Here is a 96,035-nt window from a genome sequence, read left to right as displayed (position 1 = left end):
GACATTTGCCCTGGAAGCCGGCATATCGCACGAAGCGGTGAACGTCAGCAGCGGAGAAAGAGTGCGTGGCGCCATACACGTGCAGAACGTGAACGCCTATCACCGCCGTTTCCGTCAGTGGCTGGCGCGGTTTAATGGCGTGGCGTCACGATATCTGCCGAACTATCTTGGCTGGCAGTGGGCGCTTGATGGGCGGCGCATCAAGACAGCTGAGCGGCTGTTATGTGTGGCGCTTGGTGGTTTCAGCACGGCGAGCCCACACTGAACGGTGACAGCGCCTATTCTTTTGTTATCGTTTGGTTGATAAATTAATGCCTGGAAAGCCATTATTCCGGGCAGATGCGGTAAAGTAGGCGGGTTCGCGAGACAAACCTGACGACATGACCGATTCCGCCAGCCACGACCAGGCTTCCCAGCCTTTGACCCTGCGTAACTTCTACCTTGGGCGCCAGCCGGTGCTCGACCGTAATCAGGCGCTGTACGGCTACGAGCTGCTGTTCCGCGGCAGCGCCCAGGGGCCGGCCGAGATCGAATCCGGCCTGTCTGCCAGCGCCGGCGTGATCCACCATGCCTCCCAGCTGGGCCTGGCGCGCGCCATCGGCGACGCCACCGCCTTCCTGAACGTCGACGAAGAGGTCTTGAAGAGCGATATGTTCGCCTTCCTGCCGCGCGAACGGACGGTGCTCGAGATCGTCCGCTCGGTCGAGCCGAGCGACGCCGTGATCGGGCGCATGACCGAGCTGTCGCGCCACGGCTTCCGCTTCGCCGCCGAAGCCTCGGCCCACGGCAATGCGCTGGCGCGCCTGCTGCCGGTGATCGACTTCGTCAAGATGGATCTGCGCGAGCTGCCGGTCGTGACCCTGCTGTCGCTGGCGCCGCGCCTGCGCGGCACCGGCAAACGCCTGGTGGCCGAAAAGGTCGAGACCCATACCGAATACCGCACCTGCCTGGACATCGGCTTCGACTACTTCCAGGGCTACTATTTCGCCAAGCCGACCGTCATCGCGGGCCGCAAGCTCTCGCCTTCGCAGGCGGCGGTGCTGGACCTGATGAACCTGGTGACCTCGGACGCCGACAATGCCGAGATCGAGCGCGCGGTCAAGAAGGACGTCACGCTCGGCCTGAACCTGCTGCGGCTAGTGAACACCCCGGCCGCGGGGGCAGGGCGCCGCATCGAATCGGTGAGCCAGGCCCTGGTGCTGCTGGGCCGCCGCCAGCTGCAGCGCTGGCTGCAGATCATGCTGTATGCCGAGCCGGGCGTGCGCGGCCACAACCTGAGCCCCTTGCTGATGCTGGCCACCACCCGTGCGCGCCTGATGGAGCTGCTGGCCCAGCGCCTGCGCCCCGGCCAGCGCCACGTCGCCGACGTGGCCTTCACGGTCGGCATGATGTCGCTGATGGACACGCTGTTCTGCATCCCGATGCAGGACATCGTGGAACAGATTCCCGTGATCGACGAGGTGCGCCACGCGCTGCTGGTGCGCCGCGGCTTCTTCGGCGAGCTGCTGCGCCTGGCCGAATCGATCGAGCGCATGGAAGACGCGCAGGACGAGGTGATGCCGGCGCTGAACGAACTGTCGATGAATGGCGATGACCTCGCCGAGCTCGAAGTGTCGGCCTTCGAGTGGAGCGACAAGGTCGTTCGCTACGCGATCTAGGCGTCGTTCGTGCGGTAACGCTGGATGTGCCGCGCATCGTAGGGTGGGCGGGTGTCCCGCCCACGCGTTCAAACCTGGCAAGATCTGCCCGCCCACCCTACGTTGAAGCGGTCCACTTGCTGTGCAGCTCGGGATCGCTGCGCAGCTCCCACAATCCGAGCACCACCGTCGCCACGCCCGCCACGACGAGGCTCCAGCTCATGGCCGGGTCGCGCGTGGTCTCGACCAGCCAGGGCGATACCGCCACCCACACCCCGACGAGGATGTTGCAGAGCACGGCCCAGACATAGGTCTTGTAGAGATCGAAGGCCGCCAGCAGCGCGATGATGGCGCCGGCGATGAAGGCATTCATGGCCGGGCTCGAATCGGCCGGATACGCGAACGCCATCGGAGAGATGATGAGCCAGACGCCGATCAGGACCATGAGCTGGTCCTGCCAGCGCCTGCTCGACAGGTGCATTGCCATGATGTCCTCCGCTAGAACAATTGCACTGATTTAGGCAGTGCGGCAATGCGAAAAGTTCGAGCCCTGGTTTAGAGGTTCGGCGCCAGGTGGCGTTCGAGTTCGGACTTGTCCATGCCGCGGCGCTCGGCCATGTCCGCGAGCTGGTCTTCGCCGATTTTGCCGACCACGAAGTACTTCGATTCCGGATGGGCGAAGTAGAAGCCCGACACCGCCGCGCCCGGGAACATGGCATAGGACTCGGTCAGCTGCATGCCGATCTCCTCGGCCTGCAGGGTACGGAACAGCTCGGCCTTGACCGTGTGCTCGGGGCAGGCCGGGTAGCCCGGCGCCGGACGGATGCCCACGTACTGCTCGGCGATCAGCGCCTCGTTCGACAGATCCTCGTTGCTTGCGTAGCCCCACAGGTCGGTACGCACACGCTCGTGCAGGTACTCGGCGAAGGCTTCGGCCAGGCGGTCGGCCAGGGCCTTGAGCATGATCGAGGAGTAGTCGTCGTGCGCCGCCTCGAAGCGCTGCTCGTGCTTCTCGATGCCCAGGCCCGCGGTGACGGCGAACATGCCGATGTAGTCAAGCACGCCGGATTCCTTCGGCGCCACGAAATCGGCCAGGCACTGGTTGGGACGCTGTTCGCCGTCGACCACCGGCTTGACGCCCTGCTGGCGCAGGCCGTACCAGGTGAAGGCGACGTCCTTGCGCGATTCGTCCGTATAGATCTCGACGTCGTCCTCGTTGACGCTGTTCGCCGGCAGCAGGGCGATCGCGCCATTGGCGGTGAGCCAGCGGCCTTCGATGATCTTCTTCAGCATGGCCTGGCCTTCCTCGAAGACCTTCGACGCGGCTTCACCCACGACCTCGTCCTTGAGGATGGCGGGGTAGGGGCCGGCCAGGTCCCAGGTCTGGAAGAAGGGGCCCCAGTCGATGTAGCGCGCCAGGGTCGCCAGGTCGACGTTCTTGAAGACGCGGCGGCCGATGAACTTCGGCTTCACCGGCGCATACGCCAGCTTGGCCTTGTTGGCGCGCGCCTGCTCGAGGGTGAGCATCGGCAGGGCCTTCTTGCCGGCGTGCTGGATGCGGATGCGTTCGTAGTCCTGGGCCAGTTCGATGATGTAGGCGTCGCGGGTCTCGTCGGTCAGCAGCGACTGGCCCACCGACACCGAGCGCGAGGCGTCCGGCACGTAGACCACCGGGCCCTCGTAGTGCGGCGCGATCTTGACGGCCGTGTGCGCGCGGCTGGTGGTGGCGCCGCCGATCAGCAGCGGAATCTTCTTCTCGCGGAAGTAAGGATCGCGCTGCATCTCGCGCGCCACGTGGGCCATCTCTTCCAGCGAGGGCGTGATCAGGCCCGACAGGCCGACGATGTCGGCATTCTCTTCCTTCGCCTTGGCGAGGATGTCGGAGCAGGGCACCATCACGCCCATGTTCACGATCTCGAAGTTATTACACTGCAGGACCACCGAGACGATGTTCTTGCCGATGTCGTGCACGTCGCCCTTCACCGTGGCGATGACCATCTTGCCTTTCGGTTTCGCGACGATGCCCGTGCGGCGTTCTTCTTCCGCCTTTTCTTCTTCGATGAAGGGCACCAGGTGGGCCACGGCCTGCTTCATCACGCGCGCCGACTTGACCACCTGGGGCAGGAACATCTTGCCCTGTCCGAACAGGTCGCCGACGATGTTCATGCCGTCCATCAGCGGGCCTTCGATCACGTGGATCGGACGGCCGTTGGCGGCCAGCACCTGCTGGCGCATCTCTTCGGTGTCCTCGACGATCCACTGCGTGATGCCGTGCACCAGGGCGTGGGCCAGGCGCTTCTCGACCGGCGCGTTGCGCCATTCGAGGTTCTGCTCCTGCTTGCCGCCGCCGGCCTTGAGCGTCCCTGCGAATTCGATCATGCGCTCGGTGGCGTCCTCGCGGCGGTTCAGCACCACGTCTTCGACGCGCTCGCGCAGCTCGGCGGGCAGGTCGTCGTAGACGCCGACCATGCCGGCGTTGACGATACCCATGGTCATGCCGGCCTTGATCGCGTGGTAGAGGAAGACCGTGTGGATCGCCTCGCGCGCCGGGTCGTTGCCGCGGAAGCTGAAGGAGACGTTCGAGACGCCACCCGAGACCTTCGCGTGCGGCAGGTTCTTGCGGATCCAGGCGGTGGCTTCGATGAAGTCGTTCGCGTAGTTGTTGTGCTCGTCGATGCCGGTGGCGATGGCGAAGATGTTCGGGTCGAAGATGATGTCTTCGGGCGGGAAGCCCACCTGCTCGGTCAGCACCTTGTAGGCGCGGCCGCAGATCTCGGTCTTGCGCGCGAAGGTGTCGGCCTGCCCCTGCTCGTCGAAGGCCATCACGATGACGGCGGCGCCGTAGCGGCGGCACAGCCTGGCCTGGCGGATGAATTCCTCTTCGCCTTCCTTCAGCGAGATCGAGTTGACGATGGCCTTGCCCTGCACGCACTTCAGGCCGGCCTCGATCACCGTCCATTTGGACGAGTCGATCATGATCGGCACGCGCGAGATGTCCGGTTCGGAGGCGATCAGGTTCAGGAAGCGCGTCATCGCGGCCTGCGAATCGAGCATCGCCTCGTCCATATTGATGTCGATGACCTGGGCGCCGTTCTCGACCTGCTGGCGCGCCACCGACAGCGCCTCGTCGAACTGCTCGTTCAGGATCATGCGGGCAAACGCTTTCGAACCCGTGACGTTGGTGCGCTCGCCGACATTGACGAACAGCGAATTGTCGTCGACGGTGAAGGGCTCGAGGCCCGACAGGCGCATCGCGACCGGGACTTCGGGGATTCTCCGCGGCGTGCGGCTTTCCAGCATCTTGCTGATGGCCGCGATGTGGTCGGGCGTGGTGCCGCAGCAGCCGCCGGCGATGTTCACGAAACCGGCGTCGGCGAATTCGGCCAGCAGGGCCGAGGTGTCGGCCGGCAGCTCGTCGAAGCCGGTATCGCTCATCGGGTTGGGCAGGCCGGCGTTCGGGTAGATGCAGACAAAGGTGTCGGCGATCTGCGAGAGTTCTTCCGCATAGGGGCGCATCAGCGCGGCGCCGAGCGCGCAATTCAGGCCGATGGTCAGCGGCTTGGCGTGGCGCACCGAGTTCCAGAAGGCGGCCACGGTCTGGCCCGAGAGGATGCGGCCCGAGGCGTCGGTAACGGTGCCCGAGATCATGATCGGCAGGCGCGGGGTCTCCGGGTGCTCTTCGAAGTAGAGGTCGATCGCGAACAGCGCGGCCTTGCAGTTCAGGGTGTCGAAGATGGTCTCGACCAGCAGCACGTCGGAACCGCCGTCGACCAGGCCGCGCACCTGCTCGTGGTAGCCGGCGACCAGCTGGTCGAATCTGATGTTGCGCGCGGCCGGGTCGTTCACGTCCGGGGAGATCGACGCGGTCTTCGGGGTCGGGCCGAGGGCGCCGGCGACGAAGCGCGGCTTGTCCGGCGTACTGTATTTGTCGCAGGCGGCGCGCGCGAGTTTCGCGGCTTGCACGTTCATCTCGTAGGCGAGATGCGCCATGTGGTAATCGTCCTGCGCGACGCTGGTGGCGCCGAAGGTATTCGTTTCGATCAGGTCGGCGCCGGCGGCCAGGTAGCGTTCGTGGATTTCCTGGATGATGTGCGGCTGGGTGAGGGTGAGGAGCTCGTTGTTACCCTTCACGAAGAGTTCGCGCTGGGCCGCGCCTTCCGGCGGGGCGAAGTTCGCGAAACGCTCGCCGCGGTAGGCCGCTTCGTCGAGTTTGTACTGCTGGATGATGGTGCCCATCGCGCCATCCAGGATCATGATGCGGCGCTTCAGGATGTCGCGCAGTTGCTTGTCGGTCGGGGAAATGTTCGGATGGCGGGCGTTCATGGTGGTCTTCTCGATACCGGCTTGACAGGCCGTTATGGTTGGGCGGTCTGAAATTATACGTCATGACGCTGCCTTGCTTCTGGCACCATGGAAATGCGGTTTTGTGTTTGTATCTTTGTGTATTGAAATCGCAAACTGTTACACGACGTTACAAAACCCGGTCGAATCGCAATCTTTACGTTACATACACGGACGACAATTACTCCATCGCCACACCGCTGGCGAAGCTTTTAACGGGATGATTGCATGAACAAAGAATATGTACCGGATTGGGATCAACCGGTGAACCGCATCGAAGAACCGGCTGCCGCCGTGAAGCCGCAAACGATCAACGGCGTGAAGCAGATCGTGACGATCCGCCTGGACGTGGACATGCTGGAATGGTTCAAGTCGGCTGGTCCGGGTTACCAGACCCGTATCAACCAGGTGCTGCGCGAGTACATGGAAGCGCAGCGCGCCGCAAAGGCGGAGTAAGTTATATCGGGGCGTTGCCCCGATTTTCTTTTGTGGGTTTGGTTGGGTGGACGGCTTCGCCGTCCGCGCCTTCAAATCACGGCAATGCTGCCCGCGCCGCTGTTCAACGACTGTTTGAACGCGCGGTCGGCGTAGCGTGATCTGGTCCACTGGACCAGATCACCCCTACGAAAAGCTCTTTCCTGCCAAGGGGAAGCTTTTCAGGAACTCCTGCGCCGGCAAGCGCTTGCCACCCGGCTTTTGCAGCTCCAGCAGGCGCAGTGCGCCTTCGCCGCAGGCAACCACGATGCCTTGCGCATCGGCCGCCAGCACCTGGCCCGGCTCGCCCTGGCCCGGCGCCAGTTCCGCATTCCACAGCTTGACGGTCACGCCATCGACCTGGCCCTGCGCGCCCGGGAAGGGATTGAAGGCCCGCACCCGGCGCCACAGCACCTCGGCCGGCAGGCTGAAATCGAGCTTCGCTTCTTCCTTGGCGATCTTGGCCGCATAGGTCACGCCTTCTTCCGGCTGCGGCACCGACGCCAGCTGGCCGGCTTCCATCTTGCGCAGCGCCTCGACGATCATGCGGCCGCCGAGCGCGGCCAGCTTGTCGTGCAGGCTGCCGGTGGTGTCGGTGTCGGCGATCGCCACGCGTTCGGTCAGCATCATCGGGCCGGTGTCCAGGCCTTCTTCCATGCCCATGATGGTCACGCCGGTCTCGCGGTCGCCCGTTTCGATCGCGCGGTGGATCGGCGCGGCGCCGCGCCAGCGCGGCAGCAGGGAACCGTGAATGTTGATGCAGGGCTTGATGTCGAGGGTGCTGCGCGGCAGGATCAGGCCGTAGGCCGCCACCACCATGACGTCGTAGTCCAGCGCCATCAGGCGCTCATGCGCGGCGCGCGCTTCCTCGGCGCGCTGCGGGTCCTTGGCATCCATGCGCAGCGACAGGGGCTGGGCGACTTCCATGCCGTGCGCCAGCGCATACTGTTTCACGCTTGATGCCTGCAGCTGCATGCCGCGCCCGGCCGGGCGGTCCGGCTGGGTCAGCACCAGGGGAATCTCGAAGCCGGCTTCGTGCAGGGCGCGCAGCGCCACTGCCGCGAACTCGGGCGTGCCCGCGAAAACGACCTTCATCAACGGCGGGCGCTGCGCGCGGCGGCGTCGCGTTCCATGCCGCGCTCTTCCTTCTGCAGCTTGGCCTTGATGCGGTTGCGCTTGAGCGGCGACAGGTATTCGACGAAGACCTTACCCATCAGGTGGTCCATCTCGTGCTGGACGCACACGGCCAGCAGGCCGTCGGCGTCGAATTCGAATTCCTTGCCTTCGACGTCATGGGCCCTGACCTTGATGCGGGCCGGACGCTCGACGCCGTCGTAGATGCCGGGCACCGACAGGCAGCCTTCGTCGTAGACCTGCTTCTCGTCGCTGGCCCAGGTGATTTCCGGATTGACCAGGACGAGCAGATTGTCGCTGGTCTCCGAAACGTCGATCGTGATGACGCGCTCGTGCACGTCGACCTGGGTCGCGGCCAGGCCCACGCCGGGTGCGTCGTACATCGTTTCGGCCATGTCCGCGACCAGCGTGCGCAGGCGCTCGGTGCCGAATTCGGTGACCGGCTTGGCGACCTTGTGCAGGCGCGGATCGGGGTAGCGGAGGATCTTCAGTAAGGCCATATCAGGACGGATTCAGGAGTAGATAGCAGTTCAATAAGAGTTTCATGCACGAACGGAAATGCAACACTCGCCGGCCCTGCCGGGACGCGGTTTGTCTTGCTGTTTCGGGGATTTGTGTGCAGAATTTGATTCAGTACGGCAACCTTTGTCGATCAGGAAGCGATTCTTCGTACTCCCGAAACGGGGCGCGATGACGCACTGTCAGCGAGTTGGCCAGCAGAACCGGCTCCAAAACGCAAAACGACGCAATAACGGACGTCTCAATGAAAAATTTTAGCACAGTCGTGAGCCGTGCTGCTGCCGTGGCGCTCCTCGCGGCCGCCGTGGCCAGCCCGGCTCAGGCCGCAACGTGCGCATTCCGCCCGAATGCACCCGACCAGCATGTCGTGGTCAAGGGCGATACCCTCTGGGATATTTCCGGCACCTTCTTGCAGAACCCCTGGTGCTGGCCCCAGGTCTGGGGCATGAACCGCGACGAGATCCGCAACCCCCACTGGATCTATCCCGGCCAGATCATCTATTTCGACCGTGCACGCGGCCGCCTGTCGCTGAACCGTCCGGGCACCGACAGCAGCGACGGTTCGAACCTGCCGCTGACGAAGCTGTCGCCCCAGCTGCGTACCGAGTCGCTCGACCGCGACGCCATCCAGGCGATTCCGGCCGGCCAGATCGAACCCTACCTGACCCAGCCGCTGGTGGTCGAGCCCGACGTGCTGGCGCGTGCGCCGCGCATCGTGGCCGCGCAGGAAGGCCGCGTCTACCTCGGCACCGGCGACCGCGTCTACGTGGTGGGCCAGTTGAACGGCGTGCGTAATTTCCAGGTGTTCCGCCCGGGCGGCGCCCTGCGCGATCCCGTCACCCGCAAGGTGCTGGCGAACGAAGCAAGCTACCTCGGCAGCGTGACCCTGGACATCGAAGCCAAGCCGGGCGTCGACGCGCACGCCTTCCGCGTCACCGAGACGAAACAGGAAATCGGCGTCGGCGACCGGCTGGTGCCGCTGCCGCCGCCGCCGGTGCGCAACTACGTGCCGCATGCGCCGCTGCAGCCGGTCGACGCGCGCGTGATGTCGATCCACTCGGGCGTCACGCACGCCGGACAGAGCCAGGTCGTGACCGTCAACCGGGGTTCGCTTGACGGACTCGATGTCGGCTCCGTGCTGGAGCTCTATCATCTCGGGAAGAAGGTTGCGGACCCGGCGCGCCGGGGCATCTTCCGCAACAAGGAGCGGATCAAGCTGCCGGACGAACAATATGGCAGCCTGTTCATTTTCCGCGTGTTTGACAAGGTCTCCTACGGCCTGATCATGCAGGTCACGGCGCCGGTCGAAGTCGGCGACGTGGCCCGTTCGCCGGAGGCCACCACAACGGAGTAAAGCCGCCGTGCAGGACACGGACCCCACACCGCCAGCCAGCCCTCAGTGCAGCAACCCTGCCGCCATCGCCGACTGGATCCGCCTCGCCGAGGCGCCGGGCGTGGGGTGCCGGACCGCACGGGTCTTGCTCGATGCCTTCGGCTCGCCGGCCGCCATCCTGCGCGCCGGCCACGCCGCCCTTGCGGCCCATGTGCCGGCCAGTGTCGCTGCGGCCTTGTCGGCGCCGCTTCCTGCCGAGACCGCGCGTCTGCTCGACCAAACGCTCGACTGGCTCGCCAGGCCCGGCCACCACATCCTCACGCTGCACGACAGCGATTACCCAGAAGTGCTGCGGCACATTCCCGATCCGCCGCTGCTGCTCTATATAAATGGGCGGCGTGAGTTGCTGCAGCGGCCTCCGGTCGCCGTGGTCGGCAGCCGCAATGCCAGTACCCAAGGCCGCGCCAATGCGGAAAATTTTGCGCGCGCCCTGTCCGAAGCGGGGCTGTGCGTGGTGTCCGGCATGGCGCTCGGCATCGATACCGCAGCGCACGAAGGCGCCTTGTGCGGCCCCGGTTCCACCATCGCCGTCGTCGGCACCGGCATCGACCGCGTCTATCCCGCACGTAACCGCGCGCTCGCGCACCGCATCGCCGACGAAGGCTGCATCGTCAGCGAATACGCGCTCGGCACGCCGCCCGTCGCCAACAACTTCCCGCGCCGCAATCGCATCATCAGCGGCATGGCGGCCGGCGTGCTGGTGGTCGAAGCGGCCGCGCAATCGGGTTCTCTCATCACCGCGCAGATGGCGGCCGAGCAGGGCAGGGAAGTGTTTGCCTTGCCCGGCTCGATTCACTCCACCCTGGCCAAGGGTTGCCATCAATTGATACGCGAAGGCGCGCGCCTGGTCGAGACGGTAGACGAGGTCCTCGAAGCAATGCGCGTCTCGCCGCTGGTGCGGCAGGCGGCGTCCATCACGCCTGTGGAAGACAGCATCCTGCTCGAGGCACTGGGACACGACCCGGTCGAACCGGATGCCTTGCTGGAATGCTTCGGTGGCGACGCCGGGCTGCTTGCCGGCGAACTGCTGGCGCTGGAACTGGCGGGCGTGCTCGAAAGGCTGCCCGGTGGCCGCGTGCAGCGGGTGGTGCGCGCGGCCTGAAGGCCCGTAGCATGCACATGCTGGCATATGCGGACCGCATGGGGCAATGCGAAAAAAGATTTCCTTCCTGAGATGTTTTAATGAAACGTATGCCCTTGATTTCATTGGAAATAGAGAAAACTGAATGAACGGATAAGGCCGCCATACAACGAAAATCCAAGGAAACCCACATACACGGCTTGTGCACGCGTGCCAGACTTGTGCCGCGACGAGCTTAACTGCTACAGTAGCGTCACTATGTTCGACATCCTGGTCTACCTCTACGAGACGTACTATCGTCCTGACGCCTGCCCCGAGCCGGCGGCCCTGGCACGCAAGCTGTCCGCCGTCGGTTTCGATGACATCGAGATTTCCGAGGCGCTGGACTGGCTGACCGGGCTGACCGAAGCGGCAGTTTCCGATGCAATCGATGCTTCCACCAGCATCCGCTACTACGTGGACGAGGAATACATCGAACTGGGCAGCGCCGCCATCGGCTTCATCCAGTTCCTCGAGAGCGCCAAGGTGCTCAGCCCCACGCAGCGCGAGATCGTCATCGAACGCGCGCTGGCCTGCGACGAATCCCCGGTCGCATTGGGCAAGCTCAAGATCATCGTGCTGATGGTCCTGTGGAGCCAGGGCAAGGAGCCCGACGCGCTCATGTTCGACGACCTGTTCGGCGACGACGACGACCAGGAACCGCGCCTGCTGCACTGAATACACGCAACAACGAAACGACAACGGGGCCCGCAAGGCCCCGTTTGCATTTCTGCGCTACGCACATCTCATGGCTGGGCGCCGCCATGCTCCTTCACGAAGGCCGCTGCAAGCGCATGCCCGGGACTGTTCTCCAGCACGCGCCGGTAGCTGCGCACGGCCTCCGCAGTCTGCCCCGACTTGGCTTGCATCCCGGCCAGGCATTCGACCAGGAAGATTTCGTTCGGATGCAGGTGGGTGCCGAGGCGGAAGATCTCGCGTGCCTCGGCATGGCGCTCCATCGATGCCAGCTCCGAACCCCAGCGATAGATTTTTTCCGGTCCCAGCGTGAAGCTCGCGCTCTGCGCAGTGAACTGCTGGTACACGGGAATCGCGCGCTCGAAGCCTTCGCTACGCAAGCGCGCCACGAAGTTCTCCAGGGTCGGCGCCGTGTTGCCGCCATTGCGCCGCACGTCGGTGAGGATCATGTGCGGCGGCGCGCCGTTCGCGGCGGGCGTGTTGTTCAGGAAGGCGAGGCTTGCGGGGTCCTTCTTGATATGGGCGTCGAGGAAGCGCAGCACATAGCGCGCGGCCCAGCTGTGCGCGAGCGCGATCTCGGCGCGTGTGTAGTCGCCGAAGTTGCCCTTGCGATCGACGCGCACGTTGTAGGAAGAGAAGTCCATGTGCTTCATCGGCAGCATGACCGCGATGTAGAGGTCGGACCAGCGCATCTCGTTCAGGAAGGAGAAGCGGGTGTCGACGTCGGCGCGGTTCAGCTCCTCGATCGTGGGTGGTCGGCGTCCCACGAACAGCATCGGGATCGCGACCCTGCCAGGTGTCACGTATTTCGCCGCATCCTTGCCGCCGTCGACGTATTCGCGCGTGCCGCGCACCGAGCCGTCCAGGCTGACGATGGCCTTGATGCGGTCGTCCTTCGCCGCAGCCAGCACGTTCGCGAGGCCGCCCCAGCTGAAGCCCACTACTGACGTCTGCTCGGTATCGGCCTGGGGCAGGGTGCGCGCATGGCCGATCAGCCAGGCGATGTCGGCGGCCTGGGCCTCGAGTCCGTCGAGGTCGGAGCTCATGGTCCGGGTATGCGGCCCCCTCGACGGAGTAGCCAGCACGATGTAGCCGTGGCTGGCCAGCAGCTCGCACAGGTCGCTGTTTTCCATGGCGCTCTCGGAGAAGCCCGGTGCGTAGATCACGACCGGGAAGCGGCCGTTCTCCGGTGTCGCATCGCGCACGGCTAGCATCGGCTTGGCGTACTCGCGCAGCAGCGCCTCGCCGCGCCTGCCCGCTTGCCCCGCGATGCGCGCCTCGAGCTGGCGTTTGGCCTCGGGCGCGCCGAGCGTGAAGTCGTCCTCGCTCAAGGTGGTCGCGATGTAGTCGCGGAAGGTCACCGGCTTGCCGCCGCGCGCCGCCGGGTACCAGATGAGGGCCTGCATGGGACGCGCGCGTTCGCCCGAGGTGGGCTCGCCGGTATGCATGTCGACGCGGGTCTTGTACTGGCGCGTATAGTCGTACTGCTGCACGACCTTGAAGCCGACGCCGTGGCGGCCGGGCGGATTCGAGAAGGTGAATTCGTCGGAAGCCTGCGCCGGCAGGACGGCGCAGAAGAAGAGGGCGATCAGGAGCTGCTTCATGAGAATCCGGGCAGTTGCGAGGGGCACCAGTGTACCCGCCCGCGCCGCACCGGATTCTCAGGAATTGTCACGCATGGCTCAGTTGAAGCTCAGGCCGGCGCCATTGGCGTTGTCGATCTTCCTGCCCTTCAGGTCGATGGTGAAGCGGTCGCTCGGCTTGGCCGAACCCAGGCCCTTGAAGATAGCGAAGACCTGCTTGAACTGGTGCTGGAAGGCGACGTGCACCGGGTTCTGGCTTGAGGGCTTGTCGCCGACTTTCACCGGCGCGGTCGTGGTTGCCGGGAAGGCGCCCATCAGGACCTTGTACTGGCTGACGCGCTCGGTGCCCATGTCGCGCAGGGCCAGTTCGCCCGCGTAGACGGTGCGGTGGAAGTCGCCGTAGAAGTCGTAGGGGGTGATCTTCGCGAACGAATCCAGGGTCAGGCCGGCTGCCGCGGCCAGCTTCTCGGCGCGCGCGGTGGCGTCGAGCCAGTCGGCGCTCAGCTGGGTGGCCGCGACCGGCATGCCGGTGGCCGCCACCGTTGCGGCGCAGTTCGCGGTGAGCGGCACCACGCCGGCGTTGTCCTTCAGCTGGGCCAGCGTCACCTTGGTCTGCAGCTGCGACAGGATCAGCATCTGCCTGCCGTTCAGGTTCATCGCCGCTTCCTTCATCTCGCACGGCCAGTATTCGTCCATGAAGCGCAGGCGCGACAGCTCGCCGAAATAGGTGCGCGTGAATTCGCCGTAGGAGCGGGTGTCGAGGATGCCGCGGTCCCAGCGCTTGGCCACGTCGGACGCGATGGTGCTGCCCTTCAGGTAGTCGTTCTCGACCTGGTAGTAGGGGAAGAGCTCGTTGAAGCGCGACACCGAGTTCAGGGCCACGGTCTGGACGTCGACGGTGTCGAGGTCCTTGTAGCTGATGATCTTGTAGGCCGCGCCGTAGACCGCGAGCGAAGGCGACTGCACGTTGACCAGGTAGTTGCCGGCGGCGTCCGCGTAGTCGTTGGTGCCGTTGAAGTGCATGTGGCCGCCCACGTGCCAGCGCAGGCCCGTCGCCGCCACGCCCGCCGCGGTGGCGGCGTCCGGCACGCGCGCGGTCTGGAAGGCGCCCGGCTTGAAGGCCGCCTTCATGGCCTCGGTCTGGTTGGCGTAGAAGTCCATGGTCGGATAGTGCGAGTAGGCCATCAGCTGCTTGCCCTCCGCCTTGGCGCGCGCGGTCACCGACTTGATCCAGTCGACCAGGTGCATCTTGTGGGTCAGCACCTTGTTCCAGCCCGCGTTGCCGGCGCCGTCGTAGCCGCTGAATTTCGTTGGATTGGCCGGGTCGAATTTCGCGTTCGGCACGAAGACGTTGGCGTCGATCGCCAGCAGCCACAGGCCCTTCACCGGCTCCACCAGGTAGCTGGCGTCCATCATCTTCGCGCACTTGGTAAACGGCTTGCCCAGCTTCGCTTCGCCGGCCGCCTTGTAGCTGCCGCCCGAACCTTCGGCGCAGATCTCGAATTCGCGCTTGCTCACGGCCGACTGCGCGGCCGCTTCCTCGTAGCTGTACTTGTTGCCTGTGTACTTGCTGAACGGGGTTTCCCAGTGCAGGTCGGCCTTGTTCGGATTGAAGCCGAAGTCGCCCAGCTTGGCCATCAGCTTCTCGTAGCCTTGTTCCATCAGCTGGTCGGTGCAGACCACGCTCGGGTCCTTGGCGACGCAGGCCGCGTTCGAGGTGCCGTAGACCTTCTGCTCCTTGCCGTCCTTGGTCAGGAAGTCGTTCTTGCCGGCTTCCTGGTCGTCGAAAGGTTCGTTCGGATCGTGGTTGCCCGGCGCCAGGAAGAAGCGCATGCCCTTGGCCTGGTACTCCTTCAGCACCTCGGCGATGCCGTCGATGTTCATCGGCTGCGCGTCGTCCGAATAGTCGCCCGGGAAGGCGACGTGGCGGATACCCTTGGCGTAGGCGTCGTCCAGCGCCGCGCGGAAGGCGAAATAGTTTTCGTTGAACAGGCGGGTCGAGGTCAGCTGCGCATACATCGTGCGGATGGTCGCGTTCTTGCCGTCTTTCGTGGGGATGCCCGCGAACTGGCTGCTCTTGAAGTCGCCGTACACATTGTGGAAGTGGACGTCGGACATGAAGGCGACGCTGGTATTGGCGGCCGGCGTCGTCGGCGTGGGCTGGCTCGGCGCGGTCTGGACGGGCGCGGGATCGTCGCTGCCGCAGGCAGACAGCAGGGCCAGCGCGGCGAGGCTGGCGCACGAAAGGAGGATACGGGACATGCAGACTCCGGTCATTGAAAAGTGCCGGGATGGTGTCACTTTTCAATGACCGGATGATTACAAGGCCCGCTCGCGGTCTTCCTCGGCCATCTGGTGTTCCACCATAACGCGGATGATCGTGTCCGGTGCGTCGAGTTCGCGCCGGGCGAGGTCCCTCAGCTCGGCGGACTCGAGGCCGGCGAGCAGCGCCTCGCGCAGCTCGTTCGCTTCGGCATCCGCGCCGCGGCCGCGCAGAATGGCCATGCCGATGCGTACGTCCTTGACGAGATTGCTCAGATCCGCAGAGAGCCGCGGAGGCTGGCGCGATGGCGGATACAGCGGTATATCCTGCGCATTGGCATTGACGCCGTGGAGCGACTCGAGAGGGGCGCGACAATAGCGTTCCGCCAGCGCGAAGTCTCGCATTTCCACCATCGCGTCCAGGGCGGCGTGCGCGTAGCGCCGGGCCTGCGCGGGATACATCGCATCGAGCTGCCTGAAGGTCTCGTAGGTCGAGCGCGCGTCGCCGAGCAGTTCATTCATTTCCGCGATGAGGAAGAAGCGCGGCGCGCGGCGAAAGTCGCCTTCCGCGCCCGCCGTGCTGCCGAAGTATTCGGCGCCCGCAAGCAGGCGCTCGACCTGCGCATCGCGCCGCGCGCGCAGGGGCGCCTGCGCCGGCGGATAGACCTCGAGCAGGAACTGCCACTCGAGCATCGTCATGAAGTAGCTGTTCCTGCTCGGCGCGGGCTCGCCGTCGGCCTCGTCGAACAGCTGCCCGAGCAGCGTCAATGCTTCCTCATGGCGGCCTGCCTCGCGCAACTGCATCGCATCGCGCTTGCGTGGATCGGTCATGGTCGTATGTTCCTTTCGCTTGTTCAGGTCAACGCGGGGTGCTGCGACAGTTGTTCGTACATGAAGTCGGTGAACGCCCGGATGCGCTTCACGCGGCGCAGGTCGGGATGGCTGAGAATCCACAGCTCGGTATCGAGCGCAGCGTCGGGCGGCGCCAGCTGCACCAGGCCAGGGCGGCCATCGGCCAGCAGGCAAAGCAGCATGCCCGCGCCGATGCCCGCTTCGACGGCGCCGGCCATGCCGAGCAGCGAATCCACGCTGGCGACCTGGCGCTCGGGCGGCACGTGCTGGCGCAGCCACGCGGCCTGGCGCAGGTGGCCGAGCGCTTCGTCGGGCGCCACCCAGTCGTAGCTGTCCCACGCATTACCGTCTTCCGTGCGCCTGTCCAGATAGGCTTGCGCGGCATACGGCGCCGTGCGCAGGCTGCCCAGCTTGCGCCCGACCAGGTTGTCCGGCGGCGCGTTCGAGGGCCGGATGGCGACGTCGGCATCGCGCCGCGACAGGTTGACGAAGCGGTTGTCGATCGTGAGCTGGATCTGGACGCCGGGGTAGGCAAGGCGGAAGGCGGCGACCGCCGGCAGCACGAGCGCGCCCAGCAACGTGTCCGTCGTGGTGACGCGGATGCTGCCCTGCAGCGCCGTGTCGCGCCCGGCGATCTTGCGCGCCACGTCCTGCATGCCCTCGTCGATCGGGCCGAGCAGGGCAAGCAGCTCCTCGCCGGTCGGGGTGAGGACATAGCCGCTCTGGAAGCGCTCGAACAGGCGCACGTCGAGGGCGCCCTCCAGCTTGTCGAGGCGCCGGATCACCGTCGAGTGGCTCTGTCCCAGCCTGCGCGCCGCCGCCGACACCGAGCCGCCGCTCGCGACCGCGAGGAAGTATTGGTAATCGTCCCAATCCATGGCTATGTGCAAAAATCGATAAAGGTTTTGCGAAAACGTCGAATGTTCATCCATTCTTGCACAGGCTACGCTGGAGCTCCTCAATTTTGCGAGCTTCTGCCATGTACACCGCCTATATCGCCGGCACCCCCAACGGCAAGAAAATCCCGATCGCCCTCGAAGAACTCGGCCTCGACTACCGCCTGCGCCACGTCGATCTCGGCACCGGCGACCAGCACCAGCCCGACTTCGTGCGCCTCAGCCCCAACCACAAGATTCCCGTGCTGGTCGACGAAGACACGGGCGTCAGCCTGTTCGAATCCTGCGCCATCCTCTACCACCTGGCCTGCGCCACCGGCCGCCTGATCCCCGCCGATACGCAGGGGCGCGAGCTGGTGCTGCAGTGGCTCTTCCTGCAGGCCGCCACCCTCGGGCCGATGCTGGGGCAGCTGTGGTGGTTCAGGCACGCGGCCCCGGAGCCGAACCCGCAGGCGCTGGAGCGCTACTCGCGCGAAGCGCTGCGCATCCATGCCGTGTTTGAAAAGCGCCTGTCCGAGTCGCCCTACGTCGCGACGCAGGAGTATACCGTGGCCGACATCGCCTGCTACACCTGGATGGAAACCCACGCGGAACTCGGCATCGACCTGCAGCCCTATCCGCATATTCGGGGCTGGCTGGATCGCATCGCCGCGCGCCCGGCGCTGCAGCGGGCCCTGCGCAAGATGGAGGAACGCTGAGTGAACGCGCCGCTCGCATGGATGCAGCTGTGCGCGGCGGGCGTGCTCGAAGTCGCGATGGCGCTGGCGCTCAAGTCTTCCGAAGGGGCCAGCCGTCCGCTGCCGAGCATCCTCGCCGTGGCGGCCGCCCTGGGCAGCATCTACCTGCTGGCGAGCGCCGTGCGCGCACTGCCGCTGGGCCTGGCCTACGCCGTCTGGACCGGCATCGGCGCGCTCGGCGTCAGCCTGGCCGGCATGCTCGTGTTCTCCGAAACGCCGACCGCCGCGCGGCTGCTGTGCATGGCGCTGGTCTTCGCCGGCATCGCGGGCCTGAAAGCCCTGTCTCCACCCTGATCCGCTTATTCCTCATGAAAAAATAAGTCGGGGTCAGGTCTGACAAATAAGTCGGGGTCAGGTCTGACAAACGGACACAAGCTCTGCCATAACGCGTTGGCGCATTGTCGAGTTCGTGTCCGAATGTCAGACCTGACCCCGTCCTTGGGGCTGCCTACAGGCGCGGTCTCGCGCTCGCGCCTGCTGGGGGATTCGGCGCTGCTGGCCGGCGTGGTGTCGATCAAGCTGATGTAGCCGCGCAGCCGCGTATCCACGCGACGAATTCGCCGACTTCGGGATTGTCCGCGGCGTCGCGTGGCGTGACCAGGAAGTAGGAGGCGGGCGAGGGAATCGCCAGCTCGCCGACACGGCGCAGCTGGCCCGTGCGCAGCGCATCGCGCGCCAGCCAGCTGCGTCCCAGCGCCACGCCCTGGCCGCTTTCGGCGGCCTGCAGCACCAGCGCCGAATCGCGGTAGACGGCGCCGAAACTGGCGGGCGCCGGGTCCAGCGCGGCAGCCTGCAACCAGGCGTCCCAGTCGTTGTCGTCGTCGCGCAGCAGGGTGGCGCGCCCCAGGTCGACTAGGGTGGCGATGCCGTGTTCGCGCAGGTAAGCGGCGCTGGCCACCGGGAAGAGCTCCTCCTCGAACAGCAGCTCGCTGCGCACGCCCACCCATTGCCCCCGGCCGGTGCGGATCGCCAGGTGGGCGCCCGCCGCATGCAGGTCGACGACGGCCTGGGTGGCGGCGACTTCGACTTCGATGTCGGGATGGCGCAGGAAGAAGTCGCCCAGGCGCGGCAGCAGCCAGCGCGCGGCAAACGAGGGCAGCACGTTGATGCGCAGGCGCCGGCGGCCGGCCTGGCGCAGGGCGTCGGCAGCGCTTGACAACTGCTGGAGCAGCGGGCGCACCGTGGCGAGGAATTGCCGGCCCTGGGGCGTGAGCGCGACTTCGCGGCGCGAGCGGTCGATCAGCGTCGTCTGCAGCGACGATTCCAGTGCCCGCATCTGGTGGCTGACGGCGCTGTGCGTCAGGTGCAGCTCGCGGGCGGCGAGGGTGAAGCTGCCGAGACGGCCGATGGCTTCGAAAGCGCGCAGGGTGTGGAGAGGTGGCAGCGACATGTGAATGACGTTCAAGTAGCTGTGAGTATAAAGCGTTTTTCCTGCCCGGTTTTAGCAGGTATAAAGTCACCATGTTCAAGGAGTCAATGTGAATCCACTGCACCTGCTCGCCGCCCTCGGCATCGTCGCCGTCTGGGGTTTCAATTTCGTCGTCATCAAGCTTGGCCTGAATCACTTGCCGCCCTTGCTCCTGTGCGCGCTGCGCTTCACGCTGGCTGCGCTGCCGGCGGTCTTTTTCGTGAAGCGTCCCGACGTGCCCCTGCGGCACATCGCCGTCTACGGCCTCGTCATGTTCGGGCTGCAGTTCGCGCTGCTCTTTTCCGGCATCGGGCTGGGCGTCTCGCCCGGCCTGGCCTCGCTCACCGTGCAGCTGCAATCCTTCATGACGATCGCGCTGGCGGCCTTCCTCCTGAAAGAGCGTCCCACGCGCTTCCAGGTATTCGGCGCCGTGGTCGCGTTCTCGGGCATCCTCGTGGTGGTGGCCCATCTCGGACAGGACGTGACGGCCGTCGGCCTGGGCCTGGTGATCCTGTCGGCCGCGGCCTGGGCGGCGGGGAACCTGCTGGCCAAGCGCATGGGGAGGGTGAACATGTTCGCCCTCGTCGTGTGGGGCAGCCTGGCGGCGGCCGGGCCGATGCTGGCGCTGTCCTTCGCAGTGGAAGGCCCGGCGCGCATCGCGGCGAGCCTGGCTTTCCTGCGCTGGGAAACGGTGGCGGCGATCGCCTACCTGGTCTACATGTCCACCCTGCTGGGCTTCGCGGTCTGGAACTGGCTGCTCTCGCGCTACCCGGCCGCCAGTGTGGCGCCGCTGACCCTGATGGTGCCGCTGTTCGGCATGACCTCGTCCAGCCTGGTGCTGGGCGAAGAAATGCAGCCCTGGAAGCTGATCGCTTTCGCGCTCGTGATCCTGGGGCTGTGCATCAACCTGTTCGGTGCGCGCCTGGTCGTCTGCCTGGTGGGAGCGCGCCAATGAACGCCGCCTTGCCGCTGTCTTATCTGCCGGCCGACGACGCCGCGCCCTATGTCGCCGATCCGCGTTCCACCTGGCGCGTCAAGCTGGCCTTCCGCATCGACTTCACCAATGGCGGCTACCTCGAGGGCAAGGACTTCCTGCTCGACGTGCCGGGCCCTGAGGTCGCCCCGGCGCGCGCCGCGGAGATGCTGGTCTCGTCCATGAACCTGCTGCGCGCGGGACCGGTGACCATCCTGTCCCTGCAGGTCGTGCGGCGCGGCGAACATGACGACGCCTAGGGCTTGTCGTGTTCCTGCGCGGCGTGCGCGGCGCGGATCCGTTCGCCGAACGATTCGGTTTTCAGGGCCTCGATCGCATCGGCCAGCGTCCTCGACAGCGGGTAGGGCAGCTGCGCATCGAGGCTGGCCGCAGCAAGCGCCGTCGCCTGCCAGCACTGCTGCAGCCGCGGCAGCATCTCGCGTCCCGCCTCGCTCAGCCGCACCATCTTCTGGCGTCCATCCTGCTTGCCCGCCGACGTGACGAGCAGGCCTTCCTTGACCATCACCGCCACCGTCTGCGTCGCGGCCGGCTGCGTGATGCCGGCCTGCGCGGCAATCTCGCCGATGGTGAGCGCTTCGGTGTTTGCCAGCGCCCGCATCACGGGCGTGTAGCGGGGCCGGTAGTGCAGGCCCGCTTCCACGTAGGCCGCCTCGACCGCGCCGTCGAGCAGTTCGATCAGGTGGCGCAACTGGGTTCCCAGTCCCTGCTTCATGGCTTCGGCAGGAAGTGGCCGGCGCGCTGCGCGCGGCGCAGCAGTACGATGGTGGCCGCGCCCATCACGACGAAGGTAACGATCGACGCTTCGAGTCCGTAGGGGCCGCCGGTCAGCCATTCGGGGCCGCTCAACTGGCCCTGCAGCATGCCGCGCGCCGGGTGGCCCGAGGTGGGCAGCGAGAACACGCCATCGGAGATGAAATTCCAGGCGAAGTGCACGCCGATGGGAAGCCACAGGCGGCGCGTGGCCAGGTAGGCCGCCGCGAACAGCAGGCCGGCCAGGGCGGTGTTGGCGACCGCGAGCAGGGTGACGCCGTCGTTCGGCAGGTGGGCCACGGCGAAGATCAGGCCCGAGACGAGCAGTGCGAGGCGGGTGCCGAGCGCGCGCTCCGGCAGGCGGAACAGGACGCCGCGGAACAGGATCTCCTCGACCAGGGCGACGAAGACCATCTCGGTGCAGGATTTCAGCAGCACCGCCGCGCTCCCGACGCCGGTGAAGCGGTAGCTGCCGCTGGCGACGAGCAGGCCGACCACCCCGACGAATATCGCCGCGCCCAGGGCCAGGCCGGCGCCCAGTTCGCGCGGGCCGGCGGGACCGCGCAGTTCGTCCAGCGCGCGGCGCTCGACGCGGCGCACGTAGAAGGCATAGCCCGCATAGCCGGCCAGCGCGGCCAGGAGCGGCGGCCAGTAGGCGCGCAGGGCCTTGTCCGGGATCTGGTTGGTGAGCACCAGCACCAGGGCGACCGGCAGGCAGACGGCGAGCAGCGCCAGCAGGATGCGCACGAGCGTGAAGCGGGTCGGCCCGGTGGCGGCCGGGGGCAGGGCGGGCGAGGCAACGAGGGTGTCCATGAGCGTTCCTTGATGGTGTCGTCGAATAACGATTCAATAATATAAGCGCTTATATAATTTGGAAAGTCTTATTTACCCTGCATAGCCGACGCCCGCCATGCACCATGCGGATAGTTCCAAACGGCAATGCCAGGGCAGACGCGCACACTTGCGGTGCGCCTGTCATCGCGCTTATCATTGGCCGCTTAATCCAGACTGTTACTCTTCAGACACTACGACTTGCAAGACGGTCGAGCCCGCAAGCATGTATGATGCGCGGGAAAAAGCCACTTATATATAGAGCACCCGAGAATCACTATGACCAAATCCCTCATCATCGCCGAGAAGCCGTCGGTCGCGAACGACATCGCGAAGACGCTGGGCGGCTTCACCAAGCACGATGAGTACTTCGAGTCCGACGAATACGTCCTGTCGTCCGCGGTCGGCCACCTGCTGGAGATCGCAGTGCCGGAAGAATACGACGTCAAGCGCGGCAAATGGAGCTTCGCCCACCTGCCGATGATCCCGCCGTACTTCGCGCTGAACCCGATCGCCAAGACCGAATCGCGCCTCAAGGTGCTGAACAAGCTGATCAAGCGCAAGGACGTCACCACCCTGATCAACGCATGTGACGCGGGACGCGAAGGAGAACTCATCTTCCGACTGATCGCCCAGAACGCGAAGGCGAAACAGCCGGTCAAGCGCCTGTGGCTGCAGTCGATGACCCCGGCCGCGATCCGCGACGGCTTCGCCCACCTGCGCAGCGACGACGAGATGCTGCCGCTGGCCGACGCCGCGCGCTGCCGCTCGGAAGCCGACTGGCTGATCGGCATCAACGGCACCCGCGCCATGACCGCCTTCAACTCGAAGGAGGGCGGCTTCTACCTGACCACCGTGGGCCGCGTGCAGACCCCGACCCTGTCGATCGTGGTCGAGCGCGAAGAGAAGATCAAGCGCTTCGTCCCGCGCGACTACTGGGAAGTGCGCGCCGAATTCGTGTGCGCCGCCGGCGTCTACGAAGGCCGCTGGCTGGACACGAACTTCAAGAAGGACGAGAACGACCCCGAGAAGCGCGCCGAGCGCCTGTGGAGCCGCGCCGCCGCCGACTCCATCGTCGCCGCCTGCCGCGGCAAGCAGGGCGTCGTCACCGAGGAATCGAAGCCGACCACCTCGATGGCGCCGGCCCTGTTCGACCTGACCTCGCTGCAGCGCGAGGCCAACGGCCGCTTCGGCTTCTCGGCCAAGAACACCCTGGGCCTGGCCCAGGCGCTGTACGAGAAGCACAAGGTGCTGACCTACCCGCGTACCGATTCGCGCCACCTGCCGGAAGACTACATCGGCACCGTCAAGAGCACGATGGAGGCGCTGAACGACACCAACAACTACCAGCAGTTCTCGAAGCAGGTGCTGAAGAACGGCTGGGTCAAGCCGAACAAGCGCATCTTCGACAACACCAAGATCTCGGACCACTTCGCCATCATCCCGACCGGCGTGATCCCCAAGAATTTGACGGAGCCGGAACAAAAGCTTTATGACTTAGTGACGCGCCGCTTCCTGGCGGTGTTCTTCCCGCCGGCCGAGTTCCTGGTCACGACCCGCTTCACCGAAGTCTCGGGCCACCAGTTCAAGACCGAGGGCAAGGTGATGACCAACCCCGGCTGGCTGCAGATCTACGGCAAGGAGTCGCAGGACGACAAGGACGGCGCGAATCTCGTGCCGGTGCAGAAGGGCGAGAAGGTCCTGGCCGACAAGGTCACGCCGAACGGCCTGGTGACGAAACCGCCCGCACGCTATACCGAAGCGACCCTGCTGTCGGCGATGGAAGGCGCGGGCAAGCTGGTCGACTCCGACGAGCTGCGCGACGCCATGGCCGGCAAGGGACTCGGTACCCCGGCCACGCGCGCGGCCATCATCGAGGGTCTGCTCACCGAAAAATACCTGCTGCGCGAAGGGCGCGAACTGATCCCCACCGCGAAAGCGTCGCAGCTCATGACCCTGCTGCGCGGCCTGGGCGTGAACGAACTCACCGCGCCTGAACTGACCGGCGAATGGGAGTTCAAGCTCTCGCAGATGGAAAAAGGGAAGATCTCGCGCGACGAATTCATGCGCGAGATCCAGCAGATGACGCAGATTATCGTCAAGCGCGCCAAGGAATACGACAACGAGACCATCCCCGGCGACTACGCGACCCTGCAGACCCCGTGCCCGAACTGCGGAGGCACGGTCAAGGAAAACTACCGCCGCTTCGCGTGCACCAAGTGCGACTTCTCGATGTCGAAGACGCCGGGCAGCCGCCAGTTCGAGATCGAGGAAGTCGAAGAACTGCTGAAGAACCGCACCATCGGTCCGCTGCAGGGCTTCCGCTCGAAGATGGGCCGTCCGTTCGCGGCGATCCTGCGCATCGTGCGCGACGAAGAGATCAAGAACTTCAAGCTCGAATTCGACTTCGGCCAGGACCAGGACGAAGGCGAAGAAGGCGAGGGCGTGGACTTCACCGGCCAGACCCCGCTCGGACCCTGCCCGAAGTGCAATGGCGGCGTCTACGAGATGGGCCTGGCTTATGTATGCGAACACCAGGTCGCCAAGCCCAAGACCTGCGACTTCCGCAGCGGCCGCATCATCCTGCAGCAGGAGATTCTGCCGGAACAGATGGCCAAGCTGCTCAACGAGGGCAAGACCGACCTGCTGCCGGGCTTCGTCTCGCAGCGCACCCGCCGCGCCTTCAAGGCCTACCTGGTGCGCGGCAAGGACGGCAAGATCAGCTTCGAGTTCGAGGAGCGCAAGGCCAAGCCGGGCGCCAAGGGCAAGGCCGCTGACGGCGCCGCCGAGGGCGCGGACGGCGCTGCCGAACCGGTGAAGGCGGCGCGCAAAGCGCCGGCGAAAGCCGCGGCGAAGGCGCCGGCCAAGAAGGCGGCCGCCAAGACGGCGGCGCGCAAGCCTGCAGCGAAGAAGATCGCATCGGCGGCGGACAAGAAGTAAGCCGCGGCCATCGACAAAAACGCGAACCCGAGGGTTCGCGTTTTTTTTGCGCCCATCGCCTATCCCTGGCGCATGCATTTTTCAGGTGCATGACAAATTGCTTTTCATTAAGCACAACTTCCGGTAATAATCGAACAAGTTTCGTCATTCGGACCACCCGGCACTGCCGGCCATACCTATAACTAATTCGCCCGTCTGGACACCATGAAGCTTTCCGATCTCAAGATCTCCACCCGTCTCTACCTCGGCTACGGCGTCCTCGTCGGGATCACCGGCATCGTCGTCGCCATCGCCTACGCCAACTTCTCCGCCCTGGACACGGCCAACGCCCTGAACGCGCGCAGCCACCAGGCGCTGGCCGAAGTCGACGCCGCCATGCAGGCGCTCACCGATATCGAGACGGGCGAGCGCGGCTTCGCCCTGACCGGCACGGAAGCGATGCTCCAGCCCTACACCACCGGCAAGCAGGCCTTCCAGCAGCACGTCGACAAGGCGCTTGCGCTGTCGGCGGGCGACGATGCCCAGCAGGCGCGCCTGCGCGAGCTGGCCGCGCACCAGCGCAACTGGCTGGCGCAGGCGATCGATCCCGTGATCGCCCAGCGCCGCGCGGCGGTCGACGGCGACCTGTCCCAGGTCGTCGCCACCGTGCAGGCCGGCAAAGGCAAAGCCGGCATGGACGCGATGCGCGGCCTGGTCGAGCAGCTGCGCGCGCACGAAGGGGAACTGCTGGCCGGGCGCGAGTCCGACGTGCTGGCGCGCAAGTCGGCCATGCGCCGCACCCTGGTCGGCGGCGGCCTGATCGCGGCCGTGCTGGCGGTCTTCATGGCCTACCAGCTGGGCCGCAACATCAGCATTCCGCTGCGCCGCGCCGTCACCCTGGCCGGGCGCGTCGCGCAGGGCGACCTGACCGCCGAGGTCAAGGTGCGTACCAATGACGAGGCGGGCGAACTGATGGCGGCATTGAAGACCATGAACGCCTCCCTGGTGTCGATCGTGTCGCAGGTGCGCGCCGGCACCACCACCATCGAGACCGCCGCCCACGAAATCTCGGCCGGCAACCAGGACCTGTCGCAGCGCACCGAAGAGCAGGCCGGCGCGCTGGAGGAAACCGCATCCTCGATGGAAGAACTGACCTCGACCGTCAACCAGAACGCCGACAACGCGCGCCAGGCCAAGCAGCTGGCCGCCAGCGCCGCCGACACCGCCCTGCGCGGCGGCGAGGTGGTGTCCGAGGTGGTGACGACGATGGCCTCGATCAACGCAGCCTCGCGCAAGATCAGCGACATCATCGGCGTCATCGACGGCATCGCCTTCCAGACCAACATCCTGGCCCTGAACGCGGCGGTCGAAGCGGCCCGCGCCGGCGAGCAGGGGCGCGGCTTCGCGGTGGTGGCAAGCGAGGTGCGCAACCTGGCGCAGCGTTCGGCCACCGCGGCCAGGGAAATCAAGGAACTGATCAAGAGTTCGGTGGAGCGCGTGGACGCGGGCTCGCGCCTGGTCGACCAGGCCGGCAGCACCATGGAAGAGGTGGTGCAGAGCGTCAAGCGGGTGGCCGACATCATCGGCGAGATCGCCGCCGCGAGCGAAGAGCAGCGCGCAGGCATCGAGCAGGTGAATGGCGCGATCGTGCAGATGGACCAGGGAACGCAGCAGAACGCGGCCCTGGTCGAGGAGGCGGCGGCGGCGGCCGAAGCCATGCGCGAGCAGGCGGCCGCGCTGGCGCGGCTGGTGGGTACCTTCCAGCTGGCTTCGGCGCCGCAAGCAGGCGCGCCTGCGCGGCGGCTGGCGGCGCCAAAGGCAAGTGCCACGGCAGCCCGCACGTCACTGCGCAAGCCTGCGGTTCGCGCACAGGATGCGCAGACCGCCGGCACCGTCGTGGAGACCGTTTGACGACGGCGTGGCTACGTGCAGCATTTCTCGTGTGCTGCATGGGCCTGGCTTTCCCGGCCGACGCCGATACCCGTAAAGCGCCGAGCGAGCAAGAGATCCGCCGCCAGATCGTCGAAGAGTCGATTGCCGCCTACCCCGGCAGGTGCCCCTGCCCCTACAATGTCACGCGTAACGGAAGTTCCTGTGGTGGACGCAGTGCGTGGAGCAAGAAAGGCGGCTATGCTCCGATCTGTTACGAGAACGAGGTCTCGCGCGAGATGGTGAGGGAAAGGCTGGCACGCGAATCACGCGCGGTACGGCAGGAAAGCCCGCTACACTGACGAGCCGCGCGGCGCCGCGGCCTATCCACTCACGGAGGTTTGCGATGTTCAGCATGGACGACTTTGCGCAGTTGCAGTTCCTGGAAGGGCGCTGGCGAGGCGAGACCCCTCAGGGCAAGGCCTTGTTCGAGCAGTACGAGCGTCCCGAGCCCGGCGTGTTCACGTTACGCAGCTTTCACGATGCCAGCTTCTCTGGGCATAGCGACGGCGCCACCATCACGTTCCGGGACGGCGAAGTGGTCTCGCAGTGGAACGAATACAGCTGGCGCGCCTCGCGCATAGCGCCCGGCTTCGCGGAATTCGAACCGGTGAACGCGCCGAGCCGCTTCACCTGGCGGCGCCTGGATGACAGCACGCTGGAAACCGTCCAGTACTGGACGGCCGAGGGCAAGGAGCAGCAATACGTACACCGCATGACCCGCATTAGCTGAAAGAGTAGCCCCGACCGATGCAGAAGTTCCTGGTGTTCCTCGTCATGCTGGCGCTCGGCGCCTATGCTGCCGCCTGCCTCGCGCTGTTCGTCATGCAGCGCTCCCTGATCTACTACCCGCCCGCCGGCGCGGCCTTCCCCGCGCCGCATACCTCGACGCTCGAGGCGCCCGGCGCCTCGCTGAAGGTGTCGGAACGGCCCGCGAAAGGGCATGGCGCGGTGATCTACCTGGGCGGCAACGCCGAAGACGTCTCGGCAAGCCTGCCGCTGCTGGACGCCGCCTATCCCGACCGCGCCCTTTACCTGCTGCATTACCGCGGCTATGCGGGCAGCACCGGCAAGCCGGCCGAGGAAGAGCTGGTGCACGACGCGCTGGCGCTGTTCGACAAGGTCGCGCCGGAACACGGCGACATCGTCGTGGTCGGACGCAGCCTGGGCACGGGCGTGGCCGTGCAGCTGGCCACCCAGCGCCCGGTGCGCCGGCTGGTGCTGGTCACGCCCTTCGACAGCCTGCGCGACCTGGCGGCCCGGCAGTTCCCGTATTTCCCGGTGCGCTGGCTGCTGCGCGACCGCTACGATTCCTGGCGCCATGCGCCGAAGGTGACGGCGCCCACGCTCCTGCTGGTCGCGGGAAACGACGAGATCATCCCGCGCGACAGCGCGGACCAGCTGCTCACGCGCTTCTCCCCGAATGTCGCCACCATGCGCGTGATCGATGGGGCGGGGCATAATACGATCTCGAACAGTCCCGAATACCTCAAGGCGCTCGCCTGGGCGCGCTGACCCGCCAAGTAAAAAGGAAAACCCATGCCTGCCGATGCCCTGCTGCGCCACGTCGTGCTGTTCTCGTTCAAGGATGATGCGAGCGCGGAAGCGGTCGACGCCGTCGTCGCCGATTTCGCACGGCTCCCCGGCCAGATCCCGGGCATCGTGTCCTTCGAATGGGGCACCAACGTCAGCCCGGAAGGACTGAACGACGGTTTTACCCACTGCTTCACCCTGACGTTTGCGAGCAACGAGGATCGCGACGGCTACCTGGTGCACCCGGCCCACGAGGCGTTCGTGAAAACCCTGGGCGCTAGCTTGGCGCGTTCGCTGGTGCTGGATTACTGGGCCCGCTGAGCTTTGTAGGGTGGCGGGCTTCGGCGTCCCCGCGTTCGACCGGCTGATGAATGGACGACACCTCTACATGTATGGGATCTGAACGCGCGGACGGCGTCCTCGCCGCATGCCCCTCGAGCATCGCGGTATAGCCGTCCACCCTACGAGCGCACCTCGGCCAGTGCAGACCAGATCTCGCGCACCTGCTGCACCACGCGCGGATCGTCGTTCCCCTCGGCGTCGCCGAATTCGGTATTCGTCATCAGGATGCGCCCGGTCCCTTTGGCGGGATCGATGAACATGAAGGCCGTGATGCCCGGGTCGCTGCCGGTATGGCCGACCTGGCCGTTCTTCCGGATGCGCCAGAACACGCCGCTGTTCGGTTCCCCCGGCGGGCTGCCGGCGGGCAGGGCATCGGGCGGAAACTGCGGCTTGAACAGCAGGGCGAATCCGGCCCTGCTCAGGATGCCGGCGCCGCCGTGGAAGCCATCCACCATCGCCATCAGGAAGCGTCCCAGGTCGGATACCGAGGTCGTCAGGCCCCCATCCGGATAGGTCACCAGCCCATAGCGGGGATACGCCCGTCCCTTGTGGTCGTAGACGCTGGCCTGGCGCTGGGCCAGCGCCGGGTCGGCATGCCAGCGCGTGGCATGCATGCCGAGCGGCTCGAAGATGTGGCGCCTGGTGAAGGCGTCGAAGCCCATGCCGCTTTTCAGCTCGACCAGCCAGGCGGCCAGCGCCGAGCCGATGTTCGAGTAGTGGTAAGTGCTGCCCGGCGCCGCCTTGGCGAAGTTGCTCTTGCGGTAGCGGGCGCCGCCAGGCGACAGGTAGTTCTTCAGGAAGGCGCCCAGGGAGGCGTCACGCCGTCCCGGCACCGTGGAGTCGCGCTCGAAGGCCTTGTACAGCGGGCCCTTCCTGTCCGCGTCCGGCATGATGGTGTAGGCGTGGCCGTAGATGTCCTCGTCGTCGACGATGGAGGAGGTGTGCGTGACCAGCTGCCGCACCGTGATCGCGCCGGGCAGGTGCGGATTGCGCACCTTGAAGGGCAGGATGCGCTCGATCTCGGTGTCCAGGCCGAAGTAGCCGAGTTCGATGGCCTTGACCAGCGCGACCCCGACCACGGTCTTGCTGACCGAACCGACGTTCTGCACGGTCTCCTCGGTGTACGCACGCCGGCCGGCGACGTCGGCCAGGCCGAAGCCGCGCTGGTAGAGCACCTTCTTGTTCGATACCACGGCGACCGCGAAGCCCGGCAGCAGCGAGCGTTTCTGCAGCGCCGCCAGCCTGTCGGTCAGGGGAAGCTGCTGCGGGCCGCCGGCCAGCGCGGGCAAGCCGAAAGACAGTGGAAGCAGCAGAAGGGAGCGTCGTTTCATGAGGAATCCTGGCGGGCCTGAAAAGCAAAAACCGCGGTGAGAGCCGCGGTTTTTCAAGATCGACGCGCGATGCGCCGTTCCGTATTTATTCCTGCCACTCCTGCAGGGCGCGGATGGCCGCCTCGCCGTTGCGGATCGCCTTCACGCGGCGCACCACTTCGTTGCGCCAGGCCTCGTCGGCATCCTCGTCGGGACCATCGATATCCTGGAGCAGCATGCGCAGCAGCGCGTGCTTGTCGTCCGCATTCAGCAGCTGGATCTTCTCGGCGATCTCGGCAACCTGATTCGACATGCTAGTCCCCCCAGAAATATTTTTGAAATAATAGCTTGGGAATCAAAGGTTGTCGACAGGAACCATGTTATCCGTTGGTTTTCTATCAATCAACTTGTTATCGGGGTCGATCCCGGCCTTTCCCGGACGCGCGTCGACCACCAGGGTGATGTTCTGCCCGGCCTTGTCCACCAGGTGGCGTTCGCGCACCAGGGGTTTGCCGTTGCGGTCGTCGACGCCGAATTCGATGTAGTCGCGCAAGGCCATCGGCTGCTCTTCACCCGCCGCGGCGGCACGCACCTTGCCGGCGTGGGCGCTGATCGTCACCTCGTACTTGCCATCCGGGCGCTGGCGCGCGCTGGCGCCGACCGCGCGGTTCTCGTACAGGACGATGGATTCGAACAGGTCGCCGATCAGGTAGGCCTTGTCCGGCGGGGTGACCGCGCGCAGGCCGGCCACCAGCGCGTCGACGGAGGGATATGGCGCGCCCTTGAAGGCATGCTCGGCCACCAGGGTGCGCAGCACGCCGTTCACCGCGTCTTCACCCAGCAGGTCCTGCAGCAGGTAGAGGGCCAGGCTGCCCTTGCGGTAGTGAACGTAGCCCTGGTTTTCGTTCTCCGCCAGCGGCAGCTCGGGGCGGCGCGCGACGGCGCGGCCCATCAGGTAGGCGTCCAGGTTGTAGCGCAGGAAGCGGCGCATCTTCTGGGCCCCGACCGCGCGCTTCATGACCATCAGCGCGGTGTATTCGGACAGGCTCTCGGACAGCACGGTGGCGCCGCGCGTATCCGCGCCCACCACCTGGTGTCCCCACCACTGGTGGGCCGCCTCGTGGGCGCTCACGTAGAAGGGGTAGTCGATGTCCTTCGGCGAATCGTCGTCGATGCGGGCGATGAAGCCGGCGCTTTCCGAGAAGGGGATGGTGCCGGGGAAGGCCTGGGCATACTGGCCGTAGCGCGGGAATTCGACGATGCGCAGTTCGCGGAACTGGTAGCGGCCGAAATGGCGCGAGGCGTAATCGAGGCTGGCCTGGGCGCCGCGGATCATGCGCTCGACGTTCCAGTCGTGGCCGGGGTGGTAGTAGACGTCGATGGTCACGTCTTCCCAGCGGTCGTGGCGCACTTCGTAGCGGGCCGACTGGAAGGCGTAGAAGTTCAGGATCGGCTTGTCCATCCGGTAGTGGAAGTAGCGCCGGCCCTTGTCCATCCATTCGCGCTCCAGGGTGCCCGGGGCGATCGCGATCTGGTCCGGGCTGGTGGCGACCACGGCGTCGAAATTGATCCAGTCGGCGTCCTGGCCGAGGAAGTTGCGCGTGCGCCCGGCCGCGTCCCCGCGTGCGGGCAGCGGGTCCTTCGGGCCCAGGCCGAAGCGCTTGCGGTCGCGGTCGTCGGTGAGTTCGATGCTGCGCTGGTAGCCGATGCGCGGCAGCACCTCGTTGGTGAAGAAGCTGCCGTTGCCCACCACCGGCGTGTCGCGGCCGATGCCGAGCCAGCCGCCCGGCTTGTAGGCGATATTGAATTCGAGGGCGGTGCGCATGCCCGGCTGCAGCGGTTGGGCCAGGCGGTAGTGGTAGAAGCCGTGGGCCGGGTCGGCCGCCACCTGGCGCGCGTTCTGTGCGAAGCGTGCCTTCAGGGTGGCGCCGCGCTGCTGGTACAGCACGATGTCGGTGAGCGGCACGCCGCTGCGGTTCTCCAGCTGGTAGAAGCCCTTCACCTGCAGCGCGCGGCGTTCGGGTTCGATCCACACCTGCAGGTTGACGTCGGTGATGCGCGGCTGGGGGAGCCTGGCGTAGCGGTGGTAGCGCAGCTCGTATTCGGCGCGCTGGCGCTCGACCTGGGCGCTGGTCTGGTAGTCGCCGGCATGCAGCTCCCAGGCCAGCAGGGCGCCGGTGCCCGCGAACACCAGCAGGCCCAGGGCGAAGCCGGCCAGCACGGTGCGCGAGAGGTTGCGGCGCGCCAGGCGCAGGCGCTCGCGCCAGGTGTCGTCGACGCCGCGCGCCCACAGCACCCGCGCCGCAACCAGCAGCATCAGCGCCAGGCCCGACCAGTAGAGCTGGAACAGGCGCTCGCGGACCAGGTAGTGGCCGAAGCCGTTCATCGCCGAGTAGGTGGTCTGCGGCCACACGCCGTAGCTGAGCAGGGGATGGTCGTAGCCGTAGCCGCGCGCGGTGCCGGCCACGAGATACAGGGCGATCAGGATGAAGTAGGCGAGGTAGCGGTTGTTGACGACCACCTGCATGGCGATCGCCACCGCCGCCAGCAGCGCGTACTGCGGCAGCAGCACGGTGAACAGTACGCGCATGTACAGCCCTGGCTCGAGGCCGAAGTAGCCCTTGAACAGCTGGACCAGCATGCCCACCACCATGGCCATGAAGAGCAGCACGGCCTGCAGGCCGACCAGGGCCAGGAACTTGCCGGCGAGCGGCAGCCAGGTCGGCGCCGGCATGGCGTCCAGCATCTGCGCCATGCGCGCCTCGCGCTCGCGCCAGATCATCTCGCCGGCGAACAGCGTCGTCACCACCAGCATATACAGTTCGAAGACGCCGCGGATCAGGTCCAGCACCATATAGGTGACGGGTTGCGTATTGGTGCCGTAGATGCTGCCCAGGTCGATCGAGCTGGCGGCAAGGATCAGGGCGCCGGCGATGGCGAGGGCCAGGAAGTAGACGTTCCTGGTCGCTTCGCGCAGGTTGTACCAGGCCGACTTCCCCAGCAGGATGGTGAGGCTGCGGTGCTGGAAGTCCGGCGCTTCGCGGGTATCGACGGCGGCCTGCGACAGCGGCGGCGGGGTGTCGGCGACGATCGCTGCGCCCTGGCGCTTGCGCGGATCGACGTTGCCGACCGTCTGGAAGCGCCAGTAGCCGAGCAGCAGGACCACCAGGCCGAAGCCGATCCAGACCAGGCGGTTGACGAGGTAGACGCCTTCCAAAGTCACGAGGCGGGTATTGCGCTCGGCGATCGGCCAGTACTCGGTGAGGCGGATCAGGGCCGTGGTCCCGAAGGGGTCGATCAGGGCGGCCAGGGTCTTGTAGTCGAGGTCGCGCGCCAGCGAGGGCGCGACGATGTAGCCGACCATCATGACGATGCTGGCCACGTAGACCGGCAGCATGCGGCGCGACAGCGCGGCCAGCACGAAGAACAGGGCGCCGAAGATGAAGGTGTTGGGCAGCAGCGTGAACAGGTAGGGCAGGATCCAGGTCGCCAGCGGCGTCGGCCCCAGGCGGTCCGGCTCGATGCCGGGAATCAGGGTGCCGAGCCAGGCGCCCAGCACGATGCTCGACAGGATCACGGCCAGGGTGGCGAAGGCCCCGAGGAAGCGCCCCAGCACGTAGTGGTGCTTACGGATCGGGGCGCTGAAGAAGAAGTGCTGCGTCTCGTATTCGAAGTCCTGCTGCACCGAGCGGCCCATGACGGCCGCCACCACCACCACGCCGAAGCAGCCGAGGAAGGAAGCGGTCAGCGCGATCTGGCGCGGGGCGTTGATCAGCAGGAGGCCGCCGAAGGTCACCATGGCGTCGCGGAAGACGCCGCCCGCCGCCGCCATCCACAGCATGGCCAGGGCCAGGAACATGCCGAAGTAGATCCAGGTGGACAGCAGGCGCAGGCGCTGTCCCGCCTCGAAGCGCGCGATGGCGAAGAGCAGCCGCATGGACTAACAGGTCCCTGCCGACTCAGCGCGGTCGGCGAAGCGGCCGGCGATCGTGGCGAAGTACACGTCCTCTAAGCTGGCGCGGGCCGGCTCGAAGCCGTCGCCCGGATCGCTCTCGGCATACACGTGGATCAGGGTTTTACCGGTGAGCAGGCGCGTGGAGATGACCTGATGGCGCTTCTGGAACACCGGCAGCTCCTGGCGCGTGACAAAACGCGCCCAGATATAGTCTTCGATCTCGTAGGTGAGGTCCTGCGGGTCGCCGCACAGCAGCACGTGGCCCTTGTTGATGATGGCCATGTTCGAACACAGGTCGGCCACGTCGGACACGATGTGGGTCGACAGGATCACGGTCTTGTCCTCGCCGATCTCCGACAGCAGGTTGTGGAAGCGCACCCGTTCCTGCGGGTCCAAACCCGCGGTCGGCTCGTCGACGATGATCAGGCGCGGGTCGCCGAGCAGGGCCTGGGCGATGCCGAAGCGCTGGCGCATGCCGCCCGAGAAGGTGCCGAGGCGCTGGTTGCGCACTTCCCAGAGATTGGTCTGCTGCAGGAGGCCATCGACGACTTCGCGCCGGCGGTGCTTGTGCGACAGGCCCTTGAGCTGGGCGAAATGGTCGAGCAGTTCGTAGGCGGTCACCTTCGGGTAGACGCCGAAGTCCTGCGGCAGGTAGCCGAGCATGCGGCGCACCTCGTCCTTTTCGTCGAGGACGTCGATATCGTCCAGGAACACCGAACCGGAATCGCATTCCTGCAGGGTGGCGAGGATGCGCATCAGGGTCGATTTGCCGGCGCCGTTGGGGCCGAGCAGGCCGAACATCCCGGCCGGAATGGTGAGCGTGACGCGGTCGAGCGCGACCACGCCATTGGCGTAGGTCTTCGACAGATTGCGTATTTTCAGTTCCATGCCATGCTCCTGCGGACCCGTCGGTCCTCCCGTGTCAGCCTTATCAACACTTGCATTGTATTAAATTGTCACGCAAGCTGTGGCGACTCTGCGACGCACGGGCGGTTTGATGGGCTGGACTGCATAATCCGGTGATAGAACGCATCAGGACTTGCCACTTGTAAATATTCGGAAGTTTATCTGTGGAAACATAGGCGGAAACATGGATAATGGCAGGATGAACGAGGCCCTCCAGGACAAACTGCTGCTCTTGATGCGCGAGGCCCATAGCCGGGCCGAGGCGACGGACTGGTTCCGGGTCGGCCTGGGCCTGGTCTACCTGGCCGGCCTGATGACCAAGGAAACCATCGATTTCAAGAAGGTCGACCGCGCCTTCAACCGCTTCATCTACCATACGCTGGGCAAGGGCCACAGCATTGCCAGCGTGCTGCAGTTCATGAGCGGGGAGAAGGTGATGCCGACCGTGCAGTCCGCGCGTTTCCAGGATGCCTTCGGGCGCCACTGCCCGGAAGTGCCGGCTGAATCGATTCCATTTCTGCTCGAGCTGAACCTGGGTGTGGCGAAGAATATTTCGGGGCTGGATCCTTCCGGACCGCTGGCGGACTGGGTGGCGCAGCGCAAGGCCGCGCAAGGCCTATAATGGCGTTTTCGTCATCGAATCGGCCATCCTCATGAGCGCTTACCGTTCCCATACCCCCTTCGACAGCTTGATCACCGGTTTCGACAAGGCCCTGCGCGTGGTCGGCGGCGTGGCATCGTCCTCGCGCCCGAACCCCGGCGCGCATGCGACCGACTGCGAACTCTCGGATGAAGAACGCCGCCACAGCGCGGGCCTGATGCGGGTGAACCACGTCGGCGAAGTCTGCGCCCAGGCGCTGTACGACTCGCAGGCGCGCTTCGGCAAGAGCCCGGCGATCCGCGCCCAGTTCGAAAAATCGGCCCGCGAAGAAGAAGACCACCTGGCCTGGACCGCCGAACGGCTGGCCGAACTCGGCTCGCAGCCGAGTGTTTTGAATCCCCTTTGGTATGCCGGTTCCTACGTGCTGGGCAGCATCGCCGCCAAGCTGGGCGATCCGCAGAGTCTCGGTTTCGTGGTCGAGACCGAGCGCCAGGTCGAAGCCCACCTGAACAGCCACCTCACAACCTTGCCGCCGCAGGATGCCAAATCGCGCGCCATCGTCGAGCAGATGCGGGTGGACGAGATCGCCCACGGCGCATCGGCGCAGGCGCTGGGGGCGGCCGAGACGCCGCTGCCGGTCAGGGTGTTGATGAAGGCGATGTCGAAGGTGATGACGACGACGGCGTATCGGATTTGATGCGATAGCTCAGCCGCATGCTCTTCAATGGCAGGCCGCTTCCGGTCGCTTGCGGCCTCTGTGACAGTCCGCGATTATTGAGCTAGAAGAAGCTGCTATGCTTGGCTCAGCGCCCTTGAAGGGTGCTACGTAGGAAACCCGCTGCCGTAGCCAACCTTGAGCTTCTCACTGATATGCAAACCATCCTGTATCGAGGCTTATCTTGCTTCGTTATCACTGCAGCGATCATTTCGCTCCCTTGTAAAGCACAAACGGACACCGCACCCAGCAGCGGCGTCTCCGAGCAGGTTGGTGCGCTCCCCAAGCTTCGCTCGGCAATGCCAGTCATGCCCTGCAAAAGACCGGCATGGTCCCGCGAAGCGATCGAAAGACAAATGACCGGAACGGTGACAATGAAGTTTCTGATTGACACTGATGGAACTGTGCTCAAGAAAGAGATCGTCAAGTCGAGCGGGCACAAAATGCAAGACAAAGCTGCCTTGGAGGCAACTGCTCGTTGCAAGCTTGCGGTCGCGCCGCAAGATGGCCAGCTCAAGAAAGAATGGGTCCTGCTGGAATACGTCTGGACGTTGGATTAAATTGGCCTAACGACGTCTCAGAATATGCCTTGATACGTTGTTTCCACCTTGAGCTATGCAATTGTCCGAGTTCGGCCCAGAAGTGGAGTTTGTACATCGGTATCAATAGGGAATATCCATGAATGACGACGATATCGTACGGGCGAACTTTTGGAACGAGTCAACAGGCGATTGCGACTGCTGCGGCAAGCAATCCAAAACAATCTGGGGCGATCTCGGCGACTCATCAGGAACAAAAGCTGTCTACTTTGTGCAGTGGACAGTCGGTCAACCACAGCACATGCCGAACTTCGATCTTGTCCTGGGGCCATGGGGAGAGGACGCTACTCCACATGATCGCGTGTTGGTTTCCTTGTTGTACCAACCTCGCTCTGGTGGCGGATCGTTCATGGTAGTTAGCGGCAAAGGGAGACGGGCTGATGATCGTACTCTTTGTGGTCGTGCACTCGAGCGCATAGAGGTTATAGGGACGCCAATAGCGAACGAAGTGTTTTCGCTGGTGGACTCGCTCTGGCTGACGGAACCACGAATAGGGGAGATTCGGGCGTTGGACAGCATTCGATGAAAGTCGGTGGCGGCGAGCCCGCCAAATTGATGCTGCTTCGTTCGAATGGTACGGCCCTGGGAATGCTGCGCTACAGGGCCTGGCCCGTTGCCAAGGGTGGACGGGCAGTGTTACCTGATCGTTCGAAGTGGCCCGACTCATTGGCTGCCTTGGTGGGCTGCTCCCCTGATACAGGAAATCGACGACGGCGAATTCGCCGACGACCTGGCGATCGCGCGCGAGGAATACGACAGCCGTTGGGCGTTGCGACATGCGGCTTATTACCGCGTCGCCACCGACAGCGTGCGTCCGCGTTACGGCTTCCGATTTTTCCTGCAGTTAGTGAATTCTGTATGCTGGGCAAAGCCGGCACAATAAGGTGGATATGAAGTACAAATTGGTAGATCTGAAATGCCCGCACTGTGAAAAGCAGCTTGGTTTTGCTTGAGACAAGAAGAACTGCCTGCAGAATGGCGTGTGTCCACACTGCGGTGGAAAGGCCCAGATTCAGTTGAACTTTCAGCGATCGTTGCTTGCGCTACCGATCGCGCTGATGGTTGGATGGCTTTTTTTCCAGCTGATTCCGTTTCTTCCTGCCCTGTTTTGGAACTATCCTATTCGGAGCTGGTGCAATGGAGTTTGGGAAACAGAGCTAAGACTTCGTGCGCTGGAATTCATGAGCGCCAGTGGCGCCCATGACGGTCTATAAGCCAGCAGTGCAAGACGCAGCGCTGGCTGGGGCAATCCTCAAACCTCGACGATCTCGATTGAGTGGGTAATCTCCGCCGTCTTGGCCAGCATGATCGACGCCGAGCAGTACTTGTCGTGCGACAGCGTCACCGCGCGTTCCACCGCCGCTGGTTTCAGGTTGCGGCCCGTGACCGTGAAGTGGAAGTTAATCTTCGTGAACACCTTCGGCTCGGTCTCCGCGCGCTCGGCCTGCAGCGTGACGTCGCAGCCGCGCACATCCTCGCGGCCGCGCTTGAGGATCAGAACCACGTCGTAGGCGGTGCAGCCGCCGGTGCCGACCAGGACCATCTCCATCGGACGCGGCGCCAGGTTGTGGCCGCCGCCGTCCGGCGCGCCATCCATCGCCACCATGTGGCCACTGCCGGTCTCGGCCCGGAAACTCATGCCCGAAGGGCCGTTCCAGCTGACTTTCACTTCCATGTGCATTCTCCGCGGGTTTCGTTAGCGGATTATTGTAAGCGACGTTCGTTGGACGCGTGGGGTAACCCAGGCCAGTGGCCTGGGTTACGACCGCCCTCCCTACAAAAGATCAGACTGCCAGCACGTAGCGCTCGGTCTTCATGCGCCAGCTCGCGAAAGCCGCCAGCAGCAGGGCCGGGATGGCCGAGCACAGGAAGGTCAGCAGGAAGGGCAGGGAGCCGATGTCGCCGCCCTTGGACAGTTCCTTGGCCAGGGTCTGGTTCGACAGCATCGGCACCAGGTACATCCACTGCGCGGTCTTGAGGTCCATGAAGGACACGACCAGGCTCGGGATGAAGGGCACCAGCATCACGATGCTCAGGATGGTCTGGGCTTCCTTGAAGGTCTTGGCGTTCATGGCGAGCGTCACGTAGAGCGCGGAGGCCAGCAGCGACAGCGGCGCCGTCACCAGGCAGACCAGCAGCATCTGGCCCCAGCCCACGCTCCACGAGAGGCCGATCTCCTCGAGCGGCAGCCACTTGAGCACGACGTGGCCCAGCAGCAGTTCGACGGTGACGCCGACCACGCCCAGCAGGCTGACGGCCAGGATCTTCCCGCCGATCAGCTCCCAGGTGGTCGCCGGCTGGGCCATCAGTACTTCGAGCGATCGGCGTTCGCGCTCGCCGGCGGTGCTGTCGACCGCGCCGGACATGGTCATGATGAAGGCGGGCAGGAAGAGCAGGCCGAGCAGGCCGCCGATCAGGGTCGCGGAGCGCGAGGCATTGGTGCCGGTGTCGTAGCGCTGCACCACCACCGGCGCCAGCGCCGCCGGCGAGACACCATGCGCCAGCAGGCGCGCGCTGGCGACGTTCCTGCTGTAGGCGTCGAGCACCTCTTCGACCTCGCGGCGCTGCGCCCCGTTCTCGGAAGCCGAGTCGAACCACACCTCGACGCGCGCGGGACGCATCGCCTGGTAGTTCTCGACGAAGTCATCGGACAGGCGCAGCACGGCCACGGTCTTCTTGGCATGCAGCAGCTGGCCGATGGCGTCATCTTCCATCGGCGCCGTGTCCTTGATCGTGATGTTCTTCTGGCCCAGCTGGGCCATCAGGGTCGGGGCCTTGGCGGCGCCGATCACGGCCAGTTCGATGCCTTCGCGTTCGGTCTTGGTGCTCTTGTCGATCAGCTGGTGGAGGATCAGGCCGATCATGAGCGGGTAGAGCAGGGAGACCAGGGCCAGCATGCCCAGGGTGCGCCGGTCGCGCAGGGTCTCGCGCAATTCCTTGCGCAGGACGATCCAGAGTTTCGATTTCATGCGCGCTTTCATGCGATCCCTTCCTCGGTGCCGACCAGGTTGACGAAGGCGTCTTCCAGGTTGGCGATGCCGGTGCGCCGGCACAGTTCATCGGGCGAGCCCTGGGCCACGGTGTGGCCGCCGGCGATGACGATCACGTCCTCGCACAGGGCGGTGACTTCCTGCATCACGTGGGTCGCCATGATCACGCAGCAGCCGTCGGCGCGCAGCGCGTTCAGGGCGGTGCGCAGGGCGCGGGTGCTCATCACGTCCAGGCCGCGGCTCGGTTCGTCGAGCAGCAGGTGGCGCGGGCGGTGCAGCAGGGTGCGGGCCAGGGCCACCTTGATGCGCTGGCCCTGCGAGAAGCCCTTGCTGCGTCGCTCCAGGATCTCTTCCATGCCGAGCAGCTCGGAGACTTCGTCGATGCGCTTGCCGATGGCGGAACGCTCCATGCCGTTCAGCTCACCGAAGTAGGCCAGGTATTCGCGCGTGCTGAGGCGCTCGTAGAGCCCGAACTGGTCGGTCAGGAAGCCGATCGAGCGGCGCACCGTCATCGGGTCCTTTTCCGGGTCGACGCCGTCGATCGAGATGCTGCCGTGGTCGCGCTTGAGCAGCCCGACCAGGGTGCGCAGCAGGGTGGTCTTGCCGGCGCCGTTGGGGCCGAGCAGCGCGGTGATCTGGCCGTCGCGGGCGGTGAAGGTGACGCCGCCCAGCGCCTGGACGTCGCCGAACTTCTTGCGTACATCGTGGACTTCAATCATGTTGTTTGCCTTATGGTTGCGGGCCGGCGCTGCCGAGCTGGAAGGTCGGGGGCGGGATCTCTTTCAGGCAGCTGGCGTCCAGCTTGTCCTGCGGCTTGTCGAGGAAGGTGCGCAGCAGGCGCGGCGCGCAGCCGAGCTGGGAGACGCCGTGGCCGACGTTCTCCGCCACCAGGTGCTGGGCGCGCGGCATGAACTTGGCCGCGGTCTCGGCGCGGTGCGGCGGCGTGACCGGATCGAGGGCGCCGGAGAGCAGCAGGGCCGGGGCCTGGATCGGCGTCGGCGTCTTGTAGGCCACGGCCGGGACGTTCATCGCCTTGCAGATGCGCGGCATCTGCTCCGCCAGCGATTTCGCCAGCTTGCCGGTGTCCTGCGCGAGCAGTTCGGGCGTCATGCGCGGCACGTCTTCGGCGCAGACCACGGCGAAGTGCAGCAGCATCGCGATGCTGCCCTGCATGCCGAAGTCGCCCGCCAGGTTCTGGCGCGCGATGAAGGGCTGCCAGCGGCCCTGGGCGGCGTTGTGGATCAGGAAGGGCAGGCGGCGCGCGTCTGCCGGCGAGTACAGGATGTTGTGCACGGTGCCGAGGAAGCGCGCCGACGTCATCGTCGGGGTGATCGGCTGGGCGGTGCGCGGGTCGGGCAGCGACAGCTTGATCGGGCCCGCTTCCAGCCTGGCCACCAGGCCGTCGTATTCCGCGCGCAGCTGCGGGAAAGCCTTCCTGCAGCCGGCGTCTTTCTCGCACTGCGCGAACATCTTGTCGAGGGCGGCCTGGCCATCCTTGGCGGCGGCCGGGATCACCTGGTCGGGTGCGGCCACGCCGTCGAGGATCAGGCTGCGCACGCTGGACGGATACAGGCGGGCATAGACCTGGCCGAGGCGGGTGCCGTAGGAACCGCCGAAGACGTTCACGGCGCCGTAGCCGAGCGCCTGGCGCACCAGTTCGGTGTCGCGGGCGGCCGCCTCGGTGGTGTAGGCGCCCCAGGAGGCCTTGGTGGCGCCGATGCAGGCGAACAGCTCGGCCTCGAGCTGGTCTTCCGTCATGTGTTCGTGTTCGGGCTTGTTCTTGCAATCGAGCTTGCCCGAGCGGCCGGTGCCGCGCTGGTCGATGAACACGATGTCGCGGGTGGCGCGCACCCGGCTGAAGGCCGTCGACAGCACGCCGACCACGTCGCTGCCCGCTTCGCCGGGGCCGCCGGCCAGCACGAACAGCGGGTCGCCGCGGGTGCCGGCGCGGTGCGCCGGGGCGATGGTGACGTGCAGCTTGAGTTTCTCGCCTCCAGGCTTGGCATGGTCGAGCGGGACGTCGATGCTGACGCAGCGCAGGGCGTCGACCGCGCCGGGGAGGTGGCAGCTGCGGGTGGCGGCGGTGGGAGCGGCGCTCGCGGCGGAGGCGGTCAACCAGAGCGCGGCAAGGGGAAGCAATGAAAGGCGGAACATTGATCTTGTCTTCACACAATCTCCTCAAAGGACAGTTCCATACTAGAGTGGCATCGTTTTGGCGGTCAACGGGTTAATTGCGACGAAGCACGAAATTATGCGACCGGGAGACGTTCTTATTCATGCGGCATGACAGGCGGCCTGGTGAAGAATGGAAAATGCGACAGCAAAGGCCGGTGCGCGTTGACGGGAGTCCTGTTCTTCGGCTATCATCGTGGGCTTTCCCTTTGCTCGGGGAAGACAATAAGGAAGAGTCCGCTGCAGCAAGGGCGGAACCACCACAGTGAGCATTTAACCTATTAGGAAGTCAACATGAAAACTTTTTCCGCTAAGGGCCATGAAGTCCAGCGCGACTGGTTTGTGATTGACGCGACGGACTTGGTCCTCGGACGTGTTGCCAGCGAAGTGGCACTCCGACTGCGCGGCAAGCACAAGCCGGAGTTCACTCCGCACGTCGATACCGGCGACTACATCATCGTCGTCAATGCAGGCAAACTCCGCGTGACCGGCACCAAGGCCACCGAGAAGACCTACTACCGTCACTCGGGCTACCCGGGCGGTATCTACGAAACCAACTTCCTGAAAATGCAACAGCGCTTCCCGGGCCGTGCCCTGGAAAAGGCTGTCAAAGGCATGCTGCCGAAGGGCCCGCTGGGCTATGCAATGATCAAGAAGCTGAAAGTGTACGCGGAAGGTTCGCACCCGCACGCAGCACAGCAACCTCAAGCACTGACCCTCTAAGGAACTGACATGATCGGTAACTACAACTACGGCACTGGCCGTCGCAAGAGTGCAGTCGCTCGCGTGTTCATCAAGGCCGGCACCGGCCAGATCATCGTGAACGGCAAGCCGGCATCGGAATACTTCTCGCGCGAGACCGGCCTGATGGTCATCCGTCAGCCGCTGGAACTGACCGGCAACGTCGAACGTTTCGACATCAAGGTCAACGTGCACGGCGGTGGCGAGTCGGGCCAGGCAGGCGCCGTCCGTCACGGCATCACCCGCGCCCTGATCGACTACGACGCAGGCCTCAAGGGCGACCTGGCACGTGCCGGTTTCGTCACCCGTGACGCCCGTGAAGTCGAGCGTAAGAAAGTCGGCCTGCGTAAAGCACGCCGCGCAAAGCAGTTCTCGAAGCGTTAATTCGTTTCACCAGCAGGCGCCTTCGGGCGCTGCTGCAGGAAGGCCGTCCTCCGCAAGGTGGGCGGCTTTTTGTTTTTCCGGGCCCGTTTTTGCCTCGGGACCGTCAAATTCATTGTTATTCGCACATATTCATCTTCCGATTCCTGCATGAATGCCGAAGAATACGGTCATTCCATTGACGTTCAGGAAAGTTCCACATGAATTTTGGCGAAAGACTCAAGCAGGTCCGGCTGGATAAAGGGCTCACCCAGCCGCAGTTCGCGCAGATGGCAGGCATCGAGCAGTCCTATCTGTCCAAGCTGGAGAACGATAAATCCGTCCCGTCGGCCGAGATGTTCTCCACCATTCTGGCCGGCATCGGCATGGATGAAAAAACCTTTTTGCAGGACGTGGACGAGGAAGTCCTGCAGACCACGCTACGCCATATCCCGGCCGTCAGCCAGTTCACCACCCAGGTGGCGGTGACCCAGGCGAACCACAGCAGGCGCTGGCTGTTCGGCGCGGCCGGGGCCTGGGTGCTGGGCTTCGCCATGATGCTGGCGGCGAACGACGGCATCTTCTTTTCCCAATGGCGCTACCACTACCAATCGCCCGGCGTGATCCGCGCCGGCGAGGCGGACAACATCCATGCGACCCACCGCGAGATCGTCACGCTGCGCCAGGCCGCGAAGGTCATCACCGACGAGGAGGCGGCGCGCGAGCTGGCCGACTTCCAGTCGACGCGGGCCCGGCCGGTCAGCGTGGAGTGGTCTGAGAACCGCGGCGCGGCCTATGCCGAGCCGGCCGAAGGCGGGCACCGCCGTTTCGAGCTGGTCCGCAAAGAATATGTCCAGGCGCCGGGCAACCGCATCCTGCAATACCTGGGGGCGGTCGTGCTCGTCTCCGGCTTCGCCGGCCTGTTCATCGAATGGCGGCTGCGCCGCCTGAAGTCCAAGCGTTGATCCACCAATAAAAAGGAAAACCATGTCCCAGCTTCGCACCTTCCTTGCCGGCGCCACCACCATGGCCGCCGCCCTGGCCGCCGTCGTCACCCTGACCGGCGCCAAGGGCCCCGCGCGCATTGAGACATTCGACGAGATCACTGTCGGCCGCATCAATATCGTGGAGCCGGATGGCACCAAGCGCATCATCGTGTCCAACAAGGCCCGGTTCCCCGGTGACTTCCTGCAGGGCAAGGAAGGGGCGCGTCCGGACCGGCGCAGCTTTGCAGGCATGTTGTTCATCAATGAGGAAGGCACGGAAAACGGCGGCCTGATCCAGAAGGGCAGCATCGGCCCGGATGGCAAGATCTCCTCGGGCCTGTCGCTGACCTTCGACCGCTTCCGCCAGGACCAGGCCCTGCAGCTCATGAACAATGACAGCGCCGAGCACCAAATGACGGGCATCAAGATCAACGACGTGCCGTATTACGGCCTCAGCTCGCTCGAGGACGGACGGCGCTTCCGCGAGGAGAGCCGCAAGCTGCCGGAGGCCGAGCGCCGCGCCTATTGGGACAAGCTGGCCGATGGCGGACGCCTGATGCAGAACCGCGTCTGGCTCGGCAATACCGCCGAAAAGGCCTCGAGCCTCCAGCTCAAGGATGCACAGGGCCGGGTGCGCATGATGCTGCTGGTGTCGGCCGACGGCAAGGCCGAGATCCAAATGCTCGACGAGCAGGGCAAGGTCACCAAGTCCATTACGCCCGGGACCTGAGTCGGTCAGTTCGGTGCAAAGGATATTTGCAATATTCGCCTTGCATGCAAATATCCTTCGCCCGGCTTGCACCATATTTCCTCCACAATTGGCGGTCAGGATGTCCTTTCCTTGGACAACGTGATTCCTGCCATGCCACTGAAACGCCTGTTTGTCGCCTTCCTCCTCGTCACGAGCGCAGCCAGCCATGCCTCGGACACCTTCACCCTCTCCAACCCGCCCGGTCCACATGGCGTCGGGTTCAAGCTCATCCAGCAATACGACCGCAGCCGTCTCTACAAGGCCGACATCGACCTCGCCACCGGCGACAAGGTGGAGGGCGAGCGTGCGCGGCCGGTCCAGACCCTGCTCTGGTATCCGGCGGTGCGCGGCGGCAAGCCGCTGAGCTACCGGCACTACCTGGAAACGGCCGCGACCGAGGATGCCTTTACGCTGGATGCGGCGGAGGTCAAGCGCCTGACCGACGCGCGCATCGAGAGCAATGCCGGCAGCCGCCGCGAGGCCGTGCTGCGCGAGATGGCCGGCGCCATGCGCGCCGTGCGTGACGCCCGTCCCGTGGAGGGCAAGTTCCCCGTGGTGATCTATGCGCCCAGCTATTCCGCCAATGCCATGGAAAACGCCGACCTGTGCGAATACCTGGCCAGCCAGGGCTATATCGTGCTGTCCAGCGCATCGATCGGCGCGCGCACCCGGTCGATGACGGTCGACCTGGAAGGCGCGGAGGCCCAGGCCGCCGACATTGCTTACCTGATCGGTTTTGCCGCGACCCTGCCGCAGGCCGATACGGCCAGGGTAGGGGTGGTCGGTTTCAGCTGGGGCGGCCTCGCGAACGTGTTCGCCGCGGCGAAGGACGCCCGCATCAAGGCATTGGTCAGCCTGGACGGCTCGCTGCGCTACTGGAGCAAGCTGGTCGACGGCGGCAAGGAGGCGGCGCAGTACGTGACGCCGGCGCGGGTGACCGTGCCCTTGCTCTACCTGGGCGCCCGTCCCCGGACCGTCGAAGAGCATATGCGCATGCCGAACAAGGTGGTGTATTCCTTCATGAACGAGATGAAGTATTCCGATGTCTACATCGCATCCTTCCAGCCCATGCGCCACGCCAGTTTCTCGTCCTTCGCCATGCGCACCGTGCCGGACGACTGGTTCGGCGACTACACGCGGGCCGAGGTGTCCGTGGCGCACAGCTGGGCGGCGCGCTACACCCGCCACTTCCTCGACGCCTATCTCAAGGACGACGCCGCCGGCCGGGCTTTCCTGAACAACAGCCCCGCCGCGAACGGCGCACCGCCGCGCATGCTGAGTCTCGATGTGCGCCGCAAGACCGATGCGGTCCCGCCGACCCTGGAAAGCTTCGTGCGGCGCCTCGCCCAGGAGGGCTTCGACAAGTCGGTCGACAGCTATGCGCGTTTCACGAGCCTATATCCTGGCTTCAAGTTGAGCGAGGACGAGCTGTTTTCCTGGGGACTGGAACTCCTGAACAGGGGCGACTGCGTGCGCGCCCGCGAGATCTTCCGTCTCGGTGCGCAGCTGTATCCGGACAAGGCCTTCCTGGTCGAGGGCCTGGCGGAAATGCAGGCGAAGACGGGCCAGAAGGAACAAGCCCTGGCGAACTACCGCCGCGTGCTGGCCATCGACCCGCAGCACGCCGACGCCGCGAAGTACGTGAAGGCGCACGCTCCCTGAAAGCCCCGCGGGCGCACGCATTTTTCACCGCTGTTAAAATGCAGCCTCGTCCTGAAAAGGTCATTCTTACATCACGAGGAACAGAACATGATCAAAGTTGGTATCGTTGGCGGAACCGGATATACGGGCGTGGAATTGCTGCGGCTGTTGGCCGTGCACCCCGACGTGCAGCTGACTGCGATCACCTCGCGCAAGGAAGACGGCCTGCCTGTCGCCGACATGTTCCCCTCGCTGCGCGGCGTCGTCGACCTGGCCTTCTCGAGCCCGGACAAGGCCGACCTGACCCAATGCGACGTGGTGTTCTTCGCCACCCCGCACGGCGTCGCCATGGCGCAAGCCCCGGCCCTGCTGGCGGCTGGCGTGAAGGTGATCGACCTGGCCGCCGACTTCCGCCTGAAGGACCAGGCGACCTTTGAAAAATGGTACAAGATCCCGCACACCGCGCCCGAGCTGATCGAAGAAGCGGTGTATGGCCTGCCGGAACTGAACCGCGAAGATATCAAGGGCGCGCGCCTGATCGCCAACCCGGGCTGCTACCCGACCACCATGCAGCTGGGCTTCGTGCCCCTGCTCAAGGCCGGCCTGGTCGACGCGGGCAGCCTGATCGCCGACTGCAAGTCGGGCGTCTCGGGCGCCGGCCGCAAGGCCGAGATCGGCACGCTGTTCTCCGAGTCGAGCGACAACTTCAAGGCCTACGGCGTGCATGGCCACCGCCACACTCCGGAAACCTCGGCCCAGCTGGCGCGCTACACGGACCAGAAAGTCGGCCTGATCTTCACCCCGCACCTGGTGCCGATGATCCGCGGCATGCACGCGACCCTGTACGCACGTCTCACCAAGGACATCGACGACGCGGCCCTGCAGGCCCTGTTCGAGGATACCTACAAGGACAGTCAGTTCGTGGATGTGATGCCGTTCGGCTCGCACCCGGAAACCCGCTCGACCCGCGGCTCGAACATGCTGCGCCTGGCGCTGCACCGTCCGGAAGGCGGCAACACGGTCGTCATCCTGGTGGTGCAGGACAACCTGGTCAAGGGCGCATCCGGCCAGGCCGTGCAGTGCATGAACATCATGTTCGGCCTGGACGAAGCCACCGGCCTGAAGCAGATCGCGCTGCTGCCTTAATTTTCTTTCCGTTTTGAAACACAACGGCCGCTTTCGAAGCGGCCGTTTTGCTTCTTGCCGACCCGATCTAGATCAAGGCCGCCGTTGTTGAGCACGGTAAATTGATCAATGGGCGGGGGCTCATTTGACGGGGGAAAATCATGTTCGGTCGACAAGCCAAGAGCGAAATAGACAGCCTGGTCGGGATCTCGGCCCGGATCGAGGGCGACCTCTGCTTCACCGGCGGTCTGCGCATCGACGGCGAGGTGCACGGCAACGTGGTGGCGGCGGACGGCGCCGACAGCATGCTGATCGTCTCGGAACATGCGCGCATCGAAGGCGAGGTGCGCTGCGCCAGCCTGGTGGTCAACGGCTACATCGCCGGCTCTGTCCATTCCTCGGAACTCCTTGAATTACAGCCGAAAGGCCGCATACATGGTGATGTCCACTACCGTTTGCTTGAAATGCACGGCGGGGCGTTAGTAACCGGGAAACTCACCCACGAACCCGCCAGCGAGCCGGTGTTTCATCTTGCCGACGCCGAGATCGGGTCGGCAGCATGACTCGTGCTAACGGTCTATAATGGGCGCAATTCGAAATTCATCAGGAGTATTCCCATGACCGCAGTCGCCGAAGTGCAAGACCTCGACACGATCCCAGTCCCGATCAACTTCACCGACAGCGCCGCAGAGAAAGTCGCACAGCTGATCGAAGAAGAGGGCAACCCCGACCTCAAACTGCGCGTTTTCGTGCAGGGCGGCGGCTGCTCCGGCTTCCAGTACGGCTTCACCTTTGACGAAATCGTCAACGAAGACGACACCACGATGGAAAAGAACGGCGTCCAGCTGCTGATCGACTCGATGAGCTACCAGTACCTGGTCGGCGCCGAGATCGACTACAAGGACGACCTCGAAGGCGCCCAGTTCGTCATCAAGAACCCGAACGCCACCTCGACCTGCGGTTGCGGCTCCTCGTTCTCCGCCTGACCTTCCCCCAGGCAGCCCGGATAAGCCGGGCAGTCGACGGCCCGGTTCATCCGGGCCGTTCCTTTTTCGGGCTCCGCTTTTCGGAGGGTGCACGGGTCTGCCGTGCGCGCGTTCAACCAGCGGGCGAATGGACGATGTGCCTCATTTCATCGTGTATTTGAACGCGCGGACGGGGGAGCGTGATCTGGTCCACTGGACCAGATCACCCCTACGATGGATACAGCGCACCGAGGATGCGCGGCCCGCGCGCGCCGGTCACGGCCGGCAGATTGCCCGGTTCGCGCTGCATGAAGCGGTAGCCCAGCCAGGCAAAGGCGAGCGCCTCGACCCGGTTCGGCGCAATCCCCAGCGCCGCCGTCGATTCCACCTTCACCCCGCCCAGCGCTTCCCCGATGCCGCGCAGCAGAGTAGCGTTATAGGCCCCGCCGCCGCAGGCATACACCGCCTCCACCCCCGCATGTTCGCCGCGGATCGCATCGGCGATCGTCACCGCAGTCAGGCGGGTGAGCGTGGTCATCACATCCTGCGGCGCCACGTCGCCGAAGCGCGCGAGCTTCGCATCGAGCCATTGTTCATGGAACAGGTCCCGCCCTGTGCTCTTGGGCGCCGGCTGGCGGAAATAGGGCTCGTCCAGCAGGGCGGCCAGCAGGGCCTGGTCGACCTCGCCGCCGGCAGCCCAGGCGCCATCTTCGTCGTAGGCCTTGCCCAGGTGGCGGCCGATCCACAAGTCCATCAAGACATTGCCCGGACCGGTATCGAAGCCCGTCACCCGGCCGTCGCCGTGCAGCACGCTGATGTTGCCGATGCCGCCGATGTTCACCACCACGCGCGCCAGGCCGGGCTTGCCGAAGGCGGCCTCGTGGAAGGCCGGCACCAGGGGCGCGCCCTGGCCGCCGGCCGCGATGTCGCGCGAGCGGAAGTCGGCGATGACGTCGATCCCGGTGAGTTCGGCCAGCAGGGCAGGGTTGTTGGTCTGGCGCGTGAAGCCGAGTTCCGGGCGGTGGCGGATGGTCTGGCCATGCACGGCCACGGCCGCGACCGGGCCGCTGGCGAGGGGCAGCAGCTGGCGCACGCAGTCGGCGTAGCACAGGACCAGGCCGTTGGCGGCAAGGGCTTCGCGCTCGAGTTCGTTCTCGCTGGCGGCCTGCAGGGCCATCAATTCGCTGCGCAGTGCGGGCGGGAAGGGCGTGAAGGCGGCCGCCACGGTGCGGATGGCGCCGCCGGCGAAATCGGCGACGACGCCGTCCACGCCGTCGAGGCTGGTGCCGGACATCAGGCCGATGATCAGGGAAGAAGTGTCGCGCATGGGTTCTCGTGGTCCATAGAATGCAGCAAGGCAGTCTAAACCGCCGGGCGGAAAAGTGAAAGCTTGCCAGGGATTTGCAAAAGCGGAAACTGGGCCGCGAAAACCGGTGTGCTTCTTCGAATAACCGGCGGTCGCGGTTGGCATACTTTCCAGCATGACGACCATTCCCTCTTCCCTGTTCACGTCCCAGGCCGGCGCCCAGGTGTCCGACTTGTACGCCACCGCGGCCAAGTCGCTGATGAACCAGAACCCGGCCCTGAAAACCATCGACGCCCAGTGGCGCCGCGACGAGGCGCGATTGTCGAACCTCGGCAAGATCGCGCAGGCACTCGACGGCTTCGCCGCTTCCGCCGGCAAGGTGGCCGCGGGCGCCCTCGACATGGCGGCAACGAGCAGCGGCAAGGGCGTCAGCGCGCGGCTGGCATCGGGGACGGCGGCGCCTGGCGCGCACAGCATCGATGTCGCGCAGCTGGCCCAGGCCCAGCAACTGGCAACCCGGGCCTTGCCGGGCAAGGACACGCCGCTGGGCGCCGGCGGCACCACCCTGATCCGCATCGAGTCGGGCCAGGGCAGCAATACGCTCACGACGACGGTGAAGATCGGTTCCGGCGCCAACACGCTCGAGGGCATCGCCGCCGCCATGCGCGAAGCGGGCCTGGACGCCAAAGTGGTCCAGGACGGCAAGGGCTACACGCTCAGCCTGTCCGGCAAGCCGGGCGCGGCGAATGGCATGCGGGTCCAGGTCGCGGGCGACCCCGCGCTGCAGGCGCTCCTGGGCTACGAGCCGGGCGGCAGCAGCGGCATGCGCCAGCAGCTGGCGCCCCAGGATGCCAGGCTCACGGTCGACGGCAAGTCCATCACCAGCAGCACCAATAATGTGGACGCCGCCATCCCCGGCGTCGCGCTCGCCCTGACGGCCACCGGCAAGGTGGATGTGACGGTGACGCGTTCCAATGAGGCCATTACCCGCAACGTCAGGGGCGTGATCGAGACCTTCAATGTCATGCACGCCAGCCTGGCCGAGCTCGGCGGCAAGGATGCGGATGCGAACGCGGCCGTGCAGCAGGTGCAGGGGCAGATCGCCAGGGCCCTGGACAAGGTCGATGCCGCGAAGCTGGCCGGCATGGGCCTGTCCGTCAATGGCGGCAAGCTGCAGCTGGATGAGACGAAACTGAAAGCCGCCATCGCCGCCGATCCGGAAGGCGCCGCCAAATTCTTCAGCAACGGCACGGACGGCGTGGCCGACCAGCTCTCCAGCGCGGTGGCGGACCAGTTCGCCTCCGGCAGCGCCCTCTACAAGCAGGCCGATGCGCTCGAGAAGGACATGGAAACCCTGGCCGCGCAGCGCAGCCAGATCACGGAGACGGCCAGCCGCCAGGCGATGCTGCTGATGCAGCAGTATTCGGCAGCCGGCAGCGGCGCCAGCTCCCTGTTCGGGATGCTGCAGGGACCGCCGATGTCGGCTTTCGATTTCATGGCCTGAGAAATCATTGAATTATTTTAATAGGCAAGATTTTTCCGCCAACTAAGCTAATTAAATGATAACAAGCCGTTGTTTATAAACGTCTTTATGTTGTCTGACGCTCAACGTCAGCACCATTAAAGTGCATTTATCTAGGGCAAATATTCTTCTCTAGAGTAAAGTTTCTAAGACCTTGACGAGTTTCGAAACATACCTTGTTTCAGGTCAAGCTTGCTCCCGTTTTTTTGAGTAGAGAACAATATGAACCTCAATAATTTCAAGATCGGCACCCGTCTCGGCAGCGCCTTCGCTGCCATCCTCGTCCTGATGGCGATCATGCTGGCGACGGCGCTGTGGCAGCTTGGGCGCATTGCCGAGGCCAAGGCCGTCATGGCGGAAACGAACCATGACGCCAAGCTGGCGGCAAGCTGGCTGCAGGGGATCGCCACCAACAGCGTGCGCACGCTGGCCAAGGCCAAGAGCAGCGATCCGGACGACGAGGCCTACTACGACAAGGAAATGAAGGCGACCAGCGCCGAAGTCAGCAAGCTCCAGAAGGAGCTCGAGTCGCGCCTGGAAAGCGAGAAGGGCAAGGCCCTGCTGGCCGCAGTTGCCGAGCAGCGCAAGCGCTATGTCGGAGTCCGCGACAATCTCTTCAAGCGCAAGGAAATGCTGGACGGCCAGGCCGCCGAGCTGAAGGTCATCGTGTCCGACAAGCTCCTGCCCGAGATGAAGAAGTACGTGCGGAGCGTGCAGGAAGTAGTCACCCACCAGGAAAGCCAGTTCGCCGACGCCAACCAGCGCATCGACGCGCTGCAGGCCAGCGCGCGCAACCTGCTGATGGCGCTGGGCGCCATCGCGCTTGCCTGCGGCGCCGTGTTCGGCTTCCTGCTCACCCGCAGCATCACCCGTCCGCTGGCGCGTGCCGTCGGCCTGGCCCAGCAGGTGGCGTCGGGCGACCTGACCGCCGAGATCCAGGCGGCCTCGAAGGATGAAGTGGGCGAGCTGCTCGCCGCGCTCAAGCGGATGAACGAAAGCCTGCTCACCACCGTGAGCCAGGTGCGCGCCGGCACCGAGACCATCGTCACGGCCTCGCAGCAGATCGCCACCGGCAACCTCGACCTGTCCGCACGCACCGAGCAGCAGGCCAGCGCCCTCGAGGAAACGGCCTCGTCGATGGAAGAACTGACCGGCTCGGTCCGCCAGAATGCCGACAATGCACGCCAGGCCAATACGCTGGCGCAAACGGCCTCCGAAATCGCCGCACGCGGCGGCAGCGTCGTGTCGGAGGTGGTGTCGACCATGGAATCGATCAACGAATCGTCGAAGAAGATCGGCGACATCATCGCCGTGATCGACGGCATCGCCTTCCAGACCAATATCCTCGCGCTCAATGCGGCGGTGGAAGCCGCACGCGCCGGCGAGCAGGGCCGCGGCTTCGCCGTGGTGGCCTCCGAAGTGCGCAACCTGGCCCAGCGTTCGGCCGCCGCAGCCAAGGAAATCCGCACCCTGATCATGGACTCGGTGTCCAAGGTCGACGCGGGTGGACGCCTGGTCAACGAAGCGGGCGCGACCATGCAGGAAATCGTGCAGGGCATCGCCCGCGTGACCGACGTCATGGCCGAGATCACCTCCGCCAGCGCCGAGCAGGCCATGGGCATCGAGCAGATGAACGCCGCCATCACCCAGATGGACGGCGTCACCCAGCAGAACGCCGCCCTGGTCGAAGAAGCGGCGGCAGCGGCGGCGTCCATGCAGGACCAGGCCGCCATCCTGTCGAAGCTGGTGAGCACCTTCAAGGTGGTCGGCGACGGTCAGGGAGCTTACGCCCCTTCCCGCCAGCGCGGCCAGGGCGCGTCGCGCCTCTCGCTCGCTACCGCCTGAGTCGCGTCAAGCCTGGGCGGCGCCCGCCCCACGATGCGGGCGCCGTCCGCCGGTCTATTTTTTAGGCCGCGGTTCCGGATTCTCTTCCGCCGACCACACCACCGCGGCGATCTTCCAGCCGTTCTCGGTGCGCACCATCTGCCAGCTCTCCTTCCCCCAGTTGTTGCGGTAGTCGCCGACCATGAAGCTGTAGTCGAACAGCACCTGGGCCATCTCGCCATCGGTATCGATGCGCACGTTCTCGAAGGTCTCGGTGCGTGCTTCCGGCGCACGGACGATGTTCTCGATGAGCTTGCGCGGCGTACCGCCCGAGGTCTTCGGCGAGGGCGCTTTCGGATCCTTCAGGCCGGCGCGGTAGCGCGCCACACTGCCGTCCGTGTAGACGCCGACCCAGGTGATGTCTTCGCGCCTGCCGGGAGGGCGTGGACCTACAGGCTGGCCGGGAAGTGCTGGCTGTGGACGGTGTGCGGCGCAACGCCCACCTGCTCGGGCTTCTTCATCAGGTAGTCGAAGCCGGCCTTGTCCCCCTTCAGTGCGCCATTCAGGAAGTTCAGGACATAGCGCGCGCTCAAGGCATACGATTGCGCCACTTCCTCGCGGCTGAATTCGTCGAAGGTCAGGGGATCGAGACGCAGGTAGCTGGTGCCGAAGTGGAAGTGCTCCATTGCATACATCGTCAGCAGCCAGACGTCGGCGCCTTTCATCTTCAGGAGGATGCTGCCGGAGTGGTCCGGCTTGAACTTCAGGCCGCGCTCGAAGGGTGGCGGACGCTGGGCCAGGTAGAGCAGGGGCGTGCGCAGCTGTTCCGGCTTCAGGTAAGGCACTTTCGAGAGCATGTCATGGCGGTAGCGCACCGTGCCGTCCAGGCAGACCAGGGCTTTGATCCGCTCGTCCTGGGCAGCGGCGAGCACATTGGCCATGCCGCCCCATGAAAAACCGGCGGCGGCGAGCCGGGAAGGATCGGCCTCGGGCAAGGTCTGCGCGTAGTCGACCAGGAAACGGATGTCGGCTGCCTGGGCCTCGGCATGCGCCAGGTCGTCCTTCTGCCAGCGCCCCTCGATGCCCAGCGCCGGGCTGGCGATCACGAGATAGCCGTGGCTGGCGAGGTATTCCATCATCTCCGCGTTTTCGAACACATTGCTGCTGATGCTCGGTGAGTAGATCACGACAGGGAACTTGCCCGGCAGCGCCCTGGCATCGCGTACCGCCCAGAGCACGTCCCTGCGTTCCGCGGCGACTTCCGCGGCCGGCTTGTCCTCGTTGACGATTTTCAGCCACTCCGCCAGCACCTTCTCGCGCTCGGCGGGCGGGCGTGTGAAGTCGTCGTCCCAGCCCAGCAGCTGCAGATAGTCGTCATAGCGCATTGGCGTGCCGCCTTTCCGGGCCGGATACCAGATGGCGGTCTGGATCGGACGCGGCTTGCCTTTATAACTGCGGCTGAGATCGCTTTGCTGGACGGTCCGGAAGCCGACGGCGTAAGCGCCCGGCTTGTTATGGAAGGGGAAAGCCTGCTGGGCATTCGCCGAGCAACTGAAGAAGACGAGCAGCAAAACCGCGACGCGCCTGAACAAGATTGCCTCCCTATGCTGTGATTATGGTGATCACTCTAGCATTGGGATTGCTTTTCAGTGGCAAAAATATTGCTATCTTGCGGAAGTTATTCGTGCTGCATGAATCGGGGAAGAGGGAAAGCAAACGCCCCGCGGCATCGACGATGCGGCGGGGCGTTGGAAGGAGGCAGCCTGGCTTAGCGAGCGGCCATCGCGTTGCCGCTCGGGGCGAGCAGCGAGAAGCGGTGGTTCATCTCGGCGGCCGCCATGCGGAAGCGCGAGAGTTCTGCCGGGGTCAGCGGTTGCTGGGCCAGCGACTTGAACTTTTCCGGATTCTGGGCCTGGCCGGCAACGCGGAACTCGTAGTGCAGGTGCGGGCCGGTCGACCAGCCGGTCGAGCCGACATAGCCGATCACCTGGCCCTGGCTGACCTTGGCGCCCTTGCGCATGCCCGGCGCGATACGGCTCATGTGGGCATAGGCGGTGCTGTACTTCGACCAGTGCTTGACGACGACCTGGTTGCCATAGCCGCCGCTGTTGCCGGCGAAATCGATGGTGCCGTCCGCGGCGGCGCGGATCGGGGTGCCGGTCGAGGCGGCGTAGTCGACGCCCTTGTGCGCCTTCCACTTGCCCGAGATCGGGTGTACGCGCATCGAGAAGCCGGAGGAGATGCGGGAGAACTCCAGCGGCGACTTCAGGAAGGCTTTCTTCATGGCCTTGCCGTCCAGGGTGTAGTAGCCGCCCTGCTTGGTAACCGGGTCTTCGTACCAGACCGACTGGTAAGCCACGCCACGGTTGACGAACTCGCCGGCCAGCACGCGGCCGGTCTTGACCAGTTCGCCGTCCAGCCAGAAGGTTTCGTACACGACGTTGAAACGGTCGCCGCGCTTGATGTCCGAACGGAAGTCGATATTGGTCGAGAACATCTCGATCATCTGGTTCACGATCGAATCCGGCATGCTGCCGCCGTCGACGTTGGAGTCGGTGGCCGAGTACAGCGAGCTCTTGATTTCGCGCGAACGCATTTCGACGCGGCGTTCCAGCTTGGCCGGGGACTCGAGGGCGACGAACTTGTCGCCTTCGCGCTCGACCGAGATCTGGCGTGCATCGCCGTTCTTGCCGTCCGTGATCGTGGCGCGCATCGACAGCAGCAGGCCATTCTCGTCGGTTTCCGCCTGGACGCGCTTGCCGGTCTTGAGCGACAGCAGGCGGCGGGCAGTTTTATCGGAGCGGAAGAATTTCTGGGCATCGGCGTCGTCGACGCCAAGGCGGGTGAACAGGGAGCCGAGCGAATCGCCGGGGCGGATGCGCTCTTCGCGGATGAACTGCTGCTCGTCTTGCTGGAGGGCGGCGATCTGGTCTGCCAGGTTCGGCATTTCCAGGTCTTGCTCGATCGACTTGACCGGAAGATCGGAAGCATCCGGTGCAATCGGCGACACGCCGATGGCTCCGAAGGCGCACACGCTCATGAACACGGCGCCGGCGCTGACAATGCGCGCCTTGCGGGTTCGTGGCAGCAGCTGGAGCAGGCTTTGACGGGTGATTTTCTGTATAGGGTTCATGCAATCAGTTAAAATTTGCGGCTGAACTTTCAGGACCCTTGCTTCTTATCGTTGTGTAAAGTTTTCTACAAGCAACAGAACAAGGATCGTGAATTATACCAAAAGATGTGGTCCTACAACCGTTTTAGCCAATTTCCTACAAGAATTCTATGACTTCCCAAGTTTCGTCCGGTAAGGGCGCCCCGGTGAATGTGTCCGCCCCCCTCCCGTTGACGGACAAGGTGCAGGAGGCGCTGGCGATCACCAAGCGCGGCGTCGATGAACTCCTGATCGAAAGCGAATTCGCCCAGAAGCTGGCGCGTTCCGAACAAAGCGGCACCCCGCTGCGCATCAAGCTGGGCCTTGACCCGACCGCGCCCGACCTGCACCTCGGCCATACCGTGGTGCTGAACAAGATGCGCCAGCTGCAAGACCTCGGCCACCAGGTGATTTTCCTGATCGGCGATTTCACCTCGATGATCGGCGATCCCTCGGGCCGCAACGCGACCCGCCCGCCGCTCACGAAGGAGCAGGTCGAGGAAAACGCGATGACCTATTTCCGCCAGGCATCCCTCGTGCTGGATGCCGCGCGCACGGAAATCCGCTACAACTCCGAATGGTGCGACCCGCTGGGCGCGCGCGGCATGATCCAGCTCGCCTCGCGCTACACCGTGGCCCGCATGATGGAGCGCGACGATTTCACCAAGCGCTACAAGAGTGGGACCCCGATTGCCGTGCATGAGTTCCTTTACCCTTTGATGCAGGGCTATGATTCGGTCGCTTTGAAGGCGGACCTGGAACTTGGTGGTACCGACCAGAAATTCAACCTGCTGGTCGGCCGTGAGCTGCAAAAAGACTACGGACAAGAGCAGCAGTGCATCCTGACCATGCCGCTGCTGGAAGGCCTGGACGGCGTCGAGAAGATGTCGAAGTCCAAGAACAACTATATTGGTATCACCGAAGCCCCGAACACCATGTTCGGCAAGCTGATGAGCATTTCGGACACCATGATGTGGAAGTACTACGACCTGCTGTCCTTCCGCTCGATCGCCGACATCGCCAGGCTGAAGGCCGAAGTCGAAGCCGGCGCCAACCCCCGCGACGCGAAAGTGGCGCTGGGCAAGGAAATCGTCACGCGCTTCCATTCGTCCCAGGCGGCCGACGATGCGCTGGCCGACTTCGTCAACCGCTCCAAGGGCGGCATCCCGGACGAGGTGCCGGAGCTAAGCCTGGCGGGCGCGCCGATGGGCGTGGCCCAGCTGCTCAAGCAGGCCGGTCTGTGCGCTTCCACCTCGGAAGCGATGCGCATGGTCGACCAGGGCGGCGTGCGCATCGACGGCGCCGTGGTCAGCGACAAGGGTCTGCAGGTCGAAGCCGGCACGTTTGTGATGCAAGTGGGCAAGCGCAAGTTCGCCCGTATTACGCTCGCATGATTGGCCTGTTGCAACGGGTCAGCGAAGCGAGCGTGCGCGTCGACGGCGAAGTCGTCGGCGCCATCCAAGCCGGCCTGATGGTGCTGGTCTGCGCCGAGAAGGGCGATACCGAGCGCGAAGCCGATGCGCTGCTGGCCAAGCTGCTCGGCTACCGGGTATTTTCGGACGAGGCCGGCAAGATGAACCGCAGCATCACCGATACCCAGGGTGGCCTGCTACTGGTGCCGCAGTTCACGCTCGCGGCGGATACGAAATCGGGCACGCGCCCCTCGTTTTCGCCGGCGGCCGCGCCGGAAGACGGCCGCCGCCTGTTCGACCATGTCGTGCGACAAGCCAGGTCCCGCCATGGCATTGTCGAGACCGGCAAATTCGGCGCCGACATGAAAGTCGGCCTGGTCAACGACGGGCCGGTGACTTTCTGGCTGCAGGTTGATCCGATCGGCATCCAGCGCTGAAACCCCCGCCGTGAATTCAGGTCAATAGCATCAGGGGAGGGCATATGCGTATCTGGAGCGATTCATTTAACGAAGGCGGGGTGATCCCGCCGGAATGTGCGTTTGCGGTCAGCGACCCGGCCAGCCACGTCAGGCTGTCCAGCAACCGCAGTCCCCACATCGCCTGGGACGACGTGCCGGCAGGCGCCAAGTCCCTGGTGCTGATCTGCCACGATCCGGATGTTCCTTCGGTGGGCGACGACGTCAACCAGGAGGGGCGCACCGTGCCCGATTCCTTGCCACGGGTCGATTTCTTCCACTGGCTGCTGGTCGACATCCCGGTCTGCCTCAAATCCCTGAGCGAGGGCATGTTCTCGGACATGGTCACCCCCCACGGCAAGCCGGGCCCGCTGGTGCCCTTCACCATCAAGAACGGCACCGAACACCAGCTGCGCCAGGGCGTCAACGACTATACCGGGTGGTTTGCGGCAGACCCGGACATGGCCGGCGAATACTATGGCTACGACGGCCCCTGTCCCCCGTGGAATGACGAGCGGGTGCATACTTACGTCTTCACGCTGTACGCGCTCGACATCCCGCGCCTGCCGCTCGAAGGCCGCTTCACTGGCGCCGAGCTGCGCCTGGCCATCCGCGGCCACATCCTGGACGAGGCGCGCACCTTCGGCGTGTATTCGCTCAATCCGGCCGTCGCGGCCACCCTCGACAAGTAATCAGATAAAGACACGCCGCCCCGAGGTTCGGGCGAACGAACCTCATGCAATCGAACGACAAGAACACAAGCACCACCATCCTCCTGATCCGCCATGGCGAGACCGCCTGGAATGCCGAAAGACGGCTCCAGGGGCATCTCGACATCGCCCTCAATGCGGAAGGCTCCCGCCAGGCCGCGCTGCTGGCTGCCGCGCTGGCGCCGGAACGCATCGACCACGTCGTTTCCAGCGACCTGCTGCGCGCCCGCCAGACCGCCGAGGCCATCGCGGCCCCGCGCGGCATGGCGGTCGGTACCGATCCGGCCCTGCGCGAGCGCTGCTACGGGGGCTTCGAAGGCCTGCTCTACAGCGAGATCGCGGCGCGCTTCCCGCTGGAATTCGCCGCCTGGCAGGCGCGCGACGTCGACGCCGTGCTGCCGCTGGGGGCGAACCGGGGCGAAACCTTCCGCCAGTTCTATGACCGCGCGATCGGCGCAATCCTGGCGCATGCGGCGGCGCATCCGGGCAAGACGATCGCGCTGGTGGCGCATGGCGGGGTGCTGGAGTGCGCCTACCGGGCTGCCCAGGGGCTGCCGCTGGAGACGCCGCGCGACTTCAAGGTGCTCAATGCGAGCGTGAACCGTTTCGTGGCGGAAGCGGGCGTGCTCAAGCTGGTGAGCTGGGGCGAGGTGGAGCACCTGCGGCCGGCCGTGCTGGACGACGTGGGCTGAGCGTTTTTCTCCGGGATCCACCGCGGCGCAAGCGGGGCCTACCCCCACTCACACCCACTGCCAATATCACACGCACAACAATCCGAAAAAATTCTGCCGCTATTTTGAGCAGCGAATGAGGTAAAATAATAGGTTCCCCGAGAAACTTTTGAGATTTTCCGCTGTGCAAATCGGTCCTTATATCCTGCGTAACAATGTCTTCGTCGCCCCCATGGCCGGGGTGACGGACCGCCCGTTCCGTCAGCTGTGCAAGCAGCTCGGCGCCGGCTACGCCGTGTCCGAGATGGCGGCCTCGAACCCGCGCCTGTGGGCCAGCGAAAAGACCTCGCGCCGCACCGACCACGCCGGGGAAATGGAACCGAAGGCCGTGCAGATCGCCGGCGCCGACCCGAAAGACCTGGCCGACTGTGCGAAGTTCAACGTCGAGCGCGGCGCCCAGATCATCGACATCAATATGGGTTGCCCGGTCAAGAAGGTGTGCAACAGCTGGTGCGGCTCCGCGCTGCTGCAGCATGAAGACCTGGTCGAGCGCATCCTGCACGCCGTGGTCGAGGCCGTCGACGTGCCGGTCACCCTGAAATTCCGCACCGGCTGGGATCGCCAGAACAGGAACGCCCTCACCATCGCCCGCATGGCGGAACAGGCCGGCATCCAGATGCTGACCCTGCACGGCCGCACCCGCGCCGACGGCTACAAGGGCGATGCCGAATACGACACCATCCGCGCCGTCAAGGCGTCCGTCGGCATCCCGGTGGTCGCCAACGGCGACATCACCACGCCGGAAAAAGCGAAGTTCGTGCTCGACTACACGGGCGCCGACGCCGTCATGATCGGCCGCGCCGCCCAGGGCCGCCCCTGGATCTGCCGCGAGATCGACCATTACCTGCGCACGGGCGAGCATTTGCCGGCGCCGACGGTCGAAGAAGTGCGCAGCCTGATGAACGAACACCTGCCGGCGCACTATGCCTTCTATGGCGAGTACGTCGGCGTGCGCACCGCCCGCAAGCACATCGGGTGGTATGTGCAGGACCTGCCCGGCGGCGAAGAGTTCCGCCAGCGCATGAACCTGCTGGAGTCGACTGCCGAACAACTCGACGCGGTCGACGCCTTTTTCAAATCGCAACTCCGGCATGGCGAGCGGTTACAATACCGGCCCGCACTTTCTGCCGAAGAGGCAATGGCAGCATGAAGCGGTAAATACTGCAGTATCAGAATAATAAGAATTATCGGGGACACGCTGCCTAGCAGCGGCAATCATTAACCAGGATGAAGCAGCAGAGAACATGAGCAAAGAAAGTATCCAGGAAGTCGTCCAGAAGAGCCTCGAGGACTATTTCAACGATCTGGGCGAGCAGAAACCGACGAACATCTACGACATGATGGTCCTGACGGTCGAAAAACCGGTCCTTGAAGTGGTGATGACGCGCGCCGACGGCAACCAGTCGCACGCCGCGCAGATGCTGGGCATCAACCGGAACACTTTGCGCAAGAAACTGCAGGAGCACGGTCTCCTGTAACAGACCGCATGGCGATGGCCGTGCGTCTGGGGCGCGGCCGGCTCGCCGTCCGTCCGCCCGGACGCCCGAATTCTCAACAACAGGCCTCACCATGATCAAACAAGCACTGATTTCCGTTTCCGACAAAACCGGCGTCCTCGATTTCGCGAAGGCCCTCTCTGGCCTCGGCGTCAACATCCTGTCCACCGGCGGTACCGCGAAGCTGCTGCAGGAAAACGGCGTGCAAGTGACCGAAGTCGCCGACTACACCGGTTTCCCGGAAATGCTCGACGGCCGCGTCAAGACCCTGCACCCGAAGGTCCACGGCGGCATCCTGGCCCGCCGCGACCTGCCGGAGCACGTCGCCAAGCTGGAGGAACACGGCATCCCGCAGATCGACATGGTCGTGGTCAACCTGTATCCCTTCCAGCAGACCGTCGCCAAGGATGAATGCTCGCTGGACGACGCGATCGAGAACATCGACATCGGCGGCCCGACCATGCTGCGCTCGGCGGCCAAGAACCACCGCGACGTGGTCGTGATCGTCGACCCGGCCGACTACGGCGTCGTGCTGGCCGAGATGAAGGGCACCGGCGCTGCCGCCGGCCCGGTCAGCTACGAGACCAAGTTCCGCCTGGCGAAGAAGGTGTTTGCCCACACCGCCCAGTACGACGGCGCGATCACGAACTACCTGACCAGCCTGGGCGAAGACCGCCTGCACGCGACCCGCTCGAGCTATCCGCAGACCCTGAACATGAGCTTCGAGAAGGTCCAGGACATGCGCTACGGCGAGAACCCGCACCAGGGCGCCGCCTTCTACCGCGACCTGACCGCGACCCCGGGCGCGCTGGCCAACTACCGCCAGCTGCAGGGCAAGGAACTGTCGTACAACAATATCGCCGATGCCGATGCGGCCTGGGAATGCGTCAAGTCCCTGGGTGGCCTGGGCCAGCCGGCCGGCTGCGTGATCGTCAAGCACGCCAACCCCTGCGGCGTGGCGATCGGTGTCGACGCCCTGGACGCCTACTCGCGCGCCCTGCAGACCGACCCGACCTCGGCTTTCGGCGGCATCATCGCCTTCAACGTCGAAGTCGACGCCCGCGCGGCGGAGGCGGTGGCCAAGCTGTTCGTGGAAGTGCTGATCGCGCCGTCCTTCACCGCGGAAGCGCGCCAGATCATGTCGGCCAAGCAGAACGTGCGCCTGCTGGAAATCCCGCTGGGCGAAGGCCAGAATCCCTATGACCTCAAGCGTGTCGGCGGCGGTGTGCTGGTGCAGGCGCCGGACGCCAGGAACGTGGGCCTGGGCGAACTGCGCGTGGTCAGCAAGAAGCAGCCGACCCAGCAGCAGCTGCAGGACCTGATGTTCGCCTGGCGCGTGGCCAAGTTCGTCAAGTCGAACGCCATCGTGTTCTGCGCCAATGGCATGACCCTGGGCGTGGGCGCGGGCCAGATGAGCCGCATCGACTCGGCGCGCATCGCCTCGATCAAGGCGCAGAACGCCGGTCTTTCCTTGAATGGTTCGGCGGTGGCGTCGGATGCCTTCTTCCCCTTCCGCGACGGTCTGGACGTGGTGGTGGATGCGGGCGCGACCTGCGTCATCCACCCGGGCGGCTCGATGCGTGACCAGGAAGTCATCGACGCGGCGGACGAGCGTGGCGTCGTCATGCTGTATACCGGCACCCGTCACTTCCGTCACTAAGCCCTTGTAGGGTGGGCGGTCCTCCGCCCACGCGTTCAACATCGTGTGTACGAACGCGCAACAATTTTCAACCATGTTTTGAACGCGTGGGCGAGGAATCGCCCACCCTACTGTGTTTTTGCACAGTATTTTTCCCACGAATAGCCTCCCGCCGTATATCATTCCACAATGATTATTCTCGGCATCGACCCGGGCCTGCGTACGACGGGGTTCGGCGTCATTGAAAAACACGGCAGCAAACTGCGCTACATCGCGTCCGGCACCATCAAGACCGGCCTGGAAGGCGCATTGCCCCCGCGGCTCAAGGTCATCCTGAACGGCGTCGGCGAAATCATCGCCGCCTACCGGCCGGCCTGCGCGGCCATCGAAAAAGTCTTCGTCAACGTCAATCCGCAGTCGACCCTGCTGCTCGGCCAGGCGCGCGGGGCCGCGATCACGGCGCTGGTCGGCGCCGACCTCGACGTGGCCGAGTACACGGCGGTGCAGGTGAAGCAGGCCGTGGTCGGCACCGGCAAGGCGGCCAAGGCCCAGGTGCAGGACATGGTGTCGCGCTTGCTGAAGCTGCCGGGCCTGCCCGGCACCGATGCGGCCGACGCGCTCGGCGTCGCCATCTGCCACGCCCACAGCCTCGACACGTTGGCGTTGATTGGCGCGCAGACGCCGGGCGGACGATCGTCCGCCCCACCCACGCTGCGCATGAAACGCAGCCGTCTCGTTTAATAAGGAAAAACCGATGATCGGTCGTCTCTCTGGAATCCTGCTCGAAAAGGCGCCGCCGCACGTGCTGGTGGACTGCAACGGCGTCGGCTACGAAGTCGACGTCCCGATGAGCACCTTCTACAACCTGGGGCACACGGGCGAGAAGGTGGTGCTGTTCACCCATCTGATCGTGCGCGAGGATGCGCACCTGCTGTTCGGCTTCGGCACCGCTTCGGAGCGCGCGCTGTTCCGCCAGCTGATCAAGATCACCGGCATCGGCGCCCGCATGGCGCTGGCCATCCTGTCGGGCATGTCGGTGGCCGACCTGTCGCAGGCCGTCACCCTGCAGGAGACCGGCCGCCTGGTGAAGATCCCCGGCATCGGCAAGAAGACCGCCGAGCGCCTGCTGCTGGAGCTGAAGGGCAAGCTCGGCGCCGACATCGGCGTGGTGGGCGGCGCCGTGCGCGACGACGCCCAGGCCGACGTGCTCAACGCGCTGCTCGCATTGGGGTATTCTGACAAGGAAGCCCTCATCGCGATCAAGAACATGCCGGCCGGCGCGACCGTCTCGGACGGCATCAAGTTCGCGCTGAAGGCGCTCTCCAAAGCCTGATAAACCATGAGCATCCAGACCGACAACTTCACCGAGCACCGCGTTATCGACGCCGCGCCCGCCTCGCCCAACGAGGAGGCGATCGAGCGCGCCCTGCGTCCCAAGCAGCTGGACGAGTACGTCGGCCAGGCCAAGATCCGCGACCAGCTCGAGATTTTCATTTCCGCCGCGCGCAAGCGCCGCGAGGCGCTCGACCACACCTTGCTGTTCGGCCCGCCGGGCCTCGGTAAAACCACGCTGGCCCACATCATCGCGCGCGAGATGGGCGTGAACCTGCGCCAGACCTCCGGCCCGGTGCTGGAGCGCCCGGGCGACCTGGCCGCGCTGCTCACCAACCTCGAGCCGAACGACGTGCTCTTCATCGACGAAATCCACCGCCTGTCGCCGGTGGTCGAGGAGATCCTGTACCCGGCGCTCGAGGACTACCAGATCGACATCATGATCGGCGAGGGCCCGGCCGCGCGTTCCGTGAAGCTCGACCTGCAGCCCTTCACGCTGGTGGGTGCGACCACGCGCGCCGGCATGCTGACCAATCCGCTGCGCGACCGCTTCGGCATCGTGGCGCGCCTGGAGTTCTACAACGTCGACGAGCTGACCAAAATCGTCAGCCGCAGCGCCGCGCTGCTCGAAGCCCCGATCAACGAGGAGGGTGCGCGCGAAGTGGCCAAGCGCGCGCGCGGCACGCCGCGTATCGCCAACCGCCTGCTGCGCCGCGTGCGCGACTATGCGGAAGTGAAGGGCAATGGCGAGATCACCAAGGACATGGCGGACCGTGCGCTGAAGATGCTCGACGTCGATACCGTCGGCTTCGACGTCATGGACCGCAAGCTGCTGGAGGCCGTGCTGTTCAAGTTCGCCGGCGGGCCGGTAGGCATCGGCAACCTGGCGGCGGCGATCGGCGAAGCGGCCGACACCATCGAGGACGTGCTCGAACCCTACCTGATCCAGCAGGGCTATCTGCAGCGGACCCCGCGCGGACGCATCGCCACACCGCTGGCCTACCAGCACTTCGGCGTCACGGCGCCGCGCATCAGCCCGACCGGCGACTTGTGGGATAACCTGCCGCCTGCCTGAACACAAGCGAAAGGCCGAGGCTTTACACTGTAGAATTCTCGCCAGAAACCGGAAACGCCCGGCTGCACGGCTCGCCGGCCACCTTCCACATGGGCGAAAGGCGACATTCTTGCGACATCGACTCATCTTATTGCTATGCTGCTGGTGGTGTTCGCTGGCCCACGCCGCGCCGCCGGGGCGCACGGTCTCGGTGGGGGTCTACGACAACGCACCGAAGGTCTACATCGATGCACGCGGCCGGGCCGACGGCATCCTGATCGATCTGCTGCGTGAAGTCGCCCGCAACGAGGGCTGGAAACTCACGTTTGTCCATTGCAAGTGGGCGCAGTGCCTGGAGGCGCTCGAGGCGGGGACGATCGACCTGCTGCCGGATGTCGCATGGAGCGAAGAGCGTAGCCGCCGCTTCGATTTTCCCCAGGTTCCCGCGCTGTTCAGCTGGTCGCAGCTCTACCGGCGTCCCGACATGCCGATCGGTACCGTGGCGAGCATCTCCGGCAAGCGCATCGCCGTGCTGTCCGGATCGATCCAGGAGCGGTATTTCGCCGATTTCGCCAGCGGCTTCGGCGCCGCGCCCAAGCTGCTGCCGGTCGCTTCGGTCGCCGAGGGATTCGAGCTGGTCCGAAGCGGGCGGGCCGATGCGGCAGTCGCCAGCAAGTTTGCCGGCGACTTCCATGCGAAGCGCTACGGCATCGTCGAGACCAGCATCATGTTCCAGCCGGTCCGGCTGTTCTACGCCGCCGGCAAGGGACGCAACGGCGAGCTGCTCGCCACCCTCGACCGCAAACTGGGTGCCTGGCAGGCCGATCCGGACTCGGTGTATTTCAGCATCCTCGACCGCTGGGAATCGCGCGGCCTGCTCGCCCGCGTCCCCAACTACGTCTGGTGGGGATCGGGACTGATCCTGGCGCTGCTGGGAACGACGCTGGGACTGGCCGCCTGGCTCAGGCGCCAGGTCGGACGCAAGAGCGGCGCCCTGAAAGAGACCGAGCAAAGGCTGGCGACCATCCTCGACAGTGTCGACAGCCTGGTGTACATCAAGGACAGCGCCTCGCATTACCGCTACGCCAACCGCGCGTTGCACGCCTTCCTGGGCCTTCCCGGACACGAGGTCATCGGCCGCAGCGACGCCGACCTGTTCGCGCCGGCGGTCGCCGCCCGCGTGCGCCACGACGACCTGCGCGCCATGGAGCAGAGGCAGCGGATCGTGACGGAGGAAACCGTTCCCGATGCGCAAGGCCGCGCGATCACGCTCCTGACCACCAAGATTCCCCTATCCCGCGAGGACGGGAGCCTCTCCGGGATCTGCGGGATTTCCATCGATATCACCGAGCGGCGTGCCGCCGAGGAAGCCAACCGCATCGCCGCCACGGTGTTCCAGTCGGCCGAAGGCATGTTCATCGCCAGTCCCGAGCGCCGCATCCTGCGTGTCAACCAGGCGTTTTGCGAGATGCGCGGCTGCGGGCCCGACGAGATGGTGGGCAGCCCCTTGCCGCCGTTTTCCCTGGTCCGGGACGGTACGAGCGCCAACCAGGCGATGTGGGAAGCGGTGGAGCGTTCGGGCAAGTGGCAGGGTGAAGTCTGGTACAGGCATCCGCACGGAGAGAGCTGCCCGATGCGCCTGACCGTCACGGCGGTCCATGACGACCGCGGCCGTCTTACCCATTTCGTCGGCACCCAGGGCGACATCAGTGCGCAGAAGCGGGCGCAGGAAGAAATCGTCCAGCTTGCCTTCTACGATCCGCTCACCGGCCTGCCCAATCGCCGCCTGCTGCACGAGCGCCTCCAGCATTGCCTCAAGGCCGGCGAGCGCAGGACCCAGGGCGCCGCCTTGCTGTTCCTCGACCTGGATCATTTCAAGGACCTGAACGATCTATATGGACACGGGGCGGGCGACCGCCTGCTTTGCCTGGTTACCCGACGCGTCGTCGACTGCACCCGCGCCGGCGATACGGTTGCGCGGCTCGGCGGCGACGAGTTCGTCGTCCTGCTTGAGAACCTTGCCGGCGGAGAAAACGAAGCTTCCCTGCAGGTCGCCGCCACCGGGGAGAAAATCCTGGCGGCGGTGCGCGAACCCTTCGACCTGGACGGCCAGCTCCACCACGCCACCTGCAGCGTCGGCGCGGTGCTGTGCCGGGATGGCGCGACCGACATCGACACGGTGATGCGGCAGGCGGACATGGCCATGTACGCCGCCAAGCGGGATGGACGCAATACGCTGCGCTTCTTCCATCACGGCATGGAATCGGAAGTCAGCCGGCGGCACGCCCTGGAAGCCGAGCTGCGTGCGGCGCAGGATGGCATGGGCCTCGCGCTGCTGTACCAGCCCCAGGTCGATGACGGCGGCAGGATCGTGGGCGCCGAAGCCTTGCTGCGCTGGGAAAGTCCCTCGCGTGGTCAGGTCGGTCCGGCCGAATTCATTCCCGTCGCCGAAGCGTGCGGCCTGATCACGACGATGGGCCGCTGGGTATTGCGCAGCGCATGCGCCCAGCTGGCTGCATGGGCGGGACAGGCGGGCATGCACCACCTGCTGCTGGCGGTCAATGTCAGCGTGCACCAGCTCAGGCAGCCCGACTTCGTCGACATGGTGCTGCAGACCGTCGCCGAGTTCCGTGTCACGCCGTCCCTGCTCAAGCTGGAACTGACCGAGTCCGTCCTGATCGCCGACATCGACGATACGATCGTGAAGATGCACGCACTGAAGCAGGCCGGCCTGAGCTTTGCGCTCGACGATTTCGGGACCGGCTACTCGTCGCTCAGCTACCTCAAGCGCCTGCCGCTCGACCAGCTCAAGATCGATCGATCCTTCGTGCGCGACATCCTCGACAACCCCAACGACGCGGCGATCGCGCGCAGTATCGTCGCGCTCGGCCGATCGCTCGGACTGGGCATCGTTGCCGAGGGCGTCGAGGTCGATGCGCAGCGCCGCTTCCTGGCCGAGATCGGTTGCGACTGCTATCAAGGCTATTTGTTCGGCAAGCCGATGGATGCCGGCGCATTGGCGGCGCTGCTGCGGGCGCAGACCGAGACTGCGCTTCCCCGGGACGGCGCGTAGGCGATGCATGGAGAAGCAGGCGTGGCTCGGGGGCTTCGTTTCGCCGGCAACCGGGTCGAGGCCTACCGCATGGCGCGCGACGCGGGCTGGCTGTAGTCCTTGGCCTGGCGCGGCTTGGGCGTGTGCATCAGCGGATAGATGAAGGTCATGTAGAGCACCAGCGTGAAGGCCATCAGGAAGCCGCAGATGCGCATCAGGGTGGGGCTGCTGACCCCATGCCAGACCACGGTGGCGCTGGCCGCGAAGGGCATCATCATCAGGAGCGCCGCCAGCGAACGCAGCTCCGGCGAGCGGCGCATGCGGTGCCCCGCCAGCCCGATCACGAAGTAGCCGCCGGCCGCCAGCAGCATCCCGCCCAGCATGATGAAAGGCTCGGCCATGTCAGGGACCGCGTGGGCGACGGAGCGCAGCAGCAGGGGCGGATGGATGAGCGCCAGCACGCCCGCGAACAGGCTGATCAGGCGGAGATAACGCAAGGCACGCCCCCGCACGACGGGCCGCGCCGGATTCGGAACGCTCATCGGTATGCTAACGATCCAGGCAGAACATGCCCCGACGATAGCACACCACACCCCCAATGAGGGTCAGAGTTAAATTGTTTGCCAATGTCCTCCGTGATCTGTCCTCCAACCACGAAACATGGCCTGAGCGCAGCTGACGTAAAGTTCTTGGCGAATAATTCGACTCTGACCCTAATTAGGTTTGGCTTACTTCTTGGCTGGAAAAATTAGGGTCAGAGTCGAATTGTTGGGTACGGTCTTTAGATCAATTGGCTGAGATAAGGATCAATTGTGCGGTGTCCGTTGGTGGTGAGATATTGGCAAATAATTCGACTCTGACCCCAGACGGCGGCGGTGCAGGCGGACTTCGCGGGCGCGGATGCGGCGGGGGCTGGGGCCGCGCAGCAGGGGGTAGGCGAGGATGGCCGAGACGATCAGGGTGAAGCCGAGCAGCAGGCCGCTCATCCACAGGGCGGGCGGGGTGGCGCTGCGCCACAGGGCGGCGGCGCCGGCCAGGAAGGGGGCGCACAGCAGCAGGGCGCACGGGCGGCGCAGGGCCGGGGAGCGGCGGATGCGGTGGCCGGTCAATGCAATGTAAAAGAAGCTGGCGGCGGCCAGCAACAGCGCGATCAGCATCTCGGCGGCCGGGACCAGCTCGTTCGACGACGCGCCCGTCGGGTACCGCATGGCCGGCGGCGCGAGCAGCACCAGGAAGCCGGCCAGCAGGCAGGCAAGACGCAGGTAGAGCATGTGATATTTCCTCGTTACACTAGGGTTGTACTCAGCAGTAAAGAGGGAAGATATTGGATTGACAATTTTCCCGGCGCGCAATTGAACAGCGCATCAGTGGCCGACACTCTTCGAGAACAGGTTGATGACCGCGACGCCGGCGATGATCAGGCCCAGCCCGAGGATGGCGGGCAGGTCGAGGCGCTGTTCGTAGACCACCCAGCTGATCGCGGAAATCAGGACGATGCCGACGCCGGACCAGATCGCGTAGGCGATCCCGGTCGGCAGCACGCGCAGGCTGAAGGTCAGCAGGTAGAAGGACAGGGCGTAGCAGCCCACCGTGAGCAGGCTGGGCCATGGGCGGGTGAAGCTGTCGGAAGCCTTGAGGGCGGTGGTGCCGATGACTTCGGCGCCGATGGCGAAGGCGAGGTAGAGGTAGGCTTGGGTCTGGGTCATGCGCCCATGATACAGGCGCATGCTGCGCGCATCATCCCTCGGGCAGGGCATGCCCGATCATGATGCGGTGGCCGTCGACCGTGCGCAGGCCGAACTCGCGCATGCCCCAGGGCTCGTTGGCGAGCGGCTTGGTGATCTCGGCCCCGCAGGCCTCGGCGCGGGCGTGCCAGGCGTCGGCGTTGTCGACGTCGAGATAGGCGAACCAGCCATGGTCGCCCAGCTGGGCGGCCGGCAGGGCGTCGGGACAGGCGCCGGCCATGATGCGGCAGCCGTCGTGCTCGAACATGCGCCAGCCCGGGTCGCCCATCTCGTGGATGGTAAAACCCAGCACGTCGCGGTAGAAGGCTGCCGAGCGATCGAGGTCGGGGACGGCCAGCACATACATGTGCTTGCGGATCATGGCTGCCGTCCCCGTCGTGCTTACTGCTCGCGGACCCAGGTCTGGGAACGGCCGAACATCGGCGCGCCGATGTAGCCGCGCACTTCCAGCTTGCTGCCGTTGTCCTTCAGGGTCGCCTTGCTCTTGTAGGTCTTGCCCTTGGCCGGGTCGAGGATCTCGCCGCCGGTGTATTCGTTGCCGTCCTTCTTCAGGCCCCACAGGATGGTCATGCCGATGATCGGCTGGTCCTTGCGCGCGCCTTCGCAGGAGGTGCATTTCGGGTTCTGGTCCTGGTCCGCCGGGCGGAACAGTTTCTCGATCTTGCCGGTCAGGGCGCCGCCTTCCTCGCTGATGCGCACCAGCGACTTCGGTTTCCCGGTCTCGTCGTCGATCGTTTTCCACACGCCCACCGGCGAGGCGTTTTGCGCCATCGCCACCAGGGGCATCGCAAGCATCGTGGCAATCAGGGCAGCCTTCTTCAAGTGTCGCATCTTGGGTCTCCAGAATCGTTATTGGTATGGCAGAGTGTAGCAAACAGTGTTCGCCAAGTGGATAGGGGAATCCGAGGAATCCTTCCAAATCGCGCGTTGGGCGCGGGAGCAATGAAAAACGCGGCCGAAGCCGCGTTTTCAATGGAGCGAAACCGATCAGGCAGCCGGCAGCTTGGACAGCTGTTCCTGCATCTTGGCCAGCGTCGCCGAGAAGTTCGCGACGCGTTCCTTCTCCTGCTCCACCACCGCGGCCGGGGCGCGCGCAACGAAGCTCTCGTTGGACAGCTTGCCGCTGGCCTTGGCGATCTCGCCCTGCAGGCGCGCGATCTCTTTCGACAGGCGCTCGCGCTCGGCGGCGACGTCGATCTCGACCTTCAGCATCAGCTTGGTGGTGCCGACGATCGACACGGCGGCCGGCGATTCCGGCAGCGCATCGACGATCTGCACCTCGGCAAGCTTGCCCAGTGCCTGGATATAGGGCGCGAAGGCGGTCATGCGGGCGCGGTCTTCAGCGGTGCCCGGTTCCACGATCAGCGGCACGCGCACCGACGGCGACAGCGACATCTCGCCGCGCAGGTTGCGGGTGGCGTCGATCAGGGCCTTGAGCTGCTCCATCCAGCTTTCCGCGTCTTCGCTGATCTGCGAGGTGTCGGCCAGCGGGTAGGGCTGCAGCATGATGGTGTCGCCGGTCTTGCCGGCCAGCGGCGCGATCGCCTGCCACAGCGCTTCGGTGACGAAGGGGATGATCGGGTGCGCCAGGCGCAGCACCACTTCCAGCACGCGCAGCAGGGTGTGGCGGGTGGCGCGCTGCTGCGCCTCCGTGCCCTGCTGGACCGAGACCTTGGCCAGTTCCAGGTACCAGTCGCAGTATTCGTACCAGACGAAGTTGTAGATGCTGCTCGCGATATTGTCGAAGCGGTAGTCGGCGAAGCCCTTGGCGATATCGAGTTCGACGCGGTTCAGCAGCGAGACGATCCAGCGGTCGGCGGGCGACAGGTCTTCCGGATTCGGGGCGCTGCAATCCTTGCCTTCCGTGTTCATCATCACGAAGCGGGTGGCGTTCCACAGCTTGTTGCAGAAGTTGCGGTAGCCCTCGCAGCGGCCGAGGTCGAAGTTGATGTTGCGGCCCAGCGAGGCGTAGCTCGCCATGGTGAAGCGCACGGCGTCGGTGCCGAAGGCCGGGATCCCTTCCGGGAATTCCTTGCGGGTGGCCTTGGCGATTTTCTCGGCGCCGCGCGGGTCCATCAGGCCGGTGGTGCGCTTGGCGACCAGCGACTCGACGTCGATGCCGTCGATCAGGTCGATCGGGTCGAGCGTGTTGCCCTTCGACTTCGACATCTTCTGGCCCTGGGAATCGCGCACCAGGCCGTGCACGTACACGGTCTCGAACGGTACCTTGCCGGTGAAGTGGGCCGTCATCATCACCATGCGGGCGACCCAGAAGAAGATGATGTCGAAGCCGGTCACCAGCACCGACGAAGGCAGGAAGTGCTTCATGTCCGGGGTCTCTTCCGGCCAGCCCATGGTCGAGAAGGGCACCAGGGCCGAGGAGAACCAGGTATCGAGCACGTCGTCGTCGCGGCGCAATGCGCCCGTGATGCCCTGTGCGGCGGCCTTGGCCTGCGCTTCCTCTTCGCTGCGGGCGACGACGATCTCGCCGTTCTCGCCATACCAGGCCGGGATGCGGTGGCCCCACCACAGCTGGCGCGAAATGCACCAGTCCTGGATGTTGCCCAGCCACTGGTTGTAGGTGGTGCTCCAGTTCTCAGGCACGAACTTGATCTGGCCGTTGGCGACCTTTTCCAGCGCCACTTCGGTGATCGACTTGCCCGGGTTGAAGGTGCCTTCCGGCGCCGGTTTGCTCATGGCGACGAACCACTGGTCAGTCAGCATCGGTTCGATGACGACGCCGGTACGGTCGCCGCGCGGCACCATCAGCTTGTGCGGCTTGACCTGTTCCAGCAGGCCCTGCGCCTCCAGGTCGGCGACGATCTGCTTGCGCGCGGCGAAGCGGTCCAGGCCCTGGTATTGAGCCGGGCCGTTCTCGTTGATCTTCGCGTCGAGCGTGAAGATGTTGATCGGGGCGATGCCGGCGCGCTGGCCGACCGCGTAGTCGTTGAAATCGTGGGCCGGGGTGATCTTCACGCAGCCGGTGCCGAATTCCTTGTCCACGTAGCTGTCGGCGATGACCGGGATCTGGCGGCCGGTCAGCGGCAGGGTCAGGAGCTTGCCGTGCAGGTGGGTATAGCGCTCGTCGGTCGGGTCCACGGCCACGGCGACGTCGCCCAGCATGGTTTCGGGACGGGTGGTTGCCACCGTCAGGTGGCCCGAGCCGTCGGCCAGCGGGTACTGGATGTACCACATCGAGCCGTCTTCTTCCTGCGAGTCGACTTCCAGGTCCGAGACGGCCGTGCCCAGCACCGGGTCCCAGTTGACCAGGCGCTTGCCGCGGTAGATCAGGCCCTGTTCGAACAGGCGCACGAAGACTTCGGTGACGGTTTTCGAGCGCGGCTCGTCCATCGTGAAGTATTCGCGTTTCCAGTCCGGCGAGGTGCCCATGCGGCGCATCTGGCCGGTGATGGTGCTGCCCGACTTTTCCTTCCACTCCCAGACCTTCTCCACGAAAGCCTCGCGGCCGAGGTCGTGGCGCGAGATCTTCTGGGCGTCGAGCTGGCGCTCGACGACGATCTGGGTGGCGATGCCGGCGTGGTCGGTGCCCGGTACCCAGGCGGTGTTGTAGCCGCGCATGCGGTAGTAGCGGGTCAGGCCATCCATGATGGTCTGGTTGAAGGCATGGCCCATGTGCAGGGTGCCGGTGACGTTCGGCGGCGGCAGCTGGATGGCGAACGACGGCTTGCCGTCTTCCATGGTGGCGGTGAAATAACCGCGCTGTTCCCATTCGGTGCGCCAGTGTTGTTCAATGTCTGCGGGCTCGAAAGACTTGGCAAGTTCCATGATTGGTGACTTAAAAATTGTGCGAAAAGAACCATTATAGAGTAGATGGCGCTATAATCCGGCCCGCTGCTTCTGGAACTTCCAGGGCAGCACACGCTAGGGGTCCTGCTGTCGCAAAAGCGACACGCGGGTGAGAAATACCCTCCGAACCTGATCTGGATAATGCCAGCGAAGGGAAGCAGTCAGAAGCATGGCCGTGCGCAGCCGCGCGCGCCTCCTCGTATCTGGCACACTCCTTTGCTGGCTCCGCAAAGGAGCCACATGAACGCACCACTCAAATTCGACGCTGCGACCGCCACGGTCGACCAGGCGGCGATCGAACCCTTCCCCAACTCGCGCAAGGTCTATATCGAAGGCAGCCGGCCCGATATCCGCGTGCCGATGCGCGAGATCTCGCAATCCCCGACGCCGGACAGTTTCGGCGGCGAGGCGAATCCGCCGCTCTTTGTCTACGACACGTCGGGCCCCTATACCGACCCGGCGGCGAGCATCGACGTGCGCCGTGGCCTGAACACGCCGCGCCTGCCCTGGATACTGGAACGCGGCGACACCGAAGAGCTGTCCGGCCCGAGCTCCGAGTACGGCCAGGCGCGCCTGCGCGACCCGGCCCTGGCTGCCTTGCGCTTCGAGTTGCAGCGTACCCCGCGCCGTGCGAAGCCTGGGCGCAACGTCACCCAGATGCACTACGCGCGCCAGGGGATCGTCACGCCGGAGATGGAATTCATCGCCCTGCGCGAGAACCTGCGCCGCAAGGAATACCTGGCGTCGCTCGTCGATTCCGGCCCGATGGGAGCGCGCGTGGCCAGCCTGCTGGCGCGCCAGCACCCGGGCCAGTCCTTCGGCGCCAGCATTCCGGCCGAGATCACGCCCGAGTTCGTGCGCGACGAGGTCGCCCGCGGCCGCGCCATCATCCCCGCCAACATCAATCACCCTGAAATCGAACCGATGATCATCGGCCGCAACTTCCTGGTGAAGATCAACGCCAATATCGGCAACTCGGCCGTCACCTCCTCGATCGGCGAAGAGGTGGAAAAGATGACGTGGGCGATCCGCTGGGGGGCCGACAACGTCATGGACCTCTCGACCGGCAAGCATATCCACGAGACCCGCGAATGGATCATCCGGAATTCCCCGGTGCCGATCGGGACGGTGCCGATCTACCAGGCGCTGGAAAAGGTCGGCGGCAAGGCCGAGGAACTCACCTGGGAGATCTACCGCGACACCCTGATCGAGCAGGCGGAGCAGGGCGTCGACTACTTCACCATCCACGCCGGCGTGCGCCTGGCCTACGTGCCGATGACGGCCAGGCGCCTGACCGGCATCGTCTCGCGCGGCGGCTCGATCATGGCCAAGTGGTGCCTGGCCCACCACAAGGAATCCTTCCTCTACACGCATTTCGAAGAGATCTGCGAGATCATGAAGGCCTACGACGTGTCCTTCAGCCTGGGCGACGGCCTGCGTCCCGGCTCGATCTACGACGCCAACGACGAAGCCCAGCTGGCCGAACTGAAGACCCTGGGCGAGCTGACGCAAATCGCCTGGCGCCACGACGTGCAGACCATGATCGAGGGCCCGGGTCACGTGCCGCTGCACCTGATCAAGGAGAACATGGACCTGCAGCTGGAGCAGTGCAGCGAAGCGCCGTTCTATACCCTGGGCCCGCTCACCACCGACATCGCGCCCGGCTACGACCACATCACCTCGGGCATCGGCGCGGCCACCATCGGCTGGTACGGCACCGCCATGCTGTGCTACGTCACGCCCAAGGAGCACCTGGGCCTGCCGGACAAGCAGGACGTCAAGGACGGCATCATCACCTACAAGATCGCCGCCCACGCGGCCGACCTGGCCAAGGGCCACCCCGGCGCCCAGCTGCGCGACAACGCGCTCTCGAAGGCGCGCTTCGAGTTCCGCTGGGAAGACCAGTTCAACCTGGGCCTGGACCCCGACAAGGCGCGCGCCTTCCACGACGAGACCCTGCCCAAGGATTCCGCCAAGGTGGCCCACTTCTGCTCGATGTGCGGCCCGCATTTCTGCTCGATGAAGATCACCCAGGAAGTGCGCGAGTACGCGGCCGCCAGCGGCGTGGGCGAAGAAGCGGCGCTCAGGCAGGGCATGCAGGAAAAGGCGATCGAGTTCGTGCGCAGCGGCGCCAGGTTGTACCGGGAGGTGTGATGGTCGAGATCGAACTGAACGGTTCGCCCTACCTGGTGGCGCCGGGGGTGTCGCTGCATGACCTGGCCGGCCAGCTGGGCCTGGGCGGCCAGGCGGTCGCGGTCGCGGTCAACCGCGAAGTCGTGCCGCGCCCGCAGTGGCCGCAGCGAAATCTGCAGGCCAGGGACAGGGTGGACATCGTGCGCGCCATCGGTGGCGGCTGAATCGTAGGGGTGATCTGGGCCAGTGGACCAGATCACGCTTCGCCGTCCGCGCGTTCGACTTTCGGACGCACTGTGGCGACGCTATTTTCATTGAACGCGTGGGCGGAGGACCGCCCACCCTACATGAGGAGATAACAATGAATGCAATAGTTGAAAATGACTTCCTGACCATCGCCGGCCGCCAGTACGCTTCGCGCCTGCTGGTCGGCAGCGGCAAGTACCGCGACCTGGCGCAGACGCGCGAGGCCACCCTGGCGGCGGGCGCCGAGATCGTCACCGTGGCGATCCGCCGCGTGAACATCGGCCAGGACCCGAACGCTCCCAGCCTGCTGGACGTGCTGCCGCCCGATGAATTCACCATCCTGCCCAACACGGCCGGCTGCTATACGGCCAAGGACGCCGTCTACACCCTGCAGATGGCGCGCGAGCTGCTGGGCGGGCGCAAGCTCGTCAAGCTCGAGGTGCTGGGCGACGAGAAAACCCTGTTCCCGCAGATGCCGGAAACGATCAAGGCCGCCGAGACCCTGGTGCGCGACGGTTTCGACGTGATGGTCTACTGCAGCGACGACCCGGTCCAGGCCCGCATCCTGCAGGAGATCGGCTGCGTGGCCGTGATGCCGCTGGCCTCCCTGATCGGCTCCGGCATGGGCATCCTGAATCCCTGGAACCTCTCGCTCATCATCGAGCAGGCGAGCGTCCCGGTGCTGGTCGACGCCGGCGTCGGCACGGCGTCCGACGCGGCCATCGCGATGGAGCTGGGCTGCGACGGCGTGCTGATGAACACGGCGATCGCCGCGGCGCGCGACCCGGTGCGGATGGCAGGCGCCATGCGCCACGCCGTCATCGCGGGACGCGAAGCCCACCTGGCCGGGCGCATGCCGAAACGTTTCGCCGGTTCGCCTTCCTCGCCGACCGCGGGCCTGGCGACCTGATGGTGCCCACCGTCCTCGTATTCGCCGGGCTCGACCCGGGCGGGGGCGCGGGCCTGGCGGCGGACATCGCCGCCATCGGCGCCCTCGGCGGCCATGCGCTGCCGGTGGCGACGGCGCTCACCGTGCAGGACAACAACCGCGTGCACGAGGTGCAGCCGGTCGATGCCGGCCTCGTCGCGCGCCAGGCCGACGCCCTGATCGACACCTGCAGCATCGATGCGGTGAAGATCGGCATCCCCGGCAGCCGCGAGAACGCGGTGGCGATCGCCCGCCTGCTGCGCCAGCTGCGCGCCGCGGATCCCCGGTTGCCGGTGGTGCTGGACCCGGTGCTGGCCAGCGGCCATGGCGATCCGCTCGGCAAGGGCAACGCCCTCGCCGCGCTCGCCGAGCTGCTGCCGCTGGCCACCATCCTCACGCCCAACCTGCCGGAGCTTCATGCGATCGGCGAGATCCCCTGCGAGCACGTGCTGGTGACCGGCGGGCATGGGGAGGGCGACATCATCGTCAACCGCTGGCTGCGCGCCGGCCTCGAGCAGCGCAGCTGGCGCTTGCCACGCCTGCCGCACGACTATCACGGCAGCGGCTGCACCCTGGCCGCCGCCATCGCCGCGCGCCTGGCCCACGGCGACGGCATGGGCGATGCACTCGAGCACGCCCAGGACTACTGCCACCAGACGCTGGCGCACGCCTTCTGGGTCGCGCCGGGGCAGCGCATCCCGCGCCGCATCCTGCACACGCATTGAAAGGACAGCATTGAAACAACACGATCTCCGGGGGCTCTACCTCGTCACGCCCGATTGGGACGATACCGACTGCCTGCTGGCCATCACCGGCAGCGCGCTGGCGGCCGGCGCCGCCCTGGTGCAGTACCGCCACAAGACTGCGAGCCCCGCGCTGCGCCGCCAGCAGGCGGAAGCCCTGCTGGGCCTGTGCCGGCGCCACGGACGGCCGTTCATCATCAACGATCACCTCGAACTGTGCCGCGAGCTCGACGCCGACGGCGTGCACGTGGGCGGGACGGACGCGCCAGTCTCGCAGGCGCGCGCGCTGCTGGGCCAGGACAAGATCGTCGGCGCCTCCTGCTACGGCGAACTGAAGCTGGCGGAATCGGCGCGCGAGCAGGGCGCGAGCTATGTCGCCTTCGGCGGCTTTTATCCTTCACCCGTCAAGAAATACACCTTCGTCACGCCGCCGGAGCTCATCGACGTCTGGCGCGACCGCGTCGACCTGCCGATGGTGGTCATCGGCGGCATGACACCGCAGAACGCTGCGCCGCTGGTGGCGCGCGGCGCGGCGATGGTGGCGGCGATCACGAGCGTGTACGCGGCCAGCGACCCGGACGCGGCGGCACGCCAGTTTTGCGCGCTGTTCCCGGGCGGGTGATCCTACAATAGCGGTGTTGTCCACTTCGCCACCCCATCATGCGACCGCTGCGCCTCTGGATCCATACCCGCCGCCACCCGTCCGCCATCCTGCTGCTGGTGCAGCTGCTCGGGATGCTGCTGTATCCCTTCATCGAGCACGCGCCGGCCGGGCACGGGGCCTTCAACGTCTTCGGCGTGGTGGTGCTGGCGCTGACCATCCGCATGGTGCGGCGCACGCCGGGCGAGACCTGGATCAGCGCCACGCTGGCGGTACCGATCATCGCCCTGCTGGCGCTGCAGACCTTTTTCGACCTGCGCAGCACGCTGCTGCCCTGGTCCTCGGCGCTGGAAGCGCTGTTCTACTTCTATGCGGCCGGCAGCCTGATCGCCTACATGATGGGCGACCGCCAGGCCACCACCGACGAGCTGTTCGCCGCGGCCTCCACCTTCACCCTGCTGGCATGGGGCTTCACCCACCTGTACATGATGGTGCAGGAACTGCATCCCGGTACCTTCGCGGCCGCCGTCAACGCCTCGGCGCCGCGCTCCTGGAGCGAGCTGAATTACCTCAGCTTCGCGCTGCTGTCGAGCACCGGCATCGGCGACGTGATTCCCCTGACCGTGCATGCGCGCGCCCTGTGCAGCATCGAGATGCTGGTCGGCGTGATGTACCTGGCGGCCGTGGTGGCGCGCCTGATCGGCTTCACCACCCAAGGCAGGGTGCACCGGCGCCGTCCCGGCACGCAGCGCGAGGAATGGGAGAAGGACTGATCATTCCGCCGGCGGATCGTCCGGGGCGTCCTGCTCCGGCTCCTGCTCGGAATCGCGCTGCTTGCGCACGACCGAGCTCGAATAGGTGAACTCGAACGATTGCAGCCCGCCCGGGAAAGGCTTGGCATCGAGCACCGCCTTTTCCACGGCCATGTCGAGCAGGAGGTTGCCGGAAGACGCGATGACCTGGACTTCCTTCACCCGCCCGCCGGCATCCAGCATGGCCCGGTAACGTCCGGTGTACTTGCCCTCCCTGGCGGAGCGGGCTGGATGGAACTGGACCGGTGGGATATGTGCGCGCAGCGTCTCCACCGGGATGGTCACGGGCCCGGGCGGCGTCGTGCGCTTGTCCGCGCCCGCGATATCGGCCGTGTAGCGCACGTCGAACTGGCGGGGCGTCGCGGGCGGGAAGGCGGCGGCATTGCGCAGCGCCAGGCCGACGGCGGCATCGAAACCCGGCTCGCCCGAGGTCTGCCAGTTCTGCACCCGCTCCACTTTCCTGTCCTCGGTCAGGAACACCTTGTAGACGACTTCCAGCTTGCCGGATCGCGCGCCTGGCGGCGGGGTATAGCGCAGGGGCGGCACGACGCGGTCGAGGACAGCCTGCGGTACGGCGGGCGTTGACCGGGGCGCCGGCGCCTGCTGCGACGCCGGCGGAATGAAGCCGCGGCCGCTCTCCTGCTCGCCGCCTGAATGGTTGAAGACTGCGCGCAGCACGGCGCTCAGGACCAGGAACAGGACGATGCCTTGCCAGGTCGTGAAGGTGCGCTTCGGCTCGGCTGCCTGGAGAAGCGGCTCCTGGACGTCGAAGGCAATCGGGGCGCCGCCCGCCTCGCGGTAGGCGCTGCGCCAGCGCTCCGCGTTCTCCATATCGGCGACGACCGCCATCAGGGCCGGAAAGCGCGCCAGCATGCGTTCCGTGTCCGGCATCGCCGCCTGGACGCGCCTGGTCGCAGGAATGTCCGACTGCCGCAGCATCCTGGCCAGCTCGCGCATGCGCACCTGTTCTTCCGCCGGCAGCGCATCGAAGACGTGGCGCTCCTCGATGGCCTGGTCGAGGAAGCGCCCGGCCTGGCCCAGCTGCCACAGGCGGCGCCGGTCGCCGTCCCAGGCAAAGGCGTCCTTCGCCGCCACGAACAGGGCCTCGTGTCCCGGGCGCCAGCCATTGGCGAGCATCGAGGCGACGTAGGCCTCGAAGTAGATGCGGGCGTCGATGTTGACCAGTTCTTCGTCGGCGAAGCGCGCCTCGATGGCGGCGCGCCAGGCAGCGACGTCGCCGAGCTTGTCGGCCGCGGCCAGGGCCTTGGCGCTCTCGCCGAGGCGGCCAAAGACTTCGCCGCCCAGGCGCACCGCTTCGGGCGGTTCGTCTTCCTGCGACGCCTGCTGTTCTTCCGGCAGTGCGTCTTCCGCCGCGACTGGCACGGCGGCCGGCGGCGCTTCCGGCTGTGGGGCATCCTGCGCCAGCTTCCAGCGCGCCCAGTCCAGCGCGACCTCGTAGGCATTGCGCAGCGCCTGGAAGCCGTCCGCATCCGCTTCCTGGTCGATGCGCTTGAGCTTGCGCGCATAGGCGCGGCGGATGTCGCTCGCCGAGGCGCTCTCGTCCAGCTCGAGCAGCTCGAGGAAATCGTAGGTGGTCTCCATGCCTCAGGCGTCGGGCAGCAGGAAGCTCTGGTGGTCGAAATAGTCGACCACGTCGCGGAAGGACTTCGCGGCCGGCGCGATGACGCGCTGGTCCTGCGATTCGAGCGCGGTCTCGAAACCGGTGATCTCGCGGCCCAGCTGCTCGCGCGGCATGCCGCGCAGGTGCTGGTAGAGGCGCTCGGCGCGGGCCAGCAGGGTGCGGTTCTCGATCCGGTCGCGCGGGTGGATCTTGAGTTCGGACAGGGCGACGAAGCGCTGGGCGATCTCCTGTTCGCTCAAGAGGCCGGGATTGCCTTCGATGACGAGGCTGTGCACTTCTTTCGTCGCCACCACCGTCGCCTCCACCTGCAGCAGGCCGTTGACGTCGTAGGTGAAGCGCACGTCGACGCCATGGTCGGCCGTGCCCTGGGGCAGGCGCACTTCCAGCTGCCCGAGCTTGATGTTGTCGCTGGCCATGCGCGCTTCGCCCTGGTAGACGACCAGCTCGATGAGCTGCTGGTCGTCCCGGATCGGGAAGTAGCGCTTCACGCGGCTGACCGGCACCACCGTGTTGCGCTCGATGATGGGGTCGAAGTGGCCGTGCGAGAAATGGTCGCCGCCGATGCGCACCGTGGTGCTCACGCCCAGGGAATAGGGCGCCACGTCGGTCATCACCACTTCGTCCAGGGCCGCGTCGCGCATCTTGAGGCCCGCCTGCACCGCGGCGCCGAGGGCCACGACTTCGTCGGGATTGATCTCGCAGGACGGGAAGCGGCCGAACATGCGCGCCGCCATGCGCCGCACGATGGGCATGCGGGTGGCGCCCCCGGCCAGCACGATGTTGTCCAGTTCCGCCAGGGGCAGGCTGGCGTCGCGCAGGGCGCGTTCGACCGGGCTGCGCAGGCGCGCCAGCAGCAGCGCGCAGGCTTTCTCCAGCGTGGCCTCATCCAGCTCCATGCGGTAGTCCTGGCGGCCGTCGCCGGCGATGATCTCGGCGCGCGGGCTGTCGCTGAGCGCGCGCTTGGCCAGTTCCGCCTGCGCGACCAGGCGCTGCATGAAGGCGGCGTCGTGGCGCAGGGCGGCGGGCGCCTTGCTGGTCTCGAAGAAGCGCTCGACCAGCACGGTGACGAAGTCCTCGCCGCCCAGGTGGTTGTCGCCGGCCGAGGCGCGCACTTCCATGACGCCGTCGAACAGGTCGAGCACCGAGACGTCGAAGGTGCCGCCGCCCAGGTCGAACACGAGGAATTTCGATTCGCCCTCGCGCAGGTGGATGCCATAGGCCAGCGCCGCCGCGGTGGGCTCGTTGAGCAGGCGTTCGACCTTCAGGCCGGCGAGCTGGCCGGCGGCGCGGGTGGCCTTGCGCTGGGCGTCGGAGAAGTAGGCGGGCACCGTGATGACGGCTTCCTCGACCGGGCGGCCGAGCGCCGCCTCGGCGTCTTCCTTCAGCGAGCGCAGCACCAGCGCGGACAGTTCTTCCGGCCGGAAGGCGCGCTTGCCCAGGAAGAGCGTCTTGTCGCTGCCCATCAGGCGCTTGAAATTGGCGGCGCTGTGCTGCGGGTGGGTCTGCAGGCGCTCGCGGGCGGCGCGGCCGACCAGGATGGATCCGTCCTCGTCGACGCTGACGCAGGAGGGTGTCAGGACCTCGCCCAGGCTGTTCGGGATCAGGCGCGCGGCGCCGTCTTCCCATACCGCGATCAGGCTGTTGGTGGTGCCCAGGTCGATCCCGACGATCATCGTTTTCCTCTCGTATGTGCAGGTGAACCGGACGATCTTACCGCCAAGTCGGGGGCGATGGCCGGGCTGCCCCGCTTTTATACGGTGTGGGTAAAACGCCATATGCATGCATATGGGCGCAGGCGCCGTTCGTTGACCGCTTCGCCCCGCCGTGCGATATTGCTTTTCTTGCCATCTCTCACCGAAAGCAATCGCATGCGTCCTCAGTTTCGTCCCCTTGTCTCCGCCCTCGTCATTGCCCTCGCCACGGCCGGCTGCGCGTCCGTCCCGACCCAGCTCGATGCCATTTCGCCGCAGGCCCTGCGCGGCCATGTCTCCTTCCTGGCTTCCGACCTGCTGGAAGGCCGCGGCACGCCTTCGCGTGGCCAGGACGTGGCGACCGAATACATCGCGTCCCAGTTCCGCGCCGCAGGCCTGGAGCCGGCCGGCGACGACGGCTACTTCCAGACCGCGACCTGGCAGTACGCCGAGCGCAAGGAAGGTGACGTGGTCCTGAGCGTCAAGGCCGGCGGCGCGACCATCGAGGTGCCCGCGGGCGGCGTGACCGGCAACTTCCTCGACGCGGTCTCGGTTGCCGGCGCCGCCACCGTCTTCATGTCCTGGAAGGATGCGCTGGCGAACAATGCCGCCGCCGACGGCAAGGTGCTGGTGGTGCCGGCCGGCCCGGTGCCGGGCGCCGCCCGCGTGCTGCAGCAGAAGCTGACCGGCAAACCTTCGCTGGTGATCCTGGTCGACAAGGAAAAGCGCCATGGCGCCGGGACCGGCGGCTGGCTGGTCGATCCGGAGCAGCCGCCGGCGAAGGGCGCGGTGCCGGTGCTGGTGCTGCACGCGGCCGACGCGGCCCAGGCGCTGGAGAAGGGCGGCGCCACGGTCACGGCGCGCGTCGCCGCCGCCGCGCTGCGTCCGGTCAAGCTGCGCAACGTGATCGGCGTGCTGCCGGGATCGGACGCGAGCCTGAAGAGCAGCTACGTGCTGGTCACGGCCCACCACGACCACGTCGGCATCCGCGACGGCGAGGTGTACAACGGCGCCAACGACGACGCCAGCGGCGTGGTCTCGGTGATCGAGATCGCCAAGGCCCTCGCCGCGAACAAGGAACGCCCGCGCCGCAGCATCGCCTTCATGACCATGTGGGGCGAGGAACTCGGCCTGCTGGGCGCGAAGTACTATGCGCGTCATCCGGTGTTCCCGCTGAAGGACACGGTGGCCATGATCAACCTGGAGCAGACCGGCCGCACCGACGACAGCGAGGGCAAGCAGCTGAATTCCGTCGCGATGACGGGCTTCGATTACTCCACCGTCAGCGAGATGATGAAGAAGAGCGCCGAGCGCAGCGGCGTGCGCCTGTGGAAGCATGCCTCGTTCAGCGACATGTTCTTCTCGCGCGCCGACAACCAGGCGCTGGCCGACGCCGGCGTGCCCGCGCATACCCTGTCGGTGGCCTACGCCTTCCCCGACTACCACGGCAAGGACGACACCTGGGACAAGCTCGACTACGACAATATGGCGCGCGTGACGCGCATGCTGGCGGGCGGCGTGGTTGACATCGCCAACGACACGACCCGCCCCGAGTGGACGGCCGTGCCGAAGGCGGCCGCCTACGCCGCCAAGGGCCGCGAGCTGAAGGCCGGCGCGCCGGCCGCGAAGTGATGGTGGGTGCGGCCGTGATCCGGCGCCTGCAGCCGCAAGACTGGCAGGCTTACCGCGCTATCCGCCTGCGGGCGCTGGAGGACGCGCCCGATGCGTTCTGCGCGACCCTGGCGGAAGCGCAGGCCTGGGATATCGGAGAATGGGCGGCGCGCCTGGAGCGGGCGGCGTCTTCCGGGATCGACTGTCCCCTGGTGGCCGAGCTGGACGGCGCTCCGGTAGGCATGTTGTGGGCCAAGGTGGATGCGGCGCATACGAACCGCGTGAACCTGTTCCAGGTCTGGGTGGCGCCCGAAAGCCGCGGCCGTGGCGTCGCATCAAGGCTGCTGGACGAGGCCCTGGCCTGGGCGCGGAAGCGTGGAGCGCGCGCCGTGCACCTCGGCGTGAATCGCGCGAATGCCCACGTGGTCCGGCTGTACGAACGCGCCGGCTTCGAGGCGAGCGGCACGCCGCGGCCCATGCGCGAGGGATCCTCCAATATGGAGCAGCAGATGCGCCTGCTGCTCGCGGCAGGCGAATGAAAAAACGGGACGCCACGCGGCGTCCCGTTTTTCATGCAGGGCAGGGGATCAGTTGCCGCAGCCCAGCGAAGCGATGCGGTCGCGCGCGGCCTTCGCCTGCACCAGGCCGAAGCCGTACTTGGTGTCGCGGCCGGCCGTGCCCAGGTCGAGCGCGCTCTTGGTCAGCGAGGCGCGCATCTGCGCCGCGGTACAGGTCGGGAAGTAGCTCCACACCAGCGCCGCCACCGCCGACACGTGCGGGGTCGCCATCGAGGTGCCGTCGAAGTAGGCGTAGTTGCCGGCCTTGATGCCGACCGTCGCGCTCTGGCCCAGCTGGGCCTTCATCGCCGTGCCTTCGGCATCAGTGGCGGTGACGGACGGGATGTTGGTGACGGTGGTGCCCAGGGTGCCGCCGAAGGCGCCGGCCACGTTGTTGTACACGACCGCACCGACGCCGCCGCTGTTCTGGCAGTTGCTGACCTTCACGGCGAAGTCCACGGTGCCGCGCTGGATCAGGCAGACCTTGCCCGAGACCGCGGTGTTGACCTGGTCGCCGATGCCGAAGTCGGCCAGCGGCGCGGTGGCGGTCTTGACCGGCGAGCCTTCCATGGCGCCCGGCGCATAGGCCACGCCGCCCACGTTCAGGACCGCTTCCTGGCCGCCGCCCATCGGGACGGTCGACAGCACGCCGACGCCAGGACCGGCCAGCTCGACCTTGCTGTTGTACTGCGAGAAGGTGGCCCACTGCTTGTTCTCGTCGACGGCGCCGACCATGATCACGCTGGTGTAGCCGGCCGGGTAGGAGACCACGGTGTTGCCGTCGTTGCCGGCCGCGGCGATGTTCAGCACGCCCTTGGAATACAGGGTGTCGAAGGCGCGCTGCTCGGTCACGCTCTTGCGGCCGCCGCCCAGCGACATGCTGATCACGTTGGCGCCGGCGGCGCCGCACTTGTTGGCGGCCGAGGCCAGGGTCGAGGAATAGGCCCAGCCGTCCTTGCCGAACACCTTCACGATGTGCAGCTTGAGCTGCTGGTTCGGGTTCACGCCGACCACGCCGGTGCCGCTGTTGTTGATGGCGGCGATGGAGCCGGCGACGTGGGTGCCGTGGTGGTTCTCGTCGGTGTACCACCAGCCGGTGCCGGCATCGTATTCGCCGGTGACGGGATTGGTCGACAGGTCTTCGTGGGCGCGGTCGTAGCCCGAGTCGATGATGCAGACCTTGCGGTTGGCGGCATTCGCGTCCGACAGCAGGTCGGCCTGCACCTGCTTGATGCCGTAGGGGACCAGCTGGCCGCTCTGGTAGGGCGTGCCGGTCGAGGGGCTGGTCAGCGCGAAGGGCTTGCGCACCACGTCTTCCTCGACGTATTCGACGTTCGGGTTGTGCTCGAGCCCCTTCAGTGCGACTTCCGGCACCTCGATCGCCATGGCGTTCATGCCGAAGATCTCGTGCTTGACCGCGCCTTTGGCCTGCGTGACCGCCGCTTTCATTGCGCTGGCCGCACCGGGCTTGAAGGCGACGATGACGCGGGTGGTGCCGGGCGCGGCGGCCTGTGCCTGGCTATAGAGGCCGGCCGCCAGCATGGCGGCCAGGCATACACGAAGAGAAGTTGCGCGAGTGTTGTTGTCTACCATTGATGTTCTCCGTTTGAAAATAGATGACTCCGGGGCTCTGCCGGCCCTGTGCGCTTGTTATTCCGCACGCATATGCGGAAATGCAGTGTATTTCAGAAATTTCTAGGTGTGCATACGTGTGCCGAGCGACCGTGGGGAATTGGTCACAAGACCTAGTTCTTTTGAAAAACTCTTCCATAAGGCAGAGGGTGGCATGCTATCTTTACCCCAAACAACCGAAAGAACGCCGATTCCTGCCCTGCCTGTATTGATGGGAAATGCCATGCCGGCACGCAATGTCGCGGTCTTCCACGCCCAAGCCCAGTCCTTGTTATCATTTCAAACTTTACGGCGTAGCAAGAGCGACGTCGTCCCATCGCTCATGGTTCAGGAAGGGAAGAGATGAAGACAAAGGCAGCAGTTGCATGGAAGGCGGGCCACCCGCTCACGATCGAGGAAGTCGAGCTCCAGGGCCCGAAGGCGGGCGAGGTGCTGGTCGAAGTGAAGGCCACCGGGATTTGCCACACCGACTATTACACCTTGTCGGGCGCCGACCCGGAAGGCCTGTTCCCCGCCATCCTCGGCCATGAAGGCGCGGGCGTGGTGGTCGACGTCGGCCCGGGCGTGACCAGCCTGCGCAAGGACGACCACGTCATTCCGCTGTACACGCCGGAATGCCGTCAGTGCAAGTTCTGCCTCTCGCAGAAGACCAATCTGTGCCAGGCGATCCGTTCGACGCAGGGCCGCGGCCTGATGCCCGACGCGACCTCGCGCTTCTCGCTCGACGGCCAGCCCCTGTACCACTACATGGGCACCTCGACCTTCTCGAACTACATCGTGGTGCCGGAGATCGCGCTGGCCAAGGTGCGTTCGGATGCGCCTTTCGACAAGATCTGCTACATCGGCTGCGGCGTCACCACCGGCATCGGCGCCGTGATCTTCACGGCCAAGGTGGAGGCGGGCGCCAACGTGGTCGTGTTCGGCCTGGGCGGCATCGGCCTGAACGTGATCCAGGCGGCCAAAATGGTCGGCGCCGACAAGATCATCGGCGTGGACCTGAACCCGGAACGCGAGGCGATGGCGCGCAAGTTCGGCATGACCCACTTCGTCAACCCGACCAAGGTCGAGAACGTGGTCGACACCATCGTCCAGCTGACCGACGGCGGCGCCGACTACAGCTTCGAGTGCGTGGGCAACGTCAACACCATGCGCCAGGCGCTGGAGTGCTGCCACAAGGGCTGGGGCCAGTCGATCATCATCGGCGTGGCGGCGGCCGGCCAGGAAATCTCGACCCGTCCCTTCCAGCTGGTGACGGGGCGGGTGTGGAAGGGCTCGGCCTTCGGCGGCGCGCGCGGCCGCACCGACGTGCCGAAGATCGTCGATTGGTACATGGAAAACAAGATCAACATCGACGACCTGATCACCCACCACCTGCCGCTCGATCGCATCAACGAAGGCTTCGATCTGATGAAGTCGGGCGAATCGATCCGCTCGGTGGTCGTGTTCTAAGAACACCTCCGGACGGGCCGCCCGGCCCGTCCAGTCCTCCTTCCCCGCTTTTTTCCATCCGTACCGCGATTCCTGCCGCCTGTCGCACGGGACTGGCCGGCTTTGCCGTGCGCGCCTACAGTCCATCATCGCCGCCGAGCTTCGGCCGAAAGTAGAAAAAAAGTTCTAGACAATTTTATCTAGAACTTTTAATCTAGTTGCCAACGATGGAGTGTTGATGAACCTGAACGAGCTGCTTGCGAGCGCCGCGCCGGCCCTGGCCTGGGCGCTGATCGATTTCCTGTGGCAGGGCCTGCTGGTCGGCTGGGCCGCGGCCCTGCTGCTGGCGGCGATGCGCAAGGCGCGGCCGCAGGCCCGCTATGCGGTGGCCTGCGGCGCGTTGCTGTTGTGCGCGGCGCTGCCGCTGGCCGGCACGGTCCAGCGCCTTGCCCAGACGGGTGCCGGCAACGTGACGACCCTGCTGCCGCTGGTGGTGGCGGATGCCGATGCCGCCCCGGTCGCGGTGCGCTCGATGGTGCTGGAAGCCGGCCGCTTCGCCGGCTGGGAGGCGGCCCTGCAGGAGCGCCTGCCCCTGGTGGTGCTGTTCTGGGCCATTGGCGCCGGCCTGCTGGCCCTGCGCATGATGCTGGGCCTGGCCTGGGTGCGGCAGCGCAGCCGTCCTGGCCACTATCGGGCCGATCCGGCCTGGCAGGGGAAACTCGATGCGCTGGCGCGCCGCATGGGCATCGGCCGCCGCGTCGTGCTGGGCCTGGTCGACGACTTGACCAGCCCGGTGACGGCAGGCTGGTGGCGCCCGGTGGTGCTGGTGCCTGCAAGCCTGGTCTCGGGCATGCCGCCGCAGCTGCTGGAAGCGCTGCTGGCGCACGAGCTGGCCCACGTCCGTCGTTGCGATTACGTAGTGAATCTGATCCAGAGCGCGATCGAGATCCTGCTGTTCTACCACCCGGCCGTGTGGTGGCTGTCGAACCGGATCCGCGAAGAGCGCGAACAGATTGCAGATGATGTAGCCGCAAGCACGCTCGGCGAACCGCGGCGCCTGGCACTTGCATTATCCGAACTGGACCTGTTCCAGTTCACCCCAACAGTTGTCCCAGCTGCCCATGGAGGAAATCTCATGTCCCGTATCAAACGCCTGGTTCGCCCGGAAGCCGAAACCCTGAACTGGAAGCTCGCGCTTCCCATCCTGGGCCTCGCCGTCAGCGCCGCCTTCTATTCCTGGGCGAGTCCCGCCCATGCCGCCGCCGAGCCGCAGGAGAAGTCTGCAGCAACAGTGCAGACCGATAATCTTGTGACCAGGCATAAGGACGTCACCATCACCACCTCGCGCAGCGAACATCCCTACGCCGTGGTGCGCGCCAGCGACAAGGGCGTGTCCATGAGCGGCAGCAGCGAGGACTGGGACGAGATCAAGCAGGCCAGGCGCCAGATCGGCGGCGACTTCCTCTGGTTCCGCGACAACGGCCAGGCCTGGTATATCCAGGACGCCGGCCTGATGGCGAAGGTCGACGCGGCCTGGGCGCCGGTGACGAAGCTGGGCAAGCAGATGGATGCCTACGGCAAGGAAATGGACGTGCATGGCAAGCGCATGGACAAGCTCGGCAAGGAAATGGACGTGGCCGCGCGCGGCATCAAGGTCGACGAGTCGAAGATCCGCGCAGCAGAAGCCCGCATGAAGGTGCTGGGCGAAGAAATGGAAGCATTGGGCAAGCAGTTCGCCAAGGCCGACGACGCCGAACGCGAGCGCCTGAGCCGCCACATGAGCGAGCTCGGCAACCAGATGTCGGCGGAAGGCCAGCGCATGGGCCAGGAATGGCAGGCGCCGGGCGTGCGCCAGGCGCAGAAGTCGATGGACGAGATCGGCCGCCGCATGGGCGAGGCCGGCAAGCCGATGGACGCCATCGGCAAGAAGATGGGCGCGCTCGGCAAGGACATGGAGCGTGAAACGCATGCGGCCGACAAGACCGTGCGCGCCCTGATCCGCGAGGCGCAGGAGAAGGGACTGGCCAAGCCGGTGCCGCGCGCGGGCTGAGCGGAGTAGGGTGGTCGGCTTCGCCGACCGCGCGTTCAAACTTCGGAATCACATAGGCGCATTGTGCCTCTGCGGAGCGGTGAGTTGAACGCGCGGTCGGCAGAGCCGGCTGCGCGCCCCGGACCACACTACAGTTGCCTGTCTCCGGATGCAGAATCAGTGCTGCTCGACCTTGCCGCGCCATGCGCCGGTTTCCGAGCCGCGCTTCTCGAGCAGTTCCTTGAAGTTCTGCATATTGCCGCGCAGTTCCATGCGCACCGCGCCCAGCGCGTCACCCACGGACTCGATCGCGTTCTCCGGTTCGTAGTCCATCTGGACCGTGACGCGGCAGCAGGTATCCGAGATCTTGTGGAAGTCGGCGACGCCGCCGTTCTTCACACCGGTCACGCTGCGCCATGCGATGCGCTTGTCCGGGATCTGTTCGGTGATCTCGACATCCCATTCTTTCTCTTCGCCGGCCACGTTGGCGCGCCAGTGCAGGTGCTTGTCGTCCAGCTGGCGGATTTCCTTGACGCTCTTCATGAACTGCGGGAAGTCCTCGAACTGCGTCCACTGGTTGTAGGCAGTCTTGACCGGGACGTTGATCTCGATCGTCTCGGTGACGGAGGAGCTGGCGCCAAAGCCGTTACGATTCGCTTTGAGTTTTTTCGACAGCATCATGCCGCCAACGGCGAGCGCGGCGACGGTAACTACGCGATTCAACATAGGTTTCTCCTTGGGCTGGGAAGCCGTCCGCATCATTGGGGATATCGGCCCGTAGCGAGGCGTGCGGACAGTTGGCTTCGTGGATGTACTGACACGACGGGCCGCGCGAATCTGTCGCGAATCTGTTATTAAAATAAGCGAAAAGACAATCATGCGGCGCGCGAAACAATAGGATGCCTATACTGTTGAGTACGCATACTTGCGCTTATTTACGCTCTATTTACTGCGTGAAAGGAGGGGAAGATGGATTTGCAGGGAGGCTGTTTCTGCGGTGCAGTCCGCTACGAGATCAAGGGCGACATCTTCAACAGCACGCTGTGTCATTGCACGGATTGCCGCAGGATTTCCGGCGCGCCGGCGCTGGCCTGGTTCAGCGCGCGCCGCGCCGATTTCCGCTACACGACAGGCGAGCCCGCACGTATTTCTTCCAGCGAGCAGGTGTTGCGCGGCTTCTGCCCGCACTGCGGCACGACGCTCACCTTCGAGGATGGCCGCTGGCCCGAGGAGCTCGACATCGCCAGCTGCTCCCTCGACGATCCGGAAGCAGTTCCCCCCGGCGACCATACCTTCGTGCGCAGCCGCCTGCACTGGGTGAAGCTGGCCGACGGCCTGCCGGAGTATCCGACCACGCGCACCGCCGGCCCGGGAGCTTGAGCGCGGCAGCGTACTGGATGGACATACAGTAAATCCGGCGGTATATAATGGCCGCATGCAGACCGATCTCCTCCACAACCTGAACGAAGAACAGCTCGCCGCCGTCACCCTGCCGTCGCAGAGTGCGCTGATTCTGGCCGGCGCCGGCTCCGGCAAGACCCGCGTGCTGACCACCCGCATCGCCTGGCTGATCCAGACCGGGCAGGTCTCGCCGGCCGGCATCATGGCGGTGACGTTCACGAACAAGGCGGCGAAGGAGATGCTGACGCGCCTGTCCTCCATGCTGCCCATCAATACGCGCGGCATGTGGATCGGCACCTTCCACGGCCTGTGCAACCGCCTGCTGCGCACCCACTACAAGGATGCGGCGCTGCCGCAGACCTTCCAGATCCTGGATTCGCAAGACCAGCTGTCGCTGATCAAGCGCATGCTCAAGGCGGCCAATGTCGACGACGAGAAGTACCCGGCCAAGGCGCTGATGTACTTCATCAACAACGCGAAAGAGCAGGGCCTGCGCGCCAACCGGCTCGAACCGAACGACCCGATCGAGCGCCGCATGATCGAGCTCTACGAACTCTACGAGGGCCAGTGCCAGCGCGAAGGCGTGGTCGATTTCGCCGAACTGCTGCTGCGATCCTACGAACTGCTGGCGCGTAACGGACCGTTGCGCCACCACTACCAGATGCGCTTCCGCCACATCCTGGTGGACGAGTTCCAGGATACGAATGACCTGCAATACAACCTGCTCAAGCTCCTCGCCGGCCACGACGAGGAGGGCGGCGGCGCCATCTTCGCGGTGGGCGACGACGACCAGAGCATCTATGCCTTCCGCGGCGCCAACGTCGGCAATATGCAGGCCTTCGAGCGCGAGTTCCGCGTCAAGAACCTGATCAAGCTGGAGCAGAACTACCGCTCCTTCGGCCACATCCTCGATAGCGCCAACTACCTGATCGCCAACAACGCCAAGCGCCTCGGCAAGAACCTGCGCACCGACGCGGGCCAGGGCGAGCAGGTGCGTGTCTACGAGGCGTCCTCCGACCTCGAAGAGGCGCAGTGGATCATCGAGGAAGCCAAGAGCCTGATGAACGAGGGCGTGCCGCGCAGCGAGATCGCGATCCTGTACCGCTCCAATGCCCAGAGCCGGGTGATCGAGCATGCGCTGTTCGCGGCCGGCATCCCCTATACCGTGTACGGCGGCCTGCGCTACTTCCAGCGCGCCGAGGTCAAGCATGCGATCGCCTACCTGCAGCTGATGGACAATCCGCACAACGATTCGGCCTTCCTGCGCGTCGTGAATTTCCCGACCCGCGGCATCGGCGCGCGCTCGATCGAGCAGCTGCAGATGGCGGCCGATTCCTATGGCATCTCGCTGTACGCGGCGGTTCCCTATATGACGGGCAAGGCGGGGTCTTCGCTGGGAGCGTTCGTGAAGATCATCGAGTCGGCGCGCTTCGAGACCCAGCAGCTGCCGCTGCCGGAGCTGGTGCGCGTGGTGCTGGAACGGAGCACCCTGCTCGAGTACTACCAGAAAGAAAAAGAAGGCGCCGACCGCATCGAGAACCTGGAGCAGATGGTCAATGCGGCGACCCAGTTCGTGCAGGAAGAGGGCTTCGGCATCGCCGCGCCCGCGCACCTGGGGCCGCCGGCCCTGCCGCAGGCCGGCGAAGCGATCGTCAATGAGGACGGCATCGAGGTGCTGGACGGCGGCGCGCCGCTGCCGAGCGTGATGTCGCCCCTGTCCGCCTTCCTGACCCACGCCTCGCTGGAGGCGGGCGACGCCCAGGCCCAGGCCGGCCAGGACGCCATGCAGCTCATGACCGTGCACTCGGCCAAGGGCCTGGAATTCGACGCCGTCTTCATCACCGGCCTGGAAGAAGGCCTGTTCCCGCACGAGAGCAGCGCGCGCGAGCTCGATGGGGTCGATGAAGAACGCCGCCTGATGTACGTGGCGATCACGCGCGCACGCCGGCGCCTGTACATGAGCTTTACCCAGCAGCGCATGCTGCATGGCCAGACGCGCTTCAACATGAAGTCGCGCTTCTTCGACGAACTGCCGGAAGAGTCGATCAAGTGGCTGTCGCCGCGGGTGCAGACCAACTGGTTCGCCGGCCGCAAGTCGCAGACCGCCTGGGACGACGCGGAATTCCGCAACGGCACCGACAACCGTATCGCGCAGCAGATCACGAACAAGTCGGCCGCCGGCAACGGCACCGGCTGGCGCGTGGGCGAGACGGTGGCGCACGCCAAGTTCGGCGAGGGCGTGATCGTGAATATCGAAGGCGGGGCGGGGGCCGCGCGCGCGCAGATCAATTTTGGCGCGGCGGGGATGAAGGTGCTCGACCTGTCGGTCGCAAAGCTCGAACGCGTCGGTCGTTGATGTTTGTAGGGTGGGCGGTCCTCCGCCCACGCGTCCAAACTTCGGTATTGCTGCCCGCGCGTCTATTCTATTGCTTGCTGAACGCGTGGGCGGGGGACCGCCCACCCTACATTATTTCGCTAAACTGACGCCGCCATCCTGCGGCTTGCCGAAAATCTGCCGGTAACCCGCATACATCGCGCACTGCAGCAGCAGCACGAACAGGAAGATCAGCCACATGATCACCACGCGCGTCATGTTCGAGGCGCCCAGCAGCAGCGTGATCACCATGCAGATCCCCAGGAAGATCGCGAACCAGGCCAGCAGCAGCACGATGAACACGCGCGCGCTGCGCAGCACGGCGAAGAAGCTGTAGAAGATCGCCTTCCCCGGCGCCATCTTCTGCCAGTAGGTCAGGGGCGCCGCGAAGCACAGCGACATCAGGATGATCACGTCCAGGCCGAACACGGCGAACATGCCGAACAGGTCCGAGGCCGCCACCTGCGGCTGGCCGCCCTCGCGGCCCTGGCGCGCCATCTGCTCCCAGAAGCCCGGGTCGACCGCGAAGCGCATCAGGAGCGCCATCAGCAGCGACACGCCGAGGTAGATCAGGCCGACCTTGCACAATGCGGGCAGCACCGGCTTGCGAAAACCGGTGAGCAGCACGCCGGGCGTGACCCGTTCGCCGTTCTCGATCATCAGGCAGGCCTTCATGAAGGCCATCGAGAAGGAGGGAATCAGGACCACGGCGACCATGGGCCCGAGCAGGGGCACGGCGCTGATGCCGATGCTGATCAGGATGTTTGCGAACAGCAGGGTGGTCAGGGCGGCGGGCTGTTTGCGGAACAGGCCGGCGCCTTGCTTGAGCCAGTGCCAGCCGGTGATTGCGGGAAGTGAGTTCATAAGGGCAGCTGGGGCGCGGCGCGCTCGATGCGTTCGCGCAGGATGCGTTCGAAATGGGTTGGATCGTGCGGCGTGAGCAGCTCGGCCGCGCGGGGAAGATGGAGGTCGTACAGGCGCGAGAGCCAGAAGCGCAGGGCGCCGGCGCGCAGCATCGGCTGCCAGGCGGCGCCTTCTTCCTGCGTGAAGGGGCGCGCCGCGTGGTAGGCGTCCAGTAAAGCGCGCACGCGCGCCTCGTCGAGCACGCCCGTGGCCAGGTCGATGCACCAGTCGTTGACGGTGACCGCGATGTCGAACAGCCAGGTGTCGACGCCGGCGAAATAGAAGTCGAAGCAGCCGGAGAGGCGCTCGCCTTCGAACATGACGTTGTTGCGGAACAGGTCGGCATGCACCGGCCCGCGCGGCAGGGCGCCGTAGCTGGCGCCGGCCGCAAAAGTCGCCTGGAAGGCCGTCTCCTCGCGCAGCAGCGCGGCTTCGGCTTCGCTGAGGTAAGGCTGGACCTGGGGCGCGGTGGCCAGGATCCAGTCCAGGCCACGCAAATTCGGCTGGTGCAGTTCGAAATCCTGGCCGGCCAGGTGCATGCGCGCCAGCATGCGGCCCACTTCGGCGCAGTGCACCGGCCGCGGGTCGAGCTGGGAAGCGCCGGAGAGGCGGCTGACGATGATGGCCGGCTTGCCGTGCAGGGTGACGACCAGTTCGCCATCCCCGTTCGGCACCGGCGCCGGCACGGGGATGCCGCGCCCGGCCAGGTGGCGCATCAACTGGACGTAGAAGGGCAGCTGCTCGAATGTCAGGTTCTCGAAGATGGTGAGGACGTACTCGCCCGCCTCCGTCGTCAGGAAGAAATTGCTGTTATCGATGCCGGAAGAAATGCCGTCGAGCGCCAGGGCGCGTCCGAGGGGGAACTGCTTGATCCACTGGCTCAGGTCGTCCAGTGTGACCGCGGTGAAAACTGCCATGTGCTAGCAACAGAGGTGAGGGTCGGCCGCGACTGGCGCGGCACCGGGTTTATTTTTTCTCGACGGGTTCCAGGGGCGGCGGCGGCGGCGCGTCGGCACGGGGCGGCACGCCCGGCCTGGCCGGGGCAGGGGCGACGGCGCCATCGCTTGCTGCCTGCTTCTTCGGATTGCCGAAGTCGAATTCCTTGACGGTCCATTGCGGGCCGCGCTGCGAACTCATGGCGTCGCCCGGCAGGGCGGTGCCGACCTGGGTATTCGGTTTCAGGGTGTAGCGGCTCGGGCCGCTTTCCACTTCGACTTCGCTCACCTGTCCGCGGTTGTCCCGCTTTTCGGTGATGCGGGTGCGTTCTTTCGACGGAATGGTGGTGGCCGGCGTGTCGCTGCCCGGTTCGATGCGCTCGAGCTGGGGCGGCTGCTGGCTGGGGCGTTGCTGCGGCTGGGTCTGCTGCTGGGTCCGCTGGGAACCGGTCGATTGACCCGGTTGCTGGCCCGGCTGCGCCGGCATCTGCTGCTGGGCCAGGGCCAGTCCGGCAGGAATGAACAGGGACAGCGTCAAGAGTTTCAGGCGGGAAGATGTGCTCAACATGATGGTCACCTTGTGTCGTTTAGTCCATTGTAACAAACAGGCACCGTTCCCTGTGAAAAGTGCACACAATCGCCCCGCTGTGTCCGGCATGCAAGCCGGGAGAGGCGGGGCCGATTCTGCGATAATGACGAATACTCTTGCGCACCCACTTTCGATTCTTCGCCTCTATGGAAAATACCCTGCTGCTCGTTGACGGTTCCAGCTATCTTTACCGCGCCTACCACGCGCTGCCCGACCTGCGCAGCCCGGACGGTTTCCCGACCGGCGCCATGCACGGGATGGTCAATATGCTGCGCCGCCTGCGCGCCGACTTCCCGGCGGCCTATATCGCCTGCGTGTTCGACGCCAAGGGCAAGACCTTCCGCGACGACCTCTATCCGGAATACAAGGCCACCCGC

88 protein-coding genes, 1 pseudogene and 1 riboswitch (1 of these 90 cut by a window edge) are annotated in these 96,035 nt (G+C 65.5%); of the genes and pseudogenes, 53 read left to right on the top strand and 36 right to left on the bottom strand.

All coding sequences use genetic code 11. From position 1 onward, the window contains the following. Both ACQ7JA_RS05530 and ACQ7JA_RS05525 read left to right on the top strand, forming a co-directional pair. Positions 1-265: pseudogene (locus ACQ7JA_RS05530) on the top strand (IS1595 family transposase); the annotation flags it as partial. 115 nt (positions 266-380) lie between these two features. Further along, positions 381-1,658 carry an EAL and HDOD domain-containing protein gene (locus ACQ7JA_RS05525; protein WP_430895370.1) on the top strand — a complete coding sequence of 426 codons (1,278 nt, stop codon included), beginning with the start codon at positions 381-383 and terminating at the stop codon, positions 1,656-1,658. 97 nt (positions 1,659-1,755) lie between these two features. Here ACQ7JA_RS05525 and ACQ7JA_RS05520 read toward each other — a convergent pair whose 3' ends face one another. Together ACQ7JA_RS05520 and metH are read right to left on the bottom strand one after the other, a co-directional pair. Then, the gene (locus tag ACQ7JA_RS05520; RefSeq protein ID WP_430895368.1) at positions 1,756-2,124 is read right to left on the bottom strand and encodes an SPW repeat protein; all 369 of its coding nucleotides are present in this window, start codon (positions 2,122-2,124) and stop codon (positions 1,756-1,758) included. Positions 2,125-2,192: 68 nt separating this feature from the next. After that, positions 2,193-5,960 (bottom strand): methionine synthase, encoded by a 3,768-nt coding sequence (gene metH, locus ACQ7JA_RS05515; protein WP_430895366.1) that lies wholly within the window; start codon positions 5,958-5,960, stop codon positions 2,193-2,195. Between the two features lie 246 nt (positions 5,961-6,206). Here metH and ACQ7JA_RS05510 point away from each other — a divergent pair, with 246 nt between their 5' ends. After that, positions 6,207-6,434, top strand: a complete 228-nt coding sequence (locus ACQ7JA_RS05510) for a BrnA antitoxin family protein (RefSeq protein WP_430895364.1) — start codon at positions 6,207-6,209, stop codon at positions 6,432-6,434. A gap of 165 nt (positions 6,435-6,599) precedes the next feature. Here the strand turns inward: ACQ7JA_RS05510 and fmt are convergent, their stop codons facing one another. Next, positions 6,600-7,547, bottom strand: coding sequence for a methionyl-tRNA formyltransferase (gene fmt, locus ACQ7JA_RS05505; protein WP_430895362.1), 948 nt, complete (start codon positions 7,545-7,547; stop codon positions 6,600-6,602). Then, entirely contained in the window at positions 7,547-8,086 is a 540-nt protein-coding gene (def, locus tag ACQ7JA_RS05500) for a peptide deformylase (RefSeq protein ID WP_430895360.1), read from the bottom strand. Before def ends, fmt begins: the two co-directional genes overlap by 1 nt. 263 nt (positions 8,087-8,349) lie before the next feature. On the opposite strand from def, the gene ACQ7JA_RS05495 reads away from it, so the two are divergent. From ACQ7JA_RS05495 to ACQ7JA_RS05485, 3 genes are all read left to right on the top strand, one after another. Beyond that, positions 8,350-9,459 carry a LysM peptidoglycan-binding domain-containing protein gene (locus ACQ7JA_RS05495; protein ID WP_430895358.1) on the top strand — a complete coding sequence of 370 codons (1,110 nt, stop codon included), beginning with the start codon at positions 8,350-8,352 and terminating at the stop codon, positions 9,457-9,459. 7 nt (positions 9,460-9,466) lie between these two features. After that, positions 9,467-10,600 carry a DNA-processing protein DprA gene (gene dprA / locus ACQ7JA_RS05490; RefSeq protein ID WP_430895356.1) on the top strand — a complete coding sequence of 378 codons (1,134 nt, stop codon included), beginning with the start codon at positions 9,467-9,469 and terminating at the stop codon, positions 10,598-10,600. A gap of 237 nt (positions 10,601-10,837) precedes the next feature. Continuing rightward, positions 10,838-11,296 (top strand): DUF494 family protein, encoded by a 459-nt coding sequence (locus ACQ7JA_RS05485; RefSeq protein ID WP_258827520.1) that lies wholly within the window; start codon positions 10,838-10,840, stop codon positions 11,294-11,296. Between the two features lie 68 nt (positions 11,297-11,364). On the opposite strand, the gene ACQ7JA_RS05480 is transcribed toward ACQ7JA_RS05485, so the two are convergent. The 4 genes from ACQ7JA_RS05480 to ACQ7JA_RS05465 all read right to left on the bottom strand — a co-directional run bounded on the left by ACQ7JA_RS05480 (position 11,365) and on the right by ACQ7JA_RS05465 (position 16,889). Further along, a complete protein-coding gene (locus tag ACQ7JA_RS05480) occupies positions 11,365-12,918 on the bottom strand; it encodes a chlorophyllase/cutinase-like alpha/beta fold protein (RefSeq protein WP_430895354.1) in 1,554 nt (517 codons plus the stop codon). Between the two features lie 78 nt (positions 12,919-12,996). Further along, on the bottom strand, positions 12,997-15,159 hold the full coding sequence (locus ACQ7JA_RS05475; RefSeq protein WP_430895352.1) for a metallophosphoesterase: 2,163 nt from the start codon (positions 15,157-15,159) through the stop codon (positions 12,997-12,999). Positions 15,160-15,216: 57 nt separating this feature from the next. Then, positions 15,217-15,990, bottom strand: coding sequence for a hypothetical protein (locus ACQ7JA_RS05470; RefSeq protein WP_430895350.1), 774 nt, complete (start codon positions 15,988-15,990; stop codon positions 15,217-15,219). Positions 15,991-16,013: 23 nt separating this feature from the next. After that, on the bottom strand, positions 16,014-16,889 hold the full coding sequence (locus ACQ7JA_RS05465) for a LysR family transcriptional regulator (RefSeq protein WP_430895348.1): 876 nt from the start codon (positions 16,887-16,889) through the stop codon (positions 16,014-16,016). A 101-nt stretch (positions 16,890-16,990) separates the two neighbouring features. Here ACQ7JA_RS05465 and ACQ7JA_RS05460 point away from each other — a divergent pair, with 101 nt between their 5' ends. Next, on the top strand, positions 16,991-17,605 hold the full coding sequence (locus ACQ7JA_RS05460; RefSeq protein WP_430895346.1) for a glutathione S-transferase family protein: 615 nt from the start codon (positions 16,991-16,993) through the stop codon (positions 17,603-17,605). Next, a complete protein-coding gene (locus ACQ7JA_RS05455) occupies positions 17,606-17,938 on the top strand; it encodes a DMT family transporter (RefSeq protein ID WP_430895344.1) in 333 nt (110 codons plus the stop codon). A gap of 220 nt (positions 17,939-18,158) precedes the next feature. Here the strand turns inward: ACQ7JA_RS05455 and gcvA are convergent, their stop codons facing one another. Then, positions 18,159-19,034, bottom strand: coding sequence for a transcriptional regulator GcvA (gcvA, locus tag ACQ7JA_RS05450; protein WP_430895342.1), 876 nt, complete (start codon positions 19,032-19,034; stop codon positions 18,159-18,161). Positions 19,035-19,122: 88 nt separating this feature from the next. Between gcvA and ACQ7JA_RS05445 the strand changes: the two genes are divergently transcribed. Both ACQ7JA_RS05445 and ACQ7JA_RS05440 read left to right on the top strand, forming a co-directional pair. Beyond that, the gene (locus ACQ7JA_RS05445; protein WP_430895340.1) at positions 19,123-20,007 is read left to right on the top strand and encodes an EamA family transporter; all 885 of its coding nucleotides are present in this window, start codon (positions 19,123-19,125) and stop codon (positions 20,005-20,007) included. After that, positions 20,004-20,285, top strand: a complete 282-nt coding sequence (locus ACQ7JA_RS05440; protein ID WP_430895338.1) for a hypothetical protein — start codon at positions 20,004-20,006, stop codon at positions 20,283-20,285. Before ACQ7JA_RS05445 ends, ACQ7JA_RS05440 begins: the two co-directional genes overlap by 4 nt. Here ACQ7JA_RS05440 and ACQ7JA_RS05435 read toward each other — a convergent pair. After that, a complete protein-coding gene (locus ACQ7JA_RS05435; protein ID WP_430895336.1) occupies positions 20,282-20,758 on the bottom strand; it encodes a MarR family winged helix-turn-helix transcriptional regulator in 477 nt (158 codons plus the stop codon). The genes ACQ7JA_RS05440 and ACQ7JA_RS05435 overlap by 4 nt on opposite strands. After that, positions 20,755-21,609 (bottom strand): lysostaphin resistance A-like protein, encoded by an 855-nt coding sequence (locus ACQ7JA_RS05430; protein WP_430895334.1) that lies wholly within the window; start codon positions 21,607-21,609, stop codon positions 20,755-20,757. Before ACQ7JA_RS05430 ends, ACQ7JA_RS05435 begins: the two co-directional genes overlap by 4 nt. 297 nt (positions 21,610-21,906) lie before the next feature. Here ACQ7JA_RS05430 and ACQ7JA_RS05425 point away from each other — a divergent pair, with 297 nt between their 5' ends. The 5 genes from ACQ7JA_RS05425 (at position 21,907) to ACQ7JA_RS05405 (ending at position 28,329) form a co-directional block, all read left to right on the top strand. Next, positions 21,907-24,567 (top strand): DNA topoisomerase III, encoded by a 2,661-nt coding sequence (locus ACQ7JA_RS05425; RefSeq protein ID WP_430895332.1) that lies wholly within the window; start codon positions 21,907-21,909, stop codon positions 24,565-24,567. 204 nt (positions 24,568-24,771) lie between these two features. Then, positions 24,772-26,457: a methyl-accepting chemotaxis protein gene (locus ACQ7JA_RS05420; protein WP_430895330.1), complete on the top strand. Its 1,686-nt coding sequence runs from the start codon at positions 24,772-24,774 to the stop codon at positions 26,455-26,457. A gap of 364 nt (positions 26,458-26,821) precedes the next feature. Beyond that, positions 26,822-27,208, top strand: a complete 387-nt coding sequence (locus ACQ7JA_RS05415; protein WP_430895328.1) for a hypothetical protein — start codon at positions 26,822-26,824, stop codon at positions 27,206-27,208. Between the two features lie 17 nt (positions 27,209-27,225). Next, positions 27,226-27,990 (top strand): alpha/beta hydrolase, encoded by a 765-nt coding sequence (locus ACQ7JA_RS05410; protein ID WP_430895326.1) that lies wholly within the window; start codon positions 27,226-27,228, stop codon positions 27,988-27,990. A gap of 24 nt (positions 27,991-28,014) precedes the next feature. After that, the gene (locus ACQ7JA_RS05405; RefSeq protein WP_430895324.1) at positions 28,015-28,329 is read left to right on the top strand and encodes a Dabb family protein; all 315 of its coding nucleotides are present in this window, start codon (positions 28,015-28,017) and stop codon (positions 28,327-28,329) included. Between the two features lie 140 nt (positions 28,330-28,469). Here the strand turns inward: ACQ7JA_RS05405 and ACQ7JA_RS05400 are convergent, their stop codons facing one another. The 4 genes from ACQ7JA_RS05400 to ACQ7JA_RS05385 all read right to left on the bottom strand — a co-directional run bounded on the left by ACQ7JA_RS05400 (position 28,470) and on the right by ACQ7JA_RS05385 (position 34,503). Beyond that, entirely contained in the window at positions 28,470-29,681 is a 1,212-nt protein-coding gene (locus ACQ7JA_RS05400) for a serine hydrolase domain-containing protein (RefSeq protein WP_430895322.1), read from the bottom strand. Positions 29,682-29,766: 85 nt separating this feature from the next. Next, positions 29,767-29,973 carry an addiction module protein gene (locus tag ACQ7JA_RS05395; RefSeq protein ID WP_430895320.1) on the bottom strand — a complete coding sequence of 69 codons (207 nt, stop codon included), beginning with the start codon at positions 29,971-29,973 and terminating at the stop codon, positions 29,767-29,769. Between the two features lie 42 nt (positions 29,974-30,015). Next, positions 30,016-33,597 carry a M1 family aminopeptidase gene (locus ACQ7JA_RS05390; RefSeq protein WP_430895318.1) on the bottom strand — a complete coding sequence of 1,194 codons (3,582 nt, stop codon included), beginning with the start codon at positions 33,595-33,597 and terminating at the stop codon, positions 30,016-30,018. Between the two features lie 3 nt (positions 33,598-33,600). Continuing rightward, positions 33,601-34,503, bottom strand: a complete 903-nt coding sequence (locus tag ACQ7JA_RS05385) for an ABC transporter ATP-binding protein (RefSeq protein WP_430895316.1) — start codon at positions 34,501-34,503, stop codon at positions 33,601-33,603. 217 nt (positions 34,504-34,720) lie between these two features. Between ACQ7JA_RS05385 and ACQ7JA_RS05380 the strand changes: the two genes are divergently transcribed. The 4 genes from ACQ7JA_RS05380 (at position 34,721) to ACQ7JA_RS05365 (ending at position 36,962) form a co-directional block, all read left to right on the top strand. After that, entirely contained in the window at positions 34,721-35,143 is a 423-nt protein-coding gene (locus tag ACQ7JA_RS05380) for a hypothetical protein (RefSeq protein WP_430895314.1), read from the top strand. Positions 35,144-35,174: 31 nt separating this feature from the next. Next, entirely contained in the window at positions 35,175-35,819 is a 645-nt protein-coding gene (gene coq7, locus ACQ7JA_RS05375; RefSeq protein WP_430895312.1) for a 2-polyprenyl-3-methyl-6-methoxy-1,4-benzoquinone monooxygenase, read from the top strand. A gap of 173 nt (positions 35,820-35,992) precedes the next feature. Continuing rightward, a complete protein-coding gene (locus ACQ7JA_RS05370; protein WP_430895310.1) occupies positions 35,993-36,397 on the top strand; it encodes an energy transducer TonB in 405 nt (134 codons plus the stop codon). 118 nt (positions 36,398-36,515) lie between these two features. Continuing rightward, on the top strand, positions 36,516-36,962 hold the full coding sequence (locus ACQ7JA_RS05365; RefSeq protein ID WP_430895308.1) for a hypothetical protein: 447 nt from the start codon (positions 36,516-36,518) through the stop codon (positions 36,960-36,962). Between the two features lie 726 nt (positions 36,963-37,688). Here the strand turns inward: ACQ7JA_RS05365 and ACQ7JA_RS05360 are convergent. The 4 genes from ACQ7JA_RS05360 to ACQ7JA_RS05345 form a co-directional block, all read right to left on the bottom strand. Continuing rightward, entirely contained in the window at positions 37,689-38,111 is a 423-nt protein-coding gene (locus tag ACQ7JA_RS05360; protein ID WP_430895306.1) for an OsmC family protein, read from the bottom strand. Positions 38,112-38,220: 109 nt separating this feature from the next. Further along, positions 38,221-39,405, bottom strand: coding sequence for an ABC transporter permease (locus tag ACQ7JA_RS05355; protein WP_430895304.1), 1,185 nt, complete (start codon positions 39,403-39,405; stop codon positions 38,221-38,223). An 8-nt stretch (positions 39,406-39,413) separates the two neighbouring features. Then, positions 39,414-40,145, bottom strand: a complete 732-nt coding sequence (locus tag ACQ7JA_RS05350) for an ATP-binding cassette domain-containing protein (RefSeq protein ID WP_430895302.1) — start codon at positions 40,143-40,145, stop codon at positions 39,414-39,416. Between the two features lie 10 nt (positions 40,146-40,155). Further along, positions 40,156-41,595: an alpha/beta fold hydrolase gene (locus ACQ7JA_RS05345; RefSeq protein ID WP_430895300.1), complete on the bottom strand. Its 1,440-nt coding sequence runs from the start codon at positions 41,593-41,595 to the stop codon at positions 40,156-40,158. Between the two features lie 297 nt (positions 41,596-41,892). Between ACQ7JA_RS05345 and rplM the strand changes: the two genes are divergently transcribed. The 8 genes from rplM (at position 41,893) to erpA (ending at position 48,188) form a co-directional block, all read left to right on the top strand. Then, positions 41,893-42,321, top strand: coding sequence for a 50S ribosomal protein L13 (gene rplM / locus ACQ7JA_RS05340; protein ID WP_231059538.1), 429 nt, complete (start codon positions 41,893-41,895; stop codon positions 42,319-42,321). 9 nt (positions 42,322-42,330) lie between these two features. Continuing rightward, a complete protein-coding gene (gene rpsI, locus ACQ7JA_RS05335; protein ID WP_005667904.1) occupies positions 42,331-42,723 on the top strand; it encodes a 30S ribosomal protein S9 in 393 nt (130 codons plus the stop codon). Between the two features lie 197 nt (positions 42,724-42,920). Then, positions 42,921-43,664 carry a helix-turn-helix domain-containing protein gene (locus tag ACQ7JA_RS05330; protein ID WP_430895297.1) on the top strand — a complete coding sequence of 248 codons (744 nt, stop codon included), beginning with the start codon at positions 42,921-42,923 and terminating at the stop codon, positions 43,662-43,664. 22 nt (positions 43,665-43,686) lie between these two features. Then, positions 43,687-44,415 carry a hypothetical protein gene (locus tag ACQ7JA_RS05325; RefSeq protein WP_430895295.1) on the top strand — a complete coding sequence of 243 codons (729 nt, stop codon included), beginning with the start codon at positions 43,687-43,689 and terminating at the stop codon, positions 44,413-44,415. Positions 44,416-44,547: 132 nt separating this feature from the next. Then, positions 44,548-46,098: a CocE/NonD family hydrolase gene (locus ACQ7JA_RS05320; RefSeq protein ID WP_430895293.1), complete on the top strand. Its 1,551-nt coding sequence runs from the start codon at positions 44,548-44,550 to the stop codon at positions 46,096-46,098. A gap of 87 nt (positions 46,099-46,185) precedes the next feature. Next, complete coding sequence (gene argC, locus ACQ7JA_RS05315; protein ID WP_430895291.1) at positions 46,186-47,223, top strand: N-acetyl-gamma-glutamyl-phosphate reductase; 1,038 nt, start codon at positions 46,186-46,188, stop codon at positions 47,221-47,223. Between the two features lie 140 nt (positions 47,224-47,363). Next, entirely contained in the window at positions 47,364-47,765 is a 402-nt protein-coding gene (locus ACQ7JA_RS05310; RefSeq protein ID WP_430895289.1) for a bactofilin family protein, read from the top strand. Between the two features lie 54 nt (positions 47,766-47,819). Beyond that, a complete protein-coding gene (gene erpA, locus ACQ7JA_RS05305; RefSeq protein WP_430895287.1) occupies positions 47,820-48,188 on the top strand; it encodes an iron-sulfur cluster insertion protein ErpA in 369 nt (122 codons plus the stop codon). A gap of 208 nt (positions 48,189-48,396) precedes the next feature. On the opposite strand, the gene ACQ7JA_RS05300 is transcribed toward erpA, so the two are convergent. Then, complete coding sequence (locus ACQ7JA_RS05300) at positions 48,397-49,494, bottom strand: anhydro-N-acetylmuramic acid kinase (RefSeq protein WP_430895285.1); 1,098 nt, start codon at positions 49,492-49,494, stop codon at positions 48,397-48,399. A 154-nt stretch (positions 49,495-49,648) separates the two neighbouring features. Between ACQ7JA_RS05300 and fliD the strand changes: the two genes are divergently transcribed. Together fliD and ACQ7JA_RS05290 are read left to right on the top strand one after the other, a co-directional pair. Beyond that, on the top strand, positions 49,649-50,977 hold the full coding sequence (fliD, locus tag ACQ7JA_RS05295; protein ID WP_430895283.1) for a flagellar filament capping protein FliD: 1,329 nt from the start codon (positions 49,649-49,651) through the stop codon (positions 50,975-50,977). A 240-nt stretch (positions 50,978-51,217) separates the two neighbouring features. Beyond that, entirely contained in the window at positions 51,218-52,840 is a 1,623-nt protein-coding gene (locus tag ACQ7JA_RS05290; RefSeq protein ID WP_430895281.1) for a methyl-accepting chemotaxis protein, read from the top strand. 54 nt (positions 52,841-52,894) lie between these two features. Here the strand turns inward: ACQ7JA_RS05290 and ACQ7JA_RS05285 are convergent, their stop codons facing one another. From ACQ7JA_RS05285 to ACQ7JA_RS05275, 3 genes are all read right to left on the bottom strand, one after another. After that, a complete protein-coding gene (locus ACQ7JA_RS05285; protein WP_430895279.1) occupies positions 52,895-53,206 on the bottom strand; it encodes a hypothetical protein in 312 nt (103 codons plus the stop codon). A gap of 62 nt (positions 53,207-53,268) precedes the next feature. Continuing rightward, positions 53,269-54,411 carry a dienelactone hydrolase family protein gene (locus ACQ7JA_RS05280; protein WP_430895277.1) on the bottom strand — a complete coding sequence of 381 codons (1,143 nt, stop codon included), beginning with the start codon at positions 54,409-54,411 and terminating at the stop codon, positions 53,269-53,271. A 176-nt stretch (positions 54,412-54,587) separates the two neighbouring features. Beyond that, a complete protein-coding gene (locus ACQ7JA_RS05275) occupies positions 54,588-55,952 on the bottom strand; it encodes a M23 family metallopeptidase (protein ID WP_430895275.1) in 1,365 nt (454 codons plus the stop codon). 149 nt (positions 55,953-56,101) lie between these two features. On the opposite strand from ACQ7JA_RS05275, the gene tyrS reads away from it, so the two are divergent. The 11 genes from tyrS to ACQ7JA_RS05220 all read left to right on the top strand — a co-directional run bounded on the left by tyrS (position 56,102) and on the right by ACQ7JA_RS05220 (position 67,872). After that, positions 56,102-57,364, top strand: a complete 1,263-nt coding sequence (tyrS, locus tag ACQ7JA_RS05270; protein ID WP_430895273.1) for a tyrosine--tRNA ligase — start codon at positions 56,102-56,104, stop codon at positions 57,362-57,364. Then, positions 57,361-57,819, top strand: a complete 459-nt coding sequence (dtd, locus tag ACQ7JA_RS05265; RefSeq protein ID WP_430895271.1) for a D-aminoacyl-tRNA deacylase — start codon at positions 57,361-57,363, stop codon at positions 57,817-57,819. Before tyrS ends, dtd begins: the two co-directional genes overlap by 4 nt. A gap of 44 nt (positions 57,820-57,863) precedes the next feature. Next, complete coding sequence (locus tag ACQ7JA_RS05260) at positions 57,864-58,529, top strand: YbhB/YbcL family Raf kinase inhibitor-like protein (RefSeq protein ID WP_430895269.1); 666 nt, start codon at positions 57,864-57,866, stop codon at positions 58,527-58,529. 44 nt (positions 58,530-58,573) lie between these two features. Next, complete coding sequence (locus ACQ7JA_RS05255; RefSeq protein WP_430895267.1) at positions 58,574-59,239, top strand: histidine phosphatase family protein; 666 nt, start codon at positions 58,574-58,576, stop codon at positions 59,237-59,239. 163 nt (positions 59,240-59,402) lie between these two features. Next, on the top strand, positions 59,403-60,428 hold the full coding sequence (dusB, locus tag ACQ7JA_RS05250; RefSeq protein WP_430895404.1) for a tRNA dihydrouridine synthase DusB: 1,026 nt from the start codon (positions 59,403-59,405) through the stop codon (positions 60,426-60,428). A 94-nt stretch (positions 60,429-60,522) separates the two neighbouring features. Further along, positions 60,523-60,756 carry a helix-turn-helix domain-containing protein gene (locus ACQ7JA_RS05245; RefSeq protein ID WP_027865797.1) on the top strand — a complete coding sequence of 78 codons (234 nt, stop codon included), beginning with the start codon at positions 60,523-60,525 and terminating at the stop codon, positions 60,754-60,756. A 91-nt stretch (positions 60,757-60,847) separates the two neighbouring features. Then, positions 60,848-62,434, top strand: a complete 1,587-nt coding sequence (gene purH, locus ACQ7JA_RS05240; RefSeq protein WP_430895264.1) for a bifunctional phosphoribosylaminoimidazolecarboxamide formyltransferase/IMP cyclohydrolase — start codon at positions 60,848-60,850, stop codon at positions 62,432-62,434. Positions 62,435-62,602: 168 nt separating this feature from the next. Next, positions 62,603-63,154, top strand: a complete 552-nt coding sequence (gene ruvC, locus ACQ7JA_RS05235) for a crossover junction endodeoxyribonuclease RuvC (RefSeq protein WP_430895262.1) — start codon at positions 62,603-62,605, stop codon at positions 63,152-63,154. Between the two features lie 13 nt (positions 63,155-63,167). Continuing rightward, on the top strand, positions 63,168-63,746 hold the full coding sequence (gene ruvA / locus ACQ7JA_RS05230) for a Holliday junction branch migration protein RuvA (protein WP_430895260.1): 579 nt from the start codon (positions 63,168-63,170) through the stop codon (positions 63,744-63,746). Positions 63,747-63,752: 6 nt separating this feature from the next. Continuing rightward, positions 63,753-64,820, top strand: a complete 1,068-nt coding sequence (gene ruvB / locus ACQ7JA_RS05225; protein WP_258827574.1) for a Holliday junction branch migration DNA helicase RuvB — start codon at positions 63,753-63,755, stop codon at positions 64,818-64,820. A 109-nt stretch (positions 64,821-64,929) separates the two neighbouring features. Beyond that, positions 64,930-67,872, top strand: a complete 2,943-nt coding sequence (locus tag ACQ7JA_RS05220) for an EAL domain-containing protein (RefSeq protein ID WP_430895258.1) — start codon at positions 64,930-64,932, stop codon at positions 67,870-67,872. A gap of 62 nt (positions 67,873-67,934) precedes the next feature. Here the strand turns inward: ACQ7JA_RS05220 and ACQ7JA_RS05215 are convergent, their stop codons facing one another. The 6 genes from ACQ7JA_RS05215 to ACQ7JA_RS05190 form a co-directional block, all read right to left on the bottom strand. Continuing rightward, a complete protein-coding gene (locus tag ACQ7JA_RS05215) occupies positions 67,935-68,393 on the bottom strand; it encodes a hypothetical protein (protein WP_430895256.1) in 459 nt (152 codons plus the stop codon). A 264-nt stretch (positions 68,394-68,657) separates the two neighbouring features. Then, a complete protein-coding gene (locus tag ACQ7JA_RS05210; RefSeq protein ID WP_430895254.1) occupies positions 68,658-69,122 on the bottom strand; it encodes a hypothetical protein in 465 nt (154 codons plus the stop codon). A 93-nt stretch (positions 69,123-69,215) separates the two neighbouring features. Next, positions 69,216-69,557 carry an SMR family transporter gene (locus ACQ7JA_RS05205; RefSeq protein ID WP_430895252.1) on the bottom strand — a complete coding sequence of 114 codons (342 nt, stop codon included), beginning with the start codon at positions 69,555-69,557 and terminating at the stop codon, positions 69,216-69,218. Between the two features lie 31 nt (positions 69,558-69,588). Next, on the bottom strand, positions 69,589-69,957 hold the full coding sequence (locus ACQ7JA_RS05200; RefSeq protein WP_430895250.1) for a VOC family protein: 369 nt from the start codon (positions 69,955-69,957) through the stop codon (positions 69,589-69,591). Positions 69,958-69,977: 20 nt separating this feature from the next. Continuing rightward, a complete protein-coding gene (locus tag ACQ7JA_RS05195) occupies positions 69,978-70,427 on the bottom strand; it encodes a DUF2147 domain-containing protein (protein WP_430895248.1) in 450 nt (149 codons plus the stop codon). 156 nt (positions 70,428-70,583) lie between these two features. Further along, positions 70,584-73,382, bottom strand: a complete 2,799-nt coding sequence (locus tag ACQ7JA_RS05190) for a valine--tRNA ligase (RefSeq protein ID WP_430895246.1) — start codon at positions 73,380-73,382, stop codon at positions 70,584-70,586. An 88-nt stretch (positions 73,383-73,470) separates the two neighbouring features. Further along, positions 73,471-73,576: riboswitch (TPP riboswitch) on the top strand. Between the two features lie 67 nt (positions 73,577-73,643). Between ACQ7JA_RS05190 and thiC the strand changes: the two genes are divergently transcribed. The 6 genes from thiC (at position 73,644) to ACQ7JA_RS05160 (ending at position 78,827) form a co-directional block, all read left to right on the top strand. Beyond that, the gene (gene thiC / locus ACQ7JA_RS05185) at positions 73,644-75,557 is read left to right on the top strand and encodes a phosphomethylpyrimidine synthase ThiC (RefSeq protein ID WP_430895244.1); all 1,914 of its coding nucleotides are present in this window, start codon (positions 73,644-73,646) and stop codon (positions 75,555-75,557) included. Then, a complete protein-coding gene (gene thiS, locus ACQ7JA_RS05180; RefSeq protein ID WP_430895242.1) occupies positions 75,557-75,760 on the top strand; it encodes a sulfur carrier protein ThiS in 204 nt (67 codons plus the stop codon). The genes thiC and thiS overlap by 1 nt, the downstream gene beginning before the upstream one ends. 137 nt (positions 75,761-75,897) lie before the next feature. Then, positions 75,898-76,692, top strand: a complete 795-nt coding sequence (locus tag ACQ7JA_RS05175) for a thiazole synthase (RefSeq protein ID WP_430895240.1) — start codon at positions 75,898-75,900, stop codon at positions 76,690-76,692. Further along, on the top strand, positions 76,692-77,435 hold the full coding sequence (gene thiD / locus ACQ7JA_RS05170) for a bifunctional hydroxymethylpyrimidine kinase/phosphomethylpyrimidine kinase (RefSeq protein ID WP_430895235.1): 744 nt from the start codon (positions 76,692-76,694) through the stop codon (positions 77,433-77,435). The genes ACQ7JA_RS05175 and thiD overlap by 1 nt, the downstream gene beginning before the upstream one ends. Before the next feature lie 10 nt (positions 77,436-77,445). Beyond that, on the top strand, positions 77,446-78,075 hold the full coding sequence (thiE, locus tag ACQ7JA_RS05165) for a thiamine phosphate synthase (protein WP_430895233.1): 630 nt from the start codon (positions 77,446-77,448) through the stop codon (positions 78,073-78,075). Positions 78,076-78,113: 38 nt separating this feature from the next. Continuing rightward, on the top strand, positions 78,114-78,827 hold the full coding sequence (locus ACQ7JA_RS05160) for an ion channel (RefSeq protein ID WP_430895231.1): 714 nt from the start codon (positions 78,114-78,116) through the stop codon (positions 78,825-78,827). Here ACQ7JA_RS05160 and ACQ7JA_RS05155 read toward each other — a convergent pair whose 3' ends face one another. Then, entirely contained in the window at positions 78,828-80,468 is a 1,641-nt protein-coding gene (locus ACQ7JA_RS05155; protein ID WP_430895229.1) for a hypothetical protein, read from the bottom strand. A 3-nt stretch (positions 80,469-80,471) separates the two neighbouring features. Then, complete coding sequence (locus ACQ7JA_RS05150; protein ID WP_430895227.1) at positions 80,472-82,181, bottom strand: molecular chaperone HscC; 1,710 nt, start codon at positions 82,179-82,181, stop codon at positions 80,472-80,474. A 195-nt stretch (positions 82,182-82,376) separates the two neighbouring features. Here ACQ7JA_RS05150 and ACQ7JA_RS05145 point away from each other — a divergent pair, with 195 nt between their 5' ends. Both ACQ7JA_RS05145 and ACQ7JA_RS05140 read left to right on the top strand, forming a co-directional pair. Then, entirely contained in the window at positions 82,377-83,831 is a 1,455-nt protein-coding gene (locus tag ACQ7JA_RS05145) for a M28 family metallopeptidase (protein WP_430895225.1), read from the top strand. Beyond that, positions 83,831-84,349, top strand: a complete 519-nt coding sequence (locus tag ACQ7JA_RS05140) for a GNAT family N-acetyltransferase (RefSeq protein ID WP_430895223.1) — start codon at positions 83,831-83,833, stop codon at positions 84,347-84,349. The genes ACQ7JA_RS05145 and ACQ7JA_RS05140 overlap by 1 nt, the downstream gene beginning before the upstream one ends. A 48-nt stretch (positions 84,350-84,397) precedes the next feature. Here ACQ7JA_RS05140 and ACQ7JA_RS05135 read toward each other — a convergent pair whose 3' ends face one another. Beyond that, complete coding sequence (locus tag ACQ7JA_RS05135; RefSeq protein WP_430895221.1) at positions 84,398-85,960, bottom strand: S8 family serine peptidase; 1,563 nt, start codon at positions 85,958-85,960, stop codon at positions 84,398-84,400. A gap of 381 nt (positions 85,961-86,341) precedes the next feature. Here ACQ7JA_RS05135 and ACQ7JA_RS05130 point away from each other — a divergent pair, with 381 nt between their 5' ends. Together ACQ7JA_RS05130 and ACQ7JA_RS05125 are read left to right on the top strand one after the other, a co-directional pair. Next, positions 86,342-87,448, top strand: a complete 1,107-nt coding sequence (locus ACQ7JA_RS05130; protein ID WP_430895219.1) for an S-(hydroxymethyl)glutathione dehydrogenase/class III alcohol dehydrogenase — start codon at positions 86,342-86,344, stop codon at positions 87,446-87,448. Positions 87,449-87,665: 217 nt separating this feature from the next. Next, entirely contained in the window at positions 87,666-89,477 is a 1,812-nt protein-coding gene (locus ACQ7JA_RS05125; RefSeq protein WP_430895217.1) for a M56 family metallopeptidase, read from the top strand. A gap of 156 nt (positions 89,478-89,633) precedes the next feature. Here ACQ7JA_RS05125 and ACQ7JA_RS05120 read toward each other — a convergent pair whose 3' ends face one another. Next, positions 89,634-90,182 carry an SRPBCC family protein gene (locus ACQ7JA_RS05120; RefSeq protein ID WP_430895215.1) on the bottom strand — a complete coding sequence of 183 codons (549 nt, stop codon included), beginning with the start codon at positions 90,180-90,182 and terminating at the stop codon, positions 89,634-89,636. A 243-nt stretch (positions 90,183-90,425) separates the two neighbouring features. On the opposite strand from ACQ7JA_RS05120, the gene ACQ7JA_RS05115 reads away from it, so the two are divergent. Beyond that, a complete protein-coding gene (locus ACQ7JA_RS05115) occupies positions 90,426-90,836 on the top strand; it encodes a GFA family protein (protein WP_430895213.1) in 411 nt (136 codons plus the stop codon). A gap of 55 nt (positions 90,837-90,891) precedes the next feature. Beyond that, positions 90,892-93,213 carry a UvrD-helicase domain-containing protein gene (locus tag ACQ7JA_RS05110; RefSeq protein ID WP_430895211.1) on the top strand — a complete coding sequence of 774 codons (2,322 nt, stop codon included), beginning with the start codon at positions 90,892-90,894 and terminating at the stop codon, positions 93,211-93,213. A gap of 111 nt (positions 93,214-93,324) precedes the next feature. On the opposite strand, the gene ACQ7JA_RS05105 is transcribed toward ACQ7JA_RS05110, so the two are convergent. Genes ACQ7JA_RS05105 through ACQ7JA_RS05095 form a run of 3 tightly spaced genes read right to left on the bottom strand, consistent with a single transcriptional unit; the run spans position 93,325 to position 95,637 of the window. Beyond that, positions 93,325-94,095, bottom strand: a complete 771-nt coding sequence (locus tag ACQ7JA_RS05105) for a BPSS1780 family membrane protein (RefSeq protein ID WP_430895209.1) — start codon at positions 94,093-94,095, stop codon at positions 93,325-93,327. Continuing rightward, positions 94,092-95,051 carry a homoserine kinase gene (locus ACQ7JA_RS05100; protein ID WP_430895207.1) on the bottom strand — a complete coding sequence of 320 codons (960 nt, stop codon included), beginning with the start codon at positions 95,049-95,051 and terminating at the stop codon, positions 94,092-94,094. The genes ACQ7JA_RS05105 and ACQ7JA_RS05100 overlap by 4 nt, the downstream gene beginning before the upstream one ends. 49 nt (positions 95,052-95,100) lie before the next feature. After that, on the bottom strand, positions 95,101-95,637 hold the full coding sequence (locus tag ACQ7JA_RS05095) for a hypothetical protein (RefSeq protein WP_430895205.1): 537 nt from the start codon (positions 95,635-95,637) through the stop codon (positions 95,101-95,103). Between the two features lie 167 nt (positions 95,638-95,804). Between ACQ7JA_RS05095 and polA the strand changes: the two genes are divergently transcribed. Further along, a protein-coding gene (gene polA / locus ACQ7JA_RS05090) for a DNA polymerase I (protein ID WP_430895204.1) crosses the window boundary here: on the top strand, positions 95,805-96,035 show its 5' end (the start). 2,547 nt of this gene lie beyond the right edge of the window; the window shows 231 of its 2,778 coding nt (coding positions 1-231); its start codon is at positions 95,805-95,807; the stop codon falls past the right edge of the window.

The organism is Massilia sp. BKSP1R2A-1, from assembly GCF_050586525.1.
Taxonomy (GTDB): Bacteria; Pseudomonadota; Gammaproteobacteria; order Burkholderiales; family Burkholderiaceae_D; genus Telluria.
This window is presented reverse-complemented; position numbering and strand designations above follow the sequence as displayed.

Excerpts from the sequence above, each read along its gene's own strand:
- ACQ7JA_RS05275 (WP_430895275.1), bottom strand. The coding sequence starts at position 55,952 with ATGAACCCTATACAGAAAATCACCCGTCAAAGCCTGCTCCAGCTGCTG.
- argC (WP_430895291.1), top strand. The coding sequence starts at position 46,186 with ATGATCAAAGTTGGTATCGTTGGCGGAACCGGATATACGGGCGTGGAA.
- ruvC (WP_430895262.1), top strand. The coding sequence starts at position 62,603 with ATGATTATTCTCGGCATCGACCCGGGCCTGCGTACGACGGGGTTCGGC.
- ACQ7JA_RS05175 (WP_430895240.1), top strand. The coding sequence starts at position 75,898 with ATGAATGCAATAGTTGAAAATGACTTCCTGACCATCGCCGGCCGCCAG.
- ACQ7JA_RS05210 (WP_430895254.1), bottom strand. The coding sequence starts at position 69,122 with ATGCTCTACCTGCGTCTTGCCTGCCTGCTGGCCGGCTTCCTGGTGCTG.
- ACQ7JA_RS05395 (WP_430895320.1), bottom strand. The coding sequence starts at position 29,973 with ATGTCGAATCAGGTTGCCGAGATCGCCGAGAAGATCCAGCTGCTGAAT.
- ACQ7JA_RS05330 (WP_430895297.1), top strand. The coding sequence starts at position 42,921 with ATGAATTTTGGCGAAAGACTCAAGCAGGTCCGGCTGGATAAAGGGCTC.
- ACQ7JA_RS05510 (WP_430895364.1), top strand. The coding sequence starts at position 6,207 with ATGAACAAAGAATATGTACCGGATTGGGATCAACCGGTGAACCGCATC.
- tyrS (WP_430895273.1), top strand. The coding sequence starts at position 56,102 with ATGACTTCCCAAGTTTCGTCCGGTAAGGGCGCCCCGGTGAATGTGTCC.
- ACQ7JA_RS05495 (WP_430895358.1), top strand. The coding sequence starts at position 8,350 with ATGAAAAATTTTAGCACAGTCGTGAGCCGTGCTGCTGCCGTGGCGCTC.
- rpsI (WP_005667904.1), top strand. The coding sequence starts at position 42,331 with ATGATCGGTAACTACAACTACGGCACTGGCCGTCGCAAGAGTGCAGTC.
- ACQ7JA_RS05325 (WP_430895295.1), top strand. The coding sequence starts at position 43,687 with ATGTCCCAGCTTCGCACCTTCCTTGCCGGCGCCACCACCATGGCCGCC.
- gcvA (WP_430895342.1), bottom strand. The coding sequence starts at position 19,034 with ATGTCGCTGCCACCTCTCCACACCCTGCGCGCTTTCGAAGCCATCGGC.
- ACQ7JA_RS05160 (WP_430895231.1), top strand. The coding sequence starts at position 78,114 with ATGCGACCGCTGCGCCTCTGGATCCATACCCGCCGCCACCCGTCCGCC.
- ACQ7JA_RS05115 (WP_430895213.1), top strand. The coding sequence starts at position 90,426 with ATGGATTTGCAGGGAGGCTGTTTCTGCGGTGCAGTCCGCTACGAGATC.
- ACQ7JA_RS05520 (WP_430895368.1), bottom strand. The coding sequence starts at position 2,124 with ATGGCAATGCACCTGTCGAGCAGGCGCTGGCAGGACCAGCTCATGGTC.
- ACQ7JA_RS05440 (WP_430895338.1), top strand. The coding sequence starts at position 20,004 with ATGAACGCCGCCTTGCCGCTGTCTTATCTGCCGGCCGACGACGCCGCG.
- ACQ7JA_RS05355 (WP_430895304.1), bottom strand. The coding sequence starts at position 39,405 with ATGAAATCGAAACTCTGGATCGTCCTGCGCAAGGAATTGCGCGAGACC.
- purH (WP_430895264.1), top strand. The coding sequence starts at position 60,848 with ATGATCAAACAAGCACTGATTTCCGTTTCCGACAAAACCGGCGTCCTC.
- thiS (WP_430895242.1), top strand. The coding sequence starts at position 75,557 with ATGGTCGAGATCGAACTGAACGGTTCGCCCTACCTGGTGGCGCCGGGG.
- ACQ7JA_RS05350 (WP_430895302.1), bottom strand. The coding sequence starts at position 40,145 with ATGATTGAAGTCCACGATGTACGCAAGAAGTTCGGCGACGTCCAGGCG.
- fliD (WP_430895283.1), top strand. The coding sequence starts at position 49,649 with ATGACGACCATTCCCTCTTCCCTGTTCACGTCCCAGGCCGGCGCCCAG.
- ACQ7JA_RS05310 (WP_430895289.1), top strand. The coding sequence starts at position 47,364 with ATGTTCGGTCGACAAGCCAAGAGCGAAATAGACAGCCTGGTCGGGATC.
- ACQ7JA_RS05320 (WP_430895293.1), top strand. The coding sequence starts at position 44,548 with ATGCCACTGAAACGCCTGTTTGTCGCCTTCCTCCTCGTCACGAGCGCA.
- ACQ7JA_RS05105 (WP_430895209.1), bottom strand. The coding sequence starts at position 94,095 with ATGAACTCACTTCCCGCAATCACCGGCTGGCACTGGCTCAAGCAAGGC.
- ACQ7JA_RS05410 (WP_430895326.1), top strand. The coding sequence starts at position 27,226 with ATGCAGAAGTTCCTGGTGTTCCTCGTCATGCTGGCGCTCGGCGCCTAT.
- def (WP_430895360.1), bottom strand. The coding sequence starts at position 8,086 with ATGGCCTTACTGAAGATCCTCCGCTACCCCGATCCGCGCCTGCACAAG.
- ACQ7JA_RS05255 (WP_430895267.1), top strand. The coding sequence starts at position 58,574 with ATGCAATCGAACGACAAGAACACAAGCACCACCATCCTCCTGATCCGC.
- ACQ7JA_RS05360 (WP_430895306.1), bottom strand. The coding sequence starts at position 38,111 with ATGGAAGTGAAAGTCAGCTGGAACGGCCCTTCGGGCATGAGTTTCCGG.
- ACQ7JA_RS05380 (WP_430895314.1), top strand. The coding sequence starts at position 34,721 with ATGAACGAGGCCCTCCAGGACAAACTGCTGCTCTTGATGCGCGAGGCC.
- ACQ7JA_RS05370 (WP_430895310.1), top strand. The coding sequence starts at position 35,993 with ATGCAAACCATCCTGTATCGAGGCTTATCTTGCTTCGTTATCACTGCA.
- ACQ7JA_RS05200 (WP_430895250.1), bottom strand. The coding sequence starts at position 69,957 with ATGATCCGCAAGCACATGTATGTGCTGGCCGTCCCCGACCTCGATCGC.
- ACQ7JA_RS05465 (WP_430895348.1), bottom strand. The coding sequence starts at position 16,889 with ATGGATTGGGACGATTACCAATACTTCCTCGCGGTCGCGAGCGGCGGC.
- ACQ7JA_RS05190 (WP_430895246.1), bottom strand. The coding sequence starts at position 73,382 with ATGGAACTTGCCAAGTCTTTCGAGCCCGCAGACATTGAACAACACTGG.
- rplM (WP_231059538.1), top strand. The coding sequence starts at position 41,893 with ATGAAAACTTTTTCCGCTAAGGGCCATGAAGTCCAGCGCGACTGGTTT.
- ACQ7JA_RS05420 (WP_430895330.1), top strand. The coding sequence starts at position 24,772 with ATGAAGCTTTCCGATCTCAAGATCTCCACCCGTCTCTACCTCGGCTAC.
- ACQ7JA_RS05525 (WP_430895370.1), top strand. The coding sequence starts at position 381 with ATGACCGATTCCGCCAGCCACGACCAGGCTTCCCAGCCTTTGACCCTG.
- ACQ7JA_RS05415 (WP_430895328.1), top strand. The coding sequence starts at position 26,822 with ATGTTCAGCATGGACGACTTTGCGCAGTTGCAGTTCCTGGAAGGGCGC.
- coq7 (WP_430895312.1), top strand. The coding sequence starts at position 35,175 with ATGAGCGCTTACCGTTCCCATACCCCCTTCGACAGCTTGATCACCGGT.
- ACQ7JA_RS05470 (WP_430895350.1), bottom strand. The coding sequence starts at position 15,990 with ATGACCGATCCACGCAAGCGCGATGCGATGCAGTTGCGCGAGGCAGGC.
- ACQ7JA_RS05195 (WP_430895248.1), bottom strand. The coding sequence starts at position 70,427 with ATGCGACACTTGAAGAAGGCTGCCCTGATTGCCACGATGCTTGCGATG.
- thiD (WP_430895235.1), top strand. The coding sequence starts at position 76,692 with ATGGTGCCCACCGTCCTCGTATTCGCCGGGCTCGACCCGGGCGGGGGC.
- ACQ7JA_RS05480 (WP_430895354.1), bottom strand. The coding sequence starts at position 12,918 with ATGAAGCAGCTCCTGATCGCCCTCTTCTTCTGCGCCGTCCTGCCGGCG.
- ACQ7JA_RS05245 (WP_027865797.1), top strand. The coding sequence starts at position 60,523 with ATGAGCAAAGAAAGTATCCAGGAAGTCGTCCAGAAGAGCCTCGAGGAC.
- dtd (WP_430895271.1), top strand. The coding sequence starts at position 57,361 with ATGATTGGCCTGTTGCAACGGGTCAGCGAAGCGAGCGTGCGCGTCGAC.
- ACQ7JA_RS05290 (WP_430895281.1), top strand. The coding sequence starts at position 51,218 with ATGAACCTCAATAATTTCAAGATCGGCACCCGTCTCGGCAGCGCCTTC.
- ACQ7JA_RS05110 (WP_430895211.1), top strand. The coding sequence starts at position 90,892 with ATGCAGACCGATCTCCTCCACAACCTGAACGAAGAACAGCTCGCCGCC.
- ruvB (WP_258827574.1), top strand. The coding sequence starts at position 63,753 with ATGAGCATCCAGACCGACAACTTCACCGAGCACCGCGTTATCGACGCC.
- ACQ7JA_RS05130 (WP_430895219.1), top strand. The coding sequence starts at position 86,342 with ATGAAGACAAAGGCAGCAGTTGCATGGAAGGCGGGCCACCCGCTCACG.
- ACQ7JA_RS05125 (WP_430895217.1), top strand. The coding sequence starts at position 87,666 with ATGAACCTGAACGAGCTGCTTGCGAGCGCCGCGCCGGCCCTGGCCTGG.
- thiC (WP_430895244.1), top strand. The coding sequence starts at position 73,644 with ATGAACGCACCACTCAAATTCGACGCTGCGACCGCCACGGTCGACCAG.
- ACQ7JA_RS05135 (WP_430895221.1), bottom strand. The coding sequence starts at position 85,960 with ATGGTAGACAACAACACTCGCGCAACTTCTCTTCGTGTATGCCTGGCC.
- ACQ7JA_RS05205 (WP_430895252.1), bottom strand. The coding sequence starts at position 69,557 with ATGACCCAGACCCAAGCCTACCTCTACCTCGCCTTCGCCATCGGCGCC.
- ACQ7JA_RS05215 (WP_430895256.1), bottom strand. The coding sequence starts at position 68,393 with ATGAGCGTTCCGAATCCGGCGCGGCCCGTCGTGCGGGGGCGTGCCTTG.
- ACQ7JA_RS05460 (WP_430895346.1), top strand. The coding sequence starts at position 16,991 with ATGTACACCGCCTATATCGCCGGCACCCCCAACGGCAAGAAAATCCCG.
- ACQ7JA_RS05365 (WP_430895308.1), top strand. The coding sequence starts at position 36,516 with ATGAATGACGACGATATCGTACGGGCGAACTTTTGGAACGAGTCAACA.
- ACQ7JA_RS05425 (WP_430895332.1), top strand. The coding sequence starts at position 21,907 with ATGACCAAATCCCTCATCATCGCCGAGAAGCCGTCGGTCGCGAACGAC.
- ACQ7JA_RS05430 (WP_430895334.1), bottom strand. The coding sequence starts at position 21,609 with ATGGACACCCTCGTTGCCTCGCCCGCCCTGCCCCCGGCCGCCACCGGG.
- ACQ7JA_RS05100 (WP_430895207.1), bottom strand. The coding sequence starts at position 95,051 with ATGGCAGTTTTCACCGCGGTCACACTGGACGACCTGAGCCAGTGGATC.
- erpA (WP_430895287.1), top strand. The coding sequence starts at position 47,820 with ATGACCGCAGTCGCCGAAGTGCAAGACCTCGACACGATCCCAGTCCCG.
- ACQ7JA_RS05485 (WP_258827520.1), top strand. The coding sequence starts at position 10,838 with ATGTTCGACATCCTGGTCTACCTCTACGAGACGTACTATCGTCCTGAC.
- ACQ7JA_RS05120 (WP_430895215.1), bottom strand. The coding sequence starts at position 90,182 with ATGTTGAATCGCGTAGTTACCGTCGCCGCGCTCGCCGTTGGCGGCATG.
- ACQ7JA_RS05405 (WP_430895324.1), top strand. The coding sequence starts at position 28,015 with ATGCCTGCCGATGCCCTGCTGCGCCACGTCGTGCTGTTCTCGTTCAAG.
- ACQ7JA_RS05140 (WP_430895223.1), top strand. The coding sequence starts at position 83,831 with ATGGTGGGTGCGGCCGTGATCCGGCGCCTGCAGCCGCAAGACTGGCAG.
- ACQ7JA_RS05145 (WP_430895225.1), top strand. The coding sequence starts at position 82,377 with ATGCGTCCTCAGTTTCGTCCCCTTGTCTCCGCCCTCGTCATTGCCCTC.
- ACQ7JA_RS05260 (WP_430895269.1), top strand. The coding sequence starts at position 57,864 with ATGCGTATCTGGAGCGATTCATTTAACGAAGGCGGGGTGATCCCGCCG.
- ACQ7JA_RS05155 (WP_430895229.1), bottom strand. The coding sequence starts at position 80,468 with ATGGAGACCACCTACGATTTCCTCGAGCTGCTCGAGCTGGACGAGAGC.
- ACQ7JA_RS05095 (WP_430895205.1), bottom strand. The coding sequence starts at position 95,637 with ATGTTGAGCACATCTTCCCGCCTGAAACTCTTGACGCTGTCCCTGTTC.
- ACQ7JA_RS05385 (WP_430895316.1), bottom strand. The coding sequence starts at position 34,503 with ATGGAACTGAAAATACGCAATCTGTCGAAGACCTACGCCAATGGCGTG.
- ACQ7JA_RS05400 (WP_430895322.1), bottom strand. The coding sequence starts at position 29,681 with ATGAAACGACGCTCCCTTCTGCTGCTTCCACTGTCTTTCGGCTTGCCC.
- ACQ7JA_RS05300 (WP_430895285.1), bottom strand. The coding sequence starts at position 49,494 with ATGCGCGACACTTCTTCCCTGATCATCGGCCTGATGTCCGGCACCAGC.
- ruvA (WP_430895260.1), top strand. The coding sequence starts at position 63,168 with ATGATCGGTCGTCTCTCTGGAATCCTGCTCGAAAAGGCGCCGCCGCAC.
- ACQ7JA_RS05435 (WP_430895336.1), bottom strand. The coding sequence starts at position 20,758 with ATGAAGCAGGGACTGGGAACCCAGTTGCGCCACCTGATCGAACTGCTC.
- fmt (WP_430895362.1), bottom strand. The coding sequence starts at position 7,547 with ATGAAGGTCGTTTTCGCGGGCACGCCCGAGTTCGCGGCAGTGGCGCTG.
- metH (WP_430895366.1), bottom strand. The coding sequence starts at position 5,960 with ATGAACGCCCGCCATCCGAACATTTCCCCGACCGACAAGCAACTGCGC.
- ACQ7JA_RS05475 (WP_430895352.1), bottom strand. The coding sequence starts at position 15,159 with ATGTCCCGTATCCTCCTTTCGTGCGCCAGCCTCGCCGCGCTGGCCCTG.
- ACQ7JA_RS05150 (WP_430895227.1), bottom strand. The coding sequence starts at position 82,181 with ATGATCGTCGGGATCGACCTGGGCACCACCAACAGCCTGATCGCGGTA.
- ACQ7JA_RS05390 (WP_430895318.1), bottom strand. The coding sequence starts at position 33,597 with ATGCGGCTGCTCTTCGCCATCGCGCGCTTCGAGGCGGGACAGCGCCTG.